The sequence below is a fragment of the Paenibacillus sp. LK1 genome (genome assembly GCF_002750415.1).
In the GTDB taxonomy this organism is placed as follows: domain Bacteria; phylum Bacillota; class Bacilli; order Paenibacillales; family Paenibacillaceae; genus Paenibacillus; species Paenibacillus taichungensis.
This window is the reverse complement of the sequence record NZ_PEII01000004.1, coordinates 461,372-559,949: the sequence shown is the minus strand read 5'-3', so window position 1 is coordinate 559,949 and position 98,578 is coordinate 461,372. Positions and strand designations below refer to the sequence as shown.

Here is a 98,578-nt window from a genome sequence, read left to right as displayed (position 1 = left end):
GAGCTATGACTTTTTGAGGATTCCTCATCAGGATTGTATATCCCTGAGGTGGTGAAGATAATGACCCGTAGGGGATTCGAACCCCTGTTACCTCCGTGAAAGGGAGGTGTCTTAACCCCTTGACCAACGGGCCTTGTAAACAAGTTGTCTTTCTTGGCGACAAGAATGAGTATATCATAGGCCAACTTAAATGTGCAACACTTTTTTTCAAACTTTTTTTATGCACTCCTTTTCACCCTTTTCCATGAGGTCAAGAGCATGTTCACGCCTGGAATGTCTTTCACAAATTTATCACCGTAATCATCGCAATTTGTAAAATTAGTATCAAAAAACTTAAATACACTTACATTCACTTATAATATTGCAAATATCATTATTAGTACTTATAATTAACCTATCAGTAATATACACGGTCAGCTACGTATAAGGAGGCGGCACGTTTGTTTCAGGAAGAACGAATGCAGCTGATTATTGAACATTTGCGTAAACACAATCGCATCTCGGCTGATGATATTGTATCCCTCTTTGACGTTTCCCGGGACACAGCACGAAGGGATCTGATCAAACTCGAAGAACAGGATGCCATTATCCGAACGCGCGGCGGTGCAATTCTCCCCGTTCCACCAGATGAGCGCCGATCTTATAAAGATCGTTTGCTCCACATTTCCGACGAAAAAAGAGCTATTGGCAAGCTAGCGGCTGCTATCGTCCGCCAAGGTGAACACATTATTCTGGATTCTTCCACTACCGTGCAAACTTGTGCCGAAAATCTAAATGGCAAGTCCTGTACTGTCATCACCAATTCCATTTATTCAGCTGATCTTCTCTCCAATCATACTGCTGTCGAGATTCGTTTGCTGGGCGGCACAGTCGATAAGGAGCAACGTTATGTCTATGGTACTTCAGTGATTGAAACTCTTTCCCATTATTATGTAGACAAAGCCTTTATCGGCATTGGCGGAATTACGATGGACGGCTTCAGTGCCTCTGAAGAAGAAGGAAAGATCAAGCACAAAATGATGCAGGCTGCAAAACAGGTTATTGTACTCGCTGACCATTCCAAATTTGATAAGCGATATGGTTATCGTTTTGCGGACTGGTCACTCGTTGACATGTTAATTACAGACCAATGGCCTTCCCAAGATTGGCGAACTTTTCTAGCCGAACAACAAGTCGAGATTCTCATTCCTGAACCTACAATTGAAAAGGAGTTGTAACATATGAAATTATTTGCTACCGATTTAGATGGAACCTTGTTGAACAGAGACAGTCAGATCAGCCCGGAAAACGCAGCTGCAATTCATAAGGCTCAACAAGAAGGATTAAAGATTACGATTGCTACAGGACGGGTCTATTCCGACGTATTAACGATAAGCAGTGAAGGCGGAATTAACACGCCAGTTATCGGCTCCAACGGAGCTACCATCCATGATGCCAACGGTGAACGCCTATTCCATCTTCCACTCGAGCGTGAAACGGCCGCGTCCGTCATGCAGTGGCTGGAGGATCATCATTGCTACTACGAAGCCTCCACACAACAGGGTATTTACGCACCTATAAGCAGCCATGAGGCGATGCTCGCTGAGATGGATCGCATTCTGGGTTCCAGTCCTGGGGAAGATATTGAACGCCTTATTCGAGCTGTTAAGAAGCACTATGCCAAGAAAGACTATCACCGCGTAGACTCCCATAAGGAAATCCCTTCCGAAGCTTACATTTACAATATTATGGCCTTTTCATTGGATCCGGCTCAATTGCAGCAGGGACGCGAATACTTTGCTTCTCGCTCCGATGTAGCCATGGTGGTATCCGCTGAACACAACTTCGAAATGCAGCATCCTGATGTATCCAAAGGTAACGCCTTAAGCAAACTGGCAGCTCATCTGAACATCTCCATGGAAGATACAGCAGCCATTGGTGATAACTTCAACGATGTATCCATGCTGAAAATGGCAGGACTCGGTATTGCCATGGGCAATGCTGAACCAGAGATTAAGGCGATTGCCAAGGCTATCTCTTTGACCAATGTGGAGCATGGTGTCGCACATGCCATTCAGTCTATTCTTGAAGGCAAGCCGGTCTCCCAGCCAGAGACTGTCATTGAAAGCGGTCAGTAATCTATTTTCTTGATGGTTCGGCCTAGATACCTAGCAATAACCAAGACTTACCTCATATCAACCGAGCGAACGTAAGGCACATCCTGCAATAAAATAATTAATTGCTCGGCCCGATATGATCCAGGCAGTTGCAGAGTGAATTCAAGTACAGTCTCCTCCCCGGAGTCTGTGCTTATTTGCTGTTCTGTTTTGAATCCAACCACCGAAATTTTCTCCTGTCCCAGCAGAGCCAAAACGTTTTTGAGGGTGTCTCCTTCCTTTAGCAGACGAATGGTCAGCGTCTCTGTTCTCGCGGACACCAACCAGCGTGTCGGCCGATGCAGAAGCATCTGTGCCACTACAATAAGCAGCGTTACCCCCGCCCCTGTCCAATACAATCCTGAACCCACAGCCAGTCCCATCCCTGCGGTCGCCCAAATTCCCGCCGCTGTCGTCAATCCCCGAACCGTGTGGCGCTGTGTGAAGATCATCCCGGCCCCAATGAAGCCAACCCCACTGACCACCTGTGCGGCAATCCTGGATGGGTCAAGCGAGAGATTCGCCCAGCCTGCCTGATCCTGAAAGCCATACTTGGAAACAATCATCATCAATGCTGCACCCACCGCAACAACAAAGTGTGTACGTATCCCCGCTTCCTTCATTCGGTTCTTGCGCTCATATCCGATCAACACGCCGCATATGCCAGCTATGAGTACACGCATTAAGTATTCCATTTCCATGTTCATCACCTCTGTTATGTATATGCTTACATGTATCTTTCTTTACTATTTACCCAATCCCTGCCTAATAAAATAACCTAATTCTTTGATTACTCGCATGACACCTTAATGAAGCCTCAATATAGATAGAAAGAAGCGGCACCCCAACCGGCACCACTTCATATATTCTGGATTACTTATTCGTTTCTATGCTATACAGACCATTTACATCACTTCTCTGCCCGAAAACTCTCCCCATGCCTTTCTCCAAGTCCATAATAATGTCGGAAATTATAAATTAAAGGATTCCACTTCTCCGGGTTAATCTTGTTCAAACCTGATATCAGGCGGGTATGTACATGTACCTTCAACGCCTTTACTTCCACAATTGCCATGAAAGGTGTATGTTCGGGGATACGAATGTGTTGCACCGCTGCTTCAATCTGGAGCGGACACTCTGCTATTTTATCCGGCTCAACTTGAATTGAACCTTGGGGTGTCAGTCCAGAGAGGGCAAATTTATCATCGCAAAACTCAAATCCCATCATCCTTTTCTCCTCTGGAACGGGATATATTCCGGTATAACGCCCGAGTCCCTCAACCTGCTCCCACAAGGATGCATCCGGCAGATTAATCACACATTCGGGATGGCGGCTCAGATTCTCAAAGGCTTTGCCCTGAATACCAACTCCAAGTACCAGGCAGTCACCAAGTGCCCAGGATGATGAAAGCGGCGACAGGTTTGTCGTTCCATCTTCATTTAACGTACTCAGCAGCAATACAGGTGTGCCATAGTACAAAATACTTGGATTTATCACCTCGTGCTGTATCAGCTCTCTGTTCAAGTCCCGATGCTTCACCGGTTCAAACTCTTTTTGCGTTCTATCATTGGTATACAATGCTTCTTCCTCCATTCTTCAACCCGTCCCTTCCATCTCTTGGGTTCTAATTCATGCATGATTAATTGTAATACACCAATAGTTAAGGTATCATCGAAGTATGAATACATATCCGAATATTTCTGTAATTGCATCGTTAATTGCTGATCCCAGTCGTGCTATTTTTTTGGAAGCTTTGTTGGATGGTCGTGCACTTCCTGCCGGCGAACTTGCATACATGGCGGGTGTTACCCCTCAAACTGCAAGCAGTCATCTCGCCAAGCTGGTCGAAGGCGGGCTGCTCGTCGTTGAACAGCAAGGACGACATCGATACTATCGTCTCGCAGGAAAAGAGGTTGCTTTTCTGATTGAGACGATGGGTAGTATCGCCGCACCAGTACAAGTGAGATCTCTCAAACAGTCTAACCAGCTTCAACATCTAAGCTTTGCTCGAACCTGTTATGGGCATCTGGCCGGAAAATTAGGGATAGCGTTGTGTGAAGCGTTATTGCGGGAAGGTTATCTCGAAGAACCTGAGGATGAGCAGGCCAAGGATTACCACATTACAGAGAAAGGGATTGAATGGTTCACTTCTTTTGGCATTTTGCTTGAAGGAAAAGCAGGATCACGCCGCGCTGTGGCTCGCAAATGTCTGGACTGGAGTGAGCGTCGTCATCATATTTCCGGTGTACTGGGAGACGAACTGGGACGCCGCTTGTCTGAGCTGGACTGGACCCGCCAGAAGGCAAGCAGCCGTTCGGTGGAAGTCACGGAAGCTGGCAAGAAGGGTTTGTACGAGGTATTGGGTATTTCATTATAGCGTGGCAACCAGGCATTCTTTCTTGTACATTGTCAAAATGACGATACATCAAAAATCCCCCTCCTCAGTATCCGTTAAGGTTACTGAGGAGGGGGATTATGTTTGGTTTATTCAGAACGGAGAGAGAGGCATACTCTCACTTCATTCGAGACTGCGATGTATTGCTTACGAAGCGTATACTTCGACGAACCTCTAGGGTTCTCATCCCTTGTACAGAGAAGTAAATCAGAANNNAGGTTACTGAGGAGGGGGATTATGTTTGGTTTATTCAGAACGGAGAGAGAGGCATACTCTCACTTCATTCGAGACTGCGATGTATTGCTTACGAAGCGTATACTTCGACGAACCTCTAGGGTTCTCATCCCTTGTACAGAGAAGTAAATCAGAACGGAGAGAGAGGGATTCGAACCCTCGCACCGCTTACGCAGTCTAACCCCTTAGCAGAGGGTCCCCTTATAGCCACTTGGGTATCTCTCCAAATAGACAATCATGAACAATGCTTACAAGGATTGCTCCNACGGAGAGAGAGGGATTCGAACCCTCGCACCGCTTACGCAGTCTAACCCCTTAGCAGAGGGTCCCCTTATAGCCACTTGGGTATCTCTCCAAGAATGGCTCCCCGAACAGGGCTCGAACCTGTGACAACTCGATTAACAGTCGAGTGCTCTACCAACTGAGCTATCAGGGAATAATAATCTTGAATAACCTAAATTTATCATGATTAATATTCCAAGTCAACATGCCTCCGGTGACTTTCTTTATAAGCTTCAGATACTCCCATAAATGCTCGCCAGGGAGCGTATTGCATATAGTCTTGAGGGTCTTGTGCTAAGAAGTGTTGTTTCCAATAAACGTTAACCTCAGATGGTATGAATCCCCAACTTACCCGCACATCGACCACAGCGATACCTCTTCGGATCAACTTTGCGTTTACGCAAATATTCCGTGCCGCAGCTCTTGCACACCAGCTTATAGCGATACGGTAATGGTTTTCTGCCCTTTCCATCCGGAAGGGACTGACAGAACCGCGAACCGCCCACCTTCTGCAATAAGGCCTTGAATTCAGGATCACGGTGTTGGTAGCCGCGTCCACGAATGTGCAGATGGTAGTGACACAGTTCATGCTTGATGATTTTCTCAACCTCTTCCCGCCCATAGGCTTCGAGCTGATGAGGATTAATCTCTATCCGGTGACTCTTGAGCATATAGCGTCCACCTGTAGTGGTCAAGCGACGATTAAACAGCGCCTCATGAGTGAACGGAACCCCGAAATGATCCAGTGACACCTGCTCAATCCATTGCTGCAATTCCTCATTTTCCATCGGCTTGTCCTCCTTTCACATTCCTTGGGCCATTTGTTTTTCCGCCATAATACTTGAATTTTAACCGTTTCGTAGGCTACACTGTCAAGTAGAATGTATGAGGGGAGATTATTACTCGTTATGCCTACAATGCGCTACGTCATCCTGCAGCAGGAACAGCAATTGCAGTTTGTGGAAATGCCTGCCGATTACGCTTATCAACTCAGTGCGCTCAACCTGCGCCTGCACAAAGAAATTGACAAACTTACCGCAGCAGATGTACCTGTTCTACCTTGGGCAATCGCCGAATGTGACAATCTTGATCTTCTGGACGAGCAACTCTCCATCATCGGAGGCCTTGATTATATCAATGCGCTTGAACAAAGCTTTGCAGAACTAAGAGAGAGCGAATATCCTTTGATTTCCCTGCTCACTGAGATCCGTGCCCTTCAGGCTCAATTAGAGCAATGGTATGAAGAAGAGATGGAATCACTCTGATTTACTTATGGACTTATTATTAATGCAGGATGGAACCAAAAGCGCATCTCCTAAAAGCGGGGGTTGCGTTTTTTCATTTTTTCACCCCTACAATCATGGGCTCTGTCCTTTAACCCATATCCTTATACATATTGAATTTTCCGAGTTCATCACGGGTTAATTCGCACAGTCCAGGCTATTGCCACATATGCTAACGTACAGATGAATTATGCAAGAGGAGGAGATACCCTTGCCTCAATGGCTTTGCAATCAACTGATGCGTGCATTTCACAAAAAGGACAGCAGACAGATCAAGCTGCTGAACGAATGCTGGTTCTTTTACCGAAACAAACCGACAAGTGGCAGCCCGCGCAGCGCGGACAGCGAACTCTAAGAATCCGACGCCACTCTCTCCGTCCACTTCAAGCTCTCACTTCTTTCATAAAATCCCTTCGAAGAATACAGTACGGGCAACAGTACTATTATAACTGACAACAAACAGCCTTCCCATTACAGGGAAGGCTGTTCTCCGATCATTGTGCCTGGATTAGGAAGACTGCTTAGAAGAAGCAGGTTTCTTCATCGTGAGGCCGACACGGCCTTTTTTGGTATCCACGTTCATCACCCAAACCGTTACATTATCTCCGACAGATACAACATCCATCGGATGTTTGACATAACCGTTACTCAGCTGTGAGATGTGGACAAGTCCGTCACTCTTGATGCCGATATCAACAAAGGCACCAAAGTCGATTACGTTACGAACCGTACCTTGCAGCTCCATGCCTTCCACCAAATCCTCAATTTTGAGCACATCTGTGCGGAAGATCGGTAGCGGCATTTCCTCACGCGGGTCACGGCCCGGACGCTGCAAGCTGTCCAGAATATCACGCAGTGTAGGCACACCCACATCCAGTTTCACAGCCAGCTGTTCCGGTTGTTGCTCAGACAGGAGAACAGACAGTTCCTTGCTGCCAAGCTTGTCCAGCGCAACCTGAAGTTCCTTAAAGAGCTGGTCTACGACCTTATACGATTCAGGGTGAATCGGTGTGCGATCCAGCGGGTTCTCGCCTTCACCAATCCGCATAAAGCCTACGCATTGCTCATAGGTTTTAGCACCCAGACGCGGCACTTTTTGCAACTGGCGACGATTCGTGAACCGGCCGTTCTCTTCACGGTACTTCACAATATTTTTGGCAATGGTGGCATTCACACCTGCAACATAGGACAGCAGTGAAGGCGAAGCCGTATTCACATCCACGCCCACATGGTTAACTGCGGATTCCACAACAGCCTTCAAGCTTTCTTCTAATATTTTTTGAGATACGTCATGTTGGTATTGGCCTACACCAATGGCTTTTGGATCAATCTTAACCAGCTCAGCCAGCGGGTCTTGCACCCGGCGGGCAATCGAAGCAGCACTCCGTTCAGCAACGTCAAGATCCGGAAATTCTTCCTGGGCCAGCTTGGATGCAGAATATACACTCGCTCCAGCTTCATTGACGATCAGATACACGAGACTTTCGTCCCCGTTCTCCTGAATAATCTCGGCAACAAACTGTTCTGTTTCACGGGATCCGGTACCATTACCGATGACAATCAACCCGATATCATATTGCTTGATCATCCGATGGAAAACCTCGGCAGCTTCACGCTTCTTGTTGTGCGGTGGCGTTGGGTACGTAACAGCCACTTCCAGCAGCTTGCCCGTATCATCAACGACAGCCAGTTTACAACCCGTACGGTAGGCAGGATCGACACCAAGCACACGTTTGCCATGAATCGGCGGCTGAAGCAGCAGATTACGAAGATTAGCCGAGAATACGGATATTGCTTGGTTTTCACCTTTTTCCGTCAGCTCTGCACGAACCTCACGCTCAATCGAAGGGGCAATCAAACGTTTATAAGCATCTTCAATCATATCACGCAAAACGTCCTGTACCGCAGACGCACCCTTAATGATTTGTCCTTCCATGTGGCGGTGAGCTGGTTCAGGCTGCACGTCCAGACCTACCTTCAAAATGTTTTCACGTTCACCGCGGTTAATTGCGAGAATACGGTGAGGAGGCATTTTTTTGGCTAATTCACGATAATCATAGTAGTTCTCATATACAGACTCCTGCTCAGCATCCTTCGCTTCCGAAGTCAGCATGCCATGATCGAGCGTATAACGACGAATCCATGCACGAATAGCAGCATCATCTGCAATATTCTCAGCCAGAATATCTTTGGCTCCCTGAAGTGCGACCTCTGCATCTTCTACCCCAAGTTCAGCATTGATATAACGCGCAGCTTCCTCCAGGACATTGCCTTGCTTCGGTTGACCCCAGATCCAGACAGCGAGTGGTTCAAGACCTTTTTCCTTCGCTACACTGGCACGGGTTTTCCGCTTCTGACGAAACGGACGGTACAAGTCCTCTACTTCCTGCAGCTTAACTGCCTGAGTGATAGACTGTTTCAGTTCTCCGGTCAGCTTGCCTTGTTCCTCTATAATACGGATGACTTCCACTTTGCGGTCTTCCAGATTGCGCAAGTAAACGATGCGCTCTTCAATGAGCCGCAGCTGGTTCTCATCCAGCTCTCCAGTCATTTCTTTACGGTAGCGGGCGATAAATGGAATCGTATTGCCTTCGTCCAGAAGCTCCGACGTGGTGCGGACCTGCTTCAAGGACAGTGACAGTTCCTTGGCTACCTGTTTGATGATTCGTTCATGGCGTTCTGCCTTTATTGTTTCTTCATTGGGTTCCAGAACCGTTTCCTGTTCAGACAAATAAATCCCTCTTTCCTTCCTGAATCGTTCAGTTGAAGCTTGTTCAGGGCAGCTTTGCTGCTGTAATCACAGTATCGAACCTGCATTCAAGCAGATTCCTCTCCCCTATATTATCACAAAATCCCGTTCAGATTTCCAGCATTCGTCCAGGTTACAAGTTCTTACAATTGAGATTACGTATCAAACCTTCGTCTCAGCCATTAGAAAAAACCGAAAAACGTCTCCCCGACGTCTTCCGGTCTCTCCTGACAAACACTGCCATCACGCCAGTTTATTATACCCGTTCGAAGCGGAACATTTCACTCAGATAGTCTCCCGATGCACGGCCTACGGAGATCCCACCATACATCAGTGCATCCCCGGTAAACGTCTCGGAACCACCTTTCAGGCGGTAATCCGCATCAGGGTCGAGGCCCTTCAGCTTCAGACGTTGGAGCGGTGCATTCGGTTCAGACAGCACACGGAAGTAGAATACAACGGCTTCGCTGCCATCTGGTGCAATAAACATCCAGGCCGTTTCATTTCCCTCAAACGGACTTAGCAAGCGACGGAACGTTCCGTATTGAATGGTTCCCCGAATTTCTTTGTACAGCTCAACCTGCGCCTTTACAATGGCATTCTCTTCCTCTGAGAAACGAGTCAAATCCAGCTCGTATCCAAAGTTACCAGACATCGCGACATGTCCACGAATCTCTAGAGAAGTAATTCGGTTGACCTGATGATTAGGTACAGCTGAGATATGTGACCCCATTGAACTTACCGGATATACCAGGCTTGTACCATACTGAATACGCAAACGGGATATCGCGTCCGTGTTATCGCTGGTCCACGTTTGCGGCATGTAGTACAGCATACCTGGATCAAAACGGCCGCCACCACCTGAACAGCTCTCGAACAGGATATTCGGGAACGACGAAGTAATCCGTTCCATGACTTCGTACAATCCAAGCATATAACGATGTGCTGTCTCGCGCTGTCTGTCTGCTGGCAGCAATGCAGAACCTATTTCCGTCATATTCCGGTTCATGTCCCATTTCACATAAGTGATCGGCGCGGATCCAAGCACATCGCTTAGCATGCGTACAATCTCATCACGCACATCCTGACGGGAGAAATCGAGTACCAATTGTTGGCGCCCTTCCGTCCGGCGGCGATCCGGCACATGCAGACACCAGTCCGGATGAGCACGGTACAATTCGCTGTCTGGCGAAATCATCTCAGGCTCAAACCATAATCCGAACTGCATGTCCAGACTGGTTACCCGGTTGGCCAAATCATCCAGGCCTTGTGGCAGTTTATTCTTGTCCACAATCCAGTCACCGAGTGAGGAGTTATCGCTGTCCCGATGTCCGAACCATCCATCATCCAGTACGAACAGTTCAATACCAAGCTTCTTCCCTGCTTGGGCGATCTGCTCAATCTTATCTGCGTTGAAGCCGAAATAGGTCGCTTCCCAGTTGTTAACCAGAACCGGGCGCTCTGCATTGCGGAATTGTCCGCGTGCCAGTCGCTCCCGGTACAATTCATGATACGACTGGGACATACCATCGAGACCTGCGTCCGAATAGACCATAACCGTCTCAGGTGTCTGGAATGACTCCTGCGAATCCAGCTTCCAACTGAACTCAAACGGATTGATTCCCAATGTTACACGAGTGGTATGGAACTGGTCCACTTCTGCTTGTGCAGTGAAGCTGCCGCTATATACAAGACTGAACCCGTAGACTTCACCCTGATCTTCGTCTGTACCTGGTGTCATCAGTGCAATGAACGGGTTCTGCTGGTGACTGCTTGAGCCGCGGCGGCTCTCGATGCCTTGCAAGCCAGAAGCAAGCGGTCTGCGAACGATGTCCCGTTCACGCGTCCATGCTCCTGACAGTTGCAGCAATTCGTAATCAGCATGCGGGAAATCAACGGAGGAGCTGAGCGCACGGGCAATATTCACCGAGGTAGCGCTCTCATTAATGATGCGCATGGAACGCGTAATCGCATTAAATGCCGTAAAGGCAGTGTAGCTAAGTTCAATCTTGATCCCTGCAACACGATCTTCCAGTTCAATGATGAGTGTCTCAGCTTCATCGTCAGATTCAACATAAGTCGCAGGTAGTCCGGTAAGCGCTGCCTTTCCTTTAATCAATCGATGGCCTGTATACGTGAACTCCGAAACGGTTGAACCATTCTCAAGCTCCAATTGGATTGCCGGATTACGGAAATCACTTGTACCATACACCGGCAGTTCTACTGCCAACGTGTCGAAAGAGATCGTCCGATCTTCCGGCACCGGATTCGGGCTGAACGAAGCACGCTCTGTACGCACATGAAGCCAGCTCAGATCGGTATCACGCAGTTTTTTGCCATAATATAAATGTACCAAATATCCCGAAGGCAGGACCTGAAATACATAGCTTGCCTTTTGAGTCTGTAGATGAAATTGAAGCTTCTCCTGATCAATATAAATGCTCATATGTCTCCTCCACCTCTATATATGTCGATTACGTAAACGGTTTCTCAGGTATCATTATAACGAAAAGCTTCAAAATGTTCTACGCTTTCATGAAGCTTTAATCAAAAGAGCGTACCCCGGCCGTTAGGCTGTTGTACGCTCTTCTGATTGCTGTCTGAAATTGTGTGTTCCTGTAAGGAACATCCATTGTCTACGGATGGCACGGCAGAACAAAGAAACAACTGCCTGCTGCCTTAAAAATCGATTAAACCTAGGCTGATCTGTAAGGCTTCGTTGACCAGTTTCATGGTCTCCTCGTCCAGATGGGTAATCTTGTCGGTCAGCCTCTGCTTATCAATCGTCCGTATTTGTTCGAGCAAAATAACCGAGTCCCGGTCAAAGCCGTGTGCCGCCGCATCAATCTCCACATGCGTCGGCAGCTTTGCCTTTTGGATCTGGGCGGTGATCGCCGCCACAATACAAGTAGGACTAAACCGGTTGCCGATGTCATTCTGGATGACCAGAACCGGCCTGACTCCACCTTGCTCGGAACCGACAACGGGAGAAAGATCCGCAAAAAAAACGTCACCGCGTTTTACGATCAATGTCTACACCCCGCTAACTAAGCGGTCCAGAGTGCTGTCCGCATCTTCCTCCGCGTGAAAGGCCTCGGATGCCATGGTGAGGTTAATCTTCGCCATCTCCATGTACCCTCGCTGCATCGATTCACGGATGTAACGTTTCTTACGCTCCGTCAAATACAGCTTCATGGCCTGCCTAATCAATTCGCTGCGGTTGGAATTCTCCAGCGCTACGATGCCATCCACTTCTTGCAAAAGATAATCAGGCAAACTGATCATGATCCGCTTGGTGTTCTGCAAGTTGGCCACCTTTCTTCCACCCCCACAAACCTTTCGCCATTGTGAACCAGTATTACGTTTTTCCAGAACTTTTATACAAAGGAATATATATGCCCCGAGTATATCAAGTATGCTGTACTCCATTATAAACACGGGGAACAATATTCGTACAGACCAAACATCTCTTTTCAGGATTTTTCATCCCAGTCATCATTCATAATTCGAGATGCTCCGACAGTTTTCCTTCTGTTCTGAAAAAAAGTTTATTGGAAATAGCGTCCAGTCGAGCTATCAGGATGTCAAAAGAGGGTTGATTCTGGCGACTACTGCTCCATTACGGGTATAAACCCGCGGGATTCGGTGCGCCATCATGCAGACCACTTCGTAGGGAATCGTACCGAGCTGAGATGCCACCTCGTCTGCAGTTATGACTGCACCCGATTGGTGACCGATGAGAACAACCTCTTCGCCGGCTTGAATTTCTTCTGCTTCTGCTGCAAAAGATTGTAGCGACACCATACACTGATCCATGCAGATCGTACCGACGACGGGAACGCGGCGGCCGCGCACAAGTACTTGTGCTTTACCTGACAGCATTCTTGAAAATCCGTCTGCATAGCCGATAGGCAGGGTCGCTATTCGTTCGTTCCCTTGTGTTACATAACGGGTTCCGTAGCTGACACCCCAGTGAGGTGGCAGCGTTTTAACCAGAACCGCCTTCGTCTTCAGTGTCAATACCGGGGACAGCTTCACTACCTGATGATTCACCTCTCCCGAAGGATACAATCCGTACAGACTAATGCCCACACGTACCATATTGTAGGACAACTCCGGCGTATCAATGGTAGCGGCGCTGTTCGCCGTATGTATAATCGGGATGACACATCCCTGATCCCGCAGCGCATCAACCACGCCTTGGAACCGTCGATACTGCTCCAGTGTATAGGTCTTGTCTTTTTCATCCGCCTTGGCAAAATGGGTAAACATGCCTTCAAGCATAACCTGCTTCAGATGGGCTACTTCCTGAATGAATGCAAGCGCCTCATCGCCAGGCAACAGCCCAAGTCTGCCCATGCCGCTGTCGATTTTGATGTGAACCTTGAGCTTACGAGAGGATGTGCCCGTCTCCAGATGTCGAATGGCTTCGAGTACTTCCTTACTGAACAGCGTAATGGTTACATCATGTTTCCAGGCTTCAGCGATGCCTTCTGGCGGCGTGTAGCCCAATACCAGAATCGGAAGGGTAATCCCGTGTTGTCGCAATTCAAGCGCTTCGTCAAGAAAAGCTACACTTAAGTAATCCACGCCAACTCGTTCCAGTTCTCTGGCCATCTCCACTGCTCCATGTCCATAGGCGTTTGCCTTCACACAAGCGAGCAGTTTCTTGCCTTGCGGCAATGTTTCACGGAAAGCGTCCACGTTGTTGCACAAATGATCCAAATTGATTTCCGCTTGGGTCGGCCGATATTGTTCTTGCACGTTAAGTCACCTTCTCTAATCATCTTAATCCGGCTCACGTCAGACTCCATCGTAATGCTCAAGCATGTGACTGTCAAATGAACGGAAGATCTGCAGTCCAAAACACATACAGGAGCACTATCTGAAGTCGGGAGCAAAATCGGAATAAGACCCATAAGCCAGACCATGAATGAGATATTCATCTCTCCATAACGTAACTTATCTGCTTATATCGTATTATTTACCCGGTTCCTCCCGCGTAGAAGCGTGTTTTGCATTATTGAGTGCACCGGACCTAATCCTTGCTTATCTTACGCAGGGTCATGGGCTGTTGATACACACAGGCTCAACCGAAATCAAATCCTGTGAATCACGGCTATAAAACAGGAAAGATGACCTCTATATGCAGCAAAGCACCGGAGAATATCTCCGATGCTTCTTAGCATTCCTTATGTTAGGACGACTATACTTTGCAAATCATTTCCCTGACTCTTCCTGCATTGAGGTTGCAATCTGCATCATCTCATTAACAGGCAAGTCAGCACTGGTAATTCGGTATTCCACCCCGTCAGTCATCCAAGTAAGAGTCTGCAACGCATCTCCGCTCAGCATACCAAGTGTGAATCCAAGGTCAACTACACTGGACGGTGCAAGCGATACAGCTCTGTCCTGAGGCCGCGCCTCAAAGATCGTGTAATTATATGTTCCTTCGTAGCGAAGCATAACCGAATAGTCTCCTGATCCTTCCACGATCTGATCGTCTTTCAGCTTAACCCCTTCCGGAGCATATGTCGGCTGAATAACTCCGAAGCTATCCGAACCTTCCGGCTCGGCCGATGTAGGTTCTTCGGTTCCTTGCCCGCTGGCCGGATCTTCTGAACCTTGCTGCTCGGCGTTATCACTCACACCCGTCTGTCCGTCACTAACGGTTCCGCTCGGATTCGATGCAGAACCTTCCTCTGTTGCAGCTTGAGGATTGGTAGTCTCTTTACCATCCCCAGCAGGAGCCGCGCCTGAGTCAGTACCAGCCTTGCCACCATTTTCTGAAGCAGCAGTCATATTGCGCTGCATGTCAAACGCGTCTTTCTCAAATTCAGTACCAAATTTGAAGCTATCAAACTTCACATCGACCACCACATTGGCATTCGAGTCGGATACTTCTACCTGTTTTGGAGCGTAATCACTTTTGTTTAACCATATTTTCTGTCTGACCAATGCATGTGTATTGTAGTTGGCAGCTACATCGAATACATAGCTTTCCTTCTCATCGGCAAACTGGCGGGTCGAATCACCTGTTATGCTGCGGATCAGCGTCTCGTAGAGGTAAACCTGGCCTTGGTTATCCGGCCAGTTACTCTGGAAACGGAAGCTTTTGTTCTGACTCGGTGTCAGGACAAATACGCCCTCATCATTGCGCAGTACAATTTGTGTTACATCCTTTTTGGCATTCGTTAATGCGATACGATAATACGAAGGCTTTTGATGCCATACCTCGACCTTATACTGCTGCGGCGTATCTCCGGTATGCAGCGTCATAACGCCTGCCCCCTGATAACTTTCCATTTCTCCTACGACTTCGTTCAGATCTTTGACCACGGCTGCCGCATCCTTCTTCCCGCAGGCGGCAAGTAAGGTCGATAAGACCAATACCATGGCAAGCATCCATGATATTCGGCGCATGACATCATCCCCTTTAGCACATGTTTTCACTTCAGGATTGTGCGTACAGCAGAACCCCTACTTGATTAGTACATGTTATGAGGGACTTGTTCGATATATGCGGACTAGTTTGACAAGCATTGCATCATCCAATGCTGTAATACCCTATCTGGTAACAAAATCAGTCTCGGGTAGGATGTAAAATCCAACCAGATTCTTCATAGTAAATACAGATAACAACCCAACCCATGTAATTACATAACACTAATATGTAGCTAATTTGATGTACAACTCTATTTTAAATTGGAGGAAAATAATGAACACAACCTACCTTCACTCATTGCTGAATGGATTGGATGATTTTGTGGAAGAGCAGCTTAAACGTTGGAAAGGAGTAGGTGTGGCTGTAGCGGTTATCCACAAGGATGAAGTCATTTTGCAAAAAGGATACGGTTATCGCGATTTGGAGTCCAAGCTTGAAGTTACACCCCATACCCTATTCGCGATCGGTTCAAGTACCAAGGCCTTCACAGCATCAACCGCCGCCCTTCTCGTCGATCAGGACATTCTGAAGTGGGACACGCCTGTCAGAACGTATTTGAAAGACTTCAAAATGTTCGATCCGGTAGCTACAGAACGACTCACCATCCGAGATATGCTCTGTCATCGCTCCGGACTTCCAAGGCACGAGATGGTCTGGTACAACTCATCAAGGAGCAGAGAAGAACTTGTAAACGCGCTTCAGTATCTGGAGCCTAATGAAGACTTTCGGAACAAATGGCAATATCAGAATTTGATGTATATGGCTGCTGGTTATCTGGTAGGTCAACTCAAAGGAACTTCATGGGAGAATGTTGTCCAGGAGTCCCTGTTTAACCCACTTGGTATGAATTCAAGTGTCTTCTCTGTCGATGAGATGCAGAATCAATCTGACTTCGCCTTCCCTTATATGGATCAAAACGGTGAGAATACGCGGATACCTTTTCGGAAAATAGATGCCGTAGGGCCTGCTGGCTCCATTAACAGCAATCTGGTCGATATGATCGCCTGGGTGCAATTTCAATTGAATCAAGGGCAACAGAGTGGGAAACAGCTGATTTCCAAAGAACAGTTGGCTATTACACACAGCCCGCAAATGGCTAGTGATTCACCATTCCACTGCAAAGAGTTGCCTGTTAGCACGTATGGTCTGGGCTGGATGATTGATTCTTATCGCGGACACGCCATGATTCATCACGGTGGGGCAATTGATGGATTCGCTTCTCAGGTCGCCTTTTTACCGGAGGAACAGATCGGTGTTGTAGTCCTTTGCAATACCCATGGGAGTATTCTTCCCTACACGATTTCTTTTAACGTTATTGATCGTTTGCTTGAATTGGAACCTGTAGATTGGAGCGAGAGATTAGCCAAATTAATGACTGGAGAATCAACCGATTCCGAAGCAGCAACAAACACCATAGAAACACCAACTACTCCAGAAACCACTGTTGAGGAAAAACCAGTGGATACTCAGGTTTATCCCCATGATCGTCCTATCCATGCGTATGCGGGAAGTTATACCCATCCAGGTTACGGCGAAATCGTTATTCAACAGTCGAATGATGGGTTACAGGCCACATTGAATGCTATTGAAATGCCTATGGAATACACTGGAAAAGATACGTTTTCCGTAGAGCTTGTCCTGTTTGGCTTGAAAATCATTTTTACGTTTAAGACGGATGAAGAGGACACCATAAGCTCTCTCTCCATTCCGCTGCTGCTGGAACCTGGCACGAGTCCAATTGAATTTATAAAGACTCCTTCAGTATAAAAGTATCCTCCACCGGCCTATCCCATTGTAGTAACTACACTTTTTACCACAGTGGGATATACGCCGGATAACTCGCAGTATCTTCTTCTGTATTTGGACTTCTCTTCACCCACAATCGACGCAGATCAGGCATACCGTATGCTACGACACGATAATCCTGAAGCGAAACGTGGTGTGCATGTTCTTCCCTAAAGCTGTATGTAGGCAGGAGCAGCGCCTCTTGAATGAGTCGCTCCTCCAAACTCATAAGCGTACGAAATCGCTCAGCACTATCCTGAATCATAACGACGTGTCTGCATTCACGTTCCAGCTCGCTTTTTCGCTCGTCATCCAGTGCCATGAGGAACAGCGTATTATGGAACGTATACATCGTTAGTAGACTCAGCGTCACATGCTCATCGAACACTTCACCCGTATAAATCACATCATAAGAGGCGAATTCATCATGGTATACGGCATCTACCGGATTACCTGGCGTAACACTCACTTTCAGTCCAATAAGCGCACAACGCTGTGCGAACCAGGCCATGTCCGTCTCCATTTTCTCGCCTTCCTCTACCCACACATTCACGATCTGGCCTGCGTAACAGCTGCGTTGTAACAACTCTGAAGCTCTTACGAGAGAAGAGTCAGCTGAGAGGGCTGTTGTTTTCGATCCAATCCGTTCAAGCATCTGCTTTTCCTTGGACTTGTCCCGAACCAAGCTATATGCAGCCTGTACACCTGTGTGTGCCAATGCCCCCATCATCTCCTGTGGATCCATTAGTTGCTGAACAGCCTGACGAAAGTATAAATCCTGCTGTGGGCCTTCTTTTCGCATATTAAAAGTCATAAACACACCGCCCTGAACCTCATGTTGAATCAAGCGAGCCTGTCCGTCTGGAAACAAGTCATGTTTGATCGCCGACTCCACTCGACCCGTCTGGGGAAGCTGCCATATTTCAACCCGATCAATAAACGCCCGCCCCCTGAAATAGGAAGGAAACACCTCCAGCACAAGCAGCTTGGGATGATTACGTGTCAATCGGTAAGGCCCGGTACCAATCGGATACATCGGGTCAAACTCCACATCACGGGGCAAGATGGATGCATTCATACTGCTCATCAGATCCGGAAACATAAAGTTGGGAAACCGCAATACAAAACGCACCGTTAGCTCGTCGAACGTTTCTATGTGATGAATGGAACCAAACAGTGACTTGCAAGGGTTCACCTGATCGGAAATAATTCGTTCAAATGTATATCTTACGTCCTCTGCATCAAGCATCCTGCCATGGTGAAAGAGTATGCCTTTGTGCAAATAAAAGGTCCACTCTGTTCCCTCAGGGTTGCTCTCCCATGCAACGGCAAGACCCGGTTCACAGACTTGGCGTTCAGCGTTGTACTGCACCAAGCGATCAAATACCTGCGCAACAATTCCAACTTCTCCCCACATGTAAGCCCGGGTCGGGTCCAATGTCTCAAAAGCCGTCTCCTGAGGAATTCGCAGTGTATCAACTCTTCCCTGAGTGCCGTGATCGGAACGTAGACCGAACTGGCCTTGCAACCCTTGCATCAATATTTCTCGCATCGAGAACGGCATTGCCGAAGCCAGCGCATAGGCCTCTTCCAACCTGTTGCTTTGCAACAGGCGGTCGAATCGTTCCTGAACAGCCTGTAACAGAGGATGGCAAAAAACGAGCACTGATGTCTTCCCTCTGCCGCGCTGTGGGCTCCATCTGATCCAGCCATGATCCATAAATTTGTTCATAATCAGATTCATATTGCGCATCGTACAACATAAATGATTCGCCAGTTCACCAATCGTTGTATGTATTTCTTCCTCTTCGTCTACATTCGAAAAGGCCATGCGAAGCTGAATATAATGATCCATAACCTCCACAACTATCCCTGCCTTTCATTCCCCTACGTAAAATACGAAATTGACTCCTACGCTTCTACAGTTTTTCTTCAGATTTTCCTCCATTATACTCAGGTACATCGACAACACCAGCGGGAAGGAAGAGAACTGCACATGAAATATACTGATTTGCATCGCAACATCAAGATTCGTATCATTACTGATTTTTTTACGGATCTAACTCAGAAATCCATTATTCCTTTTATGGCGATTTATCTGAGTGTCCAGATTGGTGCAGGCTGGGCAGGTATGCTGTTAACCGTTAATATTGTGGCCTCCATGATCGTTGGCTTGGGCGCAGGATACTGGTCTGACCGAGTCGGACGCAAGAAACTGATGGTCATCGCCCAAATATTGCAGGTATTCGCCCTGTTCTGGCTGGCTGCCGCCAACTCCCCGTGGATGGACTCCGTTCCTTTAACTTGTGTCATGTTTCTGCTTAGCAGCATCAGTTCTGGCATTAATGGGCCCATTGCCAATGCCATGATTGTAGACGTGAGTAGTGAGCATGAACGTCAGTATGTGTATGGGCTGCAATATTGGACCACCAACGTTGCCATTACGATTGGAGCGCTCATGGGCGGGTTATTGTTCGAGTCCTTCCGCTTCATTTTGTTCAGTCTGGTATGCATGGAGAGCCTGATTACACTATTTATTCTGTTGTTATATATTCATGAAACAATGGATAATAGACACTCCAATCAGCTTGATGTCCCAATTAATAGGAATATACTGAAAACGTATGGCGGTGTATTTAGGGACAAACGATTTATGGTGTTTTTCACCGCAACAGTGCTGGCTGTCTCGTTGGAATTCCAAATGGATAAATACATCGCCGTTCGTCTGAAAAGTGAATTCAACGCCCAACTGTTCCATTGGGATATCTCAGGTCTGCAGATGTTCAGTCTGATCATGGCGATTAACACTGTACTCGTCGTAATCATGGCCATTCCTTTCTCCAAATGGCTGGGGCGGTTCCAGTCCAGATTTATTATGACTGTCGGCATGTGTATGTACACTACTGGATTTGGCGTGCTCGCATTCAGCAATTGGGCCTGGCTGCTTATCACATCCGCTGTACTGCTAACCATCGGTGAGCTCATGTATGCGCCTGTTCGTCATGTTATGCTTGCTGGCATGATTCCTGAATCTGACCGTGCTGCCTATATGGCTGCTGACGGCATGAGTTATAATGCAGCCGCTCTGCTGGGTAGTCTTGGGCTGACGATTGGGGCCTTCCTGCCTTCTTATGCAATGGCTGGTCTGTATATATTGATGGGCATCGGCGCTCTCGTATTTTTCCGGCAGTCGCTTCGCCCGTCAACGGGAAAAAGAGAACCACAACCATGCGCAGACGCCTCCTAAATATTCGGATCCTCTATTCTGTATTTTGCTCCTGATCGTTGTGAGTTCTATTGAGGAATGGATATCACAATCTACTATCTTGAAACCTATTAGGCCAGTAATCAGTAATAAACAGGAGAGTTCCTTTTACAAAATTTTCTTTTGAAGGAGTGTTTACATGCATTTATCCAATCGAAGCACCCGCTTCAGGCTCACCTCCATAACAGGGGCGTTCATGGCGTTGGTCCTGTCCCTCAGTCTATGGGCACCCGCCGTGCAGGCGAAGACCACACCTGCTGCGGTCAATGAAAAAGGAAAAGTGACAGCGCTGACAACAGAGTCTGCGACAGCCTTTCTGGATACATTTTTTGATTCCGCCGAAGCGAAAGCCCAATATGTTGGTGCTTCCGTAGTCGTTGTCAAAGATGGAAAAGTCGTGGCAGAGAAAGGGTATGGATATTCCGATCTGGAGAGCAAAGAGCCCGTTGATCCGAAAAATACCACTTTTCGGATCGCTTCGGTCTCCAAAACATTCACATCAGCCGCTGTCATGCAGCTCGTAGAGCAAGGTAAGGTGGATTTAAAGGCTGATTTCCAGACCTATGTGAAAGGACTGGAATTCGATAATCCTTTTGACAAACCTGTAACGGTGGAGAATCTGCTCACACACACCACCGGATTCGAGATTCGTGACCCGCAGCAGGAAGACATCCATGACGACTTTGACAAAAGTGTATCGATGGAGGATTATGCCAAGTTACATATGCCACCTGTCGTTAGAGAACCTGGTAGCGCCTACATGTACGACAACTTCTCCTTCCTGCTGCTTGGCATGATTGTGGAGAATGTGAGTGGCGAGCCGTTTGAATCGTATATGCAGCAGCATATCTTCAAACCTCTGGGTATGGATAACAGTAGTTTCTTGCTGAACGGCAAGTTCAAAAATCAACTTGCAACAGCCTATGATGCGGGCCATAATCCACTCGACCTGTACACCCTTTCCCCAACACCTATGCCTCAAGGCGGCATGCTCTCAACGGCAGAGGACATTGGGAATTTCATTATTGCTTTCCTGAATGATGGTGTGAAGGATAACGAACGTATTTGGAAAGAATCTACGGTAAAAAGCATGGAACAATACCGTTCTTCCATTCATCCGCTGCTCCCCAATACCACTTATGGATTTGAAGCTGCTTTTCAGCTTCCGGGTGCAGGCAGCAGTTCCAAAATTATCACCAAGGCTGGTGACCTAATCGGATTCAGCTCTTATCTCTTCCTTATTCCCGAGCAAAACACAGGTGTCTTCCTTACTTACAACCAAACGGGAGCACTTCGTAATCTCTTCTATCCTGCCTTTATCCAAACGTTCTTCCCGCAATATGCGGAGCCCATCAAGTTCAAGGACTATACACCTCAAACTGCGGATGAGCTGCAACGCTTCGCTGGGCTATACGCGGATCTGCGACTGAGCACCATTGTTAGTTCCCTGAAAGATGACGGTAAAGAACCTGGACAATTGAGCATTTCCGACGTCTTCCTTGGCCCACGTACCCTGATTCAGGTTGAAGATAATCTCTTCAAGGACGAATTAACAGGCCAGTTCACGGCGTTCAAGGAAAATGCTGATGGAACCATCTATATGAAAGAACCTTATCTCAACCCAATGGGTTATGAGAAAAAAGGGCAGAAACCCCAAGGCTTCCGGGATGTCCAGGCGAATAGTCCTTATGCTGAAGCCATCTATGGTTTGCAATCCCTTGGATACTATACCAATGATGCAAGTGAAGCTTTTCAACCCAAAAATGCCGTTACACGAGCTGAATTCATTGAGGATGTCCTTAAAATGAGCGGGCTGAAAGCCAGCAAAACGACGCCACCTGCGGATACCGACTGGGCAACTCACCCTGCTGCCGGTTACATTCAGCTAGGTTATGAATCCGGCATGATCGCGGGTGCCGATGAGAAACAGTTCAAACCAGATCAGGTCATCACACGTCAGGAAGCCATGGTGATGATCTGGAGAACTCTCCAGCTGCAATATCCAAATGAACTGTTCGAGGATGTGAAGCTGGCCGGGCAGACAGATGCCTGGGCTGTGCCTGCGATCCAGATGATGGTTAAGCTAGGCATCCACGGTCCTGAAGTGAAGGTGCTGGAGGATGGATCAGTCGATTTCCTTGCGCGCAAACCACTGATTCGCCAGGAAGAAGCAGCAATTATGTACCAGCTGTTTACACAGCCAACCGACAAGATCGTAGCTGAACTGATGACAAAGCAGCCGCAATCGGAAACTTCCTCAGATGAGGAACCTGCCGAAGATACAATCGCGCCTGCAACCGTAACTCCTGAATAACCGGAGCACCAACCTTATATTCACGGTATAAAAAACGATAAACAGGCTTGTTCAAAGGAGGATAACCCTCCTTCTGAACAAGCCTGTTTTGGCTAGCGTGGTGACCTTCTGGTGTACCATTTGATGGTGCGATGATACTTAAGAGGTCTTCTCAAGTTATGAATTAAATACCTCGCTCAACATGGAAGAGACATGTTGATTGCCATTCCGCTGGTCATATTTGTCTGCGGCCGCTTTGGCATATGCCGCAAAATAGTCGACCAGTTTACGCAAATCTCCTGGATCTCCTTCATAAGGGAATGAAGCGGGAAGCCGCAATCGGTATCCTGGAGATTCATCAGCCCAGCGGCGCAACAATTGTGCTGCTCTGGCATAGAACATCATTTTGGCAAACGGATCTTCATGGGCCATCGCAAGCACTATGTTTTCTTCCAGAACATCGATGCCCTTCGCCGGGTTCGTGCGTGCAAGATAATCCATCTGCTCAGCAAAGCTCTGCACAAAATCATTATGTCCTTTGATCATGCGATAGCCTTTCGCCTGATGTTTGTCAGCTTCATCAATCCTGCCAAGCCGGTATAGTGGCATCAAAATCTCTGATAAGGTCAGGTGCGGAATTTCGGCACAACTCATTCGCCCTTTCAAAATGGGCTTCGCCGCTTCCAATACCTTTTCATCATCACCTACCAATAACCAGTAACGCATGATCTCGTCCTGCTCACAGGCTTCACAATCACTCATAAAGTCACGATCCATACTTCTGAACTTCGTATAGCTGGTACCTGCCTCCTCCAGCTCGCCAAGATCCATAGATATGCGGAATCGATAATACCAATACGAACGTTCACTGTACCCAAATGATTTGAAGCGACGTCCAAAGTCCTCCAGCAGCTCCATCATTTTATCGCGAGACACTTCCGGGAAGCTGGATAGTTCACCCAAAATCCATTTATATGACCACATTAACGTTTCTTCGTCATATCTCTCTGGCTGTTGATCGAACTTCCCCAGTTGCCAGGAAAAAGCAATCAGTGCTTTCATCGGATAACCGCAAAATGTCGCGGTCTCCACAATCTCTGAACGTGCTTCGTATGCTTCCTCCTCCATGCCATTCACATCAGCGACTCTTGCCGCTTCCTCCAGCATGCCAAGCTTCGCTGTTCCATTAGGCAGGCCATAGGCCTCATCCATCAGATCCTCAAAATCCATTTCGGTCTTCATCAGGCATCCCCCTTACGATCTGTATTCGCACGCAAACCCCAATCAATAAAACGAACGATGCCCTGATTCAGCACCTCAAGCTCCTGCCGATTCATCGCATAATGCCCCATCATTAGTGCATTGACATACAACATCTCGATGGCAATCGGAGTCATTTGGACATCCGGTGAAGTCAGGACCCGCTGAATAATTGGATTGTTGATGTTCAGGTACAGGGTCGAATAACCTGCGGAACTAATGCCGGATGACAATGATCCAAGGACAGAAGAGAATAATTCTGTACTCTCCTCACTTGCTTTTTCCAATGCACGCAGCGTGGAAGACTCCTGCGAGAGTGTGAACAGCACCGGCAAATCAGCTGGCTTGAAGCCCTTGACCTCTGCACGGCAGCGGAAACGTTGCAAAGCAGAATCAGCAAGGCGCAAGGCATCATAATACTGATTCCGTTCAGCTGGTGGCACATCGGTGAAACTCATGGATACCTCATCCGGCTGCAACCGCTGCGTCTGTACATGCTGCACCACTTGTGGCAGCATTGCCATCAAATCGCTGTCGTAGATGTATCCACCGTTAATGACCAACATCGATTGGGCTGACGCGACATGATGAATTTGACGATACTCATCCACCGTGGTAGTGAAGTACAACGTCTCTCCCTCGCTCATCAACTCGCCCAGTTCCCGATGACCACGTGTACTTTCAAATGGAAGCCAGCGGTGAATCATCGCGTAGAACTCCTGATCCTGCACAGCCAGTGCTTTCATCGACAACGCATGCAGACGAATCAGCTTTTGCAGCCGTTCCGTCTGGCTCTCAGCCATGTCGGCCAACCCTTTACGAAGGGCATCGCCAAGTTCGGAGCGAACCTCTTCCAGCTTTTCATTTTCATAAAAATGTTCCCGTGAAGCCGTTGGTTGAAGCTCGTCTGTCCAGATTAGGCATTTCACGAAGAAGGCCCATTCCGGCAAAATATTCTCCGCCTTCTCCGAGATCAGCATTCGCTTCAGGTACACCCGGTGAGAACGCTTGGCATTCAGATTGACAGCATGGGGCAGTACAAAAGCTATACCTCCTGTACGGCCTGAAGCCGTCGTCAGTGGAATGAAATCCTGAAACTTCTCCCCAAGCAATCGTTCACCAAAAGCCAGCACTTCCGCTCTGCGTCCACGTGCAAGCTCAGGCTCCATCAACCAGATCGGTGACTCGCTATTGACGTTATGTTGAACACCGTCACTATGCAGAATGACTGGATAAGGCAGCAACGCTCCATAATAGAACAAGGCTTCTTTCACATATTCCGGTTCAAAATAATGTGCTGCGTCCGGTGTACAACGCAGATATACTTTCGTTCCCGGAGACAACTGCGTCTCCAATTGCCGAATCGTATACGTTCCATCGGGCTTACCCCGCCACTCCATCGAAGGTCCACCCTTCGCGGATTGCGTCAGCATGACGATTTCATGACTCACCATGAAACAGGACAATAATCCGATTCCGAATCGCCCGATAAACGAAGTCTCTCCATCCAGCAAGGCCTGCTGCCCACGCTTCGAGGATTGACCTATCATCGCGAGAAACTCATGGATATCGGCTTCCGTCAAGCCAATGCCGTTGTCCTCCACCATCATGGTCAACTGCTCGCCTGTTCCTGTCAGTTCCACACGTACTTCACCCTGGAATCCCGGTTCCGCTTCTGTTCGAGCTGTAATGGCATCAGTCGCATTTTGCATTAATTCACGTAAAAATACTTTCGGGCTGCTGTATAGATGGTTCGATAAAATCTGGATCATACCGCTCAGGTTCACCTGGAAGCGATACTCATTGGATGCTGTCATTCCGCTCACCTTCCTCTGGTCCAAACCCATCTGATGTTTCCTACTTGGAAGTGTTCATACGATGTGTTAGACGAAATAGTTATGTAATCACAAGAAATGAGGCGTTCCATTGGATGGATACGCCAAGTAACGACGTCAAACCGGCCTTGGCTAACCAAGACCGGCGTTAGATGAATATTCAGGCATTCATAATATGTAAGAGGCCTTAAGTCTAATTACCACGTTATGGATGGCAATGAAACGAGATATTGCATCCTTTTAACTAGAATACATGGTATAGACCACAGTGAAAACAAACCTTAGACCCGATTTCGCCGGACTTTAGGGTGGAGTTGCTGCTCACATTTGGGACTAAAGACGGAGAATCTTTATTTTCTGGCCCTCCATTTGAACGATATAGCTCATCTGGACGTATAATCTCCAAACTCAGATCGGATGGTGAATGTACATGATTGAAGTTCGCAACATTTCCAAACAATTTAAAGTGCATCAGGCACTGAACGATGTCAGCTTCACGGTTGAACAAGGCAGCGTTACCGGGCTGATTGGTCCCAACGGTTCGGGCAAAACCACCCTGATCCGCATCATGAACGGTGTTCTCGGCGCTTCGGATGGGCAAGTGAGCATTAACGGCCTTGATCCCTTCCGTGAGACGGAGAACGTACTCGCCTTCTGCGGCACATTAACCGAGCAGAGCGGATTGTATGAAAATATGAGCGGGCGTGACAACCTGATCTTTTTCGCTGAAGCTTTCGGTGTACAACGCGCCAAAGAACGGATTGACGAGCTCGTGGATCTGTTCGAATTGAAGGAATATCAACATCGAAAAGTAGGCACTTACAGCACAGGCATGAAAAAACGCGTAGGTCTAGCACGGGTGCTGCTGCACCGCCCCTCCATTCTCTTTCTGGATGAGCCAACCAATGGGCTTGACCCGGACGGCATTCAGATGGTGCTCCGAATCATCCGTCGGCTAAATCAGGAGGAACAGATGACGATTCTCGTATCGTCTCACGTATTATCCCAGCTATCGGCCGTGTGTGATCGATATATTTTTATGGAAAAGGGGCGCAAGGTTGAGGAAGGTACGGAGCAGGAGATCATCAACCGATACCTGACCTCGCCCCGGATTGAAGTTGAAGCGACCATGGCGAATGGCTGGCAAACGGTAGCAGGGTATACACCGGAGATGGTTTCCGCGAACAAAGCCGTTTTTCAGCTTCAAACTCGTGAAGATATTCCATTGCTGCTGCGACAATTGACAGAGCGTGGACAAGTCTATCAGGCCCGGATTACGGGCAGCGATCTGGAGAGTATTTATTTTGCCATCAGGGAGGCACACCATCATGAATAACAGACAAGCCATACGTGCACTTGTTCGTAAAGATATTCGAGCCATCACGGCCAGCGTGCAGCTCTGGCTGCCTATGTTGATCGTTCCGCTAGTTATCGGGATCATCATGCCTGGGATACTCATTTGGACAGCCTCAAGGTTGGAACTTGCTTCCCTCGGTAATATGAGCTTCCTGCTTGATACGCTGGATAGCCTAACCCATACCGGGCGGATTCCGCAGCTTGCTTCAATGCCTACGGATAACCACCGCATTGTCTATTACCTGGCCTTATACATGTTCGCGCCCCTGTTTCTCATCATTCCAGTGATGGCATCCAGCATTCTGACGGCCAACAGTTTTGCAGGCGAGAAGGAACGCAAGACCCTGGAAGGTCTTCTGTTCACTCCGATGAGTATGGATACGTTGTTTAAAGGCAAGGTGTTAGCTGCCCTTATTCCTTCTCTGTTATTATCCTGGATTACCTTCATTATCTACGGCATCATTGCCAATATCCTCATGTACCCCATGTTTGGAGCATGGATGTTTCCCAATCTGAACTGGATCATTCTCGTTCTGTGGGTTGTTCCGGCGTGCAGTCTTGTGGTCATTTTGTTAAATGTACTGATATCGGCGAAGGTACGCGGATTTCAGGAGGCCTATCAACTCGGTGGATTGGTCGTGATTCCATTGCTCGCGCTGATTGCCGGTCAGGCGAGCGGCATGTTGCTTATCAGTCCTCTCATGTTAATCTTGGTCGGAGCGGTACTTCTACTCATCAGTTTCATTTTGCTTCGTCTAGTTACTTTGTGGAACAGTCGCCAACAGCTGGCTGAAAGTCAGATATAGGCGGAATATGGCTGAGATATAACGGCAGAAGATCTGGTCTTCTGTCGTTTTTTATCATACTGAGATGTATAACATATTTTCCATAGTTTACCGATATAACTTAAGGTGTTATTGTGTTTATTACATACATAAAGAAGAAGGGTGACGATTGATTTATGAACAAATGGTCCACACGCTTGCAACGCACGGTTTGCACCTTGCTGCTGTTCACACTGATCGCGGCAGCAGTGCTTGGAGGCGGAGCCAATGCTCATGCAGCTTCCCTGAACCAAACTACGGTATATTATGATTCCGATGGTGTATTGTACAAAGTATCTGGTGACGGAAGCGGAACCACAGAGGTATTGCTTGATTTTGAAGGAGATGGTCTGTCTGCGGCGGGATCCTATCTCTATTACACCCGTTCCGAGTCTTCCACAACACTGCTTCGTGTTCCCAATGACGGTTCCAGCGATTCTGCTGAAACGTATGCGACAGATGTGTTGAGCTACTTTACGGATAATGGATTCATCTATTATATGGATTCCAAAGGAACGATCTATCGTGCAAATGGCAATAGCGAAGCTTCCGCTGCCACCAAAATTGCAGACAAAGCGGATACAGATTTTCCGCTGCTCGCCGTAACGAAAGGCCGTGTATATTATAACGGGCTCGTTAATGGAAACCCATGGATCGTTTCCAAAGCATCCAATGGTAGCGGAGCAGTGCAACGAATTGCTGCTGGTGCAGTAGAAAGTCGTTATTTTATGAACATGGCCAAAAACGAACTGCAACTGATGGTGAACACTGACCCATACGAGCAGTACTACTCAACCAACGCCATTATCATGTACAAGGTAAACTACAATACAGGCAAAGGTACAGCTGTTAATCCAAAAGCAAAGCTGGACGTGAACGCTGTTTATGCCGGCGGCTGGGGCAACAATCTGTATGTGTATAACAAAGGCATCAAGCTGGACAGTAACAAGGATTATGATTATTCAACAGGCAAAGCCTTTGCATTGACCACTTCTGGCAAGACTCTTCAGATTCATAGTAAGAGCATCCGGGAGGTAAGTCCGCTAGGTACAGATAAGGTTGTAGTTGTGGATGCAGACAAAAAGGCGTATGCCAAAACCATCGCCGGGAACAAGGTATCCAAATCTGCCAACCTGAATCTGAACAGTGTTACTTTCGTAACTGCTCAGCTGACCAACGGAACACCAACTATTGCATATCTATCCGGTACAAATGGTCTTTATTCCGTGAGCACAGCCCTCAAAGTAACCAAGCTTGCTGGAGAGGAATGGGCTACGTTCCAGCTTCATGACGATGTTCCGGGCATGTTCTACATCAACGCAAATGATCTCTATCGTCTGTATCATGTGCAAGCCAATGGCACAGGCAAAAAGGTACTAAGCGACGTTTTCCTGGATGATATCCTGTTGGTCGTGCCAAACTAACCCACACATGTGGGAATAGACTTATAGAGACTTATAGAGACCTATAGCTATCTTAACATTCTTGCTTCAAATAAAGAGGATAACCCTAAAGCCATCACGGCTCTGGGTATCCTCTTTTTTTTATGTCCAAAATTATTTTTCAAAAACATCTTCCATATGAGAATGATAATTGTTATCATTAAGAAAATAAGACAAAAGGATGGTCCGTATGACTGAACAGCTTCCCTTCATTTCTGAAACCTCATCTCTACCGCTCCTCTCTTCCATGTGCCGTGTACGGCGCGGGGAGCATTTCCGTGTGCAAGGCAAGACGGTGTCCCGGCCCATGCTCTGTCTTATTTTACAAGGAGACGGTGTTCTGGTCCTGAACGATACGGTCTATACCGCCGAAGCCAATCAACTGTATGTTCTGAAGCCAGGAACAACGATTGAGGCGGCTGCACGCTCGGCTGTTACGGAGTTTATAATACTTAGCATGGATACGGTATGTTTGCAGCAAGTGCGCGGCCAATGGAAAATGTCCTCCTCCTCTGGTTTCCCGCTGGATTGGGAGACAGGCAGACTGATGGTTCGTCATGACCAACAAGCCAGAGCGCGAGTTGAACAATTGTATGAAGCCTATCGCGGCGTTCACCCCGATCACTTTATCAGTATACATAGCCAACTGCACGAGCTTTTGCAGTATCTCTCCGAGAATCGGCTTGAAGAAAATTATGAGAAAGTCGATCCGGCGCTTGAACGCAGCATTATGTATATGAGAAGGTTCATGAGTGAAGGTATCAGCATGGATCAACTGGCCAAAATTGCCGGATTGACGCCAAGCTCCTATTCTCGCAGCTTCAAGAAAGCCAAAGGTATGTCACCTACCGATTATTTGAATCGCTTACGGATCGACGAAGCCAAAAAACAGCTCAACCAAGAGTCATGTGTACTCAAAGACGTCGCGGTCTCTGTTGGCTATGGCAATGAATATTATTTTAGCCGCAAATTCAAACAAACCTTGGGGATCGCACCCAGCCTATATATGAAAAAAGATCAGATTCGTGTGGCTACTGCGTCCAAGATGGGACTTCATGAGAATCTCTCTTCACTCGGATTACATCCCGTAGCTGCTATGGACAGGTTCCATGATCGGGAGCTTGATGAGGTCGAGCAGCAGCAGCGGCTAGCTACACAATTGGAGAAATTTCGTCAGGCCAAGCCGGACCTGATTATCGGTGACTTTTATCATCAAACCTATTACGATAAGCTCAAAAGTATTGCACCTACGGTTATCCTGGATCAGGCACATGACTGGAAAGAAAATCATTTACGCTTGGCTGAACTGGTCGGACGGGAGCAACAGGCCTTGCAGAATTTCAAACAGCTGGAGCTACGCAACCTTGATATCGGACTGCGTTTGAAGCATCATTTCGGGCAAGAACGTATTATGCTTATGCAGGTTACGAATCAGTCTATCCGGCTCCAGGAAAATATCGAGCATCCATTGAATCGCCTTATCTACGGTGAACTTGGACTGAACCCTGCACAGATCATATCTTCAGACTTCATGACAGATGAGTATGCGGCAGATAGCATTCCCATGCTGGACACGGATCATCTGTTCATAAACCGCGTCTCTAACTCTCCAGCAAGTGAGAAACTGCTTCGGCGCATGAAACAAACTACCGCCTGGAATCGTTCTTCCGCTGTGTTGAAAGGTAACGTACACGATATATCCGATTGGTCTGTACTATCCTGGACCCCAAACGGACGCCATCAGATCATGGACGAATTGGAACAGATCGTTCAGCAGCTTGTGACTTTATCACACGTGGGATTAATCGGACAATTGTAAAGCATGTCTTTTTCTTCATTATAAATGTACAAGTATATAACCCACCAAGACAAAAGAGCCCTCTCCAATTCGGAAAGGGCCCTTTGCTTTTGCTGTTATTAATGTTCCTTGATCTCTTCCTTCGGAACCAGTTTGTATATTTCCTCATCTTCCATGGTATCAATCAAGCGATCCAGCCATTTGTAGTAGGCCTCAGCTTGAAGCACCTTATGCTTGTCTTCCTTAAGAATGTGAAGAAGCTCAGCATCTGCTTGTTCATCCAGGTCAGCGATCAAACGATTCATCTCATCAACGGATTTGCGCAGTATCTGAAGGTTACTCTCCACGGCTTTTCTCCATTTAATCACAAAATAATCCGTAAACGTCTGATGCCAGTCATACTCCACTTCATATAGGTCTTTCCGGGAGCCTTTGCTCCATACTTTATTCACCATTTTTAGATCCAGCAGTGTACGTACGCCGGTACTCATGCTCGTTTTGCTCATTTCCATTTCCCGGCCCATATCGTCAAGGGTCATAGGTTTGTCTGCAAAAAAAAGCAATCCATATAAGTGTCCCGTGGACAGCGTAACGCCGTAGAGATCCATATTACGCCCAATGGCTTCAATGACGCGTTTACGGATTCTAAGAACGGTTGCCTGCTGTTCCTCTTGTAAATGGTCCAAGCTCATGCTTGCAACCTCCATTCTGAACATTCCCAGTCTCGGCAAAATAATTGCAACTGTTTAAGATCCGGCTTACATGGGAAAGTATCCGGCAGGACATCCTATATGCCAACAGGCTTTAGGTTACCACATGTATCATGGGAGCTTTACCAAGTTGCAAACGCCTACGACTATCTTTTAACCAAAAGAAACTGCTTAGATTCAGCACATTTTCTATTGTAGGAAAAGCGATATCAAATGTAAAGGTGTCTTATTAGCCAGAATAAGGAGAATGACGGAGCATATGGGCGGAAAACTTTGTACAGTTTTTACTGTACAAACATTATGTACTGTTTATTCGGTTGCTATACGGGTTAAGTATTGTTAGAATACAAAACGTTACCCAGAAAGACGGGAAGCGAAGCAACGATTACCGGATTTCGTGGCTGGGCGCACAAGTGTATGGGCTTGTGGATGCTGAAAGCCGTTCGAAGTGCACAACACATCAGAAGGGGTGAAAACATGACCATACTTGAAGTAAAGAATGTAAGTAAACTGTTTGGCCCCCAAACCGAGCAAGGTCTACAATTACTGGAGCAAGGTTGGGGCAAAGAAAAGTTGGCCAAAGAAAAACAGATAACGGTTGGTGTCAACCGGGTCAACATGGAAATACAGGAAGGTGAAATTTTCGTCATCATGGGATTGTCCGGAAGTGGTAAGTCCACACTTGTTCGAATGTTCAATCGTCTGATTGAACCGACATCGGGAGAGATTCTCGTCCATGGTAAAGATCTACGTAAGATGAATAAAGAACAATTGCGCGAAGTGCGTCGGAAAACGATCAGCATGGTATTCCAGAAGTTTGCGTTATTCCCGCACCGTACCGTTCTTGATAATGTGGAGTATGGACTCGAAGTTCAGAAGGTTGATAAAGATGAACGTCGGGAAAAAGCAAAAACGTCGCTTGAACTGGTTGGCCTCAAAGGCTGGGAAGACAAAATGCCGGATGAGCTGAGTGGCGGGATGCAGCAACGTGTAGGTTTGGCCCGTGCGCTGGCGAATGACCCGGAAGTACTGCTAATGGATGAAGCATTCAGTGCACTTGATCCACTGATTCGTCGTGATATGCAAGATGAGCTGATTGAGCTTCAGGATAAAATGAAAAAGACCATTATTTTCATTACCCATGACTTGGACGAAGCGCTGCGCATCGGCGATCGTATTGCCCTCATGAAAGACGGCGCAGTCGTGCAGATCGGTACTCCGGAAGAAATCATGATTCAACCGGCCAACTCATATGTGGCCCGCTTCGTCGAAGACGTGGACTTGTCCAAGGTCCTTACCGCATCTCATGTTATGCGACGTCCTGAAACGATTACGCTTGACCGTGGTCCTCGTGTTGCCCTCGAATTAATGCGCGAACGTGGTATTTCCAACCTGTTTGTCATTGACCGTTCGAAAAAGCTGCTTGGTGTTATTACAGCAGAAGATGCAACCCGCGCGATGCGCGAAAACAAAGTGTTGAACGATATTCTGATTACGGATGGGCCGACTGTAGCGCCTGAAACCCTGATTCATGAATTGTTCGAAATTGTAAGTTCAGCCCATGTGCCGCTCGCTGTTGTTGGCGAAACCGGCCGTCTGCAAGGTGTTATCGTCCGCGGTGCCCTGCTTGGAGCACTAAGCGGTGAAGTTGCAGTAAAGGAGGAACTTGTGAATGATTCCCAAAATACCACTAGCATCGTGGATTGAAGCGATTGTTGACTGGATGAGCTCCTCGCTCTCCGGATTATTTAAAGTCATTTCTGTTGTTATTCAGGAGGTAGTCGGATTTTTCTCCGGGCTGTTCATGCTCCCTCATCCGCTCCTGTTTATTGTGATACTTGGTGTATTGGCATATCTTGTTGGCCGAATACCACTAACCCTGTTTACAGTTATCGGTTTCTTGCTCGTAGATAACCTCGGATATTGGTCCCAATCGATGGATACTTTGGGACTCGTTATTACATCAGGGTTAATCTCCATTCTGCTTGGTGTTCCCATCGGTATCTGGCTCGCATACAGCAAAACTGCAGCTCGGATTATTACACCATTGCTTGACTTTATGCAGACCATGCCTGCATTTGTCTACTTGCTGCCAGCGGTAACCTTCTTCAGCCTTGGTGTGGTTCCCGGTGTTATCGCGTCCGTTATATTTGCGATTCCACCAACGATTCGCCTGACTCATCTCGGAATTAAGCAGGTATCTGGCGAATTGGTCGAAGCAGCGGATGCTTTTGGTTCCACGTCCATGCAAAAGTTGTTCAAAGTACAGCTTCCACTCGCATTGCCTACCGTAATGTCAGGGATTAACCAAACCATCATGCTGTCGCTGTCCATGGTTGTTATTGCTTCCATGATTGGTGCACAGGGTATTGGTGCGGAAGTCTATCGTGCGGTAACGCAGTTGCAGATTGGTAAAGGTTTTGAAGCAGGTCTGGCTGTCGTGGTTCTTGCGATCGTACTTGACCGTTTCACTCAAAATCTGTTTATGCCAGGCCGTAAGAAAAGCTCACGCTTCTCAGCGAAGCAAAAAGCCTGGATTACTGCTGCAGCCACATTCGTTGTGCTCGTAGCTGGTTTCTCACAATACTTTGTTGGCGGCAACAGTACTTCTGCCGGCGGTAACAACACTCCAGCGAATGCTGTAGGTGAAGAAGTCAAATATCAGATCATTGGTATTGATCCGGGTGCAGGCATTATGAAATCCGCTGCCAAAGCCATTGAAGATTATCATCTGACGGACTGGACCCTGATTGAAGGATCTGGTGCAGCGATGACTGCCACACTGGACAAAGCCCTTAAAGCGGAAGAACCGATCATTATTACAGGCTGGACTCCACACTGGATGTTCAACAAATATGATCTGAAATATCTGGATGATCCCGAGAAATCTTTCGGTGATGCAGAAGAAATTCACACCATCGCACGTAAAGGATTAAAAGGAGATCACCCGGTTGCTTATGAATTCTTGTCCCGTTTCCAATGGACATCAGATGAAATGGGCGAAATGATGAGTGCCATCCAAAATGGTACATCTCCAGAAGAAGCCGCAAAAGACTACGCTGAGAAACATGCAGACCAGATTGACGAATGGACCAAAGGTCTGACGCCAGTTAACGGTGATGCATTTAAACTTAGCTATGTAGCCTGGGATTCTGAGATTGCGAGTACTAACCTGTTGAAATATGTCATGGAAAGCAAACTTGGCTATAAAGTTAACGCCCTGCAAGTTGAAGCTGGACCTATGTGGACGGGTGTTGCCTCAGGCGACGTAGATGCCTCTCCAGCAGCTTGGTTGCCATTAACTCACGCTGACTACTGGGAACGTTACAAAGACCAGGTGGATGATCTGGGAGCCAACATGACCGGTGTACGCACAGGGCTCGTTGTTCCTGCCTACATGACAGACGTTAATTCGATTGCAGATTTGGAAACAGGTGCTTCTTCCTCCACTCCATCGGCAAATGCCAATGTGGGAAATGAAGTGAATCACCAAATTATCGGTATCGATCCAGGTGCCGGAATTATGAAATCCACAGCGAGTGCCATTGAGAAATACGGTTTGTCTGACTGGAAACTGGTCGAAGGTTCAGGAGCCGCAATGACAGCTACGCTGGATAAAGCGGTTAAGAATAAGGAACCGGTTATCGTTACCGGTTGGACACCGCATTGGATGTTCAATGCATATGACCTGAAATACCTGGACGATCCGGAAGGCGTCTACGGTGAAGCAGAACAAATTCATACCATTGCCCGTAAAGGGTTAAAGGAAGACAAACCTGTCGCTTATGAATTCCTGGATCGCTTCTCCTGGACACCTGAGGATATGGGTGAAATCATGGTCGCCATTCAAAACGGAGAAGATCCCCAAAAAGCCGCAGCAGCTTTTGCTGAGAAGCATAGCGACAAAGTGGCTGAATGGACCAAAGGTCTAACTCCAGTGAATGGAGATTCCATTAAACTGAGTTACGTAGCCTGGGACTCCGAGATTGCAAGTACCAACTTGCTGGAGTACATCCTGAAAGAAAAACTGGGTTACAAAGTAACCTCTCTTCAAGTGGAAATCGGTCCAATGTGGACCGGCATTGCCAATGGTGATGTAGATGCAACTCCAGCTGCATGGTTGCCGCTCACCTCTGCAGATTATTTCAACAAATACAAGGATCAGATCGATGATCTCGGTCCAAATATGGACGGTGCCAAAACAGGTCTGGTTGTACCAACCTATATGGACATCAATTCCATTGAAGATTTAAAAGATAATTAAACCAGATTGAGATGGATAAACCTGAATTTGGCAAAAAGACCACCGAAAAAATTTCGGTGGTCTTTCTTTTTGAGTGTAACTTTTTCTTGGATCGGTAAGCTAATGGGTTAAAGCTATTAGGTGTTTAAAGGCTGTGAAACTGAATTATGTACTCAGGCTCTACGAATTTCTTTTCTTTTTCTACACTTACCCAATCAGCAACAATAATAAGCCAATGGTAATCAGCACAATACCTAAAATGCCATACACCACTCTTGCACCCTGACGTCCAATGGTTTTCACAAAGAGACCTGCTCGGAAACTCTTCATAAACCAATCCCAATTGTTGATTCCACCCAACAAACTGAAAATCCCTGCGGCAATAGCCAATAGTGCGATTAAAACCGGTTGATCTTGCATTTCAACACTCCTTCAATATAATCCTGTCTACTATACCTTTCTCTGGTAAAAATAAACAGTCATTAATTAGTAAAAAAACAGCTTACAGATGAAGGTCTGCAAGCTGTTTTCATTAGAGTATTGGCTCCCTTTTCATAGAAGATTGATTAGTCTTATTCCTTCGCCTGAAACTCACTCGCTGACATCAACAGGGTTACAACTTCAGCACGAGTTGCTTCAACAAGCGGATTAAACATGTTCTTGCCTATGCCTTTCACCAGTCCTGCATCATATGCAGCTGCGATATAAGGCACGGCCCATGCAGGTACTTTATTTGCATCTGCAAAGGTTAATGTGGCATTCGATTCAACTGGAAGTCCGAGTGCTCTTACGAGCATAACCGTCATCTCTACACGGGATACTTTGCCGCTTGCACGGAACGTCTCATCCGTATAGCCACTAATGATCCCTTGTTCTACAGCTTGAGCAATAAAGGAATGTGCCCATGCTGGAATTTTGGAGGCATCCTTAAACGTCAACGCCTTGCTGCTGGCCGGAAGTTCAAATGCTCTTGCCAGCATTACAATGAACTCGGCGCGTGTTGCCGGTGCATTTGGACGGAAATTACCGTCCTGATATCCATTTACAATTCCCCTGGAAATGGCCTGCTCAATGGCAGCCGCTGCCCAGTGATTACCGATATCTTTCAAAATCACACCCGGATTGGTTGGTGTAGTACCTCCTCCATTCCCATTACCAGGGACGGAAGGTGTTGTAGGCGTGGTCGGAGTGGTTGGATCCGTTGGTGTTACAGGTGTGGTTGGTGTCGTTGTACCTCCACCACTATTACCACTGCCAGTTCCATTATTTCCACTGCCATTACCAGGGTTGCTTCCATTCCCATCACCCGGAAGTGGAGCTCCCTTCAGATCCGTACTGCGTCCTTCTGCAGTCTGGTTTACCGTACCTACGCGGTCCAGATGTTCATGGAAGATTTCATAATCGACCAAATTGAGTTCATAGTACCGATTATCATCCTTCGCTGCTCTCATGGACCGATAGAAGTCTCCACCGTTAGCCATAAAGGAATTCGTCGCTACGATGTAGTATCCGTTTGGATCGATATCCGTGTACGTACCATTAGCATTCTTAATCTGTACTTTGAGTACGCGTTGACCGACTTGGGTCACCGTATTAGATATGGCATCAATTTTCTCTCCCGGCTTCGTGGAATCGTAGTAGAAACGCATGCCTGAAACTTGTGGGAAGCGCCCTTCTCCTGTTTCCACGCCGCTCACGCCATTTTCCAGCGCAGCCGTAATTTCCTTACCTGTCATTTTTAGCGCAGAAAGGTTGTTGCCGAATGGCATTACGGTTAACAAATCACCCAACGTAATATTTCCTTTTTGGAATGACGCCCGAATGCCACCACCGTTTTGGATTGCAACGTATCCTTTCACGTCGTTCTCCTTCACGATGGATTTTACTTTCTCCAGCATGCCGTCTGTCATCAGGTTACCGAGGTTGGTTTCCTGCTTGCGCACAGTGCCGCGTTCTCCATCCAGGAATACATTCGTTTCACCGATAACTTCTTTTTTGAACTCAGCCAGAGGTTTCGCATAGCTTTCCAATTTCTTAGCTGCTTCCTTATCATCTGCGTAAACATAATTACCGGTGGCATCCTTCGCATCCAGGTTCAGCAATTTGCCGTTCCATGTTTTTAGTACACCTGCTTCATTGAACGTTACATCCAGTTGACCCAGAGAAACGTCATATTCACCTGTCTGTACGACCAGCGTAGGATCAGTGTGCGTATCTACAACCACTGGTTTGTTCAAAATGGTGTGTGAATGACCACCTACTACGATGTCGATACCTTCTACCGCTTCTGCCAGTTTCAGGTCTTCCGAGTAACCCAGATGTGTCAGCGCGATAATTTTGTTGATACCTTCATCTTGCAGCATGTTCACTGTCGCCTGAGCACTCGCTTTGTAATCCTTAAACTTCAGATCATCTCCCGGTGATGAAAGGGATACGGTATCCGGTGTCGTCAAGCCAAAGATTCCGACTTTCTCGCCGTCTACTTTCGTAATGATGGCCGGATAAATCTGGGAATTCTCTCCTGGATTTCCGATGGTATCGTTGTACAGGCCACCCAATCTCGCATCCTTGGTATAGTCAATATTGGCACTCACAAATGGGAATTCCGCTTTTTCAATAAACGTCTTGAGCACACTTGGCCCTTTGTCAAACTCATGGTTTCCGAAGGTCATGGCATCGTATCCGATCATGTTCATGAACTCCAGATCCGCCAGACCGTTAAAGAGGTTAAAGTACAAGGTACCAGAAAATACGTCCCCTGCATCCAGCACCAGGGTGTTATCATTACGTGTTTCCTTAATCGCTGTTACGCGGCGCGGAATATTATCCAAATGGGCGTGCGTATCATTGGTGTGCAATACACGCAGGTTGAAGTCGCCCTCTTCTGCCGTGCTTCCAATGCTTAGCTGTGCAAGCAGCGGATCATGGTCACTGACACGCCCATGTGAATCTTCAAAATCAGCATTCACATGAACCGCTTCAATAGCCGCTGTTTCAGACAGATTTTTGCTCACCAGAATATGATCCAGTGTCTGAGAGTTTCCATCATAGATGTAGGAATAACGCTTGTTCTCTGGCAGTTTATTTACCAGATTGTCCAGTTCATTACCTTCAACAATATTCAATGTTTTGGAGAACTGGAAGTCATTGAAGTCGCCAAGAACAGCGACATTCACCTCAGGGTCTTTGTGGATTAATTCAGTTACAAATTCATTGACAATCCTTGCTTGCTGCGCACGTTGCACTTCGCTGCTGCGGGTTGCAGGCTGGACATTTCCAAATGGGGCTAAATCCCCACCTTTGGAGTTGAAATGGTTAGCGATAACAACTACACGTTCACCATTAAATTCAAACTCTGCCGTGAGCGGTTTTCTTGAAGTTTTGAAAGCGACATTATCTGGTTGAATGCGCCCTGGATTCAGCGACAAGTTTCCAATTGCATCGAGGGCAAGCGCTGTTATTGCATCACCTTTGGTACCTGCTTTTAAGGATACCCGATCCGGATTGTACAGGAACCCTACACGAATGTTGCCCCCAGTTGCTCCACCATCCATATTATTTAGCGGTGCAATATCGGTATACTGATAACTTGGTCCATTATTGCTTTTAATTGCATCCAGAAGCGTTTTGAAACTTTCACTCGCGTCTGTGTTTCCGCTATCTGTTGCGCCGTCGTTATCCTGAACTTCCATGATCCCTATAATATCAGGGCTTTTTAGATTGTTAACGATAATCTTGCCGATTTTATTTCCACGTGTTGCATCCTTTTTACTGAAGTTCTCTACGTTGAACGTAGCAATAGTCAACTTGTCTTGTTGTGGTTCAATTGAGGTTGTTGCCTGTTTCAAACCAATGGATGTAATAGGAGGTAGATCGCCTTCCAAGGTAACCTTATAATTACCACTCGAATAAGAAATCACCCCATTAATCGGGCCTGCAAATTTATCACCCGTGGTCACAGCTTGAGAAGGTTTTTTATTAATGAACAAGCGTTGAGGATTTAGAGAACTTTCAAACTCTCCAGCTCCGTCTCCTCGTAAGATCAATCCTCCTGCCGGAGTCTGCAATGGATTATTAGGTTCGTTGTCCACCGTCACTGCTAATCCGGGATTGTAGGAATAAGGTCCAAGAATAGTCGCATCATTTAACTGAATACGCATGCCTTCCAGACTTTCATAGAAATCAATGGCATCCACGTCCGGGTTGAATTCCCTCAATCCATCCGAATCAGTGACATTCGGTATTACGCGACCACCTTTTCCAATGATTACGGGTTGTGGCAATTCAGCATTGGGTTGTTCCAACGTAATCTCAGAAGCTACAATTTCAGTGGTTGGCAGGTCTGTTGCGCTTGCTGTATACTCTTTGACTTGACCTGAAACCTTAACTCGATTCTGGATTTTCATTCCATGATCTTTCTTATAGATTAAAATCCCCTCAGAAGTTGCCGGATCTCCATCTTCCTGACCAGGAATGGATTGCATATAGAATGAATCTGCGTTAACTACAGATGTAACTACACCTTCTACATTCTGGACTTTCAGTCCGTCATAAATGGAATAATGGCCTGCCCCCTGAATTTCGTGAATACGTACACCATCCAATCGATTCACCGCAGTATACTCAAAAGAAAAAATGGTACTTACTCTGTTATCAGCAGTGGCAACAGCTTTAATGATTTGATCTTGATTGATTGTAATAGGCTGTGTGTATTCCGTCGAATTCACAGTTGGCTCAGAACCGTCCAGTGTATAGAAAATTTGGGCACCTACATAAGGAGAAGACAACGTAACTTCCGTTCCTTTTACAATGCCACCGGAAGGTGTACTCGCTGTTACGGAGAGCAAATCCTCCAGAATATCCGACGCCGTTCGAGGAATCAACTCCAGACCGTAAGTGGAATGGTACGTCAAGACTCCTGTCACTTTATGATACGATTTGCCAACGGAGAGAGCAGACGGGCTGTTTTTGGCATAAATCAGCATTTCACCGCCATGTTCATCTGTCGCCGTGTAAGTGGGCGTGTTGCTTTTTGTCACTTGAATATTGTTTACTTCGACAAGCATCCCTTCATATTGCCCTCCAGAACCCTTACTGCCCCCCGCTCCTGGAGCAAAATGGGAAGAATTGAGCGGTACAGGTGAAGGTAGATCCTGCGACTTGTCGACAGTTCGAATATATCCACCCTGAAATCCAGATTTGCTTGCTTCAACCTGTACTAAGCCGTTGTAAATCGTAATTGGGCCGTAGGCTTCAATCCGGTCACCAACTTCCACACCAGAAGCATTACCGCGCACAACGATCCCGGCATCGTTATCCTGAATATACAGATTGGATACACTTCCGGATAATTCGCTGTAAGTTACAATGCCTTGAACGGTAACGGTTGTATTTTCAGTTGCATTTCTTGCATCAGAGATGGAAATAGGGCTGTTGTCGACGATGGTGTAGTCAAAACTGGTAACATCGCTATTGTCGATCCCCTCTTTGACTGCGTAGGTTTCAATATGAGTTGCATCATTTACCGTGATGGGCACGGTGTAGGGAAGATAATCAGTGTCCGTATTCTGCTTGTAGTATACCGTTGCACCAACTGTGGTTGTTTCCAAGGCAACCTGGGTCCCTGTTGGAACAGCGCCGGAAGTAGGATTAGCTGTGACGTTTGCCACTTTAGTTACAGGAGTCTCATCGATTAGTTGGAAGGTTGTTGAATTATTGTAGTGTATACCTTTGGAGCTGAAGTACTCAGCTATATTACCATTGCTAATACGAACTTTGGCTTTATACAAGGAAGGATTACTTTTCAGTCCGAAAATACTTCGAGGTGCAGATGTGGGTACCTGAACAGGCATCATTTTACTGATATTTGTTTCATCAGGAGTATCGGCTATTGCAAAATTGGTATCCAAGGTGAAATCCGGGTTCAACCTTACATTTGGGCCACTACTGTAGGTTCCTACAACATATCCTTCAAGTGAAATGTTCGAATCTCCAAAATTAAGATTAAGTGCCTGAGCAACCGTTAACGGCTCGTCCGCCGCGGCTGCCTTACTGCTGAACAATCCGGCTGGAATAGCACCCGTGATGAGCAGGACCATGGCCAGGAACAACCTGAGCCACCTCTTCATTTGCAGAATATGCATCTTTTACCTACCTCCATGTTTTAAATTTATAATCATTTGTTCATGAAGCTTGTACATTAGTTCAAATATAAGATAACCGAACTTCTATTACGTGTAAATAATATTCTTTTGAAATGATATAAAATAGAACATACACATCACAAATTTGTTGATTGTAAATATAAATAAGTAGAAAAGTACTACTCTACAGCTTTACATGTCACATTTATGACCTTCACATCAATTCTTCTGTGTATAACAGCCTATATTAAGTCACTTAAACTAACATCAAAAGACCCAAATCTCTGTATTCGACACATATTGATAGATATCCCCATAGCCAATCCGCCTTAAAGCGATTTTATTCAAGATCTTTTCACAGCAAAACGATGCGACAGTCAGGGGTGACCATCGCATACGTCTCACTCGTTATGACATCCTAAGTTAAGCCATACATTTCAACTTTGCTATATCCAGCCTCAAGTTTGTCCTATTTCAAGAAATAAGTTACTTCTTCACCGTGCTGTTATACTGTGCAATCTTGTCTGTAATTTGCTTCGCTGCTGCATCCAATACGTCTTGCGGTGTACCTTGTCCATTCAGAACGGTCTCGATCGCTCCTTCGACAATTTGACGGGCTTCGGGGAATACACCCATTACGGCCCCGGATGTTGCTGTCGAATTAGCGGAAGCGTGCAATTGGTCGACTGCTGTCTGGAATTGCGGGTACTTCGCCATATTATCCTTTAATACTTGCTCATCGTAAGCTGCTGTCGTAATAGGGAAATATCCTGTCGCAACACTCCAGTTGGCTTGTACCTCAGGTGTAGCCAGGTACTTGATAAATTCCCAAGCGGCTTGCTGTTGAGCTTCGGATTTGTTATTCATGATATACAAGCTTGCGCCACCAACAACAACGCCGCCTTCTTTGGCATCTGCTGGACGTGGCAGGAAGCCTGTTCCCAGCTCAAACTTCCCACCAGCACCCTCCACAATTTTGCGCAATCCAGCGGTGGAATCCAGCGTCATACCGATTTGCTGTGCGGTAAACGCAGCGGTCGTATCGTCCGTGCTACGTCCCAGATTGGATACGGTTTTCTCGTCCATCATCTTTTTCCACCATGTCAAAGTCTTCACACCAGCTTCGGAGTTCAGCATGGATTCGGTCGCTGCACCATTTCTTCCGTTACCATTGTTTACATAATCTGCATTCTGGTTCGCGAAGAACTGTTCCATAAACCAGCCATAGATGGCCATGGATGCGCCTGGTTTTCCGTCTTTCGCCAGTGCTTTGGCTGCTTGCTCAAACTCTTCATATGTCTTAGGCGGGTTCTCCGGGTCCAAACCAGCAGCTTTGAACATATCTTTGTTGTAATACAAAATTGGGTTCGATGTGTTGAACGGCATCGCGTTCAATTTGCCATCGATGGTGTAATAACGGATGATATTCGGCTCCAGTTGAGACAGGTCAAACTTGTCTTTATCGATAAATTGCTGTACCGGCGTAATCATGCCCGAATCGATCATGAACTTGCTACCGATCTCGTATACCTGGATAATGTCCGGACCACTGTCCGATCCCATGGAAGCTTTGAGTTTGTTCAGGCTCTCATCGTATTTCCCTTGATAAATCGCCTTCACCTGAATGTCCGGGTGACTTGCGTTGAAATCGGAAGCGAGTTGATTAATGGCTTTCTCCCCTGCACCCGACATCGAATGCCACCATGTCAATTGTACCGGTTCAGCAGCTGCAGCATCTGCCTGCGCTCCGCCCGTTGTGCTTGTTGTTTCGGCTTTTCCGCCACAAGCGGACAATACCAGCATAAGTGCAGCCAACATCAATGCAAATGTTCCTCTTTTTTTCAAACGAAACCCGATCATAATCGCTCTCCTTTTTTTGAGGCTCACTTCAAAATAAAACCTTGGAGATGACACGGAGTGGCCGTTACGAGTCCGAATCGTTCTTTCGATCGCTGTTATCCCCGGATTTCATTCAATTCCCTTCAAAGGGGAAAATCCGGGGATAAAGGCGAACGCTACGCTTCTACAGAATCGATTTCGTCCCCTCCACTACTACGTGATTTATCTTCTCAACATCTTATTTCAAGAGTGAGGCCTTGTTTATTCGCTCCTGGGAATCCAAACCACAAACCCGCTAAATCTATACACTTTTAACCGAATCAACCCTTCAGCGCGCCTGCGGCCATACCGCGAACAAGCTGTTTCAAACCAAAAACCAGAAGCAGCAGCGACGGTAAAATAACAAGCGCTGTGCCGGCAAACACCAGATTCCATGCTGTGGATTCCTGGAACTCCAGCATCGAGATTCCGATCTGTACCGTTCTCATCTCTGGCGTATTTGTGACGAGAAGCGGCCACAGATAGGAGTTGTACATGCTCAGAAACGAATAGATTGCCAATGTTCCAAGTGCCGGACGCGACAATGGCAGGACATGGGATACAAAATACCGGATATGCCCACAGCCATCGATCTTCGCCGCTTCAAACAGTTCCTTCGGCAGCTGCATGAAGAATTGTCTCAACAGGAATGTACCGAACGCTGTTGCCAGGAACGGAATGGTCAGCCCCTGATACGTATCGAGCCAGCCCCAGCTGCGCACTGTCAGATAGTTCGGGATCATGGTAACTTCCCAAGGAATCATCATCGTCGCCACAAACATGCTAAAGATGACGTTCTTGCCCTTAAACTCCATTTTCGCGAATGCATAGGCTGCCATGCTCGCTGTAACAAGCTGACCAAGCATCGTCAGTCCTGCCACCAGGAACGTATTACCGATAAACGAACCAATCGGAACGATATCGAATACTTCCGTGAAATTGGACAGGTCTATCGATTGCGGGATGATATGAGGCGGATACGCACTGGCATCCTCCGGCGTCATGACCGCCATGAAAAAGGTGTACATCACCGGATACAGTACAAGTGCCGCACAGATTGTAAGCAACACATACAGCAATGTTTTAGTCCATGGTGTCCTCATTGGTAATGCACTTTCCTTTCCACCCATTTGAACTGAATCAGGGTCAGCAGCATAATGACCGCGAACAGGATAAGCGCCTGCGCACTGCCCGTTCCGAAGCGGAAATTAACAAAGGCTTCCTGATAGATGGAATATACGAATACATTGGTACTGTCCATCGGACCTCCACGGGTTAGAATGTTGATCTGACCAAATGATTGGAACGCACCAATGATCGATACTACGGTGACGAAAAACAGGGTTGGCGACAACAGTGGCATCGAGATTTTGCGAAAAGTAAGCAAAGGACCTGCGCCATCAATCTTCGCGCTCTCATAAATTTCATCCGGGATACCCTGTAATCCGCTGGATAGAATAATGTAATTGAATCCGAGATTCATCCAAATCGTCATAATGGAGATCGATATCAAGGCCCAATCCGGGCTGGTCAGCCAGGGAATTGGATCGATTCCTACTTTACCTAATAAATAATTCAGCATGCCCAAGGTCGGATGGAACAAAAACTTCCAGATGACCGCCGATGAACCGACAGACAGTACCACGGGCAGAGAGAATACAAACTGGAATATACGCATTCCCTTGAAACGGTTGTGTGTTAATGCCGCTAGAATCAGAGCTGCCAGCATGCCTGTTGGCACGGTAAACAGGACAAATAGCAACGTCACTTTCATGCCTTGCAGGAACAGTCCGGACTGGAATACCGCCTTGAAATTGTCCAGTCCCACATAAGCTGCAATCTGTCCGGTAGGGTCAGTGGAATGCAGACTCAGGTACACCGACTTAAACATCGGATAAAACAGAAACACTGCAAATAAAAGCAGCGATGGTGCCAGGAAACCATAGGCCAGCATATTCTCCCGCATCCGCTGTACACGCAGCGAAGCTGTCCGGCGCTGACTCGTATTGGATAAGCGCCGTCTGGCAGCAGGCAAGCCGATCCGGTTGTCAAGCTCACTCATCGGATTTTCTTCCCCCTTGATCTACGCATTCGGTGTGTGAACTTCATCACCCACATTAACTAGTGTAAAAGCCAACTGTCACAGCAGCATCTGTTCTGAATCAACGCAGCGTTAATCGTGGACAAGCGACTTTACCAAACAAGAGACGTTATATAGACTTCAAAACAAGATCAACAAACAGCAAAAAAACCGCAAGAACCCCCTTGATTCGGGAATGTTCGTGCGGTTTTGTGTGTTAAGAGAAGGTGAACAACAATGGATATCATCTTAATAAATTTAACAGAAAACTGGATATTTAATGTTAACGAAAAATATTCGGTTGAGAATTCCCAAGAAAATGGATGACACGTAAGCACATTACATACTCTTCTCATACCATTTCCTATTGTAGAAGAATCCTACTAACGATTGAGATGGTACGGCACAGTCGTGACAATCACGTCTTTGTAATTGATCAGATAAGCGCGGATCATGAAGCTGGTCTGGTTGTGCAGTACATTTTGCCACCAATGCTTGGTGATGAACTGCGGAATTAGAATCGTGATATGGTCCGTCTCGGCCGTCTTCCATTCCACGGTATCAATGAACTTTTTGAGCGGTCCCATAATACTGCGGTATCTCGATTTAATGACAACCAGGCGAACGCCAGGGTTCCACTCTTCCCACTTCTGCTCCATCTTGCGAATAGCTTCATCATCGAACCCGATATACAAGGCAACCACGTGATCTGACATCGTTTGAGCGTAAGAGATTGTATTCATCACCACCCTCGTAATGCCAGCCACCGGAATGACGATCGTATTACCCTTTCTCACCGGTTTCTCCAGCTTGATATCAATCCGCAATTCATCCGCGATGTTGCAGTAATGACGGTGAATGCGCATGAACACATAAACGACGAGTGGTAGGAAAATAAAGATAACCCATGTTTGCGTGAACTTGGTGAATATAAAAATCAATGTAATCGACAGCGTGGTCAGCATCCCAATCGTATTGACGAGCAGCTTCACACCCCAGCCGGTTGGTTTGACTTTGATCCAACGAATCATCATGCCCAGCTGCGACAGGGTGAATGGAATGAACACACCCACCGCGTAGAGCGGAATCAGGCTTTCCGTATTTCCTTTGAATCCAACAACCAGCAAGGCAGACATCACACTGAGAAAAATAATACCGTTCGAGAAGCCAAGGCGGTCTCCTCTAACCATAAACATATGCGGCATATATTTATCCTTCGCCATCATGAAAGACAGCAGCGGGAATGCAGAATACGCCGTATTCGCTGCTAGGAACAAAATCAGTGCCGTCACACCTTGAATAATAAAATACATCATGCCCCTGCCAAACGTGGCTTCGGCAATCTGGGAAATGACTGTTGCTTTCGGATCAGGCTTCACCCCGTAACCATAAGCAAGTAACGTGATCCCGATAAACATGGCTCCCAGAATACATCCCATAAGCATCAAGGTTCCCGCTGCATTTTTCTCGGCAGGCTGCTTAAAGTTTGGGATCGCATTACTCACCGCCTCAACCCCGGTCAAAGCTGAACACCCCGAGCTGAATGCCTTCAGCAGCAGAAACAAACTCACATGGGACATGCTCGTTCCAAATTCAGGGGCGGCAGCTTCCATGCCTCCAGCGAGAAATTTGATACCCCCGGATATAATCAGAATCGCAATCGAAAAGATAAACAGATATATGGGGATCGCCAATACGGAAGCAGATTCCGTCACCCCCCGCAAATTCATAATGGTCAGAAATACAATCATGATCAGTGCAATAACTATGCTGTAATCATGAAGCATTGGAAAGGCAGATGTAATCGCATCGGTCCCTGCGGACGAACTTACCGCAACAGTCAAAATATAATCGACCAGCAAAGACCCTCCGGCAATCAAGCTCGGAGCCGTACCGAGATTATCCTTGGCTACGATGTACGCGCCGCCTCCTGTTGGATAAGCAAAAATCGTCTGGCGGTAGGAAAAAATTAAAATGACGAGTAATCCCAACACGGCGATGGAAATTGGAACAGAATACCACAAGGCGGCGAATCCAGCCGCAACGAGCACCAGTAAGATTTGCTCCGTACCGTAGGCAACGGACGATAGTGCATCGGAGGACAGGATGGCGAGTGCCTTCCATTTCCCCAATTTTTCTGCATCCAATTCAGCCGATTTCATAGGCTTGCCTATTAAGATTCTCTTCATTTTGCCAAGCATGATCATAACTTCCTTCCGTCTTTCATCTGTGAAGCATTGTTATTATGCAAAATCGCCGAGCCATTGACAATACGTCATTTCACCCGAATTTCGCCAGCGTGTGATAATGCATTCTACGATTCAATAATCGATAACAAAGCCGCGCTTTATCCACTTTTTGAACTTTTTTGAACCAAAACGGCGTTTGTTTGCCGAAAAAAAGGAAATGGCCTTCGGTTTAATAAACCAAAGACCATTCATATTAGGCTGTGTTGGAGCTCTTTCTTTTATACGATTTCGATCCGTCAAACTTCCATGCCCAATATACCAGAACGTGGAGTGACACCAAAAGCCTGTGCCAATGTAGCTAACTGCTGATCCGTAATTCTCTGTTGGATCTCATGACCTGCAACCAGCATATACACCTGGGCCGCCTTCTCAATGGTCTCTATAAGGCCAAAAGCTTCATCAATCGTTGTACCCGTTCCAAAAATCCCGTGCTGCGGCCAAATGACTGCGTGGTATTCCTTCATTTTCTCAGCCGTTTCCCGTCCAATTTCATTCGACCCAGGCACCATCCACGGAATAATACCAACACCGTCAGGAAATACAACAACGCATTCCGTACACATCTGCCACAAGGTCTTTGTAAATTTCATTTCATCCAACTCATGGATAAATGTCATCGCCAGAACGTTGGTCGCATGGTTGTGCATCACAACACGGTGTTTCGGGTCGACTTTCAAACGTTCGATATGACTCATAAAATGCGTAGGCAATTCACTCGTTGGGTTAGCTCCCGACTTTAGCCCCCACAGCACTTCGAGCTCTAGTCCATCATTCGATACACGCAATACTCCCAGATTGTTCTCTGGATCAGCCAATACATTTTTGAAATATTTGCCCGAAGCAGTCACAATAAAATACTTGCCTGCCAGCTCATGCATCGAAAATGCTGGTTCGATCTTGCGGATCACATAGTTGATATCGATATATTGGGCAACTTCCTCTTCCTCCAGCAAATAGCTGACATTGCCGCCATTACGTTCATCCCATCCATTCTTCCACATATGTTGAGTAATCTCCGCCATTTCACGAACAAATGGGATATGGAAGCCCGCAGCCTGCGTTGTTTCATTCGTAAGGGTCACGTTCATCATCATTCTCTCCTCATGATAAAAAATAGAATGTCCGTCACGTACAAAGTAAGTTCTTTTTTTCACATTTATTATACCTTTGTTTACTTTTATAAGTCAATAATATGCAGCGTTATTTGCTTTATTTATTTTTGTTTGTGTTTGTTTTGTGTATATTTATAAAAATAAGCAAAAAAATACCTCACCGGCGTCCGGCGAGGTCAGTCACACATCTATCTAACACGAGAAGGGGTTTACAAGAATTATCTTACCTCTGCTACCTTAATAGAAGCTGAAAATGAAATAAAAAAACGATGAAAACCCATTTACCAAAAAATCACAGTCACAGCTACTATCCATACATTTAAGCTATATATTTAAAAACGTTTCGTTGTGCTGCCCTGAATGTGGAACATATTTATTCCTTTTTCAGCAAATAGGATGGGTGCATCAGTCCTGTCGGTTCATACCGCTCATCCCGTACATACTCAAAGCCCAGCTTGGATAGCATATGACGTGACACTTCATTGTCTGGATGATGCCCAGCAAACAACGCTTTAGCCTTCAGTTCTCCAAATGCATAGTCAATCACCGCTCGTGCCGCCTCCATGGCGTAGCCCTTGCCCCAATGATCCCGGGTAAGATGAAATCCCAATTCATATATCTCTTCTTCCGGAGAATACGGGCGCAAACCACAGCAACCAGCAAATACTTCCGAATCTTTCTCAAAGAGTGGCCAGTATTGCACTCCCACCTCTTCTTGCCTTTTTATTTCATGCGTCAACCGCGCTTCCACTTCATCCTCGCTCAGAAATCCCTTGCTACTAATCCACTTCGATACCTCATGATCTCCCCATAGAGCGGAAGCCAGAGCACGATCTTCTTCATTCCATGTCGAGAAAACAAGCCGCTCGGTTTCAAGAAACGTTGGTCTTTTCATCGTCCAATACCCTCCTGTTTCACAACATCAGTCTACTATTACTTCTACAATAAATTACTCGAATAGCAGCCTTAGTAAACAAAAAATTTGATTGTACCCGTTATATTTCTAAGAATAATTACTATAATTTCTGAGCTAGTTTCTCAAACTGATTAATATGAGGCTTAATCTCTTTTTCTACACTTTTGATAAAAGAACTAAATTGCTTCTGACTGAATTCATCTCCAACACCGACATCTTTGTATACTTTTCCTTTTTGATATGTAAATGAAAAGAAATAACCATCCTTCAATCCATCTAAAATATTTCCGGCATCTCCCAGAATTTTAAGACTCATATTTGAATCCTTGTAAACAAAAGAATAAGGAGGGTCTGCCACAGTAATATGTCGAACCTCATACCCTGTAATCCACTGTTCTTTCGAAAATGTTCCGGTTTGAATTCTTGCTTCCTGCATTTCACCTGTCAGCGAAGTTTCCCTAATAAGCAACTCACCCTTCCCTTCTTTTTTATCATTCTTCCAGAACCCATCATATTTAAGCTCAGTAATGCTGTCCTCTCCACGTGTAACTACTTTATAAGTACCTTGTCCTGAACGTTTGCCCGCTACCCAGTTTCCCTTATAAGTCTTGCTCTTTCCCCAGGTCATCGTTCCATAGCCATGGGGCTTGCCATTCTTGGTTTCACCATAATAAGTTACTCCATTTCCAAGCTCCAAGGTTCTCATTGAAGAGGCTGCATCTGAATTTTGAGGAGACATGAACAATGATAAACACAAGGTAAATCCCAAAACGTACAACAACATCTTTTTCAAAATTCTAATCTCCCTTTCGTTTTGATATAAGAATATCAATTATTCTTATAACAACTACTTAAATTTATAAACACCCTAGTATAATATCACTTCTACCCCAGATTCATCCATAAAAAATAGAAAAACCTCTGCCGACAACATGTCCGACAGAGGTTCACAAAGCATGCTACATTCATTAGAAATCAGCTGTTGCGATTTGAATTGTACCTGTTGAAGCACCTGCGGGAGTAGTCAACAAAGCAGCTACGAGCAGCAAATCAACAGACAACGTAAGGCTGTTGCCAGCAGGGATCAAATACGTGATCACTGGAGCGTTAACACGAGTCACAACCAGGTCTACCGGGAAAGGACCAAAGTTGTTAACCGTAATGCTGGCATTGGTCCCTCCAGCCAGGTTTTCGTAGTACGATTTGCCCACGCTTGCAGCCAAATTGTAAAATTGTTGCGGTAAAAGGATGGCCATGGAAATCACCTCCTTTTGCTTTGATACGGTATTCTATGCTTGAAATCTATTAATGTAACGGTAAAATGACCGTGTGATAACGTCCATTTTGATAGAGATGCTAGACTAAAGTAATCAAAAAGCCCCGCCAGATCATCCAGCGGAGCCACTTACATGAAACTCATATTGTGAGATTATTAAGCATACAGCATGAAAAAGTTCAGCTCATGCCCCTGCTGTTTGAGGTAATTATACAACTGTGAACGGTGATGGAATACATGCGTTAGCGTTTCAATCTGCCATTGAGCCTGCAAATGACCATGCTCCATATAGAAAGCTTTGGTTGAGCGGTTCAACAGATCTTCTTCGCTCAGTGATACAATATAAGCTTTGTAGGCTTCCAAATTGCCCCAAAGTGTTGCCTCCAGTTTTTCAATATCCTCGATCCCTGACAGGCTATTCTCTACCACACCAACCTCAGCTTCGCTCTTCTCCTGCATAATGGCAAGGTCTGATGCCGTGATTTGAATAAAATGATGGACCAGTTCCACCAGTGAACGCATATTGTCCTGCGGGCGGTACGCCCAATCCTCTGGACGGATCAGGCGGATCAGACTCGCCCCCGTACGTACTCCCGTCTCCAATTCATTGAGCAGATGATCCCGAATTTGCAATGTTCCATTCATATATGATATCTCCTTTACTATTATTCTCACGATCTAAGTATATCGGAAGAGACAACCGAGTTATTGTACAAATCGGACAACCTTTGTTGATGTTCTTTGGCAGCGGTCAGTGGAGTTTCTCCATAAAACTTGCGGAATTGTCGAATCAAGTGGGCTTGGTCAAAAAAACCATGATTCAGGGCCAGCGCTGCCCCATCCGCCGTATGCCCCTGATGAATACTGCCTAGGACGCGGTGAAAACGAACCACCTCACTGAATCGCTTCGGACTGATTCCGATCCATTCTGCAAACTTCCGATTCAGCTGGCGTTCGCTAACAACTTCACGCATGGCCAGCTCACTGACGCTCATACGTCCCCCATCGATAAAGATGCGATGCAATGCATTTTTCATCAGATTATTCTCATATGTACTGGTTTGCACGGATAATGGAATCAGATAGGCATTCATTACCTGCACCCGTTCTTCAAAGGTTTTCGTTCCAGCTATCCGCTCCTGAAGCTCATTCAATCTGAGCGGCCAACATTCCTCAAGCGGAATTCGCATGTCCGTAAATCCTTCCAATGGCAAACCGTGAAAGACGTATGCTCCACCCGGAAAAAAACGTACGCCAAATGTGTAATCTGCGGAAGGAATGACATCGGATGGCTCGGGCAGAGCGAACGGATGCGAATAATTGCCACAATACGCATAGGAATGAACCGAACGGACCGAGTCGTATGTAATCAGCATGTCCGTGCAGCCATCTGGCAATACCCGAGCGGGCACTGAGATCGTGTCCTGATCTCGCTCTCCCTCATGCGGAATAGAACCCGATTCCCAATAACAGGCTACATGAGCCATCAGGGAAACAGAGGGTATTTGCTCAATATAATACGTTTTCCTATCCGTCCCATTCATCTGAATGGGTCTGAACAGCGGATGCAGGCTGGGGTCCACGAGCCATCCCTCCGTTACTAGCATTTATGTATTTATCTATCATACCATTAACCGATGAAATGAAGAAAAAAAGTGCCCCGCCGGACGATCCGACGGGGCTAGTCACACATCTATTTAACACGAGAAGGGGTTTACAAGACTTATCTTATCCCAGCTACCTTAACGGAAACTGAAATGAAGATGAAAAGAACATCAATTTTTATGAACAACGCCGGAGACATTTATTGCTCCCATGAAGGATTAAGCGCTCTAGCCATGGCACGAATATAATCCTGACTAGCCCGCTGGCTAACTTCCGCATCAGGCACAAACACTTCGAAGCAATGATAAGCACCAGGATATAGGTGCATTTCGACATCCACTCCAGCTGCCGCAAGGCGTGTCACATATTCGATTGTCTCGTCTCGAAATAGATCGAGCTGGCCAACACACGTATACATTGGAGGTAACTCTGCCAGATTTTCAGTTCTTGCCGGGACAGCGTAGGAAGGCATGTTGTATCCTTCGTTTTCTCCCAATCCCTCCATCTCTCCTCCAAGGTACATACTCCATGCCTCCAAGTTATTTGTCCGATTCCATGTAGCATTTTGATCCGTAATTTCATGGCTCGAAGCCGAAATATTGCGATCGTCAAGCATCGGGTACAAAGGCATTTGGAAGATTAGACTCGGTCCACCTTTATCACGGACCATTTGTGCAAGCGCTGCAGTCAGTCCTCCCCCTCCACTTGCTCCAGCAATTGCGACCCTGGTGAGATCAATGCCGAGTGACTCTGTTTCGTCTGTCATCCATACAAGACCTGCATAGCAGTCATCAAGACCAGCGGGATAAGGATGCTCAGGGGCCAGGCGGTAATCAACCGATACAACTACGCAATGTGCCGCTTGTACAAAGCGCTCACATAACGCATCATCCATATCCGGATGTCCCAGCACATATCCTCCTCCATGAATCCACAACATCGCTGGCAGCTTATCTCCAGTACGCTCAGCCGGTTCATATATTTTGACCTGCATGTCTCCGGCCGCCCCTGCAATAATTCGATTTGTGGTGCGTACGTCTTCCGACTTCTCAATCGGTGGATTCATGAGCATCGCCCGGCTAACCTTCAGTCCACCCTTCAAATTAAAGCCCGGAAACTGGGTTAATACATCTCTTAATTCAGGTACCACCCGATCTACAAAACTCATATACAATTCCTCCTTCAGTGTATGTTTTCTATGCTTTTTGTCCATGCTCAGCTTCCCACTTAGCCAACTCTGCCCGTACTCGAGGAGCGACCTCTGTTCCGAGCAATTCGATCGCTCTCATCACCTGATCATGCGGCATCGTAGCAATGGGAACGTACATCATGAAACGTGTAATGCCCACATTCTTGCGTAGATGAACAATCTTCCGGGCAACCGTCTCCGGATCACCTACATACAGAGCACCGTCGTGACTACGTGCAGCATCAAAGCTGGCACGACTGTAATGTCCCCATCCCCGTTCCTTGCCGATTTTGTTCATGCCCGCCTGAGTAGAAGGAAAGAACAGATCAGCAGCCAGCTCTGTATCTTCAGCCACAAATCCGAGCGAATGCGACCCTACGGTAAGCTTCGAAGCGTCATGTCCGGCATGTGCCGCTGCCTGCTTGTACAACTGTACAAGGGGGGCAAAATTACGTTCCGGGCTTCCGCCAATAATAGCCAACGTCAACGGAAGTCCCAGCAACCCTGCACGAACAACCGATTCCTGATTGCCCCCGCTGCCAATCCATATGGGTAAAGGACTCTGCACAGGCCGAGGATAAACGCCCAAATTATGTATTGCAGGTCTGTGCCCACCTCGCCAATTGATTATTTCGGACTTCTGCAGGTTGAGCAGCAGTTCCAGATGTTCATCGAACAGCTCATCATACTCACCAAGCTCATATCCAAACAAAGGGAATGATTCGGTAAAGGAGCCCCGCCCTGCCATAATCTCTGCACGTCCATTCGAAATGCCATCCAGTGTGGCAAAATCCTGAAACACACGTACCGGATCAGCCGACGAAAGTACTGTTACTGCACTAGTGAGCCTAATACGCTTGGTCAGGGATGCAGCTGCGGACAACACCATCGCAGGAGAAGAAGCGGCATAATCTTTACGATGATGTTCTCCTACGCCAAATACATCCAGCCCCACCTGATCGGCTAGTACGATTTCCTCCACTACTTCACGCAATCGCTGTGCATGACTTATGACCTCACCTGTGCGAAGATCGGGTGTCGTCTCCACAAACGAAGTAATTCCTATTTCCATAACTCATTTCTCCTTTATTCAAAATTGGACTGTTACTGACAAAATAAATTACCGATCGGTATGTTATTTAGGTAGTTAATATATCTTACTGTTTCGCCTAATGTCAATCATTTTATTTGCATCAAATCTATATCATATTTCTTAAATACATCATCAAAAAGACGTTCGTTTGACAAACAATTGAGAGTTATATAGTATATATCATACTGATGAGTAAGAAATATACTTAGCAAAACAAGATCTACATGATCCATTACAAATTATCTATACTTTAGAAAATATAAGTAACAAGGAGCATTTATTATGGCGAGAACTCGCGAATTTGACGAAGAGAAAGTACTGGATGCAGCGATGCAGCTTTTTTGGGAAAAAGGATATGAGGCCACTTCATTAAGCGATTTGACTTCGAGAATGGGCATCCAAAGGCCCAGTATATACTCCACTTTTGGAGATAAAAGAGAATTATTCGAAACATCGCTACGGAAGTACACGATGGCTCGTGCCGCAGAGATGCGAACCAGACTGGCGGGTATTTCATCGGTAAAAGAGGCCTTTCGTACTTTTTTTGCAGAAATCGTGGATGAAGAATACAACGCAGAGCGACTCAGTCGCGGATGCTTTTGCATCAATACGATGGTTGAGCTTGCACCCCATGATGAGAAATTTGAAATTCTCACCCGGGAACATCAGATGTACCTGTCGGTCATCTTTCAGGAAAATATTGAGCGGGGAATGCGATCAGGTGAACTTAACCCTTCCCTGGACGCCAAGGCTGTCGCCCAAGCACTTATCGTATCGCTAATTGGACTGACCGTTTTTATGAAATCCCGTCCCAATCGTTCATTTATAGAAAACTCGATTCGAGTCACACTTTCCTTGCTGAATTAAATCCAAGCGATGATAAGAAAAAAATAGCATTGCTGGCTAAAACGCCGACAGTGCTTTTTTGAGGTGACGAGCGAAATAACGATGTATTATGAGGTGAGAATTTGCAATATCTGTTTACAATACTATTCATCCTTAGTTTTATAGCCTTCTTCGTATTTCTTGTTTTGATGATCTTATCCATGAGGAAACATAACCGGATACCGATAAGGCATGTTATGCTAACGGCGGCATGTTTTGCAATTGCTTCGATCGGAATGTATGGCATATTGGCTTTACCTTCAAATCCTCCGCAATCATCTGGAACAGATCAGACGGAGAAACACGAATCAGGCGCTGATACAACAGAGGTAGATCACGCACCTCTACCCCAAACGAATGCCTCTAGCTTCTATATGACAGCAGAGGAATTCAAAAACAAGTTTAATGGCGCCGTGGGCAAATACCGACTGAACGGTTTGAGTATTACCCGCTTGAATATGAAAGCCTCTTCAGAGCAGGATACTGGCGCTTTCGAGTATGTATTTAATGATGATTTACGATTGGTTGGTAAATTAAATTCGAATCAAAAAGTAAAAGAAGTCAGGTTATACGGGACTGGTGATGTCAGCGAACCAACGGGTGGAATCCTGTTGACTGCTATCGCTACTCTTATTCTGACAACCAATAATGAATACACATATAATGATGCGCAAGAGGTGATTCAGGATATCGGCATATTGGATCGCGATGTAAGTCAGAGTGAATTTGATGGAGCGACTGTTCGAAATGGATTTGAATATCACTTCAGCATTCAAGACAATGTTTCTATTTTTGGAATAACAACTGTTGAGTGAGTTGCAAATGTGCAAACCAATCGTTTAGATAGGAACGACTCAACATTCCTTCTCCCTTCTGCAAACTTCGTTAGCCTTTCCTTCATATCCACTCCTGTATCTGAATAAAGAAAGGCTCCCAAGTGGGAGCCTTTAAACTATTGATGGACAAAAGTTGTAAACATGTCCGTTAACAACAAAGCTATGTATGGCAGATTCATTGATTACTACCTCGTGTATCGATCGATGTCATCGATCGCAGACTGGTGCTCTCTTCTATGATGATCTTCATGTTGTCGAACGTCGTTCTTTAACTTGGCTAAGAATCCCCACCCCATAAATACAAGTAAAAGTACGGTAATCAACGCATAAGCGAAGCTATATAGATTCATATAGAAGTTGATGAAAATTGCAGCGAGCATCAAGCCTAGAATCCATAATGTCCACTTTGTACTCTTTCTCAAATGATTTCCTCCCCCCAGTTATTAAAACATAAATTCAAAGCACCCTATCTAATTAATGAAAAAAGGCTCCCTTTCGGGAGCCTTTCATCTATCGGCATTAAAAGGTTTTTACACCTTTATTACATCATGCCGCCCATTCCACCCATACCGCCCATGTCAGGAACGCCAGCAGCGCCTGCAGGTTCTGGTTTGTCAGCGATAACCGCTTCAGTAGTCAGGAACATTGCTGCTACGGAAGCAGCGTTTTGCAATGCATAACGTGTTACTTTCGCAGGGTCAACGATACCCGCTTCGATCATGTTAACCCACTCGCCAGTCGCAGCGTTGAAGCCTACGCCAGTTTGTTCTTTTTTCAGACGTTCCACGATTACGGAACCTTCTTCGCCAGCGTTAGCTGCGATAGTACGGATTGGTGCTTCCAAAGCGCGCAGGACGATGTTTACGCCTGTTTGCTCGTCACCGGACAGGGCTACGCCTGCAACCGCGTTGTATACGTTCATGAGCGCTGTACCACCACCGGATACGATACCTTCTTCAACCGCAGCGCGAGTTGCGTTCAGGGCATCTTCGATGCGCAGTTTGCGTTCTTTCAATTCTGTTTCAGTAGCCGCACCGACTTTGATTACTGCTACACCGCCGGACAATTTAGCCAGACGCTCTTGCAGTTTCTCTTTGTCGAACTCGGAAGTTGTTTCTTCCAGTTGTGTACGGATTTGGCTTACACGTGCATCGATATCGGATTTGTTACCAGCACCGTCAACGATGATTGTGTTTTCTTTCGTTACACGGATTTGACGAGCTGTACCCAGTTGTTCCACAACAGCGGATTTCAGGTCCAGACCCAGTTCTTCCGTGATCAATTGGCCACCAGTGAGGGCAGCGATATCTTGCAGCATTGCTTTACGACGGTCACCAAAGCCAGGAGCTTTAACAGCTACAGCGTTGAATGTACCACGCAATTTGTTCACAACCAGCATCGCCAGTGCTTCGCCTTCGATATCTTCAGCGATCAATACAAGCGGTTTGCCTTGTTGAACGATTTTTTCAAGCAATGGCAGGATTTCTTGCGTGTTGGAGATTTTTTTGTCTGTGATCAGGATGTACGGGTTGTCCAAAACTGCTTCCATTTTGTCCGTATCCGTGATCATGTATGGAGAGATGTAACCGCGGTCGAATTGCATACCTTCAACCACTTCCAACTCTGTAGCGAATCCACGGGATTCTTCAACCGTGATAACACCGTCTTTACCCACTTTTTCCATAGCTTCAGCGATCAGTTCGCCTACTTCTTCGTCAGCTGCAGAGATTGCTGCAACTTGTGCGATGGATTGTTTGGTTTCAACTGGTTTGGAGATGGATTGCAGTTCAGCTACAGCAGCTTTAACCGCTTTGTCGATCCCTTTACGGATACCGATTGGGCTAGCGCCTGCAGTTACGTTTTTCAAACCTTCTGTAATCAGCGCTTGAGCCAATACAGTTGCAGTTGTTGTACCGTCACCGGCAACATCATTTGTTTTGGTTGCTACTTCTTTAACCAGTTGTGCACCCATGTTCTCGAATGCATCTTCCAGTTCGATTTCTTTAGCAATCGTTACACCGTCATTCGTGATGAGCGGGCTTCCGAATTTTTTCTCCAGAACCACGTTACGGCCTTTAGGACCGAGTGTTACTTTAACTGCATTAGCCAATGCGTCCACACCACGAAGCATGGAACGACGAGCGTCTTCACTGAATTTAATGTCTTTAGCCATGGTAAGAAAACCTCCCTAGTATATTGTGTAAAATGGTGTTGCTATATGGTTCGGTTAACCGATTAAATTTGAATTAGTCGAGAATCGCGTGAATATCGCTTTCTTTCATAATCAAATATTCTTTACCTTCGAACTTGATTTCTGTACCGGCATATTTGGAGAAAATAACGCGATCTCCTTCTTTCACTTCCAGAGCTACACGTACTCCGTCTTTCAATACTCCAGCGCCAACAGCAATAATTTTACCCTCTTGCGGTTTTTCTTTAGCGGAGTCCGGCAGTACGATCCCGAAAGAAGTTGTTTGCTCTTGCTCCAGTGGTTCTACCAATACGCGTTCACCTAAAGGTCTGATCATGAAAAATAGCCTCCTTTTGAAATTATATAACGTTACATTGTAGGTTGTAGCCATATGTATTAGCACTCGACAGTGTTCAGTGCTAACAACCAACTTTATGATACTTCAACTTGAAGCATGATTTCAAGTCCTTTTCATGAATTCCTGCGAGATTTTACGTTGTATTTACATGAACCCGGCCAAAAAACTCCCGATTGGCCTGCGTAAATGCCATAATACCTTATTACTTATTCCACAGAATCCGTAAGTCCTCCTGCATCGTTCTCAGTCAGCCCTTTTCCATTGTATCCATTGTTGAACATAATATGCCTGCTTGTCCCGTCCATCAGAATATATAACCGTAAAAGTTTGTCACCCTTCATATCCCGGGTAAGAACTGACCGCCTTATCCCGGGACGGGCACCATGCAAAATTATTACGATTACAACATCCTATGGAATCTCTCTTGTTATACTGCGCTCTGCTTGTCCTCGGCACGGATGTAACGGGACTCAGCCTCTGCATCAGCTGCAAGCTGTTTACGATACACAAAGCCAGACAGAAACACACTAATCTCATATAACAGTAACAACGGAATCATCACTAGAAAATCGGAAATAAAGTCAGGTGGTGTGACCACAACTGCAATGAAAATCAGGACAAAATAAGCGACTCTGCGCATTTTGCGAAGCCGGATCGGATTCAATATCCGCAGCCCTGTCAGGAACATAATAATTAACGGAAGTTCGAACAAAAGGGACACCGGCAGTACAATACCAAACAAAAAACTGAAATACTGCTTCATTCCGTAAGTCTCGACAAGCCCCATTTTTTCCGTAATCGATGAAGTAAAGGAAAGTGCCATCGGGAAAACAACGTAGTACGAGAAAGCTAACCCGATCAGAAATAACAGAAATACATAAGGTACATACTTCAACGTGGCTTTTCGCTCACGCGGGCGCAGACCTGGACTGACAAACTTCCAGAGCTGAAACACCGTAAACGGCAGCGTAATGACCAGCGAGAATAGTCCGGCAATCTTCATGTAGATGCCAATCCCGTCCCAGAACGAGAATGCATGCAGCACAAACCCCTGAGCAGTCTCTGCCTTCGTCAGATATTGATACACTGGATCTGCCACCAGAAAGCCTGCCACCAGTCCCAAAATAAAAATACTCAACACATAAATCAACCGCTTGCGCAGCTCACTCAAATGTTCTGTAAGCGTCATTTCTTCCTTCTGCTGCGTCATGCCTGCCCCCCATTGTTGCCAGCTTAAAATACAAAACCCTTCCGGCAGGAAGGGATTTCTCTTTCATTGCCGTCAAAGTTATTCCGGCAGGCGTTTATCCTCAGGCTTGTCTGTAGATGCAGTCTCAGATGCCAGTAGCTTCGCCTTTTCCTGCTCCTTGCGACTGGATGAATCATCATCCGAAATAATCTCACGTGCGCCTTCTTTGAATTCACGGAAAGTGCGTCCGACTGCCCGCCCCAATTCCGGAAGCTTGTTAGGTCCAAACAAAAGCAACGCGATAACGGCCAGCAAAATAAAACCTGTTGGTCCAATGGAACTAAACATTGATATTATTCCTCCTCATTTCAAGCTTCAAAGATGCACACGCTTGGCCATAGGCTCATAGATGTCTTTGCTTCATTTTGAATTATGTCAATCATACCATAGATGTAACCACTTACATAACCCACATTATTCACAAAAGAGACCTCGACATCCAATCATTTCTCCCTGCTTGATTTCACACCCGCTACTATATGTTTCACTCTTATTGCTTGAACTGACCCGTAACCATCAGCAGCGCTTCCGGAAGCTGATCCATAATGGCCGCCAAATGCTCATGCACACCCTTCGGTGTACCTGGCAGGTTGACAATCAATGTACGTCCGCGAATGCCGCATACGCCGCGGAACAGCATGGCAGAACGATTCTTGCCCATGACACTGTATCTCATGGCTTCAGCCATGCCTGGAACTTCCCGTTCAATAACCCGCCTTGTCGCTTCTGGAGTAATATCACGAATCGCAAGCTCCGTTCCCCCAGTGGTCAATACCAAATCAGCGTGAAAATAATCTGTCATTTCAATCAAAGCCGCAATAATCTCATCGGGTTCATCCGGAACGATGCGGTACTCCACGATTTCCCCACCCAGTTCTTCTTCCACAAGTTCCCGGATCACTTGGGCACTCGTATCCTCACGTTCCCCGCGGGCCCCTTTGTCGCTGGCTGTCAGGATTGCTGTTCTCCACACCATAAAGATCACCCTTCTCCTCTATGAAAATAAATGTCCCTTATCGGCTGAAATCGCCGTTTTTGCCACCACTTTTGGAATTAAGCATGGTTGGACCGATAATCATATCTTTTTGCATGGCTTTACACATGTCATAGATCGTCAGTGCCGCAGCCGACGCCGCCGTGAGCGCCTCCATCTCGACACCTGTCTTCCCTTCGGTTTTGACCGTAACTTCAATCTGCAATTCATCGACACCGTTATCATGAAAACGAATATCCACACCCGTCAATGCCAATGGATGGCACATCGGAATCCAGTCCGACGTTTTCTTGGCGCCCTGAATACCCGCAATTTGGGCCACAGCCAGAACGTCACCTTTACCGATGCGGCCCTCCCGAATCGCTTCAAGCGTAGTCGGATTCATCGTCACTTTGGATACCGCAACAGCTGTACGCACGGTACTTTCCTTACCCGAAATATCAACCATCCGAGCTCGTCCCTGTTCATTAAAATGAGTCAGTTTACTGCCGGAAGTCTGGTCGTTATTCGTTTCTGAATTCAATCACATCACAACCCTTTATACGATATGTAATATACCTTCGGTTGTTATCAACAGATCAATCCGCAGATCAAGCGGGTCCATCGGAATTTCATCTTGAAGCTGGCCTGGCAATACCAATGCAGCCATCAGTGGTCTTTTGTCCGTCATTGCACATTTCGCTGCAAGTGTCTCGGCAAAACGATCATAATAACCGCCGCCATAACCAATGCGCCCTCCTTGAAGGTCATATCCTAGCCCCGGTACGATGACAAGATCGATATCCGGCCAGCTATCAGGTTGCAGCACTTCACAGGAATTCTTGGGTTCAGGTATCCCCCATATTCCTGGCTGAATATCCTGTTCACCCATGACACGCTGCAACTCCATGCGAGCCGGATTCGCCAGCACTTTCGGTGCGAGCATCCGATCCCCATGCTTCCAGCCTTCTTCAAATAAAAAGGCCGTAGATGCTTCGCTTCCATAAGACAAATAGCTGAAAATCATAAGCCTCTTGTTACCCAGCTTCAATTTGTCCCGTCTAAGGCGCTCCAGCTCCCGCTTCGTCACATCATTGATCTCAGTCATCGCCTGCTGACGCATGCTTTCATCCATAAGATCCCGGCTCTGTCTCAGCTTGGAACGAAGACGGATTTTCTGTTCCGTATGATCCTGCATGTCCTTGAATAACCTCCTGTTGATCGGGAAGGTAAACTAGCTCTCAATTAAAACCATTTATATGTTATGCACCAGTTGTCATCGTGTTGGAATCGTTAAAATGATTCATTTTCTGCAAAATCCTCATGTATTAACATGCCTTCTTTCAGTTTATCATTGATTGACCAAAAAGACTACACGCCCCAGGCACTCCTAATCGGTGCAATTGCTCTGTATTTCATGTAAACTGGGATATAGTTGTCATATCAAGAACTGGACCTATGGAGGAACTTAATTTTATGCTGCTGCAAGTATCCGGAATTATCAAACGTTTTGGTGTCGATCCAATCCTGGACGGCGTGAACTTACAAATATTAGAACGCGAGCGCATCGGCCTCGTTGGTGTTAACGGCGCAGGAAAATCCACTTTGCTCAAAATTGTAGCAGGGGAAATGTCCTATGATGGCGGACAGATTTTCAAATCCAAGGAAACAACGCTTGGTTACCTCGCCCAGAACAGCGGACTGCAATCCGATCGCTCCATATGGGAAGAAATGATGAACGTATTCGCCCATCTGACCCAGGCTGAAGCGGATTTGCGCCAGATGGAACAGGATATTGCCGACCCCGCACAGATGGAAGACGAAAAAAAATACGCCGATCTGCTTGAACGTTATGCCAAACGCTCGGACTGGTTCAAGGATCATGGCGGTTATGAGATGGAAACCCGTATTCGCAGTGTACTTCACGGGATGGGCTTCGGTGAATTTTCACCAGATACTCAGATTGCCACACTGAGCGGCGGACAAAAGACACGTCTTGCGCTTGCTCGCATTTTGCTTCAGGCCCCTGACCTGCTCATGCTGGACGAGCCTACCAACTATCTCGACATCGCCACCCTCACGTGGCTGGAAGACTACCTCAGAGGTTATTCAGGCGCCTTGCTGGTTGTATCCCATGACCGGTATTTCCTTGACCGGCTTGTAACAACCATCGTGGAGATCGAACGACACCGCTCCAAAAAATATACGGGCAATTACAGCCGATACATGGAACTGAAAGCTGCCGAGTACGAAAGCCAGATGAAGCAATATGAGAAACAACAGGATGAAATCTCCAAAATGGAGGACTTTGTTCAGAAGAATATCGTACGTGCTTCAACGACCAAACGGGCACAGAGCCGCCGCAAGGCACTCGATAAGATGGAACGGCTCGACAAACCGATGGGAGATCTGAAGAAAGCTCATTTCTCTTTTGAAACGGCTGTCATGTCCGGTAAAGAAGTGCTCCGTGTGGATCAGCTTTCCGTTGCCTACGATGAGGCTTCGCCGTTGTTCCGCAATGTATCTTTTGATCTAAGACGCGGGGAAACGGTTGCTTTGATCGGTCCCAACGGTATAGGTAAATCCACCTTGCTGAAATGTCTCACCGGAAGTTTGCGTCCTGTAAGCGGTGATATCCAATGGGGAACCAAGGTGCAGATTGGCTATTATGATCAGGAGCAGACGGGACTTAATCCTTCCAATACGGTATTGGAAGAGCTGTGGAGTGCCTATCCAGGCATGGAGGAAGCACGGATTCGTACGGTGCTAGGCAACTTCCTGTTCAGTGGAGATGATGTACTCAAAAAAATCTCATCGCTCAGCGGTGGTGAAAAAGCACGTGTCTCCCTCTCCAAGCTCATGCTCAAGGAAGCCAATATGCTCATTCTGGATGAGCCTACGAACCATCTCGACCTGTTCGCCAAAGAAGTACTTGAAGCAGCACTGATGGACTATGAAGGCACGTTGCTGTTCATCTCGCATGACCGGTATTTCCTCAATAAAATGGCTGAACGCATTGTTGAACTGCATCCGGGTGGAACAGAACATTACCTGGGCAATTATGATGACTATGTGGAGAAGAAACAGGAGCTTGAAGATATCGCGCGCGAAGCGGCTGAAGCACGCCTTGCCTCTTCCAAAAACTCGGCTAAATCTGATCCAGCCCTATCCTCAACCGAAAAATCCGGAGCCGCCTCATTCGAAGCGGACAAGCAGGCCAAACGCGAAGAACGTAACCGCCAGCGCAAGCAGGAAGCTCTGGAACAACAGATTGCGAAGCTGGAAACGGAGATTACGGAGCTTGAGGCTCAGATGGCCCTGCCTGAAATATATCAGGACTACATGAAGCTGCAAGAACTCCAGGAGAAAGCAGAGGATCACAAACTTCAACTGGCCAAGGCTTATGAAGAGTGGGAAGAATTAGCTTTGGAATAAAATTGGACCATTCCAGTGCATTTCCTGCTGCCATGCGGCGTGGAACATTTAACAATACTTAAAAGCTGATTCCTTGACGGAATCAGCTTTTTTGTTAATGATAAACCGTAGAGTTTTGACAAGGGTGTTTGCATAATTGTCAAATTCACTCGAATCATGGAAATTATTTTTCTGTTGATCACCTTCCCCTTTATCCACAAGAAAGCAATATAGCAAGCAACTTAATCAACTTAATTATACGGCGGTAGAATAGCTTTTTTTGCACAAAAACCATATTTATCCACCAAGTTATCCACTTTATCCACAACTTTGTGGATATAACAGGGGACTTCTATCCCCTAAAGACATTTATTTTCGAAAACATTACTGGTTTGGGTTTGCTAGAGTTACCCACAAATTATCCTGAATATGTGGATAACTATAATCACATCTTGACAAACCTATCCTGGCCCTCATATTTTATCTCCTATAAAAGGACAAAAGCAGACCTCTGTATTTAAGGTCTGCTTTTGGTCTGCTTTTGGTCTGCTTTTGGTCTGCTTTTGGTCTGCTTTTGGTCTGCTTTTGGTTTGCTTTTGAATACAAAGCACAAAGTTATGTGGTGTGATATGCGGAAGTGTAATATTACGCGTGCACTGATTCATCACTTTCAGTAGACTCCGCCTTCAGTCCGGCCGCATTGCATGCTGCTACATAAGCCAGACCTGCTGCCATGACAATATCATTGTGCGTGGCAGTTCCTCTGAATTCACGTCCAGCACGCTCCACGGTAACCGCAGCTTCTGCACTCGCAGCCTCTCCTCCGCTCAGTGCGTGCATTTCCATATCGACAAACGTAATGTCGTCCGAGATACTTTGACCAATCGCTCGAATCGTTGCATCTACCGGACCACCGCCAACCGCAGAATAGGATTGCTCCCCTGCGCTCGTGCGAATGCGAACTGCTGCCATTCGATCCGTCATGCTGCCCGCCGTAACCTGCAATTCAACCAGCTCATAATCCTGCGCAGGAATATTCATGGTCTGACTTACCATCTGCAATAACTGGTCATCACTGACCACTTTCTGTTGATCGGCAGTTTCTTTAAATATCTCATACAGCTGTTCCATTTGCTGCTCATCGGGTTCAAAGCCATATTTGCGAACCCGATCTTTCAAAGCGTGACGCCCGGAATGTTTACCCAGAATAATCATACTGCGTGGAATGCCCAGCGCTTCCGGGTCCATAATCTCATACGTACTCCGGTTCTTGAGCAGACCATCCTGGTGAATACCAGACTCATGCTGGAAGGCATTGCGCCCTACTACAGGTTTGTTATAGGCAATTGGGAAATGCATCGCACGACTAATCTGACGGGATGTCTCATACATCTGGTTCAGTTTGATATTTGTCGTTGCGCCAATAACATCTCCCCGCGTCTCCAGTGCCATAATCAGCTCCTCCAATGCACAGTTACCCGTCCGTTCTCCCACACCATTGATGGTTACTTCGATCTGGGAAGCACCGTTGGCAATCGCAGCCAGACTGTTGGCAACCGCGAGACCCAAATCATTATGACAGTGTGCGCTGTATCGAACCTTATCTCCGCCTCTTGCGCCCTCACGTACCTGACGGAACATCTCTCCATATTCATGCGGCAGTGCGTACCCAACCGTATCTGGCAAATTGATAATACTTGCTCCCGCTTCAATGGCTACTTCAACCATTTCGATCAGATCATCCATCTTCGTACGAGCCGCATCCATGGCAGTGAATTCCACAATATCCGTGAACTGACGAGCATAGGAGACCATCTCCCGGGCGGTAGCCACGACTTCACTACGCGGACGGCGCAATTGATGCTCTATATGGATGTCCGAAGAGGAGATAAACAGATGAATACGACGGCGTGCTGCGTCAGCCGTTGCTCGAACGGCTGCATCAATATCCCCTTTGACCGCACGCGCGAATCCGCAAATCTCCACGTTTTGCAGTTGTCTGGAAATCGCCTGAACCGCCGCGAACTCACCTGGACTTGAGATCGGGAATCCAGGCTCGATGACGTCAATGCCCAGAGAAGCCAACTGATGTGCCAGTTCAATTTTTTGTTCAGGCTGCAGACTCGCTCCCGGTGCTTGTTCTCCATCGCGCAGTGTTGTATCAAAAATCTCAATCATGCGTTTGTTATTGTTCGTTGTCATATTCATCAACCTCCATCAAATTTGAATGTATATTGGTTATTTCGGGGATGTGAACGAGATGTTCATTTCCCGTTTTCTATGTTTATTCATTTTGGATTCCATGCCGATGTGCACGTCGACTTGCACGCCGGACATATTTCTTTGTCTAAACCATAATTATTGATTCCCATCGCCCACCCTGCTGCCGGCAGCAAACACAAATAACCCGCCATCTCATCTAAGAGACGGCGGGTTATTATCCCTCCGCGGTACCACTCTTGCTTGATGGTCCAGGCTTGCGCCAGGCACCATCCACCTCGTCGTCTCCAGCCAAGATCCATTGCAGCTACGTACGCAACAATAACAATCGATCCAGCCGGAGAAACACCCTATAACGGAGGTTAACCGTTGCTGTGTACCACAATGCCCCTGTTGGTTATAGGACAAGGGATGAGACATAGTCTCATCTGTTTCCACAGCTCCGTTCCCGGGCGAGATTCGAACGATTCCGGCCACTGCGTCGCACCACCCCGCAGCTCTCTATGACCGGGAAATACCCTACTGTTCCTGTTCATTGCGTTTCAGTTCAGGAATCTATATAAGTCAACAAATGAATATTTACACTGGCTCTCCGATGACAGAACAACCTTCCGATCGCTGTTATCCCCAGATTTCTTTGATTCCCTTCTCTAAGAGGGAAAATCCGGTGATAAAGGCGAACGCTTCGCTTCTTCAGGTTATTTCTGTCTTCTCCGCTATCGTGTAAATGTTTAGTTGAACATATCGTATTCCTGTTTTAATTTGTAATTAATATACAGTCTTCACTTGAGACTGTCAAGTATATACATAAATCATTCTAGAGCGATTGAACAGACCATGCTTCAAGTGAAAGTCCAGGATCAGCTTTGGCATCGAATTCCGAGATTTCTCCCCGCTGCCACTTCAAATACGCGGCAGCTCCAATCATCGCTGCATTGTCGGTGCAATACTCCATCGGCGGGATCAGCAATTCGAGCCCTTCCTTCGCACAACGTTCCTGCAAAGCTGAACGCAATCCCCGGTTTGCCGCAACGCCACCGCATAACAGCAATTGACGTGATCCGTACTCACGGACAGCCCTTACTGCTTTTTCTACCAGCACTTCGACGACAGCTTCCTGGAATCCCCGTGCCACAGCAGATGGTTCAAGCGTTTCTCCGCGCATTTTGGCTTGATTCAAAACATTCAGTACAGCAGACTTCAGACCGCTAAGGCTGAAATCATAGGAATCGGCTTCCAGCCAGACGCGTGGCAAAGGTACCGCCTGCTCTGCTTCAGCAGCCATCCGGTCCACATGTGGTCCTCCCGGATAGGGACAACCCAGTGCACGCGCCACTTTGTCATAAGCCTCGCCTACAGCATCGTCACGCGTACGTCCGATCAGTTTGAATTTGCCTTCGGATTCCATATGCACAAGCTCGGTATGACCACCTGAAACCACCAGTGCCATTGCTGGATATTGCAGCTCATGGGTAAGTCTGTTGGCATAGATATGTCCCGCAATATGATGTGTGCCAATGAGCGGTTTGCCAAGTGCCATGGCCATGGTTTTCGCTGCCACGATGCCGACCAGCAATGCACCAACCAGTCCAGGCCCTTGTGTCACGGCGATCGCACTCAGATCACGCGGACGGATGCCGGATTGCTCAATAGCCTGTTCCAACATCAATGTAATGACTTCCACGTGTTTACGCGAAGCGACTTCAGGCACAACCCCGCCAAATGCCTTATGAGTCTCGATCTGACTGGAGATCAGATTGGACAGCACTTCCCGTCCATCCTTGACTACCGCTACGGATGTTTCATCACAGCTTGTCTCCACTGCCAATATATAAGATGGTGCTGAACTTACCTTTTCATTGAAATCCTTCATGAATCCGTTACGCTTCCTTCCTCTTCGCCGCTCCGGCTCGCAGGCGGCAAATTCGCCCACATAATCATCGCATCTTCCCCATTGTCGGAGTAATACCCTTTACGAAGACCAGCCGATTCAAACCCTTTTTTCTGATACAAGCTCTGGGCAATCCGATTCGAAACCCTGACTTCCAGCGTCATTCGTTCCATCCCGAGATAAGCCGCCGTTTTCATCAATTCGTCCAGCAGCTTCTCACCGAGCTTGCGCCCACGATAAGCTTCCCGGACTGCAATATTGGTAATGTGGGCTTCATCCATAATTGTCCACATACCGGCATAGCCGATCGCCGTACCTTCCAATTCCATGACCATATATTTAGCAAAATGATTGTGTGTCAATTCATTTTGAAATGCTTCTTCCGTCCAGGGCAGGGTGAAGGCTTCATGTTCAATTATCATTACATCGGGAATATCACCCAGAGTCATGAACCTGAACTGAAGCGCTGCTTCCTGCGCGTCATTCTCCACGTTGTCCATCTGCTTCCCCTCCCTTTTAGTGCGTGTTCAAAAAGACCGGTTTTCAGTACCGAGAAGATGGGATAAAGCTAGAAATGGAGTAGCGGAGCGTAGGGAAACTACGTGAGCAACTACAATGTTTCCCAAGGAAACATTCTTCGTAAGCATCCGCTTATTTCGGCCGAATTCCATATTCAATGCTGATGATGCCACTAGGCATCCTTCGTAATCAAAAGCGGACTTTTTGAACAACCTCTTTTAGCCTTTGCGTAGCAGGTTGGCTTCCGCTTCAGCCAGCTGGGTGTAGTTGGGCACGAGCGCATGCACGTCATCTCGCTGACCTGCAAGCAGCGCCTCGGCGCCTAAGCGCCCAATCCAGCGGCCCTCCAGCTCATAGGGTACGAGCTGGAGCGCCGTTCCTGCGGGGCAGCGAAGCTCAGCCGCTGTCGCAGCATGCGGGCCCGTCTCGCCGACAATCCAGACGGCAGCGGGCCGCTCTTCCGGCGCCGCTTCCGCCATGCGGGCGGCGAGGGCTTCCAGCCATCCGTCTACCATACGGATGGCATCTGGCGCCAGCCGCCGGGGTGCAGCGCTCCCGGCGGAGGCAAACAGCGCGGTATAGGCTTGGCCGCGCCGTGCATCCACGAGCGGAACGATCCAGTGGACAGGGGCGGCACCGGTGCCGCCCTGGTCCGCGGATAGCGTTCCGTCAGCCCCTGCTGCGGCATCCTCCGCCGCAGCTTCGGCCTTGGCGGCGAGGCCGCTGTGCCAGCCGCCCCAGGCTAGGGCCTGAAGGCTGGACACCCCGACAACGGGGATGTCCCACGCCCAGGCTAGCGTCTTCGCCGCGGTCACCGCAATGCGGATGCCCGTGTACGAGCCCGGGCCAATGCCGACGGCAATACCGTCCAGCTGTCCCGGTTGGGTGCTGCTGGCTTCCAGCAGCTGCTCCATTACAGGCACGACGTGTACCGAATGATTGCGTTCTGCCCGTTCATTGCGTTCTTCCAGAAGGGCGTGGCCTTCCATCACTGAGGCTGCCATCACCGCAGTCGAGGTATCCAACGCCAAAAACCGCTGGCGCGGCTGTTTTTGTAAATCTTCCATCATCATTTGACTCCATTCTGTCTGAACTGTCGGCACATGGCAGCATAAGTCTCGCCATACCCATCCAGCGTAATCGTTCGATCCTCCGGGCCCGTCGTCTCGATCTGCACATGCAGGTGTTCCTGTGGCAGTAATTCGGGAATGATGCTGGACCATTCCACCAGACTAACTCCGGTTCCATAGAAATACTCATCCAGTCCAAGCTCGTCCGCTTCTTCCAGTGATATGCGATACACATCCATGTGATACAAGGGCAGGCGCCCTTCGTATTCCTTGATCAATGTAAACGTGGGGCTGTTAACCACATCACGTACACCCAAATGCCACGCAAACTTTTGTGAAAATGCCGTTTTGCCCGCGCCCAGATCACCGTCTAGTGCAATCACCATGCCGGCGGTTGCCTGTTCAGCGAGTGCGGACGCGAGTACTTCTGTATCTGCAATGCCATGGGAGTGATACACCCACTGCTCATGCGTCTGATTCAATATACGCCCCACCTTTGGCGGTCAAGCCGCCTGAGTTCACTTTGAACTTTATTATATCGGTCCCATTCTCACCCCGCAACATCGAAGGATCAGAAGCAGAACGGAAGATAGGCCACCATTCACACGAATGACAAATAAACCGGCACCTGACGGCACCGGCCTTTCCTAGACATCCTTTACCAGATGTTCTCTTTTACTCTTCCAAACGGTCTACACGTACCGTCTGGGTATTCCCCGGTCTGCTGCCCACCTGCACCGTTGCCATGCCATTGGCTTCATCCACATTTTCGATCCAAACCGGATCTCCTTCCAATGTAACAGCAATCGTGTCTTTGGAATCATAAATGGCTTTCGCCCGTTTCACATCCATCATTGTTATTCATACTCCCCTTCCGGATCATCATGCGATTCCCGCACCATGCTATCTGTTGTACTCTCACCAATATATCCGTTATCTTCTGTAACTTGTCCACCGCCCAGACCTTCATTCACCATCCGGTCAATGTCCAGCATAAACGACTCCCTGTCAAGTGGCAGCTCTTCTGAGGTGATAGCCTCCCAGTTAACCGCTGTTGCAGGTGTATGAAAACCTTCAGACCCTTCCGACTCGGCACGAGGATACGGAGAGAACGTATGGGCGTGAGCTTCAGCTTCGTCTCGTTTGTTCTTCATAGGGGTACCTCCTGACGTGATAGTTAATAACTAACATCATCCTCTTTCAAAACAACGCTATAAGCGAAAATCTTCAAGGATGTTTCTGTTATCATCCCCCACTCTTTCTGAAGCATACCGATCCGGGAAAATAGGGTTATCCCGCCCGTGAAATGCCCATACTATACCTATAATGTTCTCGGAAAGGAGCCGTTCATGCATACAGTCTGGAAAGGTGCCATTAGCTTTGGTCTGGTTCATGTTCCTGTCAAAATGTTTTCGGCTACCGAAGACAAAGACATCTCCATGCGTTACATTCACAAAGTCTGCGGCAGTCCACTTGCTTATGTACGTAAATGTCCTTCCTGTGAAGTTGAGGTTCAATGGGAAGAGATCACCAAAGGATATGAATATGAGAAAGGCAAATTCGTCTTGTTCGAAAAGGACGAGCTTGAAGCGTTAAATGATTCCAGCAGCAAAACCATTACCATTCTGGATTTTGTGGATTTAACGGAGATCGATCCGATTTATTTTCAAAAAACGTATTACCTCTCTCCCGATCAAGCGGGAGGAAACGCCTACCAGCTATTAATGACAGCCATGCGGGATACAGGAAAGATTGGCATCGCCAAGATATCCATTCGCTCCAAAAGTAGTTTGGCCGCCATTCGTGTGCTGGACGATTGCCTCTCCATGGAAACCATTTTCTATCCAGACGAGATTCGTCCCGTCTCTCAGGTTCCCAACCTGCCCGAGGTTCTAAACGTAAACGAGAAGGAATTGACGATGGCCAAATTACTGATCGATCAGTTATCTACTCCTTTTGAACCTGGTAAATATACGGACGACTACCGCGCCAAACTGCTGGATCTGATCAATCACAAAGTAGCCGGTGAAGAAATCAAAATTGCCCCTGCTAAACCGGAAGCGAATGTCATGGATCTCATGGCAGCACTGCAAGCAAGTATTGAAGCTGTGAAGCCCATTCCAACCGATCCCGGAACCACCACAGCCAAACCTAAGAAACGTGCTCCCAAGAAAACTTCAGTCCAAGCAGCAGCTGGAGGAGAAACAGAGAATCCTGCTCCTGCCAAAAGAAAGAAGGCTGCTCCTAAACCCAAGGCGTAAACAGCAAACAGCATAAGATTCACTTGTCACTAACATCAATATTGGATATCCGGCCATGCAGCCGGATTTTTGTTTTGTATTCCATAATTGAAGTAATACTCAACCAAGAATGAATATACCAAAATCGAAAATACAATTGACGAAAGTTGATTTATATTTTATATTAACTTATGAAAAGTAACTTATTTATAAATGTACAGTTAGGCCTCATAACTATATGAACTATGACATTACAATAGCCCTATTCCATTGCCAATAAGTGAACCGCAACAATTCAACTAAACTTTATACAGGAGGAATTTCTTATGACTTCTACTTATCAAATCCCTGCTACAACCCATCTGGGTGAAGTAAGTTTGCGAATCAGCAATTTGGATCGATCCATTCAATTTTATACCGAAGTGGTCGGACTGAAACTGCTTGAACGCAGCGACAAAGTCGCTACCCTGACAGCCGATGGAAAGCAGTCTCTTCTGCGCCTTGAGCAGTTGACCGATGCAGTAACGATGCCTGTTCGCTCCACTTCAGGTCTGTATCACTTCGCCATCCTGCTGCCTGACCGCAAATCGCTGGGCCTTGCTCTTCGTAATCTGGCTGAATCCGGCATCGAAATTGGTCAAGGTGATCATCTGGTCAGTGAAGCATTCTACATTTCCGATCCAGATCAGAACGGTATCGAAATCTATGCAGACCGTGCCCGCGACACCTGGAAGCGAGATTCAGAAAATAACTACATTATGTCAAGTGATCCTGTTGATGTAGACAGCCTGTTTGCTCTCGCCGCGAACGAACCTTGGCAGGGATTACCTGCCGGAACGGTCATTGGTCATGTTCACTTCCATGTACGCAGTCTGGAAGAGTCACGCCGTTTCTACACAGGAGTACTTGGATTCGATATCGTTGGTAACTTCGCCAACATGTCTGCCCTGTTTGTATCCGCTGGCGGTTATCACCATCACATCGGACTGAACATTTGGGCTGGTACAGGCGCCCCTGTAAATCCGGCCAATGCGACAGGCATTGACTACTTCACCATCATTTATGACGGAAAAGAACAATTGGAACAAGCTCTAGAACAACTACGTCAATCCAACACATCTATCGAACAGCAAGGTAAGGACTGGTTTACTATAGACCCACAGAATATTCGTATTCGCCTGACCACAACGAGCTAATACGGAGAATCCGTGATGCGAATGTTGTGCATTAAGTTGAGTAATCTGAATAGCCCGGATACAAATTTCCTTGTTTCTTATAGGAAATTAGTCGTCCGGGCTTTTTGGCTTTCCTTTTCTTCATGCAGATCTATTCCTTTACCCATTTCCTAATAAAATTGGTGCAATTGGCGTATCCTAACCAAATATCTAGATCGACATGCGAAGGAGAACCCACATGATTGAAAAGGGGCGTTTAACTGTAAGACAACTGGGCTCACTGATGTTCTTATGCACGATTGGTGAACAGATTATCGTCTTCCCCTCAATGGTTACCTCATATGCGCATCAGGATGCATGGATATCCGCATTAATGGGGGTTGCCGGGGGAGCAGGGGTACTGTCCATCATGCTCGTTGTATACAAACTTCAGCCCCGCATGAATCTGATCCAACATGCATTGTATACGCTTGGCCCCTGGATTGGGGCGTTCATCAGCTGTTTTTATCTATTCTATTTTCTAATGGGTACATCTGCATTCATAAGAGAAATTGGGGATTTCATGACGACCCAGATCCTGCCTGAATCTCCCCTCTTCATTGTGAGTTTGCTTTTTGTTTGTACTCTTGCCTGGGGACTCTTTTCTGGTCTGGAACCCATAGGCAGAAGTGCCGAGGTACTTCTGCCCTTGATCGTGCTGTTCCTGCTCATTCTGACTGTCTGTCTATTCCCGCATTCGCATCTGGACAACATCAAGCCCGTTCTTGCAGAAGGCTTTCTGAATCCCTTTAAAGGCTTTGTCGCTGTGCTTACCTATCCTTATTGTGAATTGTGTATCTTTCTTATGCTCTTTCCTTATGCGAAAAAGGAAGCACATTGGGAAAAGGATATCCTTCTAGCAGCCATCATAGGGGGATTGATGCTTACCCTAACGCTAACCATCTGTCTGCTGGTAATGGGTCCATTTATGACGCAGCACCATTGGTTCGCAGCATTTAATCTATCGCTGAAGATCAATATAGGCAACTTTTTGCAGCGGATTGAGGCCTTTATGGCTTCCGTCTGGATAATTGCCGTCTTTTTCAAGAGCATTCTGTTCTTCTACAGCTTTGTACTCGGAATCACTCATCTCTTCAAACTGTCCAGCTATCGTCCACTCATTTTGCCTGGCGCCATGTTGATTCTGTCCATGTCCATTGTGCTAGCACCCAACGAAAATTTCTATCTCAAAGTTGTTATTCCGTATTGGATTGATTGGGATTTGACTTGTGGTATCGCGATTCCTTTACTGCTTATTATGGTACATAAGCTGAAAGCACGGCTGCGGAAGAGCTAAACCTACCCTACTTAACTTATAGAGAATCAACTTCCAGGCAGATTTGAAAGAGGAAAGGAGTTTTAAGCACATGTTCAATCCCTTGGTTCCTTTTGAACCTATATCCCGAGATGTGATCCCTACCGGGCAAAATTGGATTGCCCAAATCAAATGGGATGGGGTCCGCATGCTTGCTTACGAGGACGGAGAGGGAATTCAGTTAATTAATCGCAGATTGCACAACCGAACTGCACAATATCCTGAGCTGGTTCAGCCACGCAACCTGTGCTCCGTCCCTTCTTATATTTTGGATGGAGAGATTATTGCACTTGATCCGGATACGGGAAAACCGTCCTTCTATCACGTGCTGCGGCGAGATCGCATGAGCAGACCGGATGGCATTGCCCAAGCTGTAAACCAGATTCCGGTGACTTATATGGTATTTGATATTCTTTACTGCGATGGAGAATGGGTCACAGATCAGCCACTTGCAGATCGTCAGCGTCTGCTGCACCAAGTTCTGAATTCTGCTCCACATGTTCAAGAGGTGACTAACACGACCGATCCCGACGCCCTGCTCACTGTGATGAGACAGCACCAGATGGAGGGAATTGTATGTAAAGACCTTGCCAGTACCTATGGAATCAACGGCAAAGATCAACGCTGGCAGAAGGTTAAGATTTTCCACGACCTATATGCCATGATTGGAGGGGTCACCTACCGCAGCGGCATCGTCAATGCAATTGCAGTCGGTGTATATGATGGGCCTAACTTTGTCTATATTGGTCATGTCGGCACTGGTAAATTGAACTCGGACTCCTGGCGTAAACTAACCGAAGAAGTACAACCTCTTATTCGTAAGGATAGACCTTTTCATAACATACCCGAGAGAAGCGCGGAGACGACATGGATTGAACCACATATCGGCGTCAAAGTGCAATTCATGGAACTCACCCACCATCTTACCCTACGTCACCCAAGCATCCAGGCTTTTGCTTTGGTAAAGCGAGATGAGTGTGCGATCAGCCAGATCAGTCATCTTATCCCTGAACGATAAACTACTTTCACCATACACCCGATACATCAAAAAGGCTTTCCATTTAAAATTATACTTGCTCACCAGAGGAGGTGATATTCATGGCCCATACAATAAAGGGCACCATAACGATTAATGGAATGGAACTTACCGTGACCAATCCGGACAAGTTGTTATGGCCCGAAGCGGGTGTAACCAAGGCTATCTATTTGCAAAAGTTGGCGGCGCTGGCCCCCTATCTACTGACGTACACCCGAAATCGGCTGCTCACCACGATACGTTATCCACATGGTGCAGGTGGCGAGTTTTTCTATCAAAAAAATGCCCCGGAGCCCGTTCCGGAGTTTGTACGAACTGAGATGCATGATGGGATACGATATGTAGTGATGAATGACCTTCCTGATCTGTTATGGCTTGGCAATTTGGCCGCTCTTGAGTTTCACCCTTCCTTACATGCTGTAGGCAGCCATCTGCCTTGCGAGTGGATGATTGATCTCGATCCTTCGCAGGAAGAAGAACCTCGCATCATGCAAGCTGCTCTGATCGTGGGGGAAACGCTAACTTCGCTTGGCCTTAGATCGGTACCGAAAACCTCCGGTGCCACAGGTGTACAGATTATTGTTCCGATCCGCCAAGGTGTAACTTTCGATGAATTAAGAGACATCGGTTATTTTGTAGGCAAATACGTCACTCAAAAACATCCGGATCTATTTACACTGGAACGACTAAAAAAAGACCGGGGGGATCGCATTTATTTTGATTACCTCCAGCATTACGGTGGCAAAACGCTCGCAGCTCCCTACACTCCCCGCGCCAAACCAGGCGGTACAGTGTCTACTCCTCTCACATGGGATGAAGTTCGGAACAACGTTTCGGTTAAGGATTACCACTTGATGAACATCGTGGAACGCTTGACGGAGACTGGAGATCTGATCGCAGCTGTCGACCCCCAGCCTGTTGAACTGATTATCCAGCATTTAAAACAAAAATAGCCGGTCACCCTCAAACCAAGGGTACCGGCTATTTTTTCGTTTACTCGTGATGAGATTCGCTAATGTATACCTTTTTTCTTGAAACGTCCGCCCTTCACATCGTGAATGTTACCTATTGCCACAAAGGCATGTGGGTCCCAATCTTCAACAATGGACTTCAGCTTAGCTTCTTCCAAACGGGTAATAACCACAAAGATAATTTTCTTCTCGTCTCCACTGAAGCCGCCCTCTCCATCCAGAAAAGTGACGCCACGACCCAGACGGTCGGTTAAGGCTGAACCAATATCACGGTACTTCTCACTGATAATCCATACCGATTTGGATTGATCCAAACCTTCATTCACAATATCAATCATCTTCATTGCAATATAATAAGCAATCATGGAGTACAGGGCGTTTGGCCAGCCAAACACAAAACCTGCACCTGCAAAAATAAATACGTTAATGAACAATACGATCTGACCTACAGACAATGGTGATTTCTCACTCAACAGTATGGCTACAATCTCCGTACCATCCAGTGAACCGCCAGAACGAATGACGAGACCAACTCCAACCCCCAAGATCAATCCACCAAATACAGCTCCAAGCAGTGGTTCACCTGGCGTCAGTGCAGGAACGTGGTGTAACAATGACGTTCCAATGGACATTACAACGATCCCGAGCAGTGTGGACAACGCAAACGTTTTACCAATCTGTTTATACCCCAAAATCAGGAAAGGCAAGTTAAGCAAGGTCAGGAAAATTCCAAGTGGCAGATGTGTAAGCTCTGACACCATAATCGAGATCCCTGTTATTCCCCCATCAATAACGCCATTCGGCACGAGAAATACTTCGAGTGACACAGCCATCAGTGCAGCACCGACCAGAATCATCACAATGCGCTGCAGAAGCTTCAGTGAAAACACCGAGCTCTTCACATTGCGGTCCGGCTTGGATGTTAGTTCTTTAACCGATACATTGGACATGGTATCCCCCCCGTTTTGATCAATATGTGAATCCATTTCATAAATCATTTAAGTACCCAGAGGAACCCTACATACAGAGGAACAACACCGTTCCAACGCTATATGCACCCCGTTATAAAAGCACCTAAAGGCTATATGAAATGTATTCAAGTATGTCTTAATTCCGGTTGACAATTCCAAAAGAGAGCAAAAGGGAGCCTGTTTTCCCGCAGACTCCCCTCCTTCGCCAAGACATAATTTATATAAACATTATATCATAAAAGATCAAATTTGAGCAAAATAGTTAGCAAAAAGAAGATAAATTCACAAAAAGTGAACTTATCTTGAGAAATCCGCCTTATAACGGCTAAAGCAGCGGAGAAAGCATGCGAGAAAGCATTTCTGCCCCTTTTTCCCACCGTGAGCGCTGCTGAAACACCTTCACGTCAATCTGGCTGCATTCATTCAGATCACGTTCAAAATCCTTAGTCAGCCGGTCTATGGATGATGTCTCGAACAACACGGCGGTTAACTCAAAATTGCAGAAAAAGCTGCGCATATCCATATTGGCTGTACCTACCGTTGCAAGCAAATCATCCACAATTAAGACCTTGGCATGCACAAAACCTTTGCGATATTGATAGAACTTCACTCCCGCACGCAACAATTCTTCGACATAGGACATAGAAGCCAAATGCACCAGCCGCGAATCCGATTGATACGGAATGATGATTTTCACATCCACCCCACTGACGGCAGCCGTCTTGATTGCTTCGTACAAAGCGGGGTCCGGAATGAAATAGGGTGTTGTGATGTATATGCGTTCACATGCCACGGAAATCGCCCCAAAGCACATTTCCTGAATGGCATCCCAGTCCTGATCCGGCCCGCTGGACAGAATCTGAATCCGCTCTTCCCCACTGCAAATATGTGGCGGGAACAGCTCTGTCAGCTGAGGCTCTGTAATCTGCTCGCCGGAAGCGAGCTTCCAATCGTTCAAGAACGTACTTTGCAGGAAATATACGGCATCTCCCTCAATCTGTACATGGGTATCACGCCAGAATCCAACCTCCGGATATTGCCCAAGATAATCATCACCTATATTAATCCCACCCACAAATCCAATCCTTCCATCCACCACAACAATTTTACGGTGATTCCGGTAATTCACCCTTCGGTCAATCGTAGCAATGAGCGGTGGCAGAAAATAATGAAACTCCACGCCTGCGTCCTGAAACTTGCGAATAAAGCTCCAGCTCATCTTGTGACTGCCAAGTCCATCGCAGATCAAACGTACTTTGACACCTTCCTTTGCCTTGCGAATCATCACATCCTGAAACTTTGTACTGATGACATCATCTCGAAATATATAAAATTCAACATGCAGATGGTGCTCTGCCTGTTCCATGGCCCTCAACATGGCTCCAAATGTCTCTTCACCATTCGTCAGTACCTGGCTCCGGTTGCAGCCTGTAATCGGGCTCTCAGACAGGTGTGTCAGCAGGTTAAACAAACGATGCTGATGTTTGTATCGGCCGCCCGACATCTGATCCGCATGCTCGACAATATGAGCCTGCTCCCAGATCGTTTCCCGTATTTCACGAAAGATTCGCGAACCGCCTTTACGGACCTTCTTGCGTTTGCTGTAGTCCTGGGCGACAAAATAATACACAACAAAGCCGATCAAGGGTACACAGAATAAAATAAAAAGCCATGCCACAGCTTTCGCCGGATTACGGAATTCCAGCAACAGAATGGTGGCTGCCTGAAAAGTAAATACGAGCAATATAATGACCAGCCAAAACATTCGGCTTCCTCCTCATGGCAAGGTGTATCCTTGCCGTTCTCTCTCACTGTACAAGTTTTGACGATAAAGCCTTTAGCTAATCATTAGATACCCAATGTATGCACTGTTCGTAACGTTTGCTTAGATAAAATGTTACATACACAGCTGATTGTAGCCGCGCTCAGCCAGTTCATTCCATTCTTCGACGTTGTATATTCTGACTGTGTTCCCCTCTACATATGATTCATTCCAGTATGCGGATCAGCATTCCATCGCCATTTCGAGCACACGGCCTTCCAGACTCTTCCTCTTTTCTTGATCGGAAGGTGGTCTTCTTACGTAAAATTAGATATAATATTCGTTAAAAACTTATTACTTAAAGGAGAAGACTAGTTAATGGACAGTGAGAGGTATGCGTTAAATTTAGCATTGGTTGCGATTTTGATAGGGTTTTCGGCATTTTTTGTAGCGGTGGAATTTGCACTCGTAAGGATTCGCCCGAGCCGGATTGACCAAATGATTGCAGAAGGAAACAAGCGTGCCTTGGCTGTTAAACAAGCCGTTGCCAACTTGGATGGATATTTGTCCGCCTGTCAGTTGGGTATCACGATTACATCTCTGGGACTGGGCTGGCTGGGAGAACCCACGGTTGAGAAAATTCTTCATCCTGTGTTCGAAAGCATGCACATGCCGGAGGCAGTTTCTTCATTCTTATCGTTTGTTATTGCGTTTGTCGCCATCACGTATTTGCATGTGGTAGTTGGTGAACTTGCACCTAAAACGATTGCAATCCGTAAAGCCGAAGCCGTTGCTCTGCTGACGTCTACACCTATCATCTGGTTTAACCGAATTATGTATCCTTTTATCTGGCTGTTAAACAGCTCAGCGAATCAACTGGTCAAATTGTTCGGAATCAAACCTGCATCAGAACATGAAGATGCGCACTCCGAAGAAGAATTACAGATTATCATCAATGAAAGCTTTGAGAGCGGCAAAATCAACCAAGCTGAGTTCGGATATGTAAGCCGGATTTTTGCTTTTGATGAGATGCTTGCCAAAGAAATCATGGTACCCCGGACTGATATGGTCTGCCTTTATGTCAATAGATCGAACGAGGAAAACCTGGATATTATCCGGCAAGAACAATACACCCGTTTTCCAGTAGTAAATGAGAGCAAAGACGATATTATCGGTATCATTAATACCAAACAATTTTTCCTGGAGTTATACGGAAACGACGAACCTGTCGATCTGTCTTCCCTGATTCAGCCGGTATCGGCTGTTCACGAAACGACACCGGTCAAGGATCTGCTCAAAAAAATGCAGAAGGATGGCGTGCATATTGCCGTTCTGGTTGATGAGTATGGAGGTACTTCCGGGATTGTAACGATTGAGGATGTGCTTGAACAGATTGTCGGTGAAATCCGGGATGAGTTTGACGCAGACGAAGTCGAGGATATTCAGGTCATCAATGAAAACTATGTCATTATGGATGGCAAGGTGTCCTTGTCCAAGGTTAACGACATGTTCACGTCAAACCTGGATGCTGACGAATGGGATACCATTGGGGGATGGCTTTATAGCCATCGTCCAGAGATGAATGAACAGGAAGAATATGAGTTCGAGAATCTGACCTTCGTTTTGCTGGAAAAAGACAAAAATCGCTTCTACAAAGTCGCCGTTGTTCCTAAGGAACCACTGACCATGTCCGACTACACTGATGAAGACGAGAAGAGAGCCTAATTGGGCTAAATAAAGCAACAACTTCATATATAATAAGAAGAGCACTTGCCTACTTTGGTAAGTGCTCTTCTTATTATTTCTGGCTGAATGTGTTACTTCCCCATGTTATCACTCAACCAGAATGGAACTTACCGTCCCATTTTTTAATTTGATTTTAATACCCACTTCGCAATATCATCGATAATGGCTTTGGAGACATTAGATGGCTGAGCGTACTCTTGACCAATGGAAAGTCCATCATAGCTGGATAACAGATGATTTACCTTTGGATAGCTGTTGTACGTTACATTGGAATGACCTTGAAGAGCCGATTTCCAGTTTTGGAATTGATTCATAGACACTTGCACATCATTTTCGCCTTGGATAATAAGCATAGGGGTATTTTGTGTTTTAGCCAGTTCCGCAGGCACATAATCTCTCTGCTCAAACCACCAATAAGCAGGTTGAAGTGGAAACGCCTCAGGAAGATGATCTACGGAATATTTAGGATCTTTAACGATCGCAGCAACATTTTTATAAAAATCAGCTTGTTCTTTAATGATCTTCGTGTCTAAATCTAGCCGCTTCATCCGGTCTACCAATTCGTCCTGCTGCTCGGTAAGCACATCCACAAAGCTGCTGCTTGGTGCAGCAAGCAGAATACTTCCTGCAATATCATGCTGATTATCGTCAGCAATGATTAACGGTACTGCAAACCCGCCTTGACTATGTCCAGCCACAAAAATCGCTGTAGGATCAATATTTGGATTCTTTTTAAGCAAATCTACTGCATCGGCTACCTGATTTACACTTTCTTGTTTTAACGTGAATTTAGGCTGTGAAGCGACCTTATAGGTATGCTCATATGTGACCTTATCATATCTTAATACAGCAACTCCTTGTGAAGCTAAACCTACCGCAAGATCGCGAAATGGCTTTGCACCACCAATGGCAGCATCTTGATTGCTAGGCCCAGATCCGTGTACCAGAATGACAACCGGGAAAGGTCCCTCTCCCTTGGGCAAAGTTAATGTCCCTGGCAAAGCCAAATCACCCTGACCAACGGTAATATCTTGCTCTGTATAAGCAGATGGATCGTCATAGCTTGGTTTTTGATAAACATCTGGCGTAGCGGCCGCAATGTACAAGTCATCCACAAGTGCGTTATGATTCATTCTGACCGTAATATTTAAACGAGTCAGCTCAGTTTTAAAAGTATAGGTAACATTGCGATGCACTGTGTTATTTTCTACGTGTTTAGCTATGGCTTCACTTGAAATTTTTCCATTTTGACCTTCTAATGCTGCCCATAGCTGACTCAACAACGTGGGTGACAACACTTCGCTAACAGAGGTATGAACATACTTCGCAGCTTCCTTGCCATTGCCCTCACTAATAAGTGAAATGAATATATCCTCAGGTGCTGCCTTCAGTGTCTCGGTAAGAAATCTCCCATCCATAAAGGTAACTCCTTTCGTTAGCTCAACAGGATTGTCTAAGGGTAAGACTTGCCCATTCACAATCGCCTGTTTCTCTCCTACCTTAACTACAATAGTAAGCTCATTTTTTCGTATTGTGATTTGTCCTGTTGTTTGTTGCCAAGATACTTCTGCCCCATTCTTTTCTGCAATCTCACGAATAGGAACTAAAGCTTTGCCATCAGCAGTTTGTTCAGTAGCTGCAGAGATAGATGTTACTGGCAGGATGAGACATGCAGAAATAAGAGAAAGTAATAGCTTTTTCCAATTGTTCATCGTAATAACTCCCCCTAAGCAATTTTTATTATATGCATAGACATATGAGCGTTTATTGGCTCAGGACTATACTTATAACAACAATAGCAATGATGAATAATAACAGGACCCAAGATAGTGGACGAGCGAAGTTAATAGTCCAGCCTATTCCATAACGTTTTTCTACGGTAAAAGAAGGATCATTGCTATTGAAGTAAATAAAACCAAACTTCCAATTATCATCTTCATTCACAGGCTGCTCCCTGGATCTTTCACGATCCTCTTGATGATTCCGAATTTTCCCACCGCCTTGTCTGCCTGTGAGAGACAGCAACACAGCGCCTAAGACGATCACCACAGGGGTGATGAAGCTAATAGCTGTCAACAAGACCAGATTAGGGACGAACATATTGATCTGAATGAAGGCAAATAAAATGGTAAGAAGCAACCCTGTTATGATCGTAAATAGGGACCATTTACGGCGGAATTGAATATTTTTAGCAGCGAATTGGGCAGGATCAGACGGGGTAAGCTGTTGTTTGCTTGTTTTAATACTCCAGTTCACCAACATCATAAGTGCAATGATTCCTAGCTGTACCAGATTAATAGCCAGTACCGAAAGGTAGGTTTTAGGCACACTGGAAGTGACATTGCCCTGAAGATCATATTTCATTGGAATGATGTCAGGTAGTGCCTTATAATTCACGATCGAAATGATCGCAATGGCTACAATAATAGCAAAGTGAATGAGAAACCAATAGTTGGAATAGGTGAGCTTGTTTTGGCGGAAGGTGGTATCAATTTTAACCCGTTGAGGTGCTTCTACAGTTGTAAGTGTTCCCTTTAGCTTTTTCATCTTGAAATGAAATATCATATTTAGTGTTGCCCAGTACACAATGAATATCATTGTACAAACACCGGTAATCATTGCGGTAGACTCTTCATTAGCAGATCGGAGTAAATACAGACAGACAAGTATAACAATCCCGTTCCCGATCAGGCTTACTGTAGCAAACATACTCCGGAGCTTACGTAAGATGGGTGTGTAATAATTATATTCACTTACCGTAACCCCAAAGCTGATGGTTTCCCTTGTCAAATATGGTGCAAAGGATAGAAGTAAGGCTAATGGAGCAAAGATTAAAATGATAGGTAATATACTAAATAGTTGCATATATAACACACTCCCTTGATTCTTTTATTCTTTGTTGTGACCCATCTTTACATCATCATACATTTGGTCTAATACCGCAGATAGTTCCTCTTTGGTCATTCCGCGACATATCGCTTCGGCAATAATCGGTCTTAATTCTCTCTGCTGCTTTTTCAAAAAATCATCTGTTAAATCAGGCATTCCATCAGGGTTCACTACGACTCCCTTTTGTCTATGAACTAGAATGTATCCATCTTGCTTGAGTAGTGTATAAGCCTTATTGACCGTATGAAGGTTAACCCCAATATCTGCTGCCAAATTTCGAACCGAAGGTAGCGCCTCACCTAGCTGTAACTCGCCACTAGCAATACCTTCAATAATTTGATAAACAAGTTGCGAATAGATGGGAAGTTCGGATTGCATATCCAGTTGAATAATCAAGGGTCCACCTTCTTTTTTATTATCTGTTATATATCAAGTATAACAGATATAACACGAGTGAGCAATAAGTATGAAAAAAAGCCGCATATCAATCGCGAGGGCAAGTTACCAGGCCCTTCACCATTGATATGCGGCTTATCCATGTGTTTCAAGAGTAAACATTAGTGGTGACACATGACAGAGTTGTATTTCAAATTCCATTCAAAGTTCAGTCTTATCTTCGACAATCCGATAATGGATTTTGCGAACTATAATTTTCAGAATCATATACAGCGGAATAACGATAATCATCCCAAGAATGTTCCCCAGGTCTGCACCTACAAGCAGTAAGATGACAGTAGTCAACGGATGAATGTCCAACTGTTTGCCATAGACATAAGGAGAGATCAGATTGTCCTGAATTTGCTGGGCGATGACAATGATGACAAGCGACCAGATCGCCATTGAAGGTGATTCTATGAACCCCACAATAACAACAGGAATGGCTGCCAGCAAGGCCCCTACATATGGAATGAAATTCAGAACAATGGATACGGCCGTCAGTAGTAAAGCATATGGCAAACCGAGAAAGAGAAAACCAATATACATCAGGATGCCCAATGCTACATTGACAATGACACGACCTACAATGTAGCTGCTTAAGGCTTCGTCAATTTCATGGACCGTCTCTTCTCCATCTTTACGGTAACGTCTCGGGAGCAACAGTGTAAGATTGGTTCCAAATTTGCTGCCCTCCTTGAGCATGTAATACAGCATAATCGGGAACGTCGCCAGAATGATAACCAGATTGGATACAACCGAGAACAATCCGGATACGTAATCCGTTACCTGGGCAATTCCTTGACTTAGAAAATCAGAGAAACGTGAGAACAGATCGGAATCCTCAGGTATATATTTTGAAAGGAAACCACTCTTCTCAAATTCAGCCAACTGATCACTGAGCGAAGTAACCAGTACCGGGGCATTCTCCACAAAATTCAACAGTTGTTCACGCAGTGAAGGCCATACAAGCACACTGAATCCTGCCATAATCAGCGCAATCACCACGTAAATAATAAGAACTGACAGTGCACGCTTCATTTTGTGCCGTTCCATATAGTCGACAAGCGGACGCAGCAGATAATAGAAGAAACCGGCAATCAGCAGCGGAATGATGATGATGTGAATCAGCGAGGTCAGGGGGCTGAAAATAAAGTTGACTTTATCCCCCAAATACACGATGAGCAGCAGCAAAATAATTGCTGTGCATATACGGTAAAACTTGTTGTTTATCAAGAAACGTGATCCCTCCATACGCTGCTCTGCCAAATACGACTGCGGCGATAATATGTATGTATTGCAACTTAATACAGCTTGGGCAGCGTGTTCCATTCCAAGTCGTATTCTCATGTATTATTATATGTACCCTTAAATGCTAGTCATGCCACAGCGGATGCTGAATATACTCTCTTTTCTATCCCGAAATAGAAATTGGGCAAAAAAAAAGAAGCAGGCGATTAGCCTGCCACATCTCTTTTGTTGAATACAACCCATGAGATCAACATGAAAATGACATAATATACAGCTAGAACAGCAATAGAAAAGCCAAGTGTCATACCTGCATTTCCATCGCCGCCAAGCAATCCATAATCCGCCGCTGAATTCATATAGCGACTGAGATCCATGTTATTGAACAGAACATACTTGGCCCATTCGTAACGAACGGGATTGAAGATCAATGAGAACAAATTCTGTGTAAACATGATAAATAGAGACAAACCGATGGCCAGAGCTCCCGAACGAAACACGGAGGAGACCATAAAGGCAATAGCGAGCGTAATAAACAAGTCCACGTACAGATATCCCCATAGTGCAAATGCATGTGATGCAGAAGCACCGCTTCCATCCGGAGTTACGGAATGAGAGAACAGCATATACGACATTACGGTTGCCAGAATAACAACAAGTAACGTACTCAGAATACTGAACCCAATCACGGACAAATATTTGGATGCCAGTATTTTGCTGCGCGACCACGGACGAATCAGCAGAAGTTTAATCGTTCCCCAGGTGAACTCACCAGCTACCGCTTCAGCTGCAATAACGACACAGAAGATGGTATTCAGGAAAAAGACAATCTGAACGGTTGTAATAGCTGCTTGCCAGTATGGGACCTCACTAGATCCCATGCCTTCATTGAGCAGAACCGGCATCAACAGCGAAATCAATGCCAGAATGGATAACATAATCCAAGTACGCGGACGACGGAAAATTTTCATGTTTTCATTCATAATGAGATTACCGAAATTACTCAATGCTTCCGCCCCCAGTCACCTGCAAAAATTGATCTTCCAGCGTATGGGTTACGTTACGGATACCATATACCTGAAACCCTTCACTGACCAGCCTCGCATTCAAGTCCGGAATCTGCTCACGAGATAAACGAACCACAATGGCATTGCCCTGAACTGTAGCTTCGCTAATTCGTTCGGCTGCACGTGATGCATCATTTACTTCAAAAGCAACTTCAGTAAGTACGTCCACTCCTGCCTCAGCTTTTAGATTTCTTACATCAATCAATTTGCCATTTTGGATAATCGCAACGGTATCACACATCAATTCCATCTCGGACAGCAAGTGGCTGGATACAAAGACTGTGATCCCTTCCTCCTGACAGAGCTGGCGCAAATAATCCCTAAGTTCCCGTATTCCCTGCGGATCAAGTCCGTTGGTGGGTTCATCCAATACCAATAACTTTGGTTTATGTAATATGGCTTGGGCCACGCCCAAACGCTGGCGCATACCTAGTGAATAGGTTTTTACCTTGTCATGAATGCGTGCTGTAAGCCCAACACGTTCAATCGTCTCGGCAATGCGTTCTTTCGTAATACCAGGTGACATCCGGGCAAAGTGAACGAGATTCTGATATCCAGTCAGAAACTTGTACATTTCTGGATTCTCAACAATAGCCCCAACCTGAGCTATGGCTTGCTCAAATTCATTCTTCACACTGTGTCCCGCGATAATGATATCTCCTTGACTGATGGACATCAGCCCTACCATCATTCGAATCGTTGTTGTTTTTCCCGCCCCATTGGGTCCTAAAAAACCAAAAACCTGCCCCGGAGAAATATCCAGAGTCAGGTCACTGACCAATGATCGGGAGGAGATGATTTTACTGACGCCCTGAAGACGGACGACCGGCTCCTGTTGCATTCCATTTCCTCCTTCATCAACGGACACTCACATCATGCCCGCTTCTCATATGAAGATAGTGTATCATAATCTTTAGTATATTGTCCCGCAAACTGGGATTTCCCCTGACGTTTCGTATGAACTACACACGCTTCACAGCATCCAAGCGGCATCTCACTCCGATAAAATCCGGTGCGAAATACGTGATTGCCTCCACAGTCCTCTTCCTTTAGTTCGACAGAGCCCCTAGCGACCGACACAATCATCCCACAACTGACACAGTAAAAGCGGTCCGTTTCGATCAATGATATTCCTTCCCCTCACAAGGAGCATTGAAGTCCCTGTTATTTGTCGTTAGACGCTGAATTTTGATACAATTTGTATCTAACTCGTAATTTACTTGACACCGGGACTAATGTCAACCCCTTACAGGTTTAAAAAGAAATGAAATGCAAAAAAAGCTCCATAAATGCGACTAAAGTCTCGCATTCATAGAGCCTTTTCAAGTACAAATGATACAATTCGGTACATAGTATGGGTTAATACTATCATTCAGTTATGTCATGCTCAGTTTCGGTATCTCCATTCTTCGGATAATACCAAAGCAATGTCCAATCGTCCCCATCCTTTACGATATAACAATTCTGCACGATTTTAAATTGACCAAAGGTTCCCGTAAACTTCTGGGTAACACCAATGCGATACGCCTCTGCAAATGGTTTAACGCCATCAATTACCGTAACGTCAAACTCCCGCTCCGGTTTTTCCATCTCCAGATCAAAGGTTTCGACTCCAAAATGCTGCATGAAAATATGCGCTCTGGACTGTAAATAGGCGCTTTTGGGAAAGCGCTCTTTCATTAATGGATGAAACAACTCCCATGAACTGCCGAAATCACCTGTCTGCTCATATTTGTAAAACTCTTGGGCAATGGCAGCAGCTTCATCCGGTGCATCTGCACGAAACAGATATGGGATGGTTCTGACTATGAGCCACAACAGCAGCAGCACAAGTGCTATGAATCCGATCTTTTTAAGTAACGCATTCCGGTTCCTTCTTCGCAGCATGCATCGTCCCCCTTGTCCTACTTCCATACTTATGATGGATGGCAAGCAAGTAGAAGCGGGAACTAGCGGGCAGCATTTCCTGGGAAATCACTTTCTTTTGACTGCCGATCGCCTTGAAGACCTGAATCTTCTGAAAACGACATTAACCCCTATATATAAGGCAATTCCGCCACATCCGCCAAGCAGATCCACGCCGACATCACGGATTGAACTCGTCCGGTCAGGGCTGAACTGCTGAATATATTCATCAATGGAGGCGATAACCGCTACTACGACCAGGGCTGAAGCCATACAAGTGAACATGCGCATTTTCCTATACCTCAGCCCACCATAGATAAGCACCGCCAGCACAGCATATACAAATAAATGTGCACTTTTCCGAAAAATGAACTCAACAAAACCATACGGTCGCTGTCTTAAAGAATATTCAAGCTCACCGTATGTGAATTGCACATCGGGTAGTGCGTATCCGATCTTCACCTTTTCAGACCATTTATGCAGCCAAGGCTGGATGGTCTGCTGCTGATAAGATTGGGTCGAAAAGTGCCAAATCACCAGAACCCAGGCCACAATCAGCAGCACGGACAATATATAAACATAAGGTCGTTGTTTACGTCTATGCTTATGTCTTCTTTTCCCGTAATCCTCCTCCATAAGCAAGGTTCTCACCACTTTCATAAGCCTTTCATTTTCAGTTTATTTCTCCAAATGTTCTTCAATTATTCCGTGAATGCGATCCCTTTCCTGCTGATCCACGATGTAATAATAAATCCCATTGATTTTCTCGCCTTTACCCTTAATCTCCACCGTATCTACATTCTCCAGATCATTACGATAATCGAGGAGGAGTTCCTTCATTTCATCAAAAGTAACATCCGTTCTGACATGAGTACCTAGTTCATCCAGCATATTTTGGATATGAAGTACACTGGAGAGTTGCATCGTATTCTTAAGCATCTGCTTCAGAACTTCACGCTGTCGATCATTACGCCCCAAATCCCCTTTCGGGTCATCATAGCGCATTCTTGAAAAACCGAGCGCAGCAACACCATCTAAATGAATATTCCCTTGATCGTAACGCTGGCCCTCATAATCAAATGCAAAAGGATTGTTTACGTCCACGCCACCGACCAGGTCAATGATTTTGGCAAAGCCCTCCATATCCACTTTCATATAATAATGAATAGGGACTCCCAAAAATTGCTCGACGGTACTTACCGACATGTCCACGCCTCCGAAGGCATAAGCATGATTGATCTTATCTACAGTGTTGTGTCCCACAATGTCTGTCCGTGTATCCCTCGGAATATTAAACATGAGCACTTGTTTTTTCCCGGGGTTCACACTCAATACGATCATCGTATCCGAGCGTCCTCGATCATTCGGACGTTCATCCACGCCCAAAATCAGTGCGTTAAAAGGCTCTTTGCTGTTGATGTCCACCTGTAGCCCACCTCTGCTATCTGTGACCGAGACGGGCTTTACAGGATTTCTAGGCTCATAAATTTGGTCAGCGGTTGATTTAACGGATTGGTAGAGATATATGGCATAACCAAACACAACAACTACAAAAAAGGAAACAATCCAGATGGTAACTTTCATCCACTTTTTCATGGGTTCTTCCTCACTCACATTCAAGATGATGAATAGCGGTTAAATGATTGCTGCCGTTTTCCCTTCCAGCTTCGTCAAACCCGGACGACCAACAGAATAATATTGAAGATTAGATGCCTGAACCTGTTCAGCACTATACAAATTACGACCATCAATCATAATTGGATCCTTCATGATTTCGGCCAGTTCTTTCAAATCGATATGAGCGAATTCCTTCCATTCAGTCAACACGCACAAGGCGTCTGCTCCTTCAGCAGCATGAAGTGGATTCTCTTCCCACGTGATGGAGGCGACATCTACCTCTTTACGGAAATTTGCAGTTGCAATGGGATCATAAGCCTTGATTACTGCTCCAGCATCACTTAGATGCTGAATGATATCGATCGCTGGAGCGTCACGCACGTCATCTGTCTCCGGTTTAAACGCTAATCCCCAGACAGCAATGGTTTTTCCTTTTAAAGATCCCAACGCCTCTTCCAGTTTGTGAATGATATGAAAACGCTGATCCTGGTTTACTTGGACAACGGATTTTAACAGTCTGAAATCATAATCGACCATGCCTGCGATCTGAATTAAAGCCTGTGTATCTTTTGGAAAGCATGAACCTCCATAACCAATACCTGCCTTCAAAAAGGAAGCTCCTATACGCTTATCGTAACCCATACCTTCGGCTACTCGTGTAACGTCAGCTCCTACTTTTTCGCATATATTCGAGATTTCATTAATGAATGAGATTTTGGTTGCGAGAAATGCATTGGAAGCATATTTAATCATTTCGGCTGATCGAATATCTGTAATGATCAAGTTCTCGGTCAATGGCCGATGAAGTTTTTTTAGTGTTTTAATCGCGCGATCACTGTTTGTTCCAATGACAATCCGGTCAGGATTCAGCGTATCATTAACCGCAGATCCTTCGCGGAGGAACTCGGGAACAGAAGCCACATCGAAAGGCTGAGATGAAATACTGCTAATCAGCTCGCGAACACGATCATTGGTGCCAACAGGAACGGTGCTTTTGGTCACGATAATTTTGTAGCTTTCAATGTGACTTCCAATCTCTATAGCTACCTGCTCCACATAGCTCAGGTTGGCTTCACCGCTCGGAAGAGAAGGCGTGCCTACAGCGATAAAGATAATATCCGACTGGCTAATCGCTTCAGCAATATTGGAGGTGAACGATAGTTTTCCTGCTTTCATGTTGGAAGCCATCAACTCTTTGAGGCCTGGCTCATAGATAGGAACGTTGCCCTCGTTGAGCATCTCCACTTTGGCCTCATTGTTGTCCACACAGATGACTTGGTTACCGATCTCCGAAAAGCATACTCCTGATACAAGACCTACATACCCTGTTCCAATCACCGCGATATTCATCTTGTTTTCCCCCAATTCACGCAATTTTGGATAATATCTGCCCATTCCATCTCGATTCGCACGATATCCTCTTCCACCAGCTCACTGCCCAGCTGAACTTCTATAATTTCAAGTTCGGTTACGGCTTTTACACTGTGTTTACTACCTGCCAGAATCGAAATGACATCCCCTTGATTAAGCAATCTCAGTTCACCATCCAGAATCAGTTCGCCTTGACCCGAAACAACTGTCCATACTTCATTTCGTTTGAGATGGTATTGATAAGAAAAATTTTTATCCGCCCCAACGATAATGCGTTTGGTTAATACCTCTTCTCCTCTGGCATTACGCGTGTAATCAAGCACTTTGTAACAACCCCAGCGGCGTTCCTCATACATAGGGCGTTGGGTATCATCCTTAAGAATCTCTTTAATCTGTGGACTTGCTTCTTTCTCACTGACCAAAATTCCATCTGGACTGGTCGCAACGATAAGATTGGAAACCCCCAACACACACACCGGAATATTCAACTCATTGATCAGATGTGTGTTCACAGAACTGTTCGTCATAACACCTTTGCCCACAATATGGGTACTCATCTCGTCCGTCAGCGTATTCCATGTGCCGAGATCTTTCCAATATCCCTCATAAGGTGTAACCACGATGTGAATGGCTTTTTCGACTACCTGATAATCGAAGCTAATTTTCTGTAATCTTCCGTATTGTTTCAGCATCTCTTCATACTGAATTGGCAGTTCAAGGGAGATCAGCAGATTAATCAGATAGTTCAGCTTGAATGCAAAAACCCCGCAATTCCAAAGGGCAGATTGTTCTATCATCTCTGCCGCTTCAGTCTCACAGGGTTTTTCTTGAAAACGTGATACTTTGGCGTAATGGTTATGTTTTTCGGTTTCATGGGGATCAGGAATGATATAACCGTATTTCTCTGAAGGATACGTGGGTTTTACCCCGATTAATGCGAGCTCCGCACCAGACTCATCTAACACTCCTTCAAGCTCCGTAACTTTATAGAAAAAGGATTCCTCCACATAGGGATCAACGGGAAGTACAGCAACCGTTTCGTTCAGACTGACACCCTGTACCGAGTACAGATACACAGCTGCCAAGGCAATTGCAGGAAAGGTATCTCTGCGTTCTGGCTCTACGACAAGATCAACCTCATCTCCCAGTTGACTCCGTAAAATCTCCACCTGCGGCTTACTCGTTGCGATCGTGGCCTGTTCGCTTAATCCCGTATGCTGCAGTTGCCTCCACACCCGTTGAACCATGGATTCAGTCTGCCCTTCAGGGCCCTCCAGTACTTTCAGAAACTGCTTCGATCTCGTATCGTTGGATAAGGGCCATAATCTCTTGCCTGATCCACCGGAGAGAAGTACGATTCTCATGGTTATCACTCCACTCTCTATATTTTACACGCATTTGAGCTTTTACTCTGTCTCATCTACCTCTCCTCAAAAATTTCTGCTGGTTAAGGCGTTTCAGCAAAAAATGAACATCATCTTTGTTAAAAACCATTTGTCTCATTGGAATACTATATATTTTTTTTAATGAGATCAGAGAAACCATAATCCGCACAACAGAACCTGTTAGCAGAGCAAGCGCAATTCCATGTAATCCGTAGTGAGGTGTAAGAAGGAAAAATAAAGTTATGGTTATGACAACAGCAGAACTCTGTCCAACCAGAATTACTCCAGGCCGTCCTAGAGCGTTAAATGAAGAAGCCAGTATGCTCGCTCCCCCGCCCACAACACATTCCAATGAAAGAAGATAAAAAGCACTGCTGGCATCCAAAAATTCTTCGCCAAATAATAAACCTATAAAGTAACGACCAACGATCATACTAGGCACAACAATGATCATCATAAAAATCATGCTGATTCTAAACGATCTACCCACAAGACCAAATACTTTTTCTTGCTCCAATCCAGCAGCTTTTGGGAATATGACGTTCGTTATAGCCGTCTGGAATACATTAAACATACGGGATAGTGCGTATACGACGGAATACAGACCAAAATCACGGGGGGTTAACAACGCTAAAATAATAATTTTATCAAACTGATTATAAAGTGTGTTGAGCAACTCAACTCCGCTTACTCTTGCCGCAAAACTAAACAAGTGCAAACTGGATTTGATGTGACCCATAACTTTGGATATCTGTATTGAGATATGCATCCGAAGTGTGTACGCATAGAATCCTAGTACAATGAAGTAGGAAATAAAACTTACAATAATAGCACGTTCCAATGAGAGGGTTCCGCTAATCCATAAAAAAACCAGGCCTACGAAATTAATAAGTGGGGCAAATAGCCTTGCGAAATTATAGATATGAAACTTCTCTGTACCTTGTGCCGTCGCTGCTAATACACCAATGATCAGAAAAATGGGAGAAAGGGATGTAATATATACCCTCGCAATGGAAATAACCGAATCAGGATAATTCGATAACCATGTTGATACTCCAAACCAACTTATGAATCCTAGAATAATACTGATTGGAATCTGCACTAGAAATCCCATCCCCATATATACAGGGATTTGAATACTATTTTTTTTGATATGATAGATTAGTGCCGTTGGCAAGCCTAACGTTGCCAGATTGGTAAGAAATCCTGGCCAAAACAGAATCGCAGCCAGTTCCCCCTTGCCTTCCGCTCCAAACATTCGACTAGTAATAATAGATGTCACTGTTGTAATTCCCATTATCAAAATGTTGGCGAAACTGGTCATTAATATGGACGTGTATATACTTCGCTGTTTGATATTCCCTTTCGAAGCTAGTTCCATCATAAGATTAACCTCTCTCTGTTTAGCCAGGCGTAATTATGATTCAACCTCTAAACTCCGTGTTCTTAGGGAGCGTTTCTTTTCTTTCTGATACAGAACCTCTTCAAAACTGTCTAAATATTTCCTGGACATCATTTTCCAATCATTTTGCAATGCAATTTCTCTAGATTTCTTACCCATTTTTTCCATTTTCATCTCGTTGAGAATAAGAGAATTGAGAACATTAGTTAACTGCTCTGCATCGTTTGGATCAGTCAGGACAATTCCTGAGGGCATATTTTCGCCTGAGCTCCGTATAATTTCAGTTACGCCCGATTCCTCTGTTATAACGACCGGTATTCCTGATGCAAGTGCTTCGAGTACAACTAGACTGCAAGCCTCATAACGTGAAGGGAAGATAAACAGATCCACATTGCGCATGATATGTCCCATATCCTTGCGGAAACCCAAAAAATGAACCCGATCTTTAATATTCAGATCCTCGGCCATTTGAGGATAAATGCTTCTGTTAGTAGAACCAGCTACAACAAGAGATAGCGCAGGTACGGATACCATTGACTTTAGCACGGTGTCTAGGTTTTTTCTTGGACTACTGATATCACCAGCAAAAAGACCTACAACCTGGCTGGGGTTGATATCCATTTTGCTCTTCTTCCCAGTTTCACAGGGATAAAATTCACGCACATCCACTCCATTATGAATGACTTGCACCTTATCATGCTTAATGCCCAATTTAATTAATTCATTCTTCACTTTCTCGGAAACAGCAATAATCTTACCGCTTTTGCGAAAAGCGTACCGTTCGAGAAACGCATTAACAAGAGTGTAAAGACCAAAATACCAACGTTTCCAAGAGCGGTGTACGCGGAAACTATGTACGGGGGATTTAATCCATGTGCTGTGTACAAAGTGAACAGCATTGATGTCACCTTTAGCCCAAGTGATAAAACCGTTGACCATGACAAGATCAACCTGTTTTGCTTTTCTTAGCTTGCGAATATGAATCGCACTCTTAAAGGCAAAGATTTGATAGCGCAATAGCTGCGGTAACTTGAGAGAAGGGAATACCTTAATCCATGTAGCGCTTTTATTCTCAAGTAATTGTGACTCCACCTCATTGGCAATCATAATAACTTCATGGCCCTGCCTTAAGGTTTCAACTGCGACTTCATAGTTGACTCTGCCTTGCCCTTCTCCTTTAACAATCCTATGGGTAACAATACATATTTTCATCCTTAATCCTCCTAGATTAGAACATGAAGATTGTGGATACAATTAGATGAGTTGCTTCAACAGCTGTCCGCGATGCGACCATAAGCAATGATTAATAACCCAGTCATAACCGTTATTTCCCATCGTTCTGGCCAGTCCTTCATCCGTAATCAATTCTTCGATACGATTGGCGATTTCCTTTTCATCCAGAGGATTTACAAGATAACCCGTTATCTCGTCCTTTACTGCGTCAGGAATTCCACCGCTGTTGCCCGCAATCACAGGTAATCTGTAGTAATTGGCTTCAAGGAATACGATTCCGAAACCTTCTACATCACCTTTTTCCTTAATATCACGGCTAGGCATGACAAAAAGATCAGAACATTCATATATCTGATGCAGCTCATGGTCAGTGATGCCGCCTGTAAAAACGACTACAGATTCTAACCCGTACTGCCTCACCAGACGTTCCAATTCCCCTCTGTGTGGACCCTCTCCACATATTAGATATTTCAGATTAGGAATCCGCTCGATCACATGACTAATAGCTTTAAGAGTGACATCATGTCCTTTGCGCTCAACCAAACGAGAGACGGTTATCATCACTTTTTTGCCTTGTAGATCATATTTATCCCTGATATTTTCATTGAAATCAGAACCACCAATTAGTTTACTTACGTTTAATCCCGGTGGAATAATGACAATCTGTCTCTCCGGAATACCGAGCTCCACCAACTTTGACTTGGTATACTGACTATTGGCAATCACCTTTTCAGACCGCCTCAAAATGAACAACAAGAGTGGAAACAACTTGCTGTTCACCATCCCCATAACATCAAGGCCATGAACATAAGGGAAATATTTAACCCCAAAAAAAGTTTTCATAAACGGGCCTGTGATGCCTACTGGAAATATGTTGACAAAGTGTATTTCGTCCGTCTTTTTGCGCCATTTCAAAATAATAAGTTGGAAGACTAGGATAAGCTGGGATAATATGAGCAGAAGCTTATTGGAATTCCAAAAGATTCGCTTCCTGATAATCTCGAAATCGGTCTTCTGGTCAAATTGTTCTGACGCTGCAACATCCTTTATTTTATTCGTTAGAACCGTAGTCTCTTCTGCCGGAATCTGTGTTATAAGTCCATAAGCATAATCATGAATCCCTCCTTTTTCGGGCGGGAAATCAATAGCAACAAATACCTTATTCATAGGTTTTATCTCCCTTGAAAGACCGCATAAAGTCTTCTTACACCGTACTCATGATTACGTTGACTGTATCCTTGGCACATTTGTTCCAGGAGAAAAAAGCCGAATGCTCTCTGCCCTGAATG

Annotated in this window: 83 protein-coding genes and 4 tRNA genes (1 of these 87 only partly in view); 23 read left to right on the top strand and 64 right to left on the bottom strand. The window is 46.0% G+C overall.

All coding sequences use genetic code 11. The features are described 5' to 3' along the window. Positions 1-61: 61 nt before the first annotated feature. Positions 62-133 (bottom strand) — tRNA-Glu (locus CS562_RS12230). 307 nt (positions 134-440) lie between these two features. Between CS562_RS12230 and CS562_RS12225 the strand changes: the two genes are divergently transcribed. Further along, positions 441-1,217, top strand: a complete 777-nt coding sequence (locus CS562_RS12225) for a DeoR/GlpR family DNA-binding transcription regulator (protein WP_099855913.1) — start codon at positions 441-443, stop codon at positions 1,215-1,217. Positions 1,218-1,220: 3 nt separating this feature from the next. Further along, positions 1,221-2,117, top strand: coding sequence for a Cof-type HAD-IIB family hydrolase (locus CS562_RS12220; RefSeq protein ID WP_099855911.1), 897 nt, complete (start codon positions 1,221-1,223; stop codon positions 2,115-2,117). Positions 2,118-2,164: 47 nt separating this feature from the next. On the opposite strand, the gene CS562_RS12215 is transcribed toward CS562_RS12220, so the two are convergent. After that, positions 2,165-2,836 carry an MgtC/SapB family protein gene (locus CS562_RS12215; protein ID WP_099855909.1) on the bottom strand — a complete coding sequence of 224 codons (672 nt, stop codon included), beginning with the start codon at positions 2,834-2,836 and terminating at the stop codon, positions 2,165-2,167. A gap of 209 nt (positions 2,837-3,045) precedes the next feature. Continuing rightward, positions 3,046-3,648, bottom strand: coding sequence for a flavin reductase family protein (locus CS562_RS12210; protein WP_373561723.1), 603 nt, complete (start codon positions 3,646-3,648; stop codon positions 3,046-3,048). Between the two features lie 166 nt (positions 3,649-3,814). Between CS562_RS12210 and CS562_RS12205 the strand changes: the two genes are divergently transcribed. Continuing rightward, positions 3,815-4,513 (top strand): ArsR/SmtB family transcription factor, encoded by a 699-nt coding sequence (locus tag CS562_RS12205; protein WP_099855907.1) that lies wholly within the window; start codon positions 3,815-3,817, stop codon positions 4,511-4,513. A 388-nt stretch (positions 4,514-4,901) separates the two neighbouring features. Here the strand turns inward: CS562_RS12205 and CS562_RS12200 are convergent. The 4 genes from CS562_RS12200 to CS562_RS12185 all read right to left on the bottom strand — a co-directional run bounded on the left by CS562_RS12200 (position 4,902) and on the right by CS562_RS12185 (position 5,835). After that, positions 4,902-4,990, bottom strand: a tRNA-Ser gene (locus tag CS562_RS12200). A gap of 41 nt (positions 4,991-5,031) precedes the next feature. Next, positions 5,032-5,120: transfer RNA gene (locus CS562_RS12195), tRNA-Ser, on the bottom strand. 5 nt (positions 5,121-5,125) lie between these two features. Further along, positions 5,126-5,201: transfer RNA gene (locus tag CS562_RS12190), tRNA-Asn, on the bottom strand. A gap of 172 nt (positions 5,202-5,373) precedes the next feature. Beyond that, positions 5,374-5,835 (bottom strand): SprT family protein, encoded by a 462-nt coding sequence (locus tag CS562_RS12185; RefSeq protein ID WP_063564440.1) that lies wholly within the window; start codon positions 5,833-5,835, stop codon positions 5,374-5,376. 120 nt (positions 5,836-5,955) lie between these two features. On the opposite strand from CS562_RS12185, the gene CS562_RS12180 reads away from it, so the two are divergent. Both CS562_RS12180 and cmpA read left to right on the top strand, forming a co-directional pair. Beyond that, on the top strand, positions 5,956-6,312 hold the full coding sequence (locus CS562_RS12180) for a hydrolase/acyltransferase (protein ID WP_099855906.1): 357 nt from the start codon (positions 5,956-5,958) through the stop codon (positions 6,310-6,312). Between the two features lie 229 nt (positions 6,313-6,541). Next, positions 6,542-6,685, top strand: coding sequence for a cortex morphogenetic protein CmpA (cmpA, locus tag CS562_RS12175; RefSeq protein ID WP_099855904.1), 144 nt, complete (start codon positions 6,542-6,544; stop codon positions 6,683-6,685). 153 nt (positions 6,686-6,838) lie between these two features. Here cmpA and CS562_RS12170 read toward each other — a convergent pair whose 3' ends face one another. The 6 genes from CS562_RS12170 to CS562_RS12145 all read right to left on the bottom strand — a co-directional run bounded on the left by CS562_RS12170 (position 6,839) and on the right by CS562_RS12145 (position 15,502). Then, the gene (locus CS562_RS12170; RefSeq protein ID WP_099855902.1) at positions 6,839-9,061 is read right to left on the bottom strand and encodes a Tex family protein; all 2,223 of its coding nucleotides are present in this window, start codon (positions 9,059-9,061) and stop codon (positions 6,839-6,841) included. A gap of 274 nt (positions 9,062-9,335) precedes the next feature. After that, positions 9,336-11,525, bottom strand: coding sequence for an alpha-galactosidase (locus CS562_RS12165; RefSeq protein WP_099855900.1), 2,190 nt, complete (start codon positions 11,523-11,525; stop codon positions 9,336-9,338). Between the two features lie 233 nt (positions 11,526-11,758). After that, on the bottom strand, positions 11,759-12,109 hold the full coding sequence (locus CS562_RS12160; RefSeq protein ID WP_024630714.1) for a type II toxin-antitoxin system PemK/MazF family toxin: 351 nt from the start codon (positions 12,107-12,109) through the stop codon (positions 11,759-11,761). A 3-nt stretch (positions 12,110-12,112) separates the two neighbouring features. Further along, positions 12,113-12,394, bottom strand: a complete 282-nt coding sequence (locus CS562_RS12155) for a CopG family ribbon-helix-helix protein (protein ID WP_024630715.1) — start codon at positions 12,392-12,394, stop codon at positions 12,113-12,115. A 261-nt stretch (positions 12,395-12,655) separates the two neighbouring features. Continuing rightward, entirely contained in the window at positions 12,656-13,843 is a 1,188-nt protein-coding gene (alr, locus tag CS562_RS12150) for an alanine racemase (RefSeq protein WP_076291559.1), read from the bottom strand. 456 nt (positions 13,844-14,299) lie between these two features. Next, positions 14,300-15,502: an outer membrane lipoprotein-sorting protein gene (locus CS562_RS12145; RefSeq protein ID WP_099855898.1), complete on the bottom strand. Its 1,203-nt coding sequence runs from the start codon at positions 15,500-15,502 to the stop codon at positions 14,300-14,302. Between the two features lie 295 nt (positions 15,503-15,797). Between CS562_RS12145 and CS562_RS12140 the strand changes: the two genes are divergently transcribed. After that, positions 15,798-17,291: a serine hydrolase gene (locus CS562_RS12140; protein ID WP_099855896.1), complete on the top strand. Its 1,494-nt coding sequence runs from the start codon at positions 15,798-15,800 to the stop codon at positions 17,289-17,291. Between the two features lie 43 nt (positions 17,292-17,334). On the opposite strand, the gene CS562_RS12135 is transcribed toward CS562_RS12140, so the two are convergent. Beyond that, positions 17,335-19,164: an ABC transporter substrate-binding protein gene (locus CS562_RS12135; RefSeq protein WP_099855894.1), complete on the bottom strand. Its 1,830-nt coding sequence runs from the start codon at positions 19,162-19,164 to the stop codon at positions 17,335-17,337. Between the two features lie 141 nt (positions 19,165-19,305). Here CS562_RS12135 and CS562_RS12130 point away from each other — a divergent pair, with 141 nt between their 5' ends. Continuing rightward, positions 19,306-20,556 (top strand): MDR family MFS transporter, encoded by a 1,251-nt coding sequence (locus CS562_RS12130; protein ID WP_180287110.1) that lies wholly within the window; start codon positions 19,306-19,308, stop codon positions 20,554-20,556. A gap of 157 nt (positions 20,557-20,713) precedes the next feature. After that, entirely contained in the window at positions 20,714-22,888 is a 2,175-nt protein-coding gene (locus tag CS562_RS12125) for a serine hydrolase domain-containing protein (protein ID WP_099855892.1), read from the top strand. A 156-nt stretch (positions 22,889-23,044) separates the two neighbouring features. Here the strand turns inward: CS562_RS12125 and CS562_RS12120 are convergent, their stop codons facing one another. Both CS562_RS12120 and CS562_RS12115 read right to left on the bottom strand, forming a co-directional pair. After that, positions 23,045-24,109, bottom strand: coding sequence for a hypothetical protein (locus CS562_RS12120; protein ID WP_099855889.1), 1,065 nt, complete (start codon positions 24,107-24,109; stop codon positions 23,045-23,047). Continuing rightward, on the bottom strand, positions 24,109-25,944 hold the full coding sequence (locus tag CS562_RS12115; RefSeq protein WP_076291552.1) for an HSP90 family protein: 1,836 nt from the start codon (positions 25,942-25,944) through the stop codon (positions 24,109-24,111). Before CS562_RS12115 ends, CS562_RS12120 begins: the two co-directional genes overlap by 1 nt. Positions 25,945-26,392: 448 nt before the next feature. Between CS562_RS12115 and CS562_RS12110 the strand changes: the two genes are divergently transcribed. The 4 genes from CS562_RS12110 (at position 26,393) to CS562_RS12095 (ending at position 31,403) form a co-directional block, all read left to right on the top strand. Continuing rightward, entirely contained in the window at positions 26,393-27,298 is a 906-nt protein-coding gene (locus CS562_RS12110) for an ABC transporter ATP-binding protein (protein WP_180287109.1), read from the top strand. After that, positions 27,291-28,124, top strand: a complete 834-nt coding sequence (locus CS562_RS12105) for an ABC transporter permease subunit (RefSeq protein ID WP_076291550.1) — start codon at positions 27,291-27,293, stop codon at positions 28,122-28,124. The genes CS562_RS12110 and CS562_RS12105 overlap by 8 nt, the downstream gene beginning before the upstream one ends. A 155-nt stretch (positions 28,125-28,279) precedes the next feature. Then, complete coding sequence (locus tag CS562_RS12100) at positions 28,280-29,566, top strand: DUF5050 domain-containing protein (protein ID WP_076291549.1); 1,287 nt, start codon at positions 28,280-28,282, stop codon at positions 29,564-29,566. Between the two features lie 208 nt (positions 29,567-29,774). Continuing rightward, a complete protein-coding gene (locus CS562_RS12095) occupies positions 29,775-31,403 on the top strand; it encodes a helix-turn-helix domain-containing protein (RefSeq protein WP_180287108.1) in 1,629 nt (542 codons plus the stop codon). Between the two features lie 98 nt (positions 31,404-31,501). Here the strand turns inward: CS562_RS12095 and CS562_RS12090 are convergent, their stop codons facing one another. Continuing rightward, positions 31,502-32,074 (bottom strand): GbsR/MarR family transcriptional regulator, encoded by a 573-nt coding sequence (locus CS562_RS12090; protein WP_076291547.1) that lies wholly within the window; start codon positions 32,072-32,074, stop codon positions 31,502-31,504. Between the two features lie 495 nt (positions 32,075-32,569). On the opposite strand from CS562_RS12090, the gene CS562_RS12085 reads away from it, so the two are divergent. Together CS562_RS12085 and CS562_RS12080 are read left to right on the top strand one after the other, a co-directional pair. Then, positions 32,570-33,799: a quaternary amine ABC transporter ATP-binding protein gene (locus CS562_RS12085; RefSeq protein ID WP_063564457.1), complete on the top strand. Its 1,230-nt coding sequence runs from the start codon at positions 32,570-32,572 to the stop codon at positions 33,797-33,799. Then, positions 33,765-36,356 carry a glycine betaine ABC transporter substrate-binding protein gene (locus CS562_RS12080; RefSeq protein WP_076291546.1) on the top strand — a complete coding sequence of 864 codons (2,592 nt, stop codon included), beginning with the start codon at positions 33,765-33,767 and terminating at the stop codon, positions 36,354-36,356. The genes CS562_RS12085 and CS562_RS12080 overlap by 35 nt, the downstream gene beginning before the upstream one ends. Positions 36,357-36,542: 186 nt before the next feature. On the opposite strand, the gene CS562_RS12075 is transcribed toward CS562_RS12080, so the two are convergent. The 14 genes from CS562_RS12075 to CS562_RS12010 all read right to left on the bottom strand — a co-directional run bounded on the left by CS562_RS12075 (position 36,543) and on the right by CS562_RS12010 (position 55,855). Further along, on the bottom strand, positions 36,543-36,755 hold the full coding sequence (locus CS562_RS12075; protein ID WP_099855884.1) for an immunity 17 family protein: 213 nt from the start codon (positions 36,753-36,755) through the stop codon (positions 36,543-36,545). 152 nt (positions 36,756-36,907) lie between these two features. Then, the gene (locus CS562_RS12070; protein WP_099855882.1) at positions 36,908-42,478 is read right to left on the bottom strand and encodes an S-layer homology domain-containing protein; all 5,571 of its coding nucleotides are present in this window, start codon (positions 42,476-42,478) and stop codon (positions 36,908-36,910) included. A gap of 486 nt (positions 42,479-42,964) precedes the next feature. Further along, positions 42,965-44,338 (bottom strand): ABC transporter substrate-binding protein, encoded by a 1,374-nt coding sequence (locus tag CS562_RS12065; RefSeq protein ID WP_076291545.1) that lies wholly within the window; start codon positions 44,336-44,338, stop codon positions 42,965-42,967. A 299-nt stretch (positions 44,339-44,637) separates the two neighbouring features. Continuing rightward, positions 44,638-45,459, bottom strand: a complete 822-nt coding sequence (locus CS562_RS12060) for a carbohydrate ABC transporter permease (protein WP_099855880.1) — start codon at positions 45,457-45,459, stop codon at positions 44,638-44,640. After that, entirely contained in the window at positions 45,456-46,418 is a 963-nt protein-coding gene (locus CS562_RS12055) for a carbohydrate ABC transporter permease (protein WP_099855878.1), read from the bottom strand. Before CS562_RS12055 ends, CS562_RS12060 begins: the two co-directional genes overlap by 4 nt. Before the next feature lie 401 nt (positions 46,419-46,819). Further along, entirely contained in the window at positions 46,820-48,637 is a 1,818-nt protein-coding gene (locus tag CS562_RS12050) for an APC family permease (protein WP_099855876.1), read from the bottom strand. A gap of 284 nt (positions 48,638-48,921) precedes the next feature. After that, the gene (gene rhaD, locus CS562_RS12045; protein WP_099855874.1) at positions 48,922-49,773 is read right to left on the bottom strand and encodes a rhamnulose-1-phosphate aldolase; all 852 of its coding nucleotides are present in this window, start codon (positions 49,771-49,773) and stop codon (positions 48,922-48,924) included. A 397-nt stretch (positions 49,774-50,170) separates the two neighbouring features. Then, on the bottom strand, positions 50,171-50,692 hold the full coding sequence (locus CS562_RS12040; protein WP_099855872.1) for a GNAT family N-acetyltransferase: 522 nt from the start codon (positions 50,690-50,692) through the stop codon (positions 50,171-50,173). Between the two features lie 121 nt (positions 50,693-50,813). Next, entirely contained in the window at positions 50,814-51,497 is a 684-nt protein-coding gene (locus tag CS562_RS12035; protein ID WP_257219466.1) for an MORN repeat-containing protein, read from the bottom strand. 184 nt (positions 51,498-51,681) lie between these two features. Then, positions 51,682-51,969, bottom strand: coding sequence for a hypothetical protein (locus CS562_RS12030; protein WP_076291539.1), 288 nt, complete (start codon positions 51,967-51,969; stop codon positions 51,682-51,684). Positions 51,970-52,145: 176 nt separating this feature from the next. Further along, positions 52,146-52,634 carry a DinB family protein gene (locus tag CS562_RS12025; RefSeq protein WP_076291538.1) on the bottom strand — a complete coding sequence of 163 codons (489 nt, stop codon included), beginning with the start codon at positions 52,632-52,634 and terminating at the stop codon, positions 52,146-52,148. A gap of 26 nt (positions 52,635-52,660) precedes the next feature. Further along, complete coding sequence (locus CS562_RS12020) at positions 52,661-53,572, bottom strand: helix-turn-helix domain-containing protein (RefSeq protein ID WP_099855868.1); 912 nt, start codon at positions 53,570-53,572, stop codon at positions 52,661-52,663. Positions 53,573-53,793: 221 nt separating this feature from the next. Then, a complete protein-coding gene (locus CS562_RS12015; protein ID WP_099855867.1) occupies positions 53,794-54,762 on the bottom strand; it encodes an alpha/beta hydrolase in 969 nt (322 codons plus the stop codon). Positions 54,763-54,790: 28 nt separating this feature from the next. Then, positions 54,791-55,855 (bottom strand): LLM class flavin-dependent oxidoreductase, encoded by a 1,065-nt coding sequence (locus tag CS562_RS12010; protein ID WP_099855865.1) that lies wholly within the window; start codon positions 55,853-55,855, stop codon positions 54,791-54,793. Between the two features lie 303 nt (positions 55,856-56,158). Between CS562_RS12010 and CS562_RS12005 the strand changes: the two genes are divergently transcribed. Continuing rightward, positions 56,159-56,743 (top strand): TetR/AcrR family transcriptional regulator, encoded by a 585-nt coding sequence (locus tag CS562_RS12005; protein WP_099855863.1) that lies wholly within the window; start codon positions 56,159-56,161, stop codon positions 56,741-56,743. 215 nt (positions 56,744-56,958) lie between these two features. After that, complete coding sequence (locus CS562_RS12000; protein ID WP_099855861.1) at positions 56,959-57,576, top strand: hypothetical protein; 618 nt, start codon at positions 56,959-56,961, stop codon at positions 57,574-57,576. Positions 57,577-57,782: 206 nt separating this feature from the next. On the opposite strand, the gene CS562_RS11995 is transcribed toward CS562_RS12000, so the two are convergent. From CS562_RS11995 to CS562_RS11960, 8 genes are all read right to left on the bottom strand, one after another. Beyond that, positions 57,783-58,019 (bottom strand): hypothetical protein, encoded by a 237-nt coding sequence (locus CS562_RS11995; protein WP_076291532.1) that lies wholly within the window; start codon positions 58,017-58,019, stop codon positions 57,783-57,785. A gap of 119 nt (positions 58,020-58,138) precedes the next feature. Then, positions 58,139-59,770, bottom strand: a complete 1,632-nt coding sequence (gene groL, locus CS562_RS11990) for a chaperonin GroEL (protein ID WP_063564477.1) — start codon at positions 59,768-59,770, stop codon at positions 58,139-58,141. A gap of 73 nt (positions 59,771-59,843) precedes the next feature. Then, on the bottom strand, positions 59,844-60,125 hold the full coding sequence (gene groES, locus CS562_RS11985; protein WP_024630746.1) for a co-chaperone GroES: 282 nt from the start codon (positions 60,123-60,125) through the stop codon (positions 59,844-59,846). 448 nt (positions 60,126-60,573) lie between these two features. Continuing rightward, a complete protein-coding gene (gene tatC / locus CS562_RS11980; RefSeq protein ID WP_063564478.1) occupies positions 60,574-61,356 on the bottom strand; it encodes a twin-arginine translocase subunit TatC in 783 nt (260 codons plus the stop codon). A gap of 78 nt (positions 61,357-61,434) precedes the next feature. Further along, positions 61,435-61,683, bottom strand: a complete 249-nt coding sequence (locus CS562_RS11975) for a twin-arginine translocase TatA/TatE family subunit (protein ID WP_099855860.1) — start codon at positions 61,681-61,683, stop codon at positions 61,435-61,437. 202 nt (positions 61,684-61,885) lie between these two features. Then, a complete protein-coding gene (locus CS562_RS11970; protein WP_024630749.1) occupies positions 61,886-62,371 on the bottom strand; it encodes a MogA/MoaB family molybdenum cofactor biosynthesis protein in 486 nt (161 codons plus the stop codon). Between the two features lie 37 nt (positions 62,372-62,408). After that, on the bottom strand, positions 62,409-62,912 hold the full coding sequence (moaC, locus tag CS562_RS11965) for a cyclic pyranopterin monophosphate synthase MoaC (RefSeq protein ID WP_306554019.1): 504 nt from the start codon (positions 62,910-62,912) through the stop codon (positions 62,409-62,411). A 15-nt stretch (positions 62,913-62,927) separates the two neighbouring features. Further along, a complete protein-coding gene (locus tag CS562_RS11960; protein ID WP_099855858.1) occupies positions 62,928-63,566 on the bottom strand; it encodes a 5-formyltetrahydrofolate cyclo-ligase in 639 nt (212 codons plus the stop codon). A gap of 278 nt (positions 63,567-63,844) precedes the next feature. Here CS562_RS11960 and CS562_RS11955 point away from each other — a divergent pair, with 278 nt between their 5' ends. Further along, positions 63,845-65,803 (top strand): ABC-F family ATP-binding cassette domain-containing protein, encoded by a 1,959-nt coding sequence (locus CS562_RS11955; protein WP_099855856.1) that lies wholly within the window; start codon positions 63,845-63,847, stop codon positions 65,801-65,803. 624 nt (positions 65,804-66,427) lie between these two features. Here CS562_RS11955 and CS562_RS11950 read toward each other — a convergent pair. The 7 genes from CS562_RS11950 to CS562_RS11920 form a co-directional block, all read right to left on the bottom strand. Next, on the bottom strand, positions 66,428-67,984 hold the full coding sequence (locus tag CS562_RS11950; RefSeq protein ID WP_076291526.1) for a 2-isopropylmalate synthase: 1,557 nt from the start codon (positions 67,982-67,984) through the stop codon (positions 66,428-66,430). 835 nt (positions 67,985-68,819) lie between these two features. After that, a complete protein-coding gene (tsaD, locus tag CS562_RS11945) occupies positions 68,820-69,875 on the bottom strand; it encodes a tRNA (adenosine(37)-N6)-threonylcarbamoyltransferase complex transferase subunit TsaD (protein WP_063564484.1) in 1,056 nt (351 codons plus the stop codon). Then, the gene (gene rimI / locus CS562_RS11940; RefSeq protein WP_076291524.1) at positions 69,872-70,393 is read right to left on the bottom strand and encodes a ribosomal protein S18-alanine N-acetyltransferase; all 522 of its coding nucleotides are present in this window, start codon (positions 70,391-70,393) and stop codon (positions 69,872-69,874) included. Before rimI ends, tsaD begins: the two co-directional genes overlap by 4 nt. A gap of 237 nt (positions 70,394-70,630) precedes the next feature. After that, entirely contained in the window at positions 70,631-71,479 is an 849-nt protein-coding gene (gene tsaB / locus CS562_RS11935) for a tRNA (adenosine(37)-N6)-threonylcarbamoyltransferase complex dimerization subunit type 1 TsaB (RefSeq protein WP_099855964.1), read from the bottom strand. A 2-nt stretch (positions 71,480-71,481) separates the two neighbouring features. After that, positions 71,482-71,964: a tRNA (adenosine(37)-N6)-threonylcarbamoyltransferase complex ATPase subunit type 1 TsaE gene (gene tsaE / locus CS562_RS11930; protein ID WP_076291523.1), complete on the bottom strand. Its 483-nt coding sequence runs from the start codon at positions 71,962-71,964 to the stop codon at positions 71,482-71,484. Between the two features lie 193 nt (positions 71,965-72,157). After that, positions 72,158-72,334 carry an H-type small acid-soluble spore protein gene (locus CS562_RS11925; protein ID WP_053783520.1) on the bottom strand — a complete coding sequence of 59 codons (177 nt, stop codon included), beginning with the start codon at positions 72,332-72,334 and terminating at the stop codon, positions 72,158-72,160. A 5-nt stretch (positions 72,335-72,339) separates the two neighbouring features. Further along, positions 72,340-72,636 carry a hypothetical protein gene (locus CS562_RS11920; RefSeq protein ID WP_063564487.1) on the bottom strand — a complete coding sequence of 99 codons (297 nt, stop codon included), beginning with the start codon at positions 72,634-72,636 and terminating at the stop codon, positions 72,340-72,342. A gap of 195 nt (positions 72,637-72,831) precedes the next feature. Here CS562_RS11920 and ku point away from each other — a divergent pair, with 195 nt between their 5' ends. The 5 genes from ku to ligD all read left to right on the top strand — a co-directional run bounded on the left by ku (position 72,832) and on the right by ligD (position 78,240). Further along, positions 72,832-73,743, top strand: coding sequence for a non-homologous end joining protein Ku (ku, locus tag CS562_RS11915; protein ID WP_099855854.1), 912 nt, complete (start codon positions 72,832-72,834; stop codon positions 73,741-73,743). Positions 73,744-74,048: 305 nt separating this feature from the next. Then, on the top strand, positions 74,049-74,918 hold the full coding sequence (locus CS562_RS11910) for a VOC family protein (RefSeq protein WP_099855852.1): 870 nt from the start codon (positions 74,049-74,051) through the stop codon (positions 74,916-74,918). A gap of 217 nt (positions 74,919-75,135) precedes the next feature. Then, positions 75,136-76,233: a GerAB/ArcD/ProY family transporter gene (locus CS562_RS11905; protein ID WP_076291519.1), complete on the top strand. Its 1,098-nt coding sequence runs from the start codon at positions 75,136-75,138 to the stop codon at positions 76,231-76,233. A 70-nt stretch (positions 76,234-76,303) separates the two neighbouring features. Beyond that, positions 76,304-77,269, top strand: coding sequence for an ATP-dependent DNA ligase (locus CS562_RS11900; protein ID WP_099855850.1), 966 nt, complete (start codon positions 76,304-76,306; stop codon positions 77,267-77,269). Positions 77,270-77,349: 80 nt separating this feature from the next. After that, positions 77,350-78,240, top strand: coding sequence for a non-homologous end-joining DNA ligase (gene ligD, locus CS562_RS11895; protein WP_076291517.1), 891 nt, complete (start codon positions 77,350-77,352; stop codon positions 78,238-78,240). Positions 78,241-78,299: 59 nt separating this feature from the next. Here the strand turns inward: ligD and CS562_RS11890 are convergent, their stop codons facing one another. Further along, complete coding sequence (locus CS562_RS11890) at positions 78,300-79,208, bottom strand: YitT family protein (protein WP_053783466.1); 909 nt, start codon at positions 79,206-79,208, stop codon at positions 78,300-78,302. Positions 79,209-79,554: 346 nt separating this feature from the next. Beyond that, positions 79,555-80,994, bottom strand: a complete 1,440-nt coding sequence (gene cls, locus CS562_RS11885; RefSeq protein ID WP_099855848.1) for a cardiolipin synthase — start codon at positions 80,992-80,994, stop codon at positions 79,555-79,557. A gap of 375 nt (positions 80,995-81,369) precedes the next feature. On the opposite strand from cls, the gene CS562_RS11880 reads away from it, so the two are divergent. Next, entirely contained in the window at positions 81,370-82,716 is a 1,347-nt protein-coding gene (locus CS562_RS11880; protein WP_099855846.1) for a hemolysin family protein, read from the top strand. A 143-nt stretch (positions 82,717-82,859) separates the two neighbouring features. Here CS562_RS11880 and CS562_RS11875 read toward each other — a convergent pair whose 3' ends face one another. The 16 genes from CS562_RS11875 to CS562_RS11800 all read right to left on the bottom strand — a co-directional run. Further along, positions 82,860-84,449: an alpha/beta hydrolase family protein gene (locus CS562_RS11875; RefSeq protein WP_099855844.1), complete on the bottom strand. Its 1,590-nt coding sequence runs from the start codon at positions 84,447-84,449 to the stop codon at positions 82,860-82,862. Between the two features lie 52 nt (positions 84,450-84,501). Further along, entirely contained in the window at positions 84,502-85,284 is a 783-nt protein-coding gene (locus CS562_RS11870) for a DUF1648 domain-containing protein (protein ID WP_180287107.1), read from the bottom strand. Positions 85,285-85,626: 342 nt separating this feature from the next. Then, a complete protein-coding gene (locus CS562_RS11865; protein ID WP_076291512.1) occupies positions 85,627-86,022 on the bottom strand; it encodes a GntR family transcriptional regulator in 396 nt (131 codons plus the stop codon). Positions 86,023-86,223: 201 nt separating this feature from the next. Next, a complete protein-coding gene (locus CS562_RS11860; protein ID WP_099855963.1) occupies positions 86,224-87,297 on the bottom strand; it encodes an AI-2E family transporter in 1,074 nt (357 codons plus the stop codon). A gap of 221 nt (positions 87,298-87,518) precedes the next feature. Continuing rightward, the gene (locus CS562_RS11855; protein ID WP_076291511.1) at positions 87,519-88,316 is read right to left on the bottom strand and encodes an ABC transporter permease; all 798 of its coding nucleotides are present in this window, start codon (positions 88,314-88,316) and stop codon (positions 87,519-87,521) included. Beyond that, a complete protein-coding gene (locus CS562_RS11850) occupies positions 88,309-89,217 on the bottom strand; it encodes an ABC transporter ATP-binding protein (protein ID WP_099855843.1) in 909 nt (302 codons plus the stop codon). The genes CS562_RS11855 and CS562_RS11850 overlap by 8 nt, the downstream gene beginning before the upstream one ends. Before the next feature lie 32 nt (positions 89,218-89,249). Beyond that, a complete protein-coding gene (locus CS562_RS11845) occupies positions 89,250-89,501 on the bottom strand; it encodes a hypothetical protein (protein WP_099855841.1) in 252 nt (83 codons plus the stop codon). Positions 89,502-89,744: 243 nt separating this feature from the next. Continuing rightward, a complete protein-coding gene (locus CS562_RS11840) occupies positions 89,745-90,263 on the bottom strand; it encodes a hypothetical protein (RefSeq protein ID WP_099855840.1) in 519 nt (172 codons plus the stop codon). Positions 90,264-90,350: 87 nt separating this feature from the next. Beyond that, positions 90,351-90,917 carry a VanZ family protein gene (locus CS562_RS11835; protein ID WP_257219465.1) on the bottom strand — a complete coding sequence of 189 codons (567 nt, stop codon included), beginning with the start codon at positions 90,915-90,917 and terminating at the stop codon, positions 90,351-90,353. 42 nt (positions 90,918-90,959) lie between these two features. Further along, positions 90,960-91,877: an LCP family glycopolymer transferase gene (locus tag CS562_RS11830; RefSeq protein ID WP_099855836.1), complete on the bottom strand. Its 918-nt coding sequence runs from the start codon at positions 91,875-91,877 to the stop codon at positions 90,960-90,962. Positions 91,878-91,916: 39 nt separating this feature from the next. Then, positions 91,917-93,248 carry a UDP-glucose dehydrogenase family protein gene (locus tag CS562_RS11825; RefSeq protein WP_099855835.1) on the bottom strand — a complete coding sequence of 444 codons (1,332 nt, stop codon included), beginning with the start codon at positions 93,246-93,248 and terminating at the stop codon, positions 91,917-91,919. After that, positions 93,245-94,633 (bottom strand): sugar phosphate nucleotidyltransferase, encoded by a 1,389-nt coding sequence (locus tag CS562_RS11820; RefSeq protein ID WP_099855833.1) that lies wholly within the window; start codon positions 94,631-94,633, stop codon positions 93,245-93,247. Before CS562_RS11820 ends, CS562_RS11825 begins: the two co-directional genes overlap by 4 nt. A gap of 52 nt (positions 94,634-94,685) precedes the next feature. Next, entirely contained in the window at positions 94,686-96,038 is a 1,353-nt protein-coding gene (locus CS562_RS11815; protein WP_099855831.1) for a lipopolysaccharide biosynthesis protein, read from the bottom strand. A gap of 33 nt (positions 96,039-96,071) precedes the next feature. Then, positions 96,072-97,268 carry a glycosyltransferase family 4 protein gene (locus CS562_RS11810; protein WP_099855830.1) on the bottom strand — a complete coding sequence of 399 codons (1,197 nt, stop codon included), beginning with the start codon at positions 97,266-97,268 and terminating at the stop codon, positions 96,072-96,074. 42 nt (positions 97,269-97,310) lie between these two features. Then, the gene (locus CS562_RS11805; RefSeq protein ID WP_099855828.1) at positions 97,311-98,456 is read right to left on the bottom strand and encodes a glycosyltransferase family 4 protein; all 1,146 of its coding nucleotides are present in this window, start codon (positions 98,454-98,456) and stop codon (positions 97,311-97,313) included. 37 nt (positions 98,457-98,493) lie between these two features. Continuing rightward, on the bottom strand, positions 98,494-98,578 hold the final stretch of the coding sequence (locus CS562_RS11800) for a glycosyltransferase family 4 protein (RefSeq protein ID WP_175383687.1). It continues 998 nt past the right edge of the window; the window shows 85 of its 1,083 coding nt (coding positions 999-1,083); the start codon falls outside the window, past its right edge — the gene reads right to left on this strand; it ends in the stop codon at positions 98,494-98,496.

What these genes read in the sequence shown, in the direction of transcription:
- groES (WP_024630746.1), bottom strand. Translation starts at nt 60,125, where the DNA reads ATGATCAGACCTTTAGGTGAACGCGTATTGGTAGAACCACTGGAGCAA.
- CS562_RS11900 (WP_099855850.1), top strand. Translation starts at nt 76,304, where the DNA reads ATGTTCAATCCCTTGGTTCCTTTTGAACCTATATCCCGAGATGTGATC.
- CS562_RS12180 (WP_099855906.1), top strand. Translation starts at nt 5,956, where the DNA reads ATGCCTACAATGCGCTACGTCATCCTGCAGCAGGAACAGCAATTGCAG.
- CS562_RS12120 (WP_099855889.1), bottom strand. Translation starts at nt 24,109, where the DNA reads ATGAAGACCGAAATGGATTTTGAGGATCTGATGGATGAGGCCTATGGC.
- CS562_RS12090 (WP_076291547.1), bottom strand. Translation starts at nt 32,074, where the DNA reads ATGAGCTTGGACCATTTACAAGAGGAACAGCAGGCAACCGTTCTTAGA.
- CS562_RS11840 (WP_099855840.1), bottom strand. Translation starts at nt 90,263, where the DNA reads ATGCTGCGAAGAAGGAACCGGAATGCGTTACTTAAAAAGATCGGATTC.
- CS562_RS12205 (WP_099855907.1), top strand. Translation starts at nt 3,815, where the DNA reads ATGAATACATATCCGAATATTTCTGTAATTGCATCGTTAATTGCTGAT.
- CS562_RS12055 (WP_099855878.1), bottom strand. Translation starts at nt 46,418, where the DNA reads ATGAGTGAGCTTGACAACCGGATCGGCTTGCCTGCTGCCAGACGGCGC.
- CS562_RS11805 (WP_099855828.1), bottom strand. Translation starts at nt 98,456, where the DNA reads ATGAATAAGGTATTTGTTGCTATTGATTTCCCGCCCGAAAAAGGAGGG.
- ku (WP_099855854.1), top strand. Translation starts at nt 72,832, where the DNA reads ATGCATACAGTCTGGAAAGGTGCCATTAGCTTTGGTCTGGTTCATGTT.
- CS562_RS12010 (WP_099855865.1), bottom strand. Translation starts at nt 55,855, where the DNA reads ATGGAAATAGGAATTACTTCGTTTGTGGAGACGACACCCGATCTTCGC.
- CS562_RS12125 (WP_099855892.1), top strand. Translation starts at nt 20,714, where the DNA reads ATGCATTTATCCAATCGAAGCACCCGCTTCAGGCTCACCTCCATAACA.
- CS562_RS11825 (WP_099855835.1), bottom strand. Translation starts at nt 93,248, where the DNA reads ATGAATATCGCGGTGATTGGAACAGGGTATGTAGGTCTTGTATCAGGA.
- tsaD (WP_063564484.1), bottom strand. Translation starts at nt 69,875, where the DNA reads ATGAAGGATTTCAATGAAAAGGTAAGTTCAGCACCATCTTATATATTG.
- CS562_RS12095 (WP_180287108.1), top strand. Translation starts at nt 29,775, where the DNA reads ATGACTGAACAGCTTCCCTTCATTTCTGAAACCTCATCTCTACCGCTC.
- CS562_RS11830 (WP_099855836.1), bottom strand. Translation starts at nt 91,877, where the DNA reads ATGAAAAAGTGGATGAAAGTTACCATCTGGATTGTTTCCTTTTTTGTA.
- CS562_RS12110 (WP_180287109.1), top strand. Translation starts at nt 26,393, where the DNA reads ATGATTGAAGTTCGCAACATTTCCAAACAATTTAAAGTGCATCAGGCA.
- CS562_RS11835 (WP_257219465.1), bottom strand. Translation starts at nt 90,917, where the DNA reads ATGGAGGAGGATTACGGGAAAAGAAGACATAAGCATAGACGTAAACAA.
- CS562_RS11820 (WP_099855833.1), bottom strand. Translation starts at nt 94,633, where the DNA reads ATGAGAATCGTACTTCTCTCCGGTGGATCAGGCAAGAGATTATGGCCC.
- ligD (WP_076291517.1), top strand. Translation starts at nt 77,350, where the DNA reads ATGGCCCATACAATAAAGGGCACCATAACGATTAATGGAATGGAACTT.
- CS562_RS11925 (WP_053783520.1), bottom strand. Translation starts at nt 72,334, where the DNA reads ATGGATGTGAAACGGGCGAAAGCCATTTATGATTCCAAAGACACGATT.
- tsaB (WP_099855964.1), bottom strand. Translation starts at nt 71,479, where the DNA reads ATGGAAGATTTACAAAAACAGCCGCGCCAGCGGTTTTTGGCGTTGGAT.
- CS562_RS11920 (WP_063564487.1), bottom strand. Translation starts at nt 72,636, where the DNA reads ATGAAGAACAAACGAGACGAAGCTGAAGCTCACGCCCATACGTTCTCT.
- CS562_RS12220 (WP_099855911.1), top strand. Translation starts at nt 1,221, where the DNA reads ATGAAATTATTTGCTACCGATTTAGATGGAACCTTGTTGAACAGAGAC.
- CS562_RS11970 (WP_024630749.1), bottom strand. Translation starts at nt 62,371, where the DNA reads ATGGTGTGGAGAACAGCAATCCTGACAGCCAGCGACAAAGGGGCCCGC.
- CS562_RS12085 (WP_063564457.1), top strand. Translation starts at nt 32,570, where the DNA reads ATGACCATACTTGAAGTAAAGAATGTAAGTAAACTGTTTGGCCCCCAA.
- CS562_RS11880 (WP_099855846.1), top strand. Translation starts at nt 81,370, where the DNA reads ATGGACAGTGAGAGGTATGCGTTAAATTTAGCATTGGTTGCGATTTTG.
- CS562_RS11955 (WP_099855856.1), top strand. Translation starts at nt 63,845, where the DNA reads ATGCTGCTGCAAGTATCCGGAATTATCAAACGTTTTGGTGTCGATCCA.
- CS562_RS11870 (WP_180287107.1), bottom strand. Translation starts at nt 85,284, where the DNA reads ATGAAAAAGCTAAAGGGAACACTTACAACTGTAGAAGCACCTCAACGG.
- CS562_RS12080 (WP_076291546.1), top strand. Translation starts at nt 33,765, where the DNA reads ATGATTCCCAAAATACCACTAGCATCGTGGATTGAAGCGATTGTTGAC.
- CS562_RS12130 (WP_180287110.1), top strand. Translation starts at nt 19,306, where the DNA reads ATGAAATATACTGATTTGCATCGCAACATCAAGATTCGTATCATTACT.
- groL (WP_063564477.1), bottom strand. Translation starts at nt 59,770, where the DNA reads ATGGCTAAAGACATTAAATTCAGTGAAGACGCTCGTCGTTCCATGCTT.
- CS562_RS12215 (WP_099855909.1), bottom strand. Translation starts at nt 2,836, where the DNA reads ATGGAAATGGAATACTTAATGCGTGTACTCATAGCTGGCATATGCGGC.
- CS562_RS11960 (WP_099855858.1), bottom strand. Translation starts at nt 63,566, where the DNA reads ATGCAGGATCATACGGAACAGAAAATCCGTCTTCGTTCCAAGCTGAGA.
- CS562_RS11875 (WP_099855844.1), bottom strand. Translation starts at nt 84,449, where the DNA reads ATGAACAATTGGAAAAAGCTATTACTTTCTCTTATTTCTGCATGTCTC.
- CS562_RS11850 (WP_099855843.1), bottom strand. Translation starts at nt 89,217, where the DNA reads ATGCAACAGGAGCCGGTCGTCCGTCTTCAGGGCGTCAGTAAAATCATC.
- CS562_RS11950 (WP_076291526.1), bottom strand. Translation starts at nt 67,984, where the DNA reads ATGACAACGAACAATAACAAACGCATGATTGAGATTTTTGATACAACA.
- cls (WP_099855848.1), bottom strand. Translation starts at nt 80,994, where the DNA reads ATGTTTTGGCTGGTCATTATATTGCTCGTATTTACTTTTCAGGCAGCC.
- CS562_RS12105 (WP_076291550.1), top strand. Translation starts at nt 27,291, where the DNA reads ATGAATAACAGACAAGCCATACGTGCACTTGTTCGTAAAGATATTCGA.
- CS562_RS12035 (WP_257219466.1), bottom strand. Translation starts at nt 51,497, where the DNA reads ATGTTGTTGTACGTTTTGGGATTTACCTTGTGTTTATCATTGTTCATG.
- CS562_RS12140 (WP_099855896.1), top strand. Translation starts at nt 15,798, where the DNA reads ATGAACACAACCTACCTTCACTCATTGCTGAATGGATTGGATGATTTT.
- CS562_RS12040 (WP_099855872.1), bottom strand. Translation starts at nt 50,692, where the DNA reads ATGAAAAGACCAACGTTTCTTGAAACCGAGCGGCTTGTTTTCTCGACA.
- tatC (WP_063564478.1), bottom strand. Translation starts at nt 61,356, where the DNA reads ATGACGCAGCAGAAGGAAGAAATGACGCTTACAGAACATTTGAGTGAG.
- CS562_RS12065 (WP_076291545.1), bottom strand. Translation starts at nt 44,338, where the DNA reads ATGATCGGGTTTCGTTTGAAAAAAAGAGGAACATTTGCATTGATGTTG.
- CS562_RS12070 (WP_099855882.1), bottom strand. Translation starts at nt 42,478, where the DNA reads ATGCATATTCTGCAAATGAAGAGGTGGCTCAGGTTGTTCCTGGCCATG.
- CS562_RS12165 (WP_099855900.1), bottom strand. Translation starts at nt 11,525, where the DNA reads ATGAGCATTTATATTGATCAGGAGAAGCTTCAATTTCATCTACAGACT.
- CS562_RS12015 (WP_099855867.1), bottom strand. Translation starts at nt 54,762, where the DNA reads ATGAGTTTTGTAGATCGGGTGGTACCTGAATTAAGAGATGTATTAACC.
- CS562_RS12115 (WP_076291552.1), bottom strand. Translation starts at nt 25,944, where the DNA reads ATGACAGCATCCAATGAGTATCGCTTCCAGGTGAACCTGAGCGGTATG.
- CS562_RS12030 (WP_076291539.1), bottom strand. Translation starts at nt 51,969, where the DNA reads ATGGCCATCCTTTTACCGCAACAATTTTACAATTTGGCTGCAAGCGTG.
- CS562_RS11890 (WP_053783466.1), bottom strand. Translation starts at nt 79,208, where the DNA reads ATGTCCAATGTATCGGTTAAAGAACTAACATCCAAGCCGGACCGCAAT.
- CS562_RS12145 (WP_099855898.1), bottom strand. Translation starts at nt 15,502, where the DNA reads ATGCGCCGAATATCATGGATGCTTGCCATGGTATTGGTCTTATCGACC.
- CS562_RS12135 (WP_099855894.1), bottom strand. Translation starts at nt 19,164, where the DNA reads ATGGATCATTATATTCAGCTTCGCATGGCCTTTTCGAATGTAGACGAA.
- CS562_RS11810 (WP_099855830.1), bottom strand. Translation starts at nt 97,268, where the DNA reads ATGAAAATATGTATTGTTACCCATAGGATTGTTAAAGGAGAAGGGCAA.
- CS562_RS11975 (WP_099855860.1), bottom strand. Translation starts at nt 61,683, where the DNA reads ATGTTTAGTTCCATTGGACCAACAGGTTTTATTTTGCTGGCCGTTATC.
- CS562_RS11910 (WP_099855852.1), top strand. Translation starts at nt 74,049, where the DNA reads ATGACTTCTACTTATCAAATCCCTGCTACAACCCATCTGGGTGAAGTA.
- CS562_RS12100 (WP_076291549.1), top strand. Translation starts at nt 28,280, where the DNA reads ATGAACAAATGGTCCACACGCTTGCAACGCACGGTTTGCACCTTGCTG.
- CS562_RS12060 (WP_099855880.1), bottom strand. Translation starts at nt 45,459, where the DNA reads ATGAGGACACCATGGACTAAAACATTGCTGTATGTGTTGCTTACAATC.
- CS562_RS12185 (WP_063564440.1), bottom strand. Translation starts at nt 5,835, where the DNA reads ATGGAAAATGAGGAATTGCAGCAATGGATTGAGCAGGTGTCACTGGAT.
- CS562_RS11815 (WP_099855831.1), bottom strand. Translation starts at nt 96,038, where the DNA reads ATGATGGAACTAGCTTCGAAAGGGAATATCAAACAGCGAAGTATATAC.
- rhaD (WP_099855874.1), bottom strand. Translation starts at nt 49,773, where the DNA reads ATGAACGTGACCCTTACGAATGAAACAACGCAGGCTGCGGGCTTCCAT.
- CS562_RS12050 (WP_099855876.1), bottom strand. Translation starts at nt 48,637, where the DNA reads ATGCTTGGCAAAATGAAGAGAATCTTAATAGGCAAGCCTATGAAATCG.
- rimI (WP_076291524.1), bottom strand. Translation starts at nt 70,393, where the DNA reads ATGGACAACGTGGAGAATGACGCGCAGGAAGCAGCGCTTCAGTTCAGG.
- CS562_RS12005 (WP_099855863.1), top strand. Translation starts at nt 56,159, where the DNA reads ATGGCGAGAACTCGCGAATTTGACGAAGAGAAAGTACTGGATGCAGCG.
- CS562_RS12075 (WP_099855884.1), bottom strand. Translation starts at nt 36,755, where the DNA reads ATGCAAGATCAACCGGTTTTAATCGCACTATTGGCTATTGCCGCAGGG.
- CS562_RS12000 (WP_099855861.1), top strand. Translation starts at nt 56,959, where the DNA reads ATGCTAACGGCGGCATGTTTTGCAATTGCTTCGATCGGAATGTATGGC.
- CS562_RS11905 (WP_076291519.1), top strand. Translation starts at nt 75,136, where the DNA reads ATGATTGAAAAGGGGCGTTTAACTGTAAGACAACTGGGCTCACTGATG.
- CS562_RS12025 (WP_076291538.1), bottom strand. Translation starts at nt 52,634, where the DNA reads ATGAATGGAACATTGCAAATTCGGGATCATCTGCTCAATGAATTGGAG.